The 115,343-nt window shown below is 48.2% G+C and carries 91 protein-coding genes, 1 tRNA gene, 10 pseudogenes and 3 riboswitches; of the genes and pseudogenes, 55 read left to right on the top strand and 47 right to left on the bottom strand.

Translation table 11 applies throughout. The annotated features are described in order from the left end of the window. Window positions 1-321 precede the first annotated feature (321 nt). Complete coding sequence (gene ppsA, locus A2F46_RS00505; protein ID WP_066565520.1) at window positions 322-2,709, bottom strand: phosphoenolpyruvate synthase; 2,388 nt, start codon at window positions 2,707-2,709, stop codon at window positions 322-324. A gap of 432 nt (window positions 2,710-3,141) precedes the next feature. On the opposite strand from ppsA, the gene A2F46_RS00500 reads away from it, so the two are divergent. After that, window positions 3,142-3,963 carry a pyruvate, water dikinase regulatory protein gene (locus A2F46_RS00500; RefSeq protein ID WP_066565518.1) on the top strand — a complete coding sequence of 274 codons (822 nt, stop codon included), beginning with the start codon at window positions 3,142-3,144 and terminating at the stop codon, window positions 3,961-3,963. A gap of 99 nt (window positions 3,964-4,062) precedes the next feature. On the opposite strand, the gene A2F46_RS00495 is transcribed toward A2F46_RS00500, so the two are convergent. The 5 genes from A2F46_RS00495 to A2F46_RS00475 form a co-directional block, all read right to left on the bottom strand. Continuing rightward, window positions 4,063-4,794 (bottom strand): ABC transporter ATP-binding protein, encoded by a 732-nt coding sequence (locus A2F46_RS00495; RefSeq protein ID WP_066565516.1) that lies wholly within the window; start codon window positions 4,792-4,794, stop codon window positions 4,063-4,065. Beyond that, window positions 4,794-5,480 (bottom strand): ABC transporter ATP-binding protein, encoded by a 687-nt coding sequence (locus tag A2F46_RS00490; protein WP_369796291.1) that lies wholly within the window; start codon window positions 5,478-5,480, stop codon window positions 4,794-4,796. Before A2F46_RS00490 ends, A2F46_RS00495 begins: the two co-directional genes overlap by 1 nt. Before the next feature lie 101 nt (window positions 5,481-5,581). Beyond that, window positions 5,582-6,736 carry an ABC transporter ATP-binding protein gene (locus A2F46_RS00485; protein ID WP_082783518.1) on the bottom strand — a complete coding sequence of 385 codons (1,155 nt, stop codon included), beginning with the start codon at window positions 6,734-6,736 and terminating at the stop codon, window positions 5,582-5,584. Between the two features lie 15 nt (window positions 6,737-6,751). After that, window positions 6,752-7,666, bottom strand: a complete 915-nt coding sequence (locus tag A2F46_RS00480; RefSeq protein WP_066565514.1) for a branched-chain amino acid ABC transporter permease — start codon at window positions 7,664-7,666, stop codon at window positions 6,752-6,754. Between the two features lie 160 nt (window positions 7,667-7,826). Further along, window positions 7,827-9,053, bottom strand: coding sequence for a branched-chain amino acid ABC transporter substrate-binding protein (locus A2F46_RS00475; protein ID WP_231867658.1), 1,227 nt, complete (start codon window positions 9,051-9,053; stop codon window positions 7,827-7,829). Window positions 9,054-9,705: 652 nt separating this feature from the next. On the opposite strand from A2F46_RS00475, the gene serS reads away from it, so the two are divergent. From serS to rfbD, 9 genes are all read left to right on the top strand, one after another. Further along, window positions 9,706-11,016 (top strand): serine--tRNA ligase, encoded by a 1,311-nt coding sequence (serS, locus tag A2F46_RS00470; protein WP_066565510.1) that lies wholly within the window; start codon window positions 9,706-9,708, stop codon window positions 11,014-11,016. A gap of 77 nt (window positions 11,017-11,093) precedes the next feature. Next, window positions 11,094-11,169, top strand: a tRNA-Lys gene (locus tag A2F46_RS00465). Between the two features lie 535 nt (window positions 11,170-11,704). Then, window positions 11,705-12,148: a rhodanese-like domain-containing protein gene (locus A2F46_RS00460; protein ID WP_082783517.1), complete on the top strand. Its 444-nt coding sequence runs from the start codon at window positions 11,705-11,707 to the stop codon at window positions 12,146-12,148. A 30-nt stretch (window positions 12,149-12,178) separates the two neighbouring features. Next, window positions 12,179-13,177 carry a serine O-acetyltransferase EpsC gene (gene epsC, locus A2F46_RS00455; protein ID WP_066565507.1) on the top strand — a complete coding sequence of 333 codons (999 nt, stop codon included), beginning with the start codon at window positions 12,179-12,181 and terminating at the stop codon, window positions 13,175-13,177. Between the two features lie 33 nt (window positions 13,178-13,210). Continuing rightward, a complete protein-coding gene (locus tag A2F46_RS00450) occupies window positions 13,211-14,143 on the top strand; it encodes a family 2A encapsulin nanocompartment shell protein (RefSeq protein ID WP_066565506.1) in 933 nt (310 codons plus the stop codon). A 15-nt stretch (window positions 14,144-14,158) separates the two neighbouring features. Continuing rightward, complete coding sequence (locus A2F46_RS12000; RefSeq protein WP_255358717.1) at window positions 14,159-15,409, top strand: aminotransferase class V-fold PLP-dependent enzyme; 1,251 nt, start codon at window positions 14,159-14,161, stop codon at window positions 15,407-15,409. Next, entirely contained in the window at window positions 15,406-16,002 is a 597-nt protein-coding gene (locus A2F46_RS13165; RefSeq protein ID WP_255358716.1) for an aminotransferase class V-fold PLP-dependent enzyme, read from the top strand. The genes A2F46_RS12000 and A2F46_RS13165 overlap by 4 nt, the downstream gene beginning before the upstream one ends. A 723-nt stretch (window positions 16,003-16,725) precedes the next feature. After that, window positions 16,726-17,799, top strand: coding sequence for a bifunctional diaminohydroxyphosphoribosylaminopyrimidine deaminase/5-amino-6-(5-phosphoribosylamino)uracil reductase RibD (gene ribD, locus A2F46_RS00435; RefSeq protein ID WP_066565504.1), 1,074 nt, complete (start codon window positions 16,726-16,728; stop codon window positions 17,797-17,799). Window positions 17,800-17,868: 69 nt separating this feature from the next. After that, window positions 17,869-18,732, top strand: a complete 864-nt coding sequence (rfbD, locus tag A2F46_RS00430; RefSeq protein ID WP_066565502.1) for a dTDP-4-dehydrorhamnose reductase — start codon at window positions 17,869-17,871, stop codon at window positions 18,730-18,732. A gap of 101 nt (window positions 18,733-18,833) precedes the next feature. Here the strand turns inward: rfbD and A2F46_RS00425 are convergent, their stop codons facing one another. After that, the gene (locus tag A2F46_RS00425) at window positions 18,834-19,295 is read right to left on the bottom strand and encodes a DNA polymerase III subunit chi (RefSeq protein ID WP_066565500.1); all 462 of its coding nucleotides are present in this window, start codon (window positions 19,293-19,295) and stop codon (window positions 18,834-18,836) included. A gap of 6 nt (window positions 19,296-19,301) precedes the next feature. Beyond that, window positions 19,302-20,732, bottom strand: a complete 1,431-nt coding sequence (locus A2F46_RS00420; RefSeq protein ID WP_066565498.1) for a leucyl aminopeptidase — start codon at window positions 20,730-20,732, stop codon at window positions 19,302-19,304. 113 nt (window positions 20,733-20,845) lie between these two features. Here A2F46_RS00420 and lptF point away from each other — a divergent pair, with 113 nt between their 5' ends. Beyond that, entirely contained in the window at window positions 20,846-21,961 is a 1,116-nt protein-coding gene (gene lptF / locus A2F46_RS00415; RefSeq protein WP_066565494.1) for an LPS export ABC transporter permease LptF, read from the top strand. After that, complete coding sequence (gene lptG, locus A2F46_RS00410; RefSeq protein WP_066565492.1) at window positions 21,961-23,052, top strand: LPS export ABC transporter permease LptG; 1,092 nt, start codon at window positions 21,961-21,963, stop codon at window positions 23,050-23,052. Before lptF ends, lptG begins: the two co-directional genes overlap by 1 nt. Window positions 23,053-23,160: 108 nt before the next feature. On the opposite strand, the gene A2F46_RS00405 is transcribed toward lptG, so the two are convergent. Next, window positions 23,161-23,451 (bottom strand): putative quinol monooxygenase, encoded by a 291-nt coding sequence (locus A2F46_RS00405; protein WP_066565490.1) that lies wholly within the window; start codon window positions 23,449-23,451, stop codon window positions 23,161-23,163. Window positions 23,452-23,762: 311 nt separating this feature from the next. Beyond that, window positions 23,763-24,209 (bottom strand): annotated as a pseudogene (locus A2F46_RS00400) (acyl-CoA thioesterase); the annotation flags it as partial. 303 nt (window positions 24,210-24,512) lie between these two features. Between A2F46_RS00400 and pnp the strand changes: the two are divergent. Next, on the top strand, window positions 24,513-26,645 hold the full coding sequence (gene pnp, locus A2F46_RS00395) for a polyribonucleotide nucleotidyltransferase (RefSeq protein ID WP_066565486.1): 2,133 nt from the start codon (window positions 24,513-24,515) through the stop codon (window positions 26,643-26,645). Window positions 26,646-26,851: 206 nt separating this feature from the next. Here the strand turns inward: pnp and A2F46_RS00390 are convergent, their stop codons facing one another. Further along, window positions 26,852-27,409, bottom strand: a complete 558-nt coding sequence (locus tag A2F46_RS00390) for a class I SAM-dependent methyltransferase (protein ID WP_066565484.1) — start codon at window positions 27,407-27,409, stop codon at window positions 26,852-26,854. A 272-nt stretch (window positions 27,410-27,681) separates the two neighbouring features. Here A2F46_RS00390 and A2F46_RS00385 point away from each other — a divergent pair, with 272 nt between their 5' ends. Next, the gene (locus A2F46_RS00385) at window positions 27,682-28,941 is read left to right on the top strand and encodes an MFS transporter (protein WP_197457501.1); all 1,260 of its coding nucleotides are present in this window, start codon (window positions 27,682-27,684) and stop codon (window positions 28,939-28,941) included. Window positions 28,942-29,140: 199 nt separating this feature from the next. Here A2F46_RS00385 and era read toward each other — a convergent pair whose 3' ends face one another. The 6 genes and pseudogenes from era to ppk2 all read right to left on the bottom strand — a co-directional run bounded on the left by era (window position 29,141) and on the right by ppk2 (window position 35,662). Next, a complete protein-coding gene (era, locus tag A2F46_RS00380) occupies window positions 29,141-30,049 on the bottom strand; it encodes a GTPase Era (RefSeq protein ID WP_066565482.1) in 909 nt (302 codons plus the stop codon). Beyond that, on the bottom strand, window positions 30,046-30,771 hold the full coding sequence (gene rnc / locus A2F46_RS00375) for a ribonuclease III (protein WP_066565481.1): 726 nt from the start codon (window positions 30,769-30,771) through the stop codon (window positions 30,046-30,048). Before rnc ends, era begins: the two co-directional genes overlap by 4 nt. A gap of 126 nt (window positions 30,772-30,897) precedes the next feature. Then, window positions 30,898-31,886: pseudogene (gene lepB, locus A2F46_RS00370) on the bottom strand (signal peptidase I). Beyond that, window positions 31,886-33,679: a translation elongation factor 4 gene (gene lepA, locus A2F46_RS00365; protein ID WP_066565479.1), complete on the bottom strand. Its 1,794-nt coding sequence runs from the start codon at window positions 33,677-33,679 to the stop codon at window positions 31,886-31,888. Before lepA ends, lepB begins: the two are co-directional and overlap by 1 nt. A 253-nt stretch (window positions 33,680-33,932) precedes the next feature. Continuing rightward, complete coding sequence (locus tag A2F46_RS00360) at window positions 33,933-34,340, bottom strand: polyhydroxyalkanoate synthesis regulator DNA-binding domain-containing protein (protein ID WP_231867671.1); 408 nt, start codon at window positions 34,338-34,340, stop codon at window positions 33,933-33,935. Window positions 34,341-34,729: 389 nt separating this feature from the next. Continuing rightward, window positions 34,730-35,662, bottom strand: a complete 933-nt coding sequence (ppk2, locus tag A2F46_RS00355; protein ID WP_066565477.1) for a polyphosphate kinase 2 — start codon at window positions 35,660-35,662, stop codon at window positions 34,730-34,732. 227 nt (window positions 35,663-35,889) lie between these two features. On the opposite strand from ppk2, the gene A2F46_RS00350 reads away from it, so the two are divergent. Further along, window positions 35,890-37,764 carry a bifunctional chorismate-binding protein/class IV aminotransferase gene (locus tag A2F46_RS00350; RefSeq protein WP_066565475.1) on the top strand — a complete coding sequence of 625 codons (1,875 nt, stop codon included), beginning with the start codon at window positions 35,890-35,892 and terminating at the stop codon, window positions 37,762-37,764. Here the strand turns inward: A2F46_RS00350 and A2F46_RS00345 are convergent. Further along, complete coding sequence (locus tag A2F46_RS00345) at window positions 37,726-38,184, bottom strand: thioesterase family protein (RefSeq protein ID WP_197457498.1); 459 nt, start codon at window positions 38,182-38,184, stop codon at window positions 37,726-37,728. The two genes, A2F46_RS00350 and A2F46_RS00345, sit on opposite strands and share 39 nt — an antisense overlap. 197 nt (window positions 38,185-38,381) lie before the next feature. Between A2F46_RS00345 and A2F46_RS00340 the strand changes: the two genes are divergently transcribed. Then, window positions 38,382-39,902, top strand: coding sequence for a catalase (locus tag A2F46_RS00340; protein ID WP_066565856.1), 1,521 nt, complete (start codon window positions 38,382-38,384; stop codon window positions 39,900-39,902). Between the two features lie 125 nt (window positions 39,903-40,027). On the opposite strand, the pseudogene A2F46_RS00335 reads toward A2F46_RS00340, so the two are convergent. Beyond that, window positions 40,028-42,390 (bottom strand): annotated as a pseudogene (locus A2F46_RS00335) (penicillin-binding protein 1A). Window positions 42,391-42,530: 140 nt separating this feature from the next. Here A2F46_RS00335 and pilM point away from each other — a divergent pair. The 22 genes and pseudogenes from pilM to A2F46_RS00230 all read left to right on the top strand — a co-directional run bounded on the left by pilM (window position 42,531) and on the right by A2F46_RS00230 (window position 68,125). Next, window positions 42,531-43,622, top strand: coding sequence for a type IV pilus biogenesis protein PilM (gene pilM / locus A2F46_RS00330; RefSeq protein ID WP_197457497.1), 1,092 nt, complete (start codon window positions 42,531-42,533; stop codon window positions 43,620-43,622). 1 nt (window position 43,623) lies between these two features. Beyond that, window positions 43,624-44,295 carry a PilN domain-containing protein gene (locus tag A2F46_RS00325; protein WP_082783515.1) on the top strand — a complete coding sequence of 224 codons (672 nt, stop codon included), beginning with the start codon at window positions 43,624-43,626 and terminating at the stop codon, window positions 44,293-44,295. 42 nt (window positions 44,296-44,337) lie between these two features. Next, the gene (locus A2F46_RS00320) at window positions 44,338-44,979 is read left to right on the top strand and encodes a type 4a pilus biogenesis protein PilO (protein WP_066565469.1); all 642 of its coding nucleotides are present in this window, start codon (window positions 44,338-44,340) and stop codon (window positions 44,977-44,979) included. 64 nt (window positions 44,980-45,043) lie between these two features. Further along, window positions 45,044-45,607, top strand: coding sequence for a pilus assembly protein PilP (locus A2F46_RS00315; protein WP_066565853.1), 564 nt, complete (start codon window positions 45,044-45,046; stop codon window positions 45,605-45,607). An 18-nt stretch (window positions 45,608-45,625) separates the two neighbouring features. Then, window positions 45,626-47,782: a type IV pilus secretin PilQ gene (pilQ, locus tag A2F46_RS00310; protein ID WP_082783514.1), complete on the top strand. Its 2,157-nt coding sequence runs from the start codon at window positions 45,626-45,628 to the stop codon at window positions 47,780-47,782. Window positions 47,783-47,833: 51 nt separating this feature from the next. After that, on the top strand, window positions 47,834-48,373 hold the full coding sequence (locus tag A2F46_RS00305; protein ID WP_369796289.1) for a shikimate kinase: 540 nt from the start codon (window positions 47,834-47,836) through the stop codon (window positions 48,371-48,373). Further along, window positions 48,361-49,455, top strand: coding sequence for a 3-dehydroquinate synthase (gene aroB, locus A2F46_RS00300; RefSeq protein WP_066565465.1), 1,095 nt, complete (start codon window positions 48,361-48,363; stop codon window positions 49,453-49,455). Before A2F46_RS00305 ends, aroB begins: the two co-directional genes overlap by 13 nt. Before the next feature lie 42 nt (window positions 49,456-49,497). Next, window positions 49,498-50,196, top strand: a complete 699-nt coding sequence (trmB, locus tag A2F46_RS00295) for a tRNA (guanosine(46)-N7)-methyltransferase TrmB (protein ID WP_066565464.1) — start codon at window positions 49,498-49,500, stop codon at window positions 50,194-50,196. Between the two features lie 112 nt (window positions 50,197-50,308). Further along, a complete protein-coding gene (locus A2F46_RS00290; protein WP_066565463.1) occupies window positions 50,309-51,502 on the top strand; it encodes an amino acid aminotransferase in 1,194 nt (397 codons plus the stop codon). Between the two features lie 484 nt (window positions 51,503-51,986). After that, window positions 51,987-55,685, top strand: a complete 3,699-nt coding sequence (locus A2F46_RS00285) for an NAD-glutamate dehydrogenase domain-containing protein (RefSeq protein WP_231867656.1) — start codon at window positions 51,987-51,989, stop codon at window positions 55,683-55,685. Window positions 55,686-55,693: 8 nt separating this feature from the next. Beyond that, complete coding sequence (locus tag A2F46_RS12820) at window positions 55,694-56,749, top strand: NAD-glutamate dehydrogenase domain-containing protein (RefSeq protein WP_231867655.1); 1,056 nt, start codon at window positions 55,694-55,696, stop codon at window positions 56,747-56,749. 93 nt (window positions 56,750-56,842) lie between these two features. Beyond that, window positions 56,843-57,331, top strand: a complete 489-nt coding sequence (locus tag A2F46_RS00280; RefSeq protein WP_066565461.1) for a YbhB/YbcL family Raf kinase inhibitor-like protein — start codon at window positions 56,843-56,845, stop codon at window positions 57,329-57,331. 101 nt (window positions 57,332-57,432) lie between these two features. Continuing rightward, complete coding sequence (gene ppx / locus A2F46_RS00275; protein WP_369796292.1) at window positions 57,433-58,941, top strand: exopolyphosphatase; 1,509 nt, start codon at window positions 57,433-57,435, stop codon at window positions 58,939-58,941. Next, window positions 58,938-60,002 carry a magnesium/cobalt transporter CorA gene (gene corA, locus A2F46_RS00270; RefSeq protein WP_066565458.1) on the top strand — a complete coding sequence of 355 codons (1,065 nt, stop codon included), beginning with the start codon at window positions 58,938-58,940 and terminating at the stop codon, window positions 60,000-60,002. The genes ppx and corA overlap by 4 nt, the downstream gene beginning before the upstream one ends. A 60-nt stretch (window positions 60,003-60,062) precedes the next feature. Continuing rightward, window positions 60,063-60,551, top strand: coding sequence for an acyl-CoA thioesterase (locus A2F46_RS00265; protein ID WP_066565456.1), 489 nt, complete (start codon window positions 60,063-60,065; stop codon window positions 60,549-60,551). 416 nt (window positions 60,552-60,967) lie between these two features. After that, window positions 60,968-61,594: a riboflavin synthase gene (locus A2F46_RS00260; RefSeq protein ID WP_066565454.1), complete on the top strand. Its 627-nt coding sequence runs from the start codon at window positions 60,968-60,970 to the stop codon at window positions 61,592-61,594. Window positions 61,595-61,749: 155 nt separating this feature from the next. Next, the gene (gene ribBA / locus A2F46_RS00255; RefSeq protein WP_066565453.1) at window positions 61,750-62,838 is read left to right on the top strand and encodes a bifunctional 3,4-dihydroxy-2-butanone-4-phosphate synthase/GTP cyclohydrolase II; all 1,089 of its coding nucleotides are present in this window, start codon (window positions 61,750-61,752) and stop codon (window positions 62,836-62,838) included. An 85-nt stretch (window positions 62,839-62,923) separates the two neighbouring features. After that, window positions 62,924-63,808 (top strand): annotated as a pseudogene (locus A2F46_RS00250) (DMT family transporter). A gap of 142 nt (window positions 63,809-63,950) precedes the next feature. Next, window positions 63,951-64,409, top strand: a complete 459-nt coding sequence (gene ribH, locus A2F46_RS00245) for a 6,7-dimethyl-8-ribityllumazine synthase (protein WP_066565451.1) — start codon at window positions 63,951-63,953, stop codon at window positions 64,407-64,409. Window positions 64,410-64,434: 25 nt separating this feature from the next. Continuing rightward, complete coding sequence (gene nusB / locus A2F46_RS00240) at window positions 64,435-64,872, top strand: transcription antitermination factor NusB (RefSeq protein WP_066565449.1); 438 nt, start codon at window positions 64,435-64,437, stop codon at window positions 64,870-64,872. Between the two features lie 154 nt (window positions 64,873-65,026). Further along, window positions 65,027-66,895 (top strand): dihydroxy-acid dehydratase, encoded by a 1,869-nt coding sequence (ilvD, locus tag A2F46_RS00235; protein ID WP_066565447.1) that lies wholly within the window; start codon window positions 65,027-65,029, stop codon window positions 66,893-66,895. 246 nt (window positions 66,896-67,141) lie between these two features. Beyond that, on the top strand, window positions 67,142-68,125 hold the full coding sequence (locus A2F46_RS00230) for a TraB/GumN family protein (RefSeq protein WP_082783513.1): 984 nt from the start codon (window positions 67,142-67,144) through the stop codon (window positions 68,123-68,125). Between the two features lie 35 nt (window positions 68,126-68,160). Here A2F46_RS00230 and A2F46_RS00225 read toward each other — a convergent pair whose 3' ends face one another. The 10 genes and pseudogenes from A2F46_RS00225 to A2F46_RS00185 form a co-directional block, all read right to left on the bottom strand. Beyond that, window positions 68,161-69,033, bottom strand: a complete 873-nt coding sequence (locus tag A2F46_RS00225; protein WP_066565444.1) for a phytanoyl-CoA dioxygenase family protein — start codon at window positions 69,031-69,033, stop codon at window positions 68,161-68,163. Between the two features lie 54 nt (window positions 69,034-69,087). Next, window positions 69,088-69,963: an ABC transporter substrate-binding protein gene (locus tag A2F46_RS00220; RefSeq protein ID WP_197457496.1), complete on the bottom strand. Its 876-nt coding sequence runs from the start codon at window positions 69,961-69,963 to the stop codon at window positions 69,088-69,090. A gap of 260 nt (window positions 69,964-70,223) precedes the next feature. Continuing rightward, complete coding sequence (locus A2F46_RS00215; RefSeq protein WP_066565443.1) at window positions 70,224-70,736, bottom strand: single-stranded DNA-binding protein; 513 nt, start codon at window positions 70,734-70,736, stop codon at window positions 70,224-70,226. A gap of 101 nt (window positions 70,737-70,837) precedes the next feature. After that, the gene (locus tag A2F46_RS00210) at window positions 70,838-71,443 is read right to left on the bottom strand and encodes a transglycosylase SLT domain-containing protein (RefSeq protein WP_066565441.1); all 606 of its coding nucleotides are present in this window, start codon (window positions 71,441-71,443) and stop codon (window positions 70,838-70,840) included. 91 nt (window positions 71,444-71,534) lie between these two features. Beyond that, a complete protein-coding gene (gene pyrC / locus A2F46_RS00205; RefSeq protein WP_066565440.1) occupies window positions 71,535-72,572 on the bottom strand; it encodes a dihydroorotase in 1,038 nt (345 codons plus the stop codon). A gap of 57 nt (window positions 72,573-72,629) precedes the next feature. Next, a complete protein-coding gene (locus A2F46_RS00200) occupies window positions 72,630-72,863 on the bottom strand; it encodes a sulfurtransferase TusA family protein (protein ID WP_066565436.1) in 234 nt (77 codons plus the stop codon). A 70-nt stretch (window positions 72,864-72,933) separates the two neighbouring features. Continuing rightward, complete coding sequence (locus A2F46_RS12415) at window positions 72,934-73,218, bottom strand: EamA family transporter (RefSeq protein WP_231867653.1); 285 nt, start codon at window positions 73,216-73,218, stop codon at window positions 72,934-72,936. After that, complete coding sequence (locus tag A2F46_RS00195; RefSeq protein ID WP_197457494.1) at window positions 73,203-73,805, bottom strand: EamA family transporter; 603 nt, start codon at window positions 73,803-73,805, stop codon at window positions 73,203-73,205. The genes A2F46_RS12415 and A2F46_RS00195 overlap by 16 nt, the downstream gene beginning before the upstream one ends. Before the next feature lie 108 nt (window positions 73,806-73,913). Then, a complete protein-coding gene (gene recN / locus A2F46_RS00190; protein WP_066565435.1) occupies window positions 73,914-75,578 on the bottom strand; it encodes a DNA repair protein RecN in 1,665 nt (554 codons plus the stop codon). Window positions 75,579-75,697: 119 nt separating this feature from the next. Then, a pseudogene (locus A2F46_RS00185) lies at window positions 75,698-76,587 on the bottom strand (NAD(+) kinase). 237 nt (window positions 76,588-76,824) lie between these two features. Between A2F46_RS00185 and A2F46_RS00180 the strand changes: the two are divergent. From A2F46_RS00180 to glyA, 4 genes and pseudogenes are all read left to right on the top strand, one after another. After that, complete coding sequence (locus A2F46_RS00180; protein WP_066565434.1) at window positions 76,825-77,478, top strand: tetratricopeptide repeat protein; 654 nt, start codon at window positions 76,825-76,827, stop codon at window positions 77,476-77,478. Between the two features lie 32 nt (window positions 77,479-77,510). Further along, window positions 77,511-78,460, top strand: a pseudogene (gene miaA, locus A2F46_RS00175) (tRNA (adenosine(37)-N6)-dimethylallyltransferase MiaA). Between the two features lie 113 nt (window positions 78,461-78,573). Beyond that, window positions 78,574-79,338: a nitroreductase family protein gene (locus tag A2F46_RS00170; RefSeq protein WP_066565849.1), complete on the top strand. Its 765-nt coding sequence runs from the start codon at window positions 78,574-78,576 to the stop codon at window positions 79,336-79,338. 163 nt (window positions 79,339-79,501) lie between these two features. Then, window positions 79,502-80,752, top strand: a complete 1,251-nt coding sequence (glyA, locus tag A2F46_RS00165; protein ID WP_066565432.1) for a serine hydroxymethyltransferase — start codon at window positions 79,502-79,504, stop codon at window positions 80,750-80,752. Between the two features lie 255 nt (window positions 80,753-81,007). On the opposite strand, the gene A2F46_RS00160 is transcribed toward glyA, so the two are convergent. The 3 genes from A2F46_RS00160 to alaS all read right to left on the bottom strand — a co-directional run bounded on the left by A2F46_RS00160 (window position 81,008) and on the right by alaS (window position 85,208). Further along, window positions 81,008-81,829 carry a hypothetical protein gene (locus A2F46_RS00160; RefSeq protein WP_066565431.1) on the bottom strand — a complete coding sequence of 274 codons (822 nt, stop codon included), beginning with the start codon at window positions 81,827-81,829 and terminating at the stop codon, window positions 81,008-81,010. Window positions 81,830-81,846: 17 nt separating this feature from the next. Then, window positions 81,847-82,467 carry a phospholipid-binding protein MlaC gene (locus tag A2F46_RS00155; protein WP_066565429.1) on the bottom strand — a complete coding sequence of 207 codons (621 nt, stop codon included), beginning with the start codon at window positions 82,465-82,467 and terminating at the stop codon, window positions 81,847-81,849. A gap of 110 nt (window positions 82,468-82,577) precedes the next feature. Beyond that, entirely contained in the window at window positions 82,578-85,208 is a 2,631-nt protein-coding gene (alaS, locus tag A2F46_RS00150; protein WP_066565427.1) for an alanine--tRNA ligase, read from the bottom strand. 330 nt (window positions 85,209-85,538) lie between these two features. Here alaS and A2F46_RS00145 point away from each other — a divergent pair, with 330 nt between their 5' ends. Both A2F46_RS00145 and A2F46_RS00140 read left to right on the top strand, forming a co-directional pair. Beyond that, window positions 85,539-85,901 carry a hypothetical protein gene (locus tag A2F46_RS00145; protein WP_066565426.1) on the top strand — a complete coding sequence of 121 codons (363 nt, stop codon included), beginning with the start codon at window positions 85,539-85,541 and terminating at the stop codon, window positions 85,899-85,901. Window positions 85,902-85,988: 87 nt separating this feature from the next. After that, window positions 85,989-87,157, top strand: a pseudogene (locus tag A2F46_RS00140) (polyamine ABC transporter substrate-binding protein). 115 nt (window positions 87,158-87,272) lie between these two features. Here the strand turns inward: A2F46_RS00140 and A2F46_RS00135 are convergent. The 7 genes from A2F46_RS00135 to gcvT form a co-directional block, all read right to left on the bottom strand. Next, the gene (locus tag A2F46_RS00135; RefSeq protein WP_156471514.1) at window positions 87,273-87,599 is read right to left on the bottom strand and encodes a hypothetical protein; all 327 of its coding nucleotides are present in this window, start codon (window positions 87,597-87,599) and stop codon (window positions 87,273-87,275) included. A 97-nt stretch (window positions 87,600-87,696) separates the two neighbouring features. Further along, window positions 87,697-87,805, bottom strand: a riboswitch (SAM-I-IV-variant riboswitch). 70 nt (window positions 87,806-87,875) lie between these two features. Beyond that, window positions 87,876-88,811 carry a hypothetical protein gene (locus tag A2F46_RS00130; RefSeq protein WP_066565424.1) on the bottom strand — a complete coding sequence of 312 codons (936 nt, stop codon included), beginning with the start codon at window positions 88,809-88,811 and terminating at the stop codon, window positions 87,876-87,878. Window positions 88,812-89,104: 293 nt separating this feature from the next. Next, window positions 89,105-91,954, bottom strand: a complete 2,850-nt coding sequence (gene gcvP / locus A2F46_RS00125; protein WP_066565419.1) for an aminomethyl-transferring glycine dehydrogenase — start codon at window positions 91,952-91,954, stop codon at window positions 89,105-89,107. Window positions 91,955-91,990: 36 nt separating this feature from the next. Further along, the gene (locus tag A2F46_RS00120) at window positions 91,991-93,277 is read right to left on the bottom strand and encodes an MFS transporter (RefSeq protein WP_231867652.1); all 1,287 of its coding nucleotides are present in this window, start codon (window positions 93,275-93,277) and stop codon (window positions 91,991-91,993) included. A 118-nt stretch (window positions 93,278-93,395) separates the two neighbouring features. Continuing rightward, window positions 93,396-93,944 carry a DNA-3-methyladenine glycosylase I gene (locus A2F46_RS00115; protein WP_066565417.1) on the bottom strand — a complete coding sequence of 183 codons (549 nt, stop codon included), beginning with the start codon at window positions 93,942-93,944 and terminating at the stop codon, window positions 93,396-93,398. A gap of 200 nt (window positions 93,945-94,144) precedes the next feature. Beyond that, on the bottom strand, window positions 94,145-94,528 hold the full coding sequence (gene gcvH, locus A2F46_RS00110; RefSeq protein ID WP_066565415.1) for a glycine cleavage system protein GcvH: 384 nt from the start codon (window positions 94,526-94,528) through the stop codon (window positions 94,145-94,147). A 103-nt stretch (window positions 94,529-94,631) separates the two neighbouring features. Then, window positions 94,632-95,729: a glycine cleavage system aminomethyltransferase GcvT gene (gcvT, locus tag A2F46_RS00105; protein ID WP_066565412.1), complete on the bottom strand. Its 1,098-nt coding sequence runs from the start codon at window positions 95,727-95,729 to the stop codon at window positions 94,632-94,634. A gap of 49 nt (window positions 95,730-95,778) precedes the next feature. Continuing rightward, window positions 95,779-95,876: riboswitch (glycine riboswitch) on the bottom strand. Between the two features lie 15 nt (window positions 95,877-95,891). Next, window positions 95,892-95,985: riboswitch (glycine riboswitch) on the bottom strand. 260 nt (window positions 95,986-96,245) lie between these two features. Between gcvT and A2F46_RS00100 the strand changes: the two genes are divergently transcribed. The 11 genes and pseudogenes from A2F46_RS00100 to A2F46_RS00045 all read left to right on the top strand — a co-directional run bounded on the left by A2F46_RS00100 (window position 96,246) and on the right by A2F46_RS00045 (window position 109,013). Continuing rightward, a complete protein-coding gene (locus tag A2F46_RS00100; protein ID WP_066565411.1) occupies window positions 96,246-96,728 on the top strand; it encodes an Lrp/AsnC family transcriptional regulator in 483 nt (160 codons plus the stop codon). Window positions 96,729-96,829: 101 nt separating this feature from the next. Continuing rightward, window positions 96,830-97,405 carry a DUF1415 domain-containing protein gene (locus A2F46_RS00095; RefSeq protein ID WP_066565846.1) on the top strand — a complete coding sequence of 192 codons (576 nt, stop codon included), beginning with the start codon at window positions 96,830-96,832 and terminating at the stop codon, window positions 97,403-97,405. Further along, window positions 97,405-97,764 carry a YbaN family protein gene (locus A2F46_RS00090; protein ID WP_066565845.1) on the top strand — a complete coding sequence of 120 codons (360 nt, stop codon included), beginning with the start codon at window positions 97,405-97,407 and terminating at the stop codon, window positions 97,762-97,764. The genes A2F46_RS00095 and A2F46_RS00090 overlap by 1 nt, the downstream gene beginning before the upstream one ends. Before the next feature lie 152 nt (window positions 97,765-97,916). Further along, complete coding sequence (locus A2F46_RS00085) at window positions 97,917-99,290, top strand: sodium:proton antiporter (RefSeq protein WP_066565842.1); 1,374 nt, start codon at window positions 97,917-97,919, stop codon at window positions 99,288-99,290. Window positions 99,291-99,381: 91 nt separating this feature from the next. Beyond that, a pseudogene (locus A2F46_RS00080) lies at window positions 99,382-100,059 on the top strand (16S rRNA pseudouridine(516) synthase); the annotation flags it as partial. A 173-nt stretch (window positions 100,060-100,232) separates the two neighbouring features. Then, window positions 100,233-100,850 carry a trimeric intracellular cation channel family protein gene (locus tag A2F46_RS00075; RefSeq protein WP_066565410.1) on the top strand — a complete coding sequence of 206 codons (618 nt, stop codon included), beginning with the start codon at window positions 100,233-100,235 and terminating at the stop codon, window positions 100,848-100,850. Window positions 100,851-101,269: 419 nt separating this feature from the next. Further along, window positions 101,270-102,160, top strand: a complete 891-nt coding sequence (gene prpB / locus A2F46_RS00070; RefSeq protein ID WP_066565405.1) for a methylisocitrate lyase — start codon at window positions 101,270-101,272, stop codon at window positions 102,158-102,160. A 461-nt stretch (window positions 102,161-102,621) separates the two neighbouring features. Continuing rightward, window positions 102,622-103,795: pseudogene (prpC, locus tag A2F46_RS00065) on the top strand (2-methylcitrate synthase). A gap of 80 nt (window positions 103,796-103,875) precedes the next feature. Continuing rightward, window positions 103,876-106,496, top strand: a pseudogene (gene acnD / locus A2F46_RS00060) (Fe/S-dependent 2-methylisocitrate dehydratase AcnD). A gap of 131 nt (window positions 106,497-106,627) precedes the next feature. Next, window positions 106,628-107,578 carry a ketopantoate reductase family protein gene (locus A2F46_RS00055; protein ID WP_066565841.1) on the top strand — a complete coding sequence of 317 codons (951 nt, stop codon included), beginning with the start codon at window positions 106,628-106,630 and terminating at the stop codon, window positions 107,576-107,578. Between the two features lie 487 nt (window positions 107,579-108,065). After that, window positions 108,066-109,013, top strand: coding sequence for a Tim44 domain-containing protein (locus tag A2F46_RS00045; protein WP_066565400.1), 948 nt, complete (start codon window positions 108,066-108,068; stop codon window positions 109,011-109,013). Here A2F46_RS00045 and A2F46_RS00040 read toward each other — a convergent pair. The 8 genes from A2F46_RS00040 to A2F46_RS00005 all read right to left on the bottom strand — a co-directional run. After that, the gene (locus A2F46_RS00040; protein WP_066565398.1) at window positions 109,010-109,192 is read right to left on the bottom strand and encodes a hypothetical protein; all 183 of its coding nucleotides are present in this window, start codon (window positions 109,190-109,192) and stop codon (window positions 109,010-109,012) included. The genes A2F46_RS00045 and A2F46_RS00040 overlap by 4 nt on opposite strands. Continuing rightward, complete coding sequence (gene hfq, locus A2F46_RS00035; RefSeq protein WP_066565397.1) at window positions 109,182-109,427, bottom strand: RNA chaperone Hfq; 246 nt, start codon at window positions 109,425-109,427, stop codon at window positions 109,182-109,184. The genes A2F46_RS00040 and hfq overlap by 11 nt, the downstream gene beginning before the upstream one ends. Before the next feature lie 94 nt (window positions 109,428-109,521). Then, window positions 109,522-110,979 carry a ribosome biogenesis GTPase Der gene (gene der, locus A2F46_RS00030; protein WP_066565395.1) on the bottom strand — a complete coding sequence of 486 codons (1,458 nt, stop codon included), beginning with the start codon at window positions 110,977-110,979 and terminating at the stop codon, window positions 109,522-109,524. Window positions 110,980-111,095: 116 nt separating this feature from the next. Beyond that, entirely contained in the window at window positions 111,096-111,722 is a 627-nt protein-coding gene (locus A2F46_RS00025; protein WP_066565394.1) for a tetratricopeptide repeat protein, read from the bottom strand. Then, a complete protein-coding gene (gene hisS, locus A2F46_RS00020; RefSeq protein WP_066565392.1) occupies window positions 111,722-113,014 on the bottom strand; it encodes a histidine--tRNA ligase in 1,293 nt (430 codons plus the stop codon). The genes A2F46_RS00025 and hisS overlap by 1 nt, the downstream gene beginning before the upstream one ends. Window positions 113,015-113,080: 66 nt before the next feature. Then, entirely contained in the window at window positions 113,081-113,680 is a 600-nt protein-coding gene (locus A2F46_RS00015; RefSeq protein WP_231867651.1) for a GNAT family N-acetyltransferase, read from the bottom strand. Continuing rightward, window positions 113,677-114,951 carry a flavodoxin-dependent (E)-4-hydroxy-3-methylbut-2-enyl-diphosphate synthase gene (gene ispG, locus A2F46_RS00010; RefSeq protein ID WP_066565391.1) on the bottom strand — a complete coding sequence of 425 codons (1,275 nt, stop codon included), beginning with the start codon at window positions 114,949-114,951 and terminating at the stop codon, window positions 113,677-113,679. The genes A2F46_RS00015 and ispG overlap by 4 nt, the downstream gene beginning before the upstream one ends. Window position 114,952: 1 nt before the next feature. Continuing rightward, window positions 114,953-115,343: RodZ domain-containing protein (locus A2F46_RS00005; protein ID WP_156471513.1), on the bottom strand; the 391-nt coding region annotated here is incomplete at its 5' end.

Below are 115,343 nucleotides of genomic sequence, written 5' to 3'. Positions count from 1 at the left end.
TTCGCACGAGTGCCGTGAATCTAGGCCTTGGGTTTCGATTGAAACCCAAGGCCTTTCTGCTGTATGGATATACACCAATGCCCTATTGATATAAACCAGTTGTACTCACCCCAATTAATGCATCATTAATTCATTGATTCCGTCACCACATTCACAAATTCGCGCACATCAGCAATCTAAATTAATCTTAATTTTGTGTGCGTGGCATGCAGTATAGCCATATGCGCCCCATACTCGCATGGCGCTTACATACATCACAAAGCAGATTTAAGTAGATAAAAAAACCGCTGCTTCCGCAGCGGTTTTCAGGCAACCAATAATTTATTTTTTTAATTCTTTGGCCAAATACAACCATGTTTCAATGACAGTATCTGGATTCAAAGAAATGGTTTCGATGCCTTCTTCCACCAGCCATTTGGCAAAATCTGGATGATCAGAAGGACCTTGACCACAAATACCAACATATTTATTGAGCTTACGACAGGCTTGAATTGCCAAGTGGAACATGACCTTAACTGCCGGATCTCGCTCATCAAATGTACTGGCAATCGGGCCGCCGCTATCTCGATCGACACCCAAGGTCAATTGGGTCATATCGTTAGAGCCAATTGAAAAGCCATCAAAATATTTCAGAAATTGTTCGGCCAGAATGGCGTTGGTGGGGATTTCACACATCATAATCAAGCGCAAGCCATTTTTACCACGCTCCAAGCCATTTTCCTTCAATGCCTTCACAACCCCTTCCGCTTCTTTCAATGTGCGCACAAACGGAATCATGATTTCGACATTGGTCAAACCCATTTCATCACGAACGTATTTCAAAGCTTTGCATTCCAAAGCAAAACATGCTTGAAAATCTTCAGACACATAACGAGCAGCACCCCGGAAGCCCAGCATCGGGTTTTCTTCATGAGGTTCATACAAATTACCACCAATCAAGTTGGCATATTCATTCGATTTAAAATCAGACATGCGCACAATGACTTTTTTCGGATAAACCGATGCCGCCAAAGTAGCTACGCCTTCTGCAATTTTATCGACATAAAAGTCCACCGGAGAAGCATAGCCAGCAATGCGATCCGTAATAATGCCCTTGAGCTCCGGATCTTGTTGCTCAAATGCCAACAGCGCCTTGGGGTGAATACCAATTTGGCGGTTGATAATGAATTCCATGCGCGCCAAGCCAATCCCATAATTTGGCAATCCAGCAAAACTGAATGCCAACTCAGGATTACCCACATTCATCATAATTTTAGCAGGCGCTTCTGGCATGTTGTCCAATGCCACTTCAGTGACATCAACTTTCAGCAAGCCGTCGTACACATAACCAGTATCGCCTTCAGCACATGATACCGTGACTTCTTGGCCATCTTTCAAAATGGCAGTAGCATCACCACAACCGACTACGGCAGGAATACCTAATTCTCGAGCAATAATGGCTGCATGGCAGGTGCGACCGCCACGATTGGTCACAATGGCAGAAGCGCGTTTCATGACTGGTTCCCAATCGGGATCCGTCATATCCGTAACCAACACGTCCCCAGCCAATACGCTATCCATTTCAGATGCGCTTTTGACCAAACGAACCTTGCCTTGACCAACTTTCTGACCAATGGCTCGGCCTTCAGCCACAACCGTCGATTTATTGTCAATACGGTAACGGCGCAGTGTGCGGCTCTGATTTTCTTGAGACTTCACCGTTTCTGGACGCGCTTGCAATATATACAGCTTACCGTCGACACCATCACGACCCCACTCAATGTCCATCGGGCGACCATAATGCTCTTCGATAATCAACGCGTATTTAGCCAACTCAGTGACTTCATCCGCGTTAATGGAAAACTGCTTACGTTCAGCCTCATCCACATCCACTGTTTGAACAGATTTACCTGCCTGAGCCGCATCTGTAAACACCATTTTGATCAGTTTAGAGCCCATGGTTTTGCGCAAAATAGCTGGCTTATCAGCGCGCAAAGTCGGTTTATGAACATAGAACTCATCTGGATTGACAGCACCTTGCACCACGGTTTCACCCAATCCATAAGAAGCAGTCACAAACACCACTTGGTCAAACCCAGACTCAGTATCCATCGTGAACATAACACCAGCAGCGCCTTTATCGGAGCGTACCATGCGTTGTACACCAGCAGACAAAGCCACAATATCGTGTTCAAAACCTTTATGGACACGATAAGAAATCGCACGATCATTGTATAAAGAAGCAAACACCCAATGCATGGCTTCTTTCACGTTATCCAAGCCACTGATGTTCAAAAATGTTTCTTGCTGACCAGCAAACGAGGCATCCGGCAAATCTTCTGCGGTAGCAGAGGAGCGCACGGCTACACAGATATTTTCCGTACCGGCATCCGCTACCATTTTTTCCCAAGCAGTACGAATGTCCTCATCCAGTTCTGGCGGAAATGGTGTATCCATTACCCATTGGCGAATTTCTTTACCCACCCGGGCCAGCTCATTCACATCATCGACATTCAATTCGCTCAAAGCACTGCTGATGCGGTCGCTCAAGCCTTCGTAAGCTAAAAATTTGCGATATGCATCGGCAGTGGTAGCAAAACCACCAGGCACACGCACGCCTTTTTCAGTGAGCTGTGAAATCATTTCACCCAAAGAAGCATTTTTACCACCAACGCTGTCTACGTCGGTCATACGCAGATTTTCAAACCAAATTACGTTATTGCCAGCCATGTTGTCATCCAATGGAGGGAGAAGTTAAACAAAAGTGGCGATATTTTAACGATTCGCTTGCCCAATGTCATGTTTTTTTGCCGCGACAAATCATGACCACACACAGGAAATAGCGTCCAGAATCGTCCACAAAACAGACCTTTATTACCCAATCATGACCGTTCAATTAAGGATTTCATGAACTTAGTCAAAAAACAACCCAGAAAACCGTTACATCAAAACAAATTAAATGGCAAAATCATTGATATTCAGCAACAAAATGCGTCTGAACTACAACCGAATAAACAACAGTAGCATACCCATTCCAGTAAATATGCCAGTCCTTTACAATACGGCCATGCTGTTTCAGGCAGCCTTGACGTTGTAATCGATGCAGAAGGCTTGATACATGAATGCGGTATGCTTAATTCACTCTCTAACCAAAGGAAATTCATGAAACCCGTGCGCCAAGCTTTTTTCGTCTCCGATCGCACCGGCATTACTGCCGAAAGTATGGGCGGAGCTCTGCTCAACCAGTTTGATGAAGTCGAATTCAAAAGAGCCACTTATCCTTTTGTTGACACTGAAGAAAAGGCGCGTGAAACGGTGGCCATGATTAATGAAGTTGCGGCCCACACCGACCACCGCCCATTGGTTTTTTCCAGCATTGTTGATGAAAATATTCGCCAGATCATCAAAACCAGTGAAGGCTTACATTTGAGCTTTTACGATGCTTTTATTGGCACACTGGAAAATGAATTGGGCATCAGTGCCAACCACTCCATTGGGCGCACTCATGGTATCCACGATCCAGTGAAATACGATGCTCGCATGGAGGCTATCAACTTTTCACTCAATCACGATGATGGCATCAGTGATCGTGAGCTCAAAAAAGCAGATGTGATTCTGATGGGCGTCTCTCGCAGCGGGAAAACACCCACTTGCCTATATTTGGCGTTGCAATATGGTATTCGCGCAGCCAACTATCCCTTGATACCTGAAGACTTGCAAACAACAGAGCTACCGCGCATGCTCAAGCCCTTTCAGCATAAACTTTATGGCCTCACCATTGAACCAGAAAGATTGCACTACATCCGCTCTGAACGACGCCCTGATTCACAATATGCCAGCGAGGGCAATTGCCGCACTGAAGTGGGTAAAGCAGAAATGATGTTTCGGCAACACGCCATCCCCTATACCAACACCACGCATAAATCCATTGAAGAATTAGCCGCCAGCATCATGTTGGCCGCTAAATTACAACGTCGGTTCTAAGCAAAAGGCTGCCTGATATTTCAGGCAGCCTTTTGGCCATGCTGCTCACCCACCTGCTATTCAAGCCACTCGTGGGACACGCAGTGTGTATGTATCAAATTAGGCGCCCAAATAAGCTTCTTGAACACGTGGATCGCTGCGCAAAGCCTCAGCGTCACCCGTCATAATCATGTTGCCTGAGTCCATCACATAGCCTCGATCGGCTGCTTGCAAGGCCAAATTAGCATTTTGCTCCACCAAAATTACTGTAATGCCATCTTGTGAAACCTTGTCAATCACTTGGAAAATGGTTTCAGTCAATACGGGTGACAAACCCATAGATGGCTCATCCAAAATCAGTAACTTCGGTTGAGACATCAATGCTCGTCCCATGGCCAGCATTTGCTGCTCACCACCAGACATGGTGCCTGCCAATTGATGAGCGCGTTCCTTCAACCGTGGGAACGTGGTAAATACATAATCGACACCGCGATCAAATTCGGCTTTGTCATTGTGCAAAAAAGCACCCATTTGCAGATTTTCTACAATCGTCATTCGCGCAAAAACACCACGACCTTCAGGCACCATCACCAAGCCAGATTTCACCCGATCCCATGTATTCATGCCTTTCAGCGATTTGCCACGAAATAAGATGTCACCCTTTTTCGGGTTCAATAGACCCATGACGGCTTTTAAGGTGGTGGTTTTCCCTGCGCCATTGGCCCCAATCAGGGTTACCAGCTCTTTTTCATACACATCCATACTCACGCCTTTTACCGCGTGAATACCACCATAAGCTACCTGAAGATCTTGAATACTCAATAGTGGTTGTTGGGTTGTATCCTGCGTCATTAATGTGACCCTCCCAGATAAGCCTCAATTACTTTGGGATCATTGCGCACCACTTCCGGCGTACCTTGTGCCAAAATTTTGCCATAATCCAAAACCGTTAACTCATTACACAAACCCATCACCAACTTCACATCATGCTCAATAATCAGAATGGTGACACCATCATCACGAATCTTGCGCAAGAGCTCAGTGAGTTCCACCTTCTCAGTAGCATTCATGCCTGCAGCAGGCTCATCCAGCGCCAATAATTTAGGTTCTGTTGCAAGTGCACGGGCAATTTCCAAACGGCGTTGGTGACCATAAGAAAGATTACGTGAAACATAATCATGGTATTGGGCAATGCCAACGTATTCCAACAATTCCATGGCTTTCTCGCGAATCTGCTTTTCCTCCTGGCGCACTGATTTCAAACCCAAGATAGAGCCTACTACGCCCCCATGAGTGCGTACATGGCGACCCACCATCACGTTTTCTAAAGCCGTCATTTCGCCAAACAATCGAATATTTTGAAAAGTCCGCGCAATCCCTGCTTGGGTCACCTTGTGTACAGCGGTAGGTTCGTAAGCCTCGCCTTCCAATTTGAATTCACCACTGTCTGGCTCATAAAGCCCCGTAATCACGTTAAAAAACGTGGTTTTCCCTGCGCCATTGGGGCCAATGAGACCATAAACGGTATTGCGTTTCACCTGCAAACCCACATCATTAAGGCTTTTAAACCACCAAAACTTTTATTCACGCCGCTGATAGACAGCATAATGTCTGTATTATCACTCATGGAATACTCCCCTTAAACCACAGTTGTGGTTTTGCCAACCGGTTTGTTGTTGATGTCATCATCCTTTTTCTTAACGCTGCGTTCAGGCCGTGGCCACAAACCGCGCGGGCGGAAAATCATGATTAAGACCATACACAAACCCAATATCAGCTGGCGCAAAATTGCTGAGTCTATGATAATTTTGTCAAATACCATTTCTTGTAGCGGTTCCACCGTAAAACGTAAAAATTCAGGCAACACGCTGAGTAAAACCGCGCCCAGAATGACGCCGGGTATATGACCCATCCCACCCAAAACCACCATGGTCAGTACCACAATCGACTCCATGAATGAGAATGATTCTGGCGACACAAATCCCTGAAACGCCGCAAACATCGCACCAGAAACACCACCAAAAGTCGCGCCCAAAGCAAATGCCAACAATTTAACATTCCGCACATTAATGCCCATAGCCTTGGCCGCAATATCGTCTTCACGCAATGCCATCCATGCGCGCCCTAACCGAGAATTTTGTAAACGATAACAAATAAATATCGTCACAATAACTAGAGCGAGAAACAGGTAGTAATAGAGAAATTCTTTGGTTAAAGCAAAGTCACCAATCTTGATCGTCCGATCCAAGGGATGCCCTAAAATGCTCACTGAATCAATGCGATTGATCCCTCGAGGGCCATTGGTTAAGTTGAAATCATCCTTACCCCAGTTATTCATAAAGATACGAATGATTTCACCGAACCCCAAGGTTACTAACGCTAGATAGTCGCCGCGCAATTTTAAAACAGGCGTACCCAACATAATCCCCGCAATGGCCGCTAAAAAGGCACCAATGGGAATAATGACCCAATAAGGGACATGCACCCCATCAGGAAAATGCTGTTGGAAAATCACGAAGCTATCGGTCAAATGGCCAGAGGCAAGCAATGCGGCAGAATAAGCCCCCACCGCATAAAAAGCGATGTAACCTAAGTCAAGCAGGCCCGCGAAACCCACCACAATATTCAAACCCAGCGCCAACATAATGTACAGCAAAGCCATGTCGACAATGCGCACCCAAGTTGTGCCACCCAATTCTTTGGCGATAAAAGGCAAAATCAACAATAATACGGCACAAATCAATATGCCAATAATCGACTGCTTGGGATTCAATTTATTCAAAAACGGCATCATTCACACTCCTTGGGATTATGCACGGTCGGCCACACGCTGGCCCAGCAAACCGGAAGGTCGGAAAATCAGCACCAATACCAGCACCACAAAGGCAAATACATCTTCGTATTCGGCACTGACATACCCGGCACCCATAGCCTCAACAATACCCAACACCAGGCCGCCTACCAAAGCGCCCGGAATATTGCCAATGCCCCCCAAAACAGCCGCAATAAATGCTTTCATACCAGGAATAAATCCCATATAGAAATGCACTTTGCCGCCATAATTACTGGCAAACAAAACGCCCGCCACCGCCGCCAAAGCTGCACCAATCATAAAGGTTGCAGAAATCACTCGATTGGGATTGACCCCCATCAAAGCGGTAACATTAACATTCTCAGCGGTGGCACGCATGGCTCGACCCAGCTTGGTTTTATTCACCAAGATGAACAACCCGCCCATCATCACAAATGAAACCACAATGATGATGATTTCACGCATGGTTATGCCCACATGCCCAAATAAGTTGATGCGCTGGGATGGAAAAACCTCAGGGAAAGGAAAGTGCTCGCGCCCCCAGACCAGCATAGCAACGGCCTGTAACGTAAATGACATGCCAATGGCTGTAATCAGTGGCGCCAATTTCGGCGCATAACGCAATGGACGATAAGCCAAACGCTCGATCAAAAAGCTAACAATCATACAGGCCACCATGGCCACCAGAATGGCAATGACTAAAGCCAAAGGAGCAGAAAAGCCCAATTTCATCAATACTGTAGTGACCGTCATAGCCACCATGGCACCAATCATAAATACTTCGCCATGGGCAAAGTTAATAATCCCCAAAATGCCGTATACCATGGTGTACCCTAAGGCAATCATGGCATAAAGACTGCCTTTAATCAGCCCATTAATGAGCTGCTGTGTAAACAGGTCTAACGCACCCATAAATCACTCCGTCTGTGTGCTGCCTGAACCAAAGCATCAAACCAATGGCTCAGTCTAATTGGTACCAACTTGTGGCAAGCATAAAAAGAAAACGCCCCGACCCGCACAACCTCACTCAAGTCGAGGCATAACTTTCACCATTTCAATTACGGTTGTAAAGTTATTTCACCACTTCTACCACATTCAGTTTTTTGTCTTTTACTTCAAACAAAGAGATAGCCCCTTGTTTAATATCACCATTTTGGTCAAATTCAACACGGCCAGTCAAACCATCAAAGCTCACTTTGGGCATAGCCGCAGCGATCGCTTCACGATCAACCGAATTAGCAATCTTCATAGCTTCTACAATGGCATAGGTCGCATCATAAGCAAATGGAGAATAAATTTGTACTTTTTGACCTGGGAACGCCTTCTCATAAGCAGCGCTAAAATCAGCACCTTTAGGCATTTGTGCCAAAGGCATACCAGCTTGAGAACAAATCATTCCTTCACCATCATTACCCGCCAATTGAATGAACTTATCAGAACACGCGCCATCATCACTCACCAATTTGGCAGTGATGCCCAGCTCTTTCATTTGTTTCACCAATGTGGCAGCAGTGTCATCCATACCGCCCCAGAAAATGAAATCAGGGTTTTTGGCTTTAATTTCTGTCAGCACTGCCTTAAAATCAGTGGTTTTATCCGTTGCAGCATCACGACTAACGATGGTAACGCTGCTCCCTTTCAATGCTTTTTCAACCTGATCGGCCAAGCCTTTACCATATTGAGTGGCATCATCCAGCAATGCTACTTTTTTACCACCATTTTTAACAATGTATTGTGCCAAGGCAGGACCTTGTTTAGCATCAGTGGCCACCACACGATATGCACTTACATGCCCATCCGGGGTTTTGCTGCTTTTCAACGTATAGTCGGGATTTGTTGAAGAAGGAGAAACCTCTACCATGCCTGCATTGGCATATACAGTACTGGCAGGAATAGACACACCAGAGTTTAAATGGCCAACCACACCGACAACGCCCGCATCAACCAATTTCTGCGCAACAATCGGGCCTTGTTTTGGGTCTCCGGCATCATCCTCACCATCCATCACCAATTTGACTTTTTTACCATCAATGGTCAAATCCCCTTTGGCATTGATGTCTTGAATGGCTAGAGCCACACCATTTTCATTGTCTTTACCCAAGTGAGCAATGCCACCAGTTTTGGGTGCAGCACTACCAATTTTCACGCAAATTTCATTCTCAGCCAATTTACCGCAATCGGTTGAGGCGCTCGTATTAGAACTTCCAGTAGCACCTGAAGCACTTTTCTCACCTTGACCACCACAGGCTGCCAACATCAAAACTGCGGCAATCGGGGCTAATTTAAAAAGATTGTTCATCAACATTCCTCCAAAAAATCCACATTAATATGGACCAAGCAGTTTAAGAAGCAAAGTAAAACACCGTTAATCACCGATTCCGCCCACCGCAACAGTAGGGGTCACACATGAATTGGGCACTATCCTGCCGAAAAACAAAACGTGACGCAAGAAAAAAATTTAATTCATATCTAAATAAAATAATCATCTGTGATGTAATAATTCGTTCATAATGAAACGGAATTAAGACAAAGCTATATGTAAAGCTGAAACGAAACATCGTTTACACAACTTTTCTTTCCATGGCTTATATCACCACCCTGCCAAAATATTCTTTAAATCAATCAGAAACCAAAATAAAAGATATCAATAACAACCATAACATCCTTATTTCTCAATACATCACTTCACATTTTTTAAAGTAACGTAACAATATAATTTAAATAAACGGAGAAATTAAACCAAGACATTATTAGAGTTTATACTTTAATTTAAACTGATGCAGTTCCGGTACCGACATCCTAATTTAACGATATTGGCAATGACTTATCTCCCTTTCAGGCTACCTAAAGACCGAAGTAGCATCATCATCGCAGCCTCATGAGTCTTTTCGCCTTTACCGACGCTTTCGTTTAAAATAGGATTTTCGCGATTAACTTGAGATTCAGTCACCATGCTAGACATTCAACTCCTGCGGCAAAACATTGACGCTGTAGCCACGCAATTATCTGAACGCGGATTCGCTTTGAATACAGCCGCATTTAATCAGTTAGAACAAGAACGCAAGCACTTGCAAATGAAGACTGAAGAGCTGCAAGCTTTGCGCAACAGCACTTCCAAACAAATCGGCTTATTCAAAAGCCAAGGCAAACAAGCTGAGACCGAGGCTGCCATGGCAGAAGTCGCCCAAATTAAAATAGATTTAGAGCAAACCGAAGCGGCTTACCAAACCGCACAAAATCAAATCAACGATATTGTGCTCAGCATTCCCAATCTGCCTCACACAAGTGTGCCTATTGGTAAAAATGAGCAGGATAATGTAGAAATACGTCGTGTAGGCCAGCCTAGGCAGTTTGATTTTGACATCAAAGATCATGTTGATTTAGGTGAGCCATTGGGCTTGGACTTCAAAACCGCATCTGCATTTTCAGGAGCTCGTTTTTCTCTGATGCGCGGTCCCATTGCCCGCCTGCATCGCGCATTGGCGCAGTTTATGCTGGATACCCATACTCAACAGCACGGCTACACCGAACACTACACACCTTATATAGTGAATCCCGAAATTCTGTTTGGCACAGGCCAACTGCCGAAATTTGCTGAAGACATGTACCGCGTCACCTGCGGCGGCGAAGAAAACGCCCAAGAACAATATTTGATTTCAACCGCTGAAATTACCCTCACAAATACAGTGCGTGAGCGTGTGCTTAACGCTGATAACCTACCTTTAAAATTAACGGCGCACTCACCTTGTTTTCGATCTGAAGCAGGATCTTATGGCAAAGACACACGTGGCCTTATCCGACAGCACCAATTTGATAAAGTGGAAATGGTGCAAATCCGGCGCCCTGAAGAATCTTATGATGCACTGGAAGAAATGGTGGGGCATGCTGAAAAAATACTACAATTATTGGAATTACCTTACCGCGTGATTGTTTTATGCACCGGTGACATGGGCTTCAGCGCCGCCAAAACTTATGATTTGGAAGTGTGGGTACCCGCTCAAAATACATATCGCGAGATTTCGAGCTGTTCCAACTGTGAAGCATTCCAAGCACGACGCATGCAAGCACGCTTTAAAGATGAACATGGCAAAAACCACTATGTACACACCTTAAATGGGTCAGGCTTGGCCGTAGGCCGCACTTTAGTAGCCATACTGGAAAACCACCAAAATGCAGATGGCAGCATCCAGATACCCGCTGCATTACAACCTTATTTAGGTGGAATGACGGTATTACAAGCTTCCAGCACACCTGTTGCCTAACACAGGTTTAGGCTGCCTGAAAGCTCTTTTTGCCATTGCAGCTTTATTCAGACTGGCGTAGAATGCGCCACTCATTTGGGTCGTTAGCTCAGTTGGTAGAGCAGTGGACTCTTAATCCATTTGTCCAGGGTTCGATCCCCTGACGACCCACCAAAAATTAAAGCGTTTGTGATTGATTCACAGACGCTTTTTTCAATACCCATCGGCATGCATTGAATTTTCTTTGTTCTACATTAGCCCCTCTTTTCGACATTTGTTTCTTTTTCTCGTGATTTTGTAAATCGATATAGCTGCGCGATAGCCTTGTCGCAGATTTTCATTTTTATGTCACAGTATTGCTGCCGTAACTTGCACGCGATTTGTTACATGAAAATACCATTCATAATTTCTCTGTGATCCACTTCAAGATCGACAAATGCCTAACATTTCAACCACCCCTAACTTCTGCATGATTAACCTCATCCAGCTCTTTAATAAGCTTACCATCCGTAATCATTCTGATTCCCTCAACCATCAAGCTATCTATCTTTTGCATTACTGCATGCCAGTTAATTTAAGGACGGATCATGATCATTAGGGATATGACTAATAGATGAATAGTTATAAACAAAGGCAATAATATTATTTTTTTTCAGTAAATCAAGCTGCTAATATTTTCTTAATCCGAAAACATTCTAGGAGCTCGCTCATGTCAACCATTCTGCAATTAAAGCCACAATCTTTCTCAATAGATACCCTACCCAGTCTTGGTGAAGCCATTGATCCAGTTGGAGCATGGCAGTTAGTCCAACAAGGATTAGCAAAATTAGTAGACATACGCAGCCATGAAGAACGCACATTTGTGGGCTACATCCCTGAAATATCCCATGTACCTTGGGCCAATGGAACCAAACTTAACCGTAACCCACGTTTTGCCCGCGAGCTGGCTGCACAAGTCAATAAAAATGACGTAGTTCTGCTGATTTGCCGGAGTGGCAAACGTTCAGCATTAGCAGCGCAAGAAGCCATCAAACATGGCTTTAAGCATATTTATAGTGTTGCGGAGGGTTTCGAAGGAGATCTAGATGAATATGGTCATCGAGGTGGTTTCAACGGCTGGCGTTTCCATCATTTGCCATGGCAACAAGACTAAAAAAACCAGCACATCTAAAGGAACACCATTATGAGCACCATTAAAACATCTCTGCTTAGAGAAGATGAACAGCGTTCAGCAGCAACTCCGCCCACTCTGAATATCTTGTTGGATGAGACAGTTACAAGCTTACAAAATATACGCAAGCAATGGCGCAGTATTCAAGGTCGCAAGGAATTCATTAATTTAGCACTGCCATCACCCTCGTTATTACAGCAAATCATAATTCATTTAAAAACGGCTTTATTCCCACGCCGCTTAGGCCGAATTGATTTGGAAACACATGATGAAGACAATTTTGTGCGGCAGCACCTACTAAGCGGATTACTTGATTTGCAACAACAAATAAATTTGGAAATCCGTCACAAGGCCGCTTTAGCTGACGAATATTTTAATATAGCCGAGCTAAAAAACAAAGTTGACGCCATTCTAAAAGATTTATTAACACAGCTACCATCGATTCGAAGCATTTTGGAAGAAGATTTACTGGCCGCCTTGCGTGGAGACCCCGCATCCAAAAGTACCGATGAGATTTTGCTTAGCTACCCAGGCTGGAATGCCATCTTTCATTATCGCTTAGCACATTTTTTTTATGGGCACGGCTTAAATATAGTCGCAAGAGTCATCGCTGAACTGGCTCATGGAGACACGGGCATCGATATTCACCCTGGCGCGCAAATTGGTTCTGGTTTGTTTATTGATCATGGTACAGGCGTTGTCATTGGTGAGACCGCTATTATCGGTAAAAACGTGCGTATCTATCAGGCAGTTACCCTAGGGGCTAAACGGTTTACCGAAGATGAAAATGGTCATTTGCACAAAGGCCAAGCACGCCACCCCATTATTGAAAACGATGTGGTGATTTACGCCGGTGCCACTATTTTAGGCCGTGTCACCATAGGCAGAGGTTCAATCATTGGAGGCAATGTATGGCTCACTCACAGTGTGCCAGAAGGCAGCCAAATTTCTCAAGCAGTAACCCGCAATGCCAGTCCCGATGAGTTTTTCATCAATGGTGCTGGTATTTAACAACCCACTGTTTTTATTTAGGAAAATAACACCATGTCTGAAAATGCAAACCCACAACTAGCCTTAGGCGACAGTGCCGCAAGACAATTAGCAAATGCCACCAAAACAGCCCCCATTCTGGAAACCATTTCGCCACGCTGGTTAACTTTATTGCTGCAATGGATTCCCGTAGAGGCTGGCATTTACCGCCTAAATAAAGTCAGTAATACGGATGAATTGAAAGTAAAATGCGCCAAACGCGATCAATCGGATGAATTACCGACAATTTATGCAAATTATGATGAAGCACCGCGCGAATATTTTCTTAATTCAGTCAGCACCATTGTAGATATCCACACACGTGTCAGCGATTTATACAGCAGCCCATTTGATCAAATCAAAGAACAGCTGCGTGTTTCAATAGAAACCATCAAAGAGACTCAGGAATCCCAACTCATCAGTAATCCAGATTATGGTTTGCTGGCTAATGTTCATCCCGATCAGGTAGTGTACCCGTTATCCGGAGCGCCTACCCCAGATGATCTGGATGAACTACTCATCAAAGTATGGAAAGAACCGGCATTTTTCCTCACCCACCCATTAGCCATTGCGGCATTTGGTCGTGAATGCACCCGCCGTGGCGTACCACCTGCCACAGTTAGTTTATTTGGTTCTCAATTCATCACTTGGCGAGGTATCCCTCTGATTCCAAGTGACAAGGTGCCTGTGGCCGATGGCAAAACAAAAATCCTGCTATTGCGTGTTGGTGAAAAACGCCAAGGCGTAGTAGGCTTGTTTCAACCAGGGGTCCCTGGGGAGCAATCACCTGGCCTTTCCGTTCGATTTATGGGCATCGATCGCAACGCCATATCTTCTTATTTGATTTCTCTATATTGCTCTTTAGTGGTGCAGTCAAAAGATGCACTGGCGGTTTTAGAAGATGTTGAAATCGATAAATTTTATGACTACGAACAAAATTACAAATAATTTAGGAGGCCAGACATGACGATTGCTACAACGACTCTGCCAGGGTCGTCCTTGCCTGACGGCATTGTAAATAATGAATTAGAGGTAATTGCGGCAGCAGCCAATGCTTTATTTAAGGAAACCAAGGAAAGCCGACAATTAGATAATGATGATACCACTGCTATCAAAAATGAATTGGTTAAAGCCTGGCAACCACCCGAAGGATTTAAGCAACATGATGCCCACACTCCAAAGCGCCAATGGTTGCCCGCCAGCCCAGATGAAACCCTTCCTCATTGGCCTGAATTACAGACCACAACAGCCAGCCAAAATATTCAGGCCACGCCATTGGCTAGCTCTTCATCGCACATCACCAATGCACCAAAGGCAACGCCATCAAGCGTGGTTCATATTGACCAAAAAGAAGTGCCACATATCGATAGTCTGAACCAGCCTTGGCAAAATCAGAATGCTTTTGGCTTTCTCGACGATGCAGCAATCAACCATTTGGCACACTCCTCAGAAACCGCTTTACCTAAAAATCATACTTTAGGTCAGCGCAATAGCCAATTGAATCAATATAAACAACCGCAAACATCCCAACATAACCCGTTTTATTTTGTAACACCACAGCTAATCCCCACCAATAAAACACAACATAGTACTGTATTCCCTGTTGATCGCATTCGCTGTGACTTCCCCATTTTGAACGAACGTGTGAATGGTCAACCATTAGTTTGGTTTGATAATGCAGCCACCACGCAAAAACCTCAGGCGGTTATTGATCGGGTGGCCTATTTTTATGCCCACGAAAATTCCAATATCCACCGCGCTGCACATGAAATAGCCGCAAGAGCAACGGATGCATACGAACATGCTCGCGACACAGTCCGCCGCTTTATAGGAGCTGCATCCGCCGACGAGATTATTTTTGTGCGCGGTACCACGGAAGGCATCAATTTAATTGCCAACACATGGGGGCAAGAAAACATTGCAGCCGGTGATGAAATCATCGTATCTCACTTAGAGCACCATGCCAATATTGTTCCTTGGCAAATGCTGGCCACACGCACAGGAGCAATAATTAAAGTCATTCCTGTGGACGATGATGGGCAAATTATTCTGTCTGAATATCAAAAGCTATTGAGCAAACGCACCAAACTCGTAGCAGTAACCCAAGTATCCAATGCATTGGGTACGGTAACGCCGATGGCTCGCATCATTGCGTTAGCTCATCAAGCTGGCGCTTTAGCTTGGTTGACGCAGCACAATCTATCGCTCATATGACAACAAATGTGCAGGCGCTGGATGCAGATTTTCTGGTATTTTCGGGACACAAAATATTTGGTCCCACTGGCATTGGTGCCGTGTATGGCAAGAAACGTCTGTTACAGGAAACAGGCCCTTGGCAAGGTGGGGGCAATATGATCGAGGATGTGACATTTGAACAGACCCGCTACCATAAACCACCTACTCGTTTCGAAGCTGGCACTGGCAACATCGCTGACGCCGTTGGTTTGGCCAGCGCATTGGAATATGTGGAAAAAATTGGGATTGAGGCCATACATGATTACGAACATCAGCTATTGCAATATGCCAGCACAGGTTTACAAAACATACCTGGTTTGCGTTTGATTGGTACGGCACGAGAAAAAGCCAGCGTGTTGTCTTTTCTGCTCAAAGGATTTAGTCCAGATGAGGTGGGGCAATACCTTAATCGCCAAGGGATTGCCGTGCGGACAGGACACCACTGTGCTCAACCTATTTTACGTCGATTTGGCGTGGAACAAACGATTCGACCATCCTTGGCTTTTTACAATACTCATGATGAAATTGATTACTTGGTGCATCATTTAAAGAGACTAAGTAAACAACATTAATCTACTAACTTTTTTTGCTGGCCATCAACTTGTGCATTTAGAAGCTGCGTTAACATCATTTAAGGCAGCTTTTTTTTGATTTTTAATTGAAATATCTAAAAAACCAATAAGTTGAGATATTTATTCACGGACCAAACATACACAAGCTGCTGATCACATTGAAGCCAGCTTAGACACTCCCTCAATGTGCAACAATGAGCTTCAGATGATGCAAATTTTCATAGAGCGCCATCATACTGATCGCGATTGACGTGAAATTGAACAATCATATTGTTGACTATATTTACTTACAGTCAATGAAAAAAATTTATTAATGGCGCATTATGTAAACCTTTTGTGAAAGGCACATTCTGGAATCCTTTTCTCCAAAAATCATTCCATACATAATCAATCAACTAACTGATTTTAAATATACACACCTTAACCCTACTCCGAAAATTTTGTGATTTGAATCAATTTTCTATTCACTCTTTTCATGTTGATCGAAAAGAAAATAGATTATAAATATAAGAATAAGTACCCTGATTACATTGATGCTTTAAATCCATCTCAACTATATGACACTGACGCAATCCATGCACACATTATTTATATGATTACGGTTTATAAAAAACTGGATATTGGATATAGTCAGTACGGCAAAAACATGACCACAAAATTCAACTTAAGACAATAAGGCCCATTGTGAATCCCAACACCAACTGCGATATTGATCGACATTACATGGAAACGGCGCTCCATCTTGCTTGGCAAGGGCGATTTTCCACCAGCCCGAATCCACGCGTGGGCTGCGTCATTGTGCGGGGTGAAGAAATCGTGGGCCAGGGTTACCACATTATGGCTGGAGGCCCGCACGCCGAGATCCATGCCCTAAACCAAGCTGGCAATTTGGCCCGAAATGCAACAGCCTATGTCACCCTAGAGCCCTGCAGTCACACAGGCCGCACTGGGCCATGCGCATTGGCCTTGACGAAAGCTGGCATCAAACGGGTGGTGGTCGCCATGACTGACCCCAATCCATTGGTGGCTGGCCGTGGCGTGGCCTTACTTCAGGCAGCCGGTGTTGATGTTACGGTCGGATTGTGTGCGACCCAAGCGCGGGAATTGAACCGCGGTTTTTTATCACGAATGGAAAGACAGCAGCCATTTATTCGCTTAAAGACAGCAACCAGCGCAGATGGCAAAACCGCACTCAGTGATGGTCGTAGCCAATGGATTACAGGCGAGGCAGCACGTCAAGATGTACAGTATTTGCGTGCTGAAAGCTGCGCCGTATTGACCGGCAGCGGTACTGTTTTTACGGATAATCCGCGCTTAAATGTACGACTATTCAACGTTTTACGGCAGCCCACACGAATTATTTTGGATAGCCAATTGCGCACCCCGCTTCACAGTCATGTCATTCAAGACAGCGCCAGCCCAACCATCCTAGCCACCACTGTCACCAACGCTTTCAGCCATCAACCTTATTTAGACCATCCTCACGTAGATGTGCTTGTGGTTGATGCTAATGCACAAGGACATATTGATTTGAATCAATTGTGGCCGCTTTTGGCCCAACGCGGCATGGGTGAAATTTTGGTGGAAGCAGGCCATACATTGAATGGTGCACTGTTGCAAGGCGGATGGGTTGATGAAGTGGTGTTATACCAAGCACCTAAATGGCTTGGTAGCACAGCCCAAGAGGCATTTAGGTTACCTGAAAACGCGCAATCACTCACGCAAAATAGGTGGCACACAACCAGCGTCGACCAGATGGGAAATGACATCAAATGGACCTTACGCCACAACAGCTGAAATCTGGACGTCTAAAGGCAAAAGCGCTAAGATGAATCATCTTAACAATAATCAACAAAGGGCATAACCATGCGCATTTTATTAACCGGCTCAAAAGGTCAGGTTGGACAATGTTTAAAAGATCGGCTGCCAGAAGACTGGGAATTAATTGCCAGTGATTCCAAAACATTAGATATTACCGATGGGCACAATGTTTTAAGCATGGTTAAAACCTTTGAACCGGATGTCATTATCAATACCGCAGGCTATACCTTAGTTGACAAAGCCGAAGCCCATGCGCAACAAGCATTTGCAGTAAACGCCACTGGCACCTTAAATCTTGCTCTGGCCGCCAAAGCACAAGGTGCCCGCTTTATCCACTTATCTACGGATCAGGTTTTTGATGGTACACAGCACGCGCCTATTACAGAGTGTAGCGTACCCAACCCCATCAATACCTACGGCAAAAGCAAACTGGCCGGTGAATTACTGGCTCTTAATGCTCATGTGGACACCATCATTTTGCGCTCTTCTTGGATATACAGCGAATATGGTCATAATTTTGTGAAGTCAGTTTTGCGCTTGGGCTTAGAGAAATCAAATATTCCCATGGTGCAGGATCAAATCGGTTGCCCCACTTATGCTGGTGATTTAGCTGAAGCTTTAATTCAATTCGCCTCTATGAGCAAAGCCCCTCGTGGCATTTACCATTTCACAGGCCATCAACAAACCAATTGGTGCGAATTTGCGCGTACCATTTTAAATACCGCAGCCAGCATTGACCCACGGTATCAAAGCGTCAGCATCGAGCCCATCACCACAGCTGAGTTGGCTGCACCAGCCACTCGCCCACTTTACTGCGTACTCGACAATCAAGCCGTACAGAACCTGATAGGCAACCCCATTGCCGACACGCCACTGGTACGTGTGGTAAAGAAACTATTGGCACACTAAAACCACTCAAGCATTAGATCATCAAAAACCGACAGTTTTCTGTCGGTTTTTTTAGGCTGCCTGAATGCAATAATACGCAGGTTTTTCTGCTTGCTGATGTATCAATTGTGTATAGATGATGGGCTTGCTTGCATATTGTGGTGCTCAATTTCAAAACCAGCTTGGCGGTATGCTCGAAAACGCGCCCGTGCGGCCGCCAACTCATCCAAATCCGCACTCACCAACTCCAATACCCTTTGGGGCGGCTTGGGCGCTGTACACCAATACGCGTCAGCCAAATTCAACACCACTGTATCCGCAGTCAATGTAGGCAGGCCATCCCCAGCAGCCAAGAGTACGCCTTCGCTGACATCAGGCTGAGGCGCACGTTCAGGCAACCATATGCTATGGGGCACAAAACTGGTGGATTCAAAAGACCATAACAAGCCATCGAAGTAACCCAACGCAGTTTCATCATCCAACCACACCAACAGCCGCGCACCGCTACGCCATGCCTTAAGTGCTAAACGGCAGGCAAATGGCAAAGGATTTGCCACATGCGTATAAAATGTGGTTTTAGCCATGGACAACTATGCCGCTAAATTGCGTAAATACTGCAACAATAACGGTACCGGGCGACCTGTTGCCCCTTTTTCTTTACCAGATACCCAAGCGGTACCCGCAATATCCAAATGAGCCCATGCATATTTTTCGGCAAAATAAGACAAAAATGCTGCAGCAGTAATGGTGCCGGCGGGGCGGCCACCAATGTTTTGCAGATCGGCAAAATTGGATTTGAGCTGATCTTTGTATTCGTCAAACAAAGGCAATGGCCAAATTTTGTCATTGACCTGTTTGGAGGCTGCTTGCAAATCGTCAATCAAGCTTTGTTCATTCCCCAATACACCGCTGGCCACATGACCTAAAGCAATAATGCATGCCCCCGTTAGCGTGGCCACATCAATCACTGCTCTGGGATTAAACCGCTCAGCATAGGTAAGTGCATCGCATAAAATCAAACGCCCTTCAGCATCGGTATTCAAAATTTCGATGCTCAACCCTTTCATGGATTTCACCACATCACCGGGCTTATTGGCATTGCCCGATGGCATGTTTTCGCAAGTAGGCACCAAGGCCACCACATTCAAAGGCAATTCTAATTTGGCTGCCGCACATAAAGTGCCTATAACCGAAGCAGCACCACACATGTCAAATTTCATTTCATCCATGTTGGCACCGGGCTTAAGTGAAATGCCTCCAGAATCGAAAGTAATGCCCTTGCCCACCAACACCACCGGGGCTTCATCCGCAGTTGGGGCGCCGTTATATCGGAGTTCGATGAAATACGCACCGGCATCACTACCCTTCGCAACCGACCAGAATGACCCCATACCCATTTTTTGTATGGCCTCAGCATCCATAATGCGCGCTTCTGCACCAGCTGCTTGGGCTGCTTTCTGCGCTTGCTCAGCAAGGAATTTCGGGGTGCACACATTGCCCGGAGCATTACCCAAATCCTTGCATAGAGTCATGCCATAAGCCATGGCTTCACCCACTGACAAGGCGCTTTGAAGCAGCGACTTTTCTTCTGTATAAAAAACCATATCCTCTAGAACAACAGAATGAGTATCTTGTTTCAATGCGTCATATTGATATGCAGCATCGGCCAATGCCACCACAAAAGCTTCTACCCAAACCTGCGCTTGGGTTGTGTTCAGACAATTTAAATCCACAGCCACATGAGGTTGCTGAACCGCCCACTTAGCCACTTCGCGCGCCACTTTTTCAACAGCGCTATAATCAACATCCACCAACTTGGCAATGGCCGTATAAATCCACACGCCATGGTGCAAGTGGCGTGCAACCAAAAAGGATTTTTCTTCTGCACCAGCCTGCTGGTATAAAGCCGCGGGTAAACCACCCTCATTATCCTGATGTTGCGGTACCTCTTCGGCACACACCCACAAAGTTGCAGATGCCTGCGAAGGCTGCAATTGTTGTGCTTTTATGCTAAATTTCATGCTTTCTCTCCAGATGTGCTGGCGCTCATGCAAACGCGGTCAGTTACAAACCTTGATTGTAACGCAACTGACTGCCTGAACGAACGGCGCATGTGTATTTACCAAAGTCTTTTATGATTTATCAACGTCAATTCATCAAAGAACTCTCCGTCACTGCTGCCGGTGTGTTTGTGTTGCTGTTAGTGGTACTGGTGGCCACCCAAGCCATTAACTTGCTGGGCCGAGCCGCCAGCGGCAGTGTGGCCATTGATGCGGTGACTGCTTTGGTAGGCTTTTGGACCATCAGCCTCACCCCAGTTTTACTGATTCTCACCGCTTTCATCAGCTCGCTAACGGTACTGACTCGTTATTGGCGCAACAGCGAAATGGTGGTGTGGTTATCCAGCGGATTGGCGTTGCATCAGTGGATCAAACCCATTTTGCAGTGTGCTGTTCCGTTTGCGTTATTGGTGGCCGTGGTTTCCATGTGGATACAACCATGGGCTGAGCTGCGCAGCCGCGAATTTGCCGAGGTGCTCAAACAACAACAAGAATTATCGCTGATCGAACCTGGGGTATTCCGTGAAATTGGCAAGAGCCAACCGCGCGTGTATTTCGTGGAAAGTTTTGATGCAGATACAGGCGTAGCCAAGCGCTTGTTTGTCCGAGAAAAAGACGAAAAAAATCGCGAAAGTGTCGTATTTGCTGAAACAGGGCAATTTAAACAAGATGGTGGCAAGCGAACCCTAACATTACAAAACGGCTACCGATACAGCGGCATACCGGGTCAAGCAGATTATGACCGCGCTGCATTTAAACAGATGACTTTGGTAGTGAGCGTGAATACTGAAATTATTGACCCCAAGCAAAATCGACACACCTTGCCGACCCAAACTTTATTCGCCAATCCTGATCCTGAATACCGAGCTGAGTTAATGTGGCGCCTATCCCTGCCGATCAGCGTGATTATCTTGAGTTTATTGGCTTTGCCTTTGTCTTATTACAACCCTCGCAGTGGTCAAACCTACAATATTCTCTTCGCCATCGCGTTGTTTTTAATTTACCAAAATGGCTTAACTTTTTTACGTGATGGCATAGAATCGGGAAAAATTCCATTTTTGCTTGGCTTTTTGCCCATGCACATTGGGATGCTGGGTGTATTTTGGTTACTGCTCCGTTTGCGATCGCAACCAGCACAGACTTTCTGGCCTGCTTTAAAATCTGCCTTCTTTGGCACGAAGGAGCGATGATGCGCATACTCAATCGCTATGTGATTCGTCAAGCCAGCGTGGCTACGGTATACGCCTTGGTGGCACTGCTCAGCTTGTATCTGTTTTTTGACATTATGTCTGAGATCAGCGACGTGGGTGAAGGCGGCTATACAGCCACCAAAATGACCCAATATGTATTAATGCTGTTACCTGCACACGCTTATGAACTAATGCCTTTAGCAGTATTGGTTGGGGGGCTTATTGCCTTGAGCCAAATGGCAGCCAACAGCGAATTAACCGTCATCAAAACCAGTGGCATCAGTTTGGCTAGTATCATGACCATGTTACTGCAATTTGGTGCCATATTTGCGCTATTAACAGTGCTGCTGGGTGAATGGATTGTGCCCACAGTGGGACAACAAGCTGAGCGATTCAAGCTGAATGCCACCGAAAACAGCATCAGCGCTGGCGGTAACAGCGGAATTTGGATTAAGCAAGACAATGACATCATCAATGTGGCTGAGATGTTGCCTGATGGCAGTTTGCATGGCATCACCATCTATCGACATAATCCCGCATTCCAACTCACCAGCACCCTTCATGCCGCATCAGCCAAAGTGGATCCGCATGTAACGGCGGATGCTCCTGCCGTTTGGCATCTGCATAACGTGGTTGCCACCGAGCTGCACGCTCAAAATACGACGGTTCACCAAAAAGCGCAGCAAGACTGGCCAGTAGCCATCAATCAACAACTATTAAATGTACTGCTGGTAGAACCAGAACAAATGTCAGTATGGGCATTGCATACGTATGTCCAACACCTGAAGGAAAACCACCAGCAAACCACGCGTTATGAATTGGCATGGTGGCGCAAACTGGCCTACCCGTTGGCATGTCTGGTTATGGCGTTGGTGGCATTGGCGTTCACGCCACAACAAAGCCGTCATGGCAACATGGGCTTAAAACTATTTTTCGGTATTTGTTTGGGGCTGGCTTTCCATTTTGCTGGGCGCTTGTTTGGTTTTACCAGCCAGCTTTATGGCGTACCCACTTGGCTGTCGGCCTTTCTGCCGACACTGCTATTTTTGCTCTTGGCCATTTACCTGATTCGCAGACAAGAAAAACGCTGATCAGCAGCATTTTTGCGCGTGCATTAGTTACCTTGGCACAAACACACTAACGACATATATAAAAACGGCAGCTTAAGCTGCGTTTTTATATTATCGCTTTGCTCATCATCAAGCTGGCTCGTAATCCACCCGAATGATTTCCGGCTCAGAAGCCAAATAAGGCCCAATTTCGGCCAAAAATGTTTGGAAATGGGGCGTCTGATTGTGGAAATCCACTGCAGCTTGGTCACGCCAGTGTTCAATAATGGCGTATTCATGTTCACTGCCCAATTTTTTAAAATGGTCATAAGCCAAATTTCCTGATTCGGCACGTGAACCAGCCACCAATTGAGCAATAAAAGCCTCATATTCATGCTGCTTTTCAGGAATACACCGCAAAGCTACATTGATGATTTTCATGCTGTCCTCTCAAACATTGGTTATGAACCCTACTATTTTACGCAGGCTCTACCCAACTTACTAGGATAGTCAATTATTTTGGCTACATGCCCATCAAAAACGGCTTTTTTAATCAAAAAATAACCGCTTTTCAGGCAGCCTGTCTTACATTCAAGAGCGCAAGCTTGGTATGAATTGGATGACTAACTTTCAGCCTGTTCATATAATTTATCGTCCACCAATACGTTTTGCTGTTTGCACCAATCCAAATGATCTTTACTCAAGTGAAAGCTTTCGGCCTGAAAATTTTTCATGCTTTCTTGCTGTTCCATTTTGCGCTTATATGAACGAACAAATCGGCGCACTTGATTGCTGCTTTCCAAAATCAAACCGGGTACCGGCTTGGTTTTACCATCCTCGCCTTTGGCCACCATCGTAAAATAGCTGGAATTGCTGTGGCGAACTTCCCCTGTAATCAGGTTTTCGGCTTCTACCCGAATACCCACCATCATCGAAGTTTTGCCAACATAATTCACCCTCGCTTTGATGGTCACCAAATCCCCCACATAAATAGGGGTACGGAAATTTACCGTATTAATAGATGCTGTAACGGTAGAAGAGCGCGCATGCTTACAAGCGCAAGCATAGGCAGCCTGATCCATCAACGCCAAAATTTTGCCGCCGAAGATATTGCCTGCTGCATTGGTGTCTTCCGGATGCATCACCACAGATAAATGGACGTCGCTGTCTGTGGGTTTTTTGAATTCCAATTCGGCCATTTTTTCCTCTCATTTCAGCCACTCGCTTGCACTGCAAATCAGTAGCTCAATTCGATATCAATAATGAAATTTATTTTAGCATGTAATGACACCGATTATTGCAGTGCAACAAATTTTTGATGTCTTTTTATGTTAAAATCACACGCTTAATCGGCTGCCTGAAACCTGACTCGGGTGCTGCAGCCACTCTGTTGGGTGTCATGAACTGTCTGGAACCCTAACCATGCACATTCTGAGCTTTGCGTGTGCATCATTAGTGTTTTAGCAGACATGACTCCTTATGATTGTTTTTTAAGGAAAACCATGTTTAACAAGCACGTGAAAACCTTCCAATATGGCGACCAAACCGTCACTTTCGAAACAGGTGAAATTGCACGCCAAGCTGCCGGTGCGGTGAAAGTCTCCATGGGCGACACCGTGGTTTTGGTGGCCGTTACCGCTGCCAAGGATGTCAAACCCGGCCAAGACTTTTTCCCTTTGACTGTGGATTATTTGGAACGCACCTATGCCGCAGGGAAAATCCCGGGAGGCTTCTTCAAGCGCGAAGGCAAACAAAGCGAAAAAGAAATCCTCACCAGCCGCTTAATCGATCGCCCGATTCGTCCGCTGTTCCCAGAAGGTTTTTTCAACGACATTCAAATTGTGGCTATGGTGGTTTCTGTTGACCCAGAAATTGATTCTGATATTCCGGCGATGCTGGGTGCATCTGCGGCACTGGTGCTGTCTGGTGTCCCATTTGCGGGCCCCATTGGTGCCGCACGAGTGGGCTATGTAAATGACCAATACGTGCTGAACCCCACCAAAGCCCAATTAACTGAATCCCGTTTGGATTTGGTAGTGGCTGGTACCAACAAAGCGGTATTGATGGTGGAATCCGAAGCAGACGTGTTGCCTGAAGACGTGATGTTGGGCGCAGTGGTATTTGGCCACGATCAATTGCAAGCAGCCATCACCGCCATCAATGAGTTGGCCGATGAAGTAAATCCTGCGATTTGGGAATGGGCAGCACCCGAAACCAATAACGATTTGGTGAGCAAAGTACGTGCTTTGGCAGGCGAACACATTGACGCTGCATTTAAAATCAAACAAAAACAAGCGCGCACAGCGAAATTAGATGAGGCATGGTCTGCCGTAGCGGCTGAATTGATTAATGAAAGTACCGACACCATCACCGCCAACCAAATCAAAGGCATTTTCAAAGACTTGGAAAAAGAAGTGGTTCGTGGGCAAATCTTGGATGGTCAACCGCGTATTGATGGCCGCGACACCCGCACTGTCCGTCCGATTAATATCCAAACTGGCGTTTTGCCTCGCACACACGGTTCGGCCTTGTTCACCCGCGGTGAAACCCAATCTTTGGCTACGGCCACCTTGGGCACCCAGCGCGATGAGCAAATCATTGATGCTTTGAGCGGTGAATATACCGATCGCTTTATGTTGCATTACAACTTCCCTCCCTATTCTACTGGTGAAGTAGGCCGCATGGGCGCCCCCAAACGCCGTGAAATCGGTCATGGTCGCTTAGCCAAACGTGCACTGTTGGCTGTGTTACCAACACCTGAAGACTTCAGCTACACCATGCGTGTGGTGTCTGAAATCACCGAATCCAATGGCTCTTCATCCATGGCTTCTGTATGCGCAGGCTGCTTAAGTTTATTGAATGCTGGGGTACCGTTGAAAGCACACGTTGCTGGTATCGCCATGGGCTTGATTTTGGATGGGGGCAAATTCGCGGTCTTAACCGACATTTTAGGTGATGAAGACCACTTGGGTGACATGGACTTCAAAGTAGCTGGCACCACCACTGGTGTAACCGCTTTGCAGATGGACATTAAAATCCAAGGTATTACCAAAGAAATCATGCAAATTGCTTTGGCACAGGCCAAAGAAGCGCGCTTGCACATTTTGGGTCAAATGAAAGAAGCCGTGGAAGGGCCACAAGAGTTGTCGGCTCATGCGCCACGCCTGTATACCATGAAGATCAATCAGGACAAAATCCGTGATGTGATTGGCAAAGGTGGCGAAACCATTCGCAGCCTCACCGCCGAAACTGGTACAGAAATCAATATTGCGGAAGATGGCACCATCACCATTGCTGCCACGACCGCAGAAGCTGGCGAAGCAGCCAAACAACGTATTGAACAAATCACTGCCGAAGTAGAAGTGGGTAAAGTGTATGACGGCACTGTATTGAAAATTTTGGATAATAACGTGGGCGCCATTGTGTCAGTGATGCCTGGCAAAGATGGCTTAGTGCACATCAGCCAGATCGCGCATGAACGCGTGAAAAATGTCAGCGATTATCTCAAAATCGGCCAAGAAGTGAAGGTGAAAGCTCTAGAAGTAGATGATCGTGGCCGCGTGCGTTTGTCAATCAAAGCCTTATTGGAAAAACCAGCTGAAGAACATAAAGCTACTGAGGATCACGCCGAATAAGCCGCTTTTTTACTGAAATACTCACCACACCGCCTGTGTCCTGCACTGGCGGTGTTTTTTTGACCACTTCATATGCGCATAGCAACCATCGGCAAAAATTCCGATGTCTCCAGTCCCCCTGAGCAGAGTGGATGACTGATCAATGCACAGGCCCGTCTGCTTATTTTTCAGGCAACAGGAAATGGCCAGCTGAATTTGCTTTGGTATCAATATTTCTCAATTATCATCGCAAAAGGAGGCGCGTTTACACGATTAATAAATCCATAACGCAATACCGCGACTTGCTGCTGTGGCAAAGTGGCAGCCCAATCCACAATAGCAGCCGCTTCTCGTTGACCTTCTGGGTGTCCTGGATACAATACCGCGGCCATCATGCCGCCGGATTTGAGTAAAGACAGAGCGGTGCGTAATGCGATCAAACTGGTTTCTGCACGGGTGGTGGCTGTTTTCTCCCCACCGGGCCGGTATCCGAAGTTAAACAAAGCGGCTTGAATGGTCGTTGGTGCATAGGCAGCCAAGTGCTCATGGCCATCATGAATCAGTTGCACCTGTTTATCTAAACCATGGGCGAGCAAGCGTTCTGAAGTAGCCGCCAGAGCTACCGCTTGCACATCAAAAGCCAGCACCCGCCCCTCATCGCCAACGCATCGCGCCAAAAATACCGTGTCATGGCCATTCCCCGCCGTGCCATCCACCACGGTATCGCCTGACCCAATAGCATGACCCAGCACACTATGCACAAATGGAATGATGTTTTCCAACATTTACAGCCTCACTCAATACAATTAAGGAGTCACTAAAGACTCTATCGCTATACATGCCCCGATCAAATCATCATGACATTCACATCACAACATTTTATCAAACCAAATGACCCTATTCGTTTGAAATGTTTTTTTATTGACATGCCACAAAGCAATTATTCACTAAAAACATATATAATTTCGCATATGAAAAACCATTGCGCATGATTGGCTTTGCATGTTTTCATTTATGTGATATTAACGCATTCAACACAACACACATGGAGCCTATTATGCCTTCATCACCCACCCAAGCCGGTAAACTGAATGTGATTTTTGTGGTTTCTTGGCTTATTTGTTCGTTTTTCTATTTCATTCAATATGCTTTACGTTCAGCACCGAGCATCATGATGACCGATATTGGTCAAGCATTATCCCTGGATAACACCCAAGTGGCTTCTATTATCGGCGTTTATTTTTACAGCTACGCCATTTTTTCACTGGTTTCGGGCATCTTGCTGGATCGCATTGGCCCGCGCTTGGTGGCACCGCTGGGCATCATTCTGGTAGCAGTGGGCTGTTTGCTGTTTGGTTCTGGCTATGTTTTTGGTGCCTATGTTGGCCGTTTGCTGCAAGGAGCCGGCTCGGGCTTGGCGTTCACCAGTGCGGTTTTTTTGGCTACCCGAGGTTTTCCCAAGGAATGGCTAGCCTCCGCCGTGGGTGTAACTCAATGCTTTGGGATGATGGGCGGCTTCATGGGCCAAGCAGTAGTATCCCCTGTCATCAATCAGCAATGGCTTACATGGCAAACATTCTGGTTTGTATCTGCAGCCGGCTTGGCCTTGGTCTTCATGGCGGCTTTGGCAGTCACGCCGCGCACGCGCGAAGGCAAAGTGGATTGGTCTAATTTGACGGCGCCTTATGTGGTGGTCTTGAAAAATCCACAATCATATTTATGTGCCTTGATTGCGGCATTCATGTTCGCGCCCACCAATATCGGCGATTTTGTTTGGGGCACTCAATTTCTCGAACAAGGCTTAAACGTACCTCATGATCAAGTGGCCTTGCGCGTGGCCATGATCCCTTTAGGTTGGGTCATCGGTTGTCCTATTTTGGGTTATTTGTCTGATTTCATCGGCCGCCGCAAACCCATTATTTTCGCGGCGCTGGTGGTAATGATGGTGAGTGGCTATGCCATAACAGCAATGCAATTGAGCAATACCCAACATTATGTTTTGGGGCTGATCTTCGGCATGGCTTCTGGTGCTGCCATGATTCCTTATACCGTAATTAAAGAAGTCAATCCGGATTACGTAAAAGGTACTGCGACTGGCGTCATTAACTTCATTGTGTTTGTATTCAGCGCACTGATGACCAATGTCATGGGACTATTGATTCACCGCTTGGCTGGAGGAGCTGGATTGAGCTTGCCCGTATTCCAGCAAGCATGGGTGGTGTTTTTAGGAATATTAATTCTGGCTTTGGTGCTGACCTGCTTTGTGAAAGAAACGGGCAGTGGCCATACCCCAGTGGTACCATTGGAACAAGATTAATTCATGCCAACTGACTTATCCTAAAAACAGGCTGCCTGAACGCTTTCAGGCAGCCTGTTTTGTATCAATCATCACATGTTACTTCAAGAGTAATCATTCCCCAGACCTAATACGGGTTAACCGCAACCAAGGTCAGCACACGCATTAAAACATGGCCACCACCATCAAAACCCAGATCGGCCATTGTCTGCCAATTTGATTACAACCCCAGTTCTCGCAAGAAGCGAATATCGTCGGCCCAACCAGATTTAACTTTGACCCAAACTTTCAAAAATACTTTGGTACCAAATAACGCTTCCATATCTAGGCGTGCTTCTGTGGAAATTTTTTTCAATTTGTCGCCGCCTTTCCCAATCAGAATGCCTTTTTGACTATCTTTATCCACCAATACAGCAATGTAAATGCGATACAAGCCTTCTTCTTCTTCAAACTGTTCTACTTCCACATTCATCGCGTAAGGCAATTCCTCACCCAAATAGCGAAACAATTTTTCGCGCACGATTTCCATGGCCAAAAAGCGACTGGATTTATCGGTTACCATGTCTTCCGGATACAAAGGAATGCCTTCAGGCAACATGGGTTTGAGCAAATGAATCAGATTGGCAATACGCAAGCCATGCTTGGCACTCACGACCTCAACAGCCGCAAAACCGTATTCCTGCTGCACACCCTCAATAAAATGCTGCAAAACCACGGCATCTTTGGCCTTATCTTTGTCAATTTTATTCACCACCAACACCACCGGTACCCGCTTCGGCAATTGCTGCAACACCTCTCGATCGGCATCAGCAAAGCGCAGCGCCTCCACCACCATCACCACCACATCAACCCCAGCCACCGCTTCAGTGACGTTTTGGTTAAGGCGATCATTCAGCGCATTGCGATGATGCGTCTGGAAGCCCGGCGTATCCACAAACACCAACTGCGCCTCATCATCAGTATAGATGCCATTTACCTTGTGTCGAGTGGTTTGCGCCTTTTTGCTGGTAATGCTGATTTTCTGGCCGATTAAATGGTTCATCAACGTGGATTTCCCCACATTGGGCCGCCCCACTATGGCCACAAAGCCACAACGATAATCGGGTTTTGCCAATGACAAATCGGTCATTTCTTGCGTCCTTTATGCAAAGGATGGTGCTCATCCAACCACACCAAAGCGGTTTGTGCGGTTTGCTGTTCGGCCTCGCGGCGGCTATGCCCAGCGGCTTCGGTTTGAAAACCCAGCTCACCCAAATCACACTGCACCACAAATTGTTGCTCATGGATTTCACCAATCTGATCAATGATGCGGTACTTGGGCAAAGCCCAATGACGCGCCTGCAAGGCTTCCTGCAACCGTGTTTTGGCATCCTTGCCATTGTCTTTCGGGTTAATGTGCTGAATGCGCCCAGCATACAAATGACACACCACTTTTTCAGCAGTATTGAAATCGGCATCAAAGCTGATGGCCGCAAACATCGCTTCCATAGCATCCGCCATAATAGATGGACGGCGGTAGCCACCACTTTTAAGCTCCCCCGGCCCCAACAACAAAGCTTCACTCACGTGTAATTCTGTGGCAATCTCGGCCAAGGTATCTTGGTTGACCAAATTCGCCCGCAGTCTTGATAGTTCACCTTCTGTCAATGTAGGAAAAGCCACAAACAACATCTTGGCTACGCTGTAATTCAAAATTGAATCACCCACAAATTCAAAACGCTCATTATTTTCTGCCGAAAAGCTGCGGTGTGTTAAGGCTCGTACCAACAAAGTAGGCTGCTGAAACACATAATCAAACGCTTTTTGAATGCGCTCCATGGCTTGCTGATGCCGATTGTCTACGATAGTCATACTATTTCCTCTTCAGGCAGCCTGAAGACTTTTGGCGGCTTGAAATACAATCAAACCGCCAAAGGTGTTGAGGCTGAGTTAAAACCCACAGGAAGCAACCTGCAGGCACTTAAATAATCAATCTCTTTACTGAATATGAGTACCCACGCGATTCATTTGTCCCAAATTCAACCACACCAAAAAGGCCTTGCCTACCATCAGTTGATCGTCCACAAAACCCCAATAGCGACTGTCTTCGCTGTTATCGCGGTTATCACCCATCATAAAGTAGCGCCCAGTCGGTACTTTGCAGCTGAAGCCACTGCCATCTGGATAATATGTACACTGGTCACGATCTGGAAAATCAGGCGCACGCCTTGCACCAAAACCGCTGGTTGCTGAGGCATGACCAGAATATCAAACTTCTTTTGACCCAGTGTTTCGCTCAATTGTTGAGCTTCAATGTTCACTGGACCCATTTGTGGCACATTTTCTGTGTAGCTATACACTTTGTGATCATCTACATCGGTGATTTTTTGACCATTGATGCTGAGTACTTTGTCTTTATAAGTAACCGTGTCTCCCGGCAAACCCACCACGCGCTTGATGTAGTTCACTTTGGTATTTTCAGGATAATTGAATACCACCACATCACCACGTTCCACTTTTCCTGTGGGCACCAAAACCGTATTTACGATAGGCAAGCGAATACCGTAGGCAAACTTATTCACTAAAATAAAATCGCCCACAGCCAGCCCGGGGCGCATCGAACTCGATGGAATTTGAAACGGCTCTGCCACAAATGTACGCAACACAAAAACCACCAAGATAATGGGAAAAAAACCACTCATGTAATCGGTAAAGTGGTTGTCATCCAATTTTTCTTGCTTGCTCTTGAGCACGCGTTTGTGCCAAAACCACACTACCCCAGTGAATACCACAAAAATCAACAGCACTGCGGTAAAGCTCATGGCCATTGATAGTAAGCCGAAAATGCCTACCATCATCAGCAAATAACCCCATTGTAAGGTATTGCTCCATTCGCCATTTTCCTGACGGTGCTTGCTGCTCATCGCAAACAACACCGCACCCACTACCAAAGCCACCACCACGGCAGCAATAATTGTCATCGACATTATTTGTCTCCCACCTGCAAAATGGCCAGAAACGCAGATTGCGGAATTTCCACATTACCCACTTGTTTCATGCGGCGTTTGCCGGCTTTTTGTTTTTCCAAAAGTTTTTTCTTGCGCGTGATGTCGCCACCATAACACTTAGCCAACACATTTTTGCGCAAAGCCTTCACGTTTTCGCGCGCAATGATTTTTCCACCAATGGCTGCCTGAACGGCAATATCAAACATTTGCCGCGGGATCAGTTCGCGCATTTTAGCCACCAACTCGCGGCCACGGAAAATAGAATTAACCCGATGTACAATCAAGCTCAAGGCATCCACTTTTTCACCATTAACCATAATATCGAGCTTCACCAAATCGGCTGCCAAGAATTCCTTGAAATGATAATCCAACGAAGCATAGCCGCGAGAAGTAGATTTAAGCTTGTCAAAAAAATCCATCACCACTTCATTCATGGGCAAATCATAGGTCAACATCACTTGGCGACCCATGTATTGCATATTTTGCTGCATGCCGCGTTTTTGGTTGCACAAGGTCATCACCGCCCCCACGTATTCTTGAGGGACCAAAATAGTGGCGGTAATAATGGGTTCAAAGATGGTCTCAATGCTGGCAATTTCGGGCAATTTTGAGGGATTTTCCACCTCAATGCGCTCACCATTTTTGAGCAACACTTCATACACCACGGTAGGCGCGGTGGTAATGAGGTCCATGTCGAATTCGCGCTCTAAGCGTTCTTGCACAATTTCCAAATGCAATAAACCCAAAAAGCCACACCGGAAGCCGAAGCCCAAAGCCTGGGATACTTCAGGCTCATATTTTAATGCTGCGTCATTAAGCTGGAGCTTTTCTAAGGCATCGCGCAGGCCTTCATAATCATGGCTTTCCACCGGATACAAACCAGCAAATACCTGTGGCTGTACTTCTTTAAAACCAGGCAGCGGTTCAGTCGCAGCATCTTTTACCGTGGTGATGGTGTCGCCCACTTTGGCCGAACCCAATTCTTTAATGCCGGTAATCAAAAAGCCCACTTCTCCAGCTGACAAACAAGTTTTGCTAACTGACTTGGGTGTGAATATTCCCAGTTGCTCCACCAACGTTTCTGCCTTGGTGGCCATAAACCGCACTTTGTCTTTTAAATTCAAACGGCCATCTGTCACCCGCACCAGCATGACGACGCCCACATAATTATCAAACCACGAATCGATGATCAGCGCTTTCAAGGGCGCATCTTCATCACCCTTTGGGGCCGGTACTTTCTGTACAATGTCTTCCAGCACATCTTCAATACCCATTCCGCTTTTGGCCGAAGCGCGCACAGCATCAACAGCTTCGATACCGATAATGTCTTCAATTTCCTGCATTACCCGTTCTGGTTCTGCCGCTGGCAAATCAATTTTATTGAGTACTGGAATCACTTCAACACCCAAATCAATGGCGGTATAACAATTGGCCACCGTTTGCGCTTCCACACCTTGAGATGCATCCACCACCAAGAGCGCGCCTTCACATGCTGATAATGATCGCGAAACTTCATAAGAAAAATCGACGTGCCCCGGGGTATCAATCAAATTGAGCAAGTATGTTTGGCCATCACGGGCTTTGTAATGCAAAGCCGCGGTTTGAGCCTTAATGGTAATGCCACGCTCTTTTTCGATGTCCATCGAATCGAGTACTTGTGCACTCATTTCACGGTTATCCAAACCGCCACAAAACTGGATGAACCGATCAGCTAAGGTTGATTTGCCATGGTCAATGTGGGCAATAATGGAAAAATTGCGGATATTTTTCATGCAGTGAAATTCAATCTGTGTTTTTGTCTTTCAGGCAGCCTTAACAACAGCACCGCCTGCCAAAATAACCGCTTATTTTAACGGATAAGCCCATTTACTGGGATTTTATTTTTATGATTGATGGAAAACACCGGTGTAACAAATCCGCATCCAAAAACTTGCCATCACGCTTCAAATGCCAACCTTTACCAAATGTCCACATCAATAAAGGCCGCCTAGATTGTTCAGGCAGCCTGAGTTTGGTCATCATCAGCTATAAGGTATCGGATTTTTTATGGGGGTGAATCATGCCCATGCTTTGCCAAAACTGTAGTGACTGTTGCTGCAATTGCTGCTGCCACTCGGCAAACACGGGATTAACGCCCAAACCGAATGAATTAAGCCATGGCATATTGCCTTGCGCCTGATCTTGCATACGCTGCTGCCAGTTTTGGAACACTTGCATGTTTTGCTCAAGGAAAGGCACCAAAAAAGATTGCGACGCTTGGCCATACAAGCGAATGAATTGGCATATCATGTCATCACTGAACAAAGGCGCCCCACTGGCTTCTTCTTCCAGCAATATTTGCAACAAAATCTGCCGCGTTAAATTCTCTCCTGTTTTGGCATCAATGACCTCAATAGGCGTGCAATCCAATACCATTTGCTTCACGTCGGCAATCGTGATATAGCACTAATAGCCGTATCGTATAAACGGCGATTGGGGTATTTTTTAATCATGCGTTTTTCGGTTGTCATGCCTCTATTTTCCTTTGTTCATTATTGATAAAGTTAAATTGAATATTAACCTTAATTTGTGCATCGCAACATAAATAACTTATTCATGAACTGGTAGTTACGTGTTATTTTTGCGCATCGCACCATTATTGAACACAGTTTAGAGCAAGATTTCGAATTCTGCCACTATTCATAACAAGAAAGAGAAAGGCGATGCTGTTGTAGCTGACCATGTATTTCATCGATGATCGGTAAACCTCGCAGCGCTACTCGAAGACAGCACCCAGCAAAATGCCCGCCGAAGCGGGCACAAATCACCAGCATGAGCACCCATCAATCAGCAATACTTTCATAATTGCCTTTAAACTGAGTTTGTGGCACACGTACAATCAAATCATCCACCGGCCCAATCGCTTTGACGTTTTTGCCCGGATAATCCAATTGGTGCAGGAAATAACGAATACAATTCAAACGCGCCCGTTTTTTGTCATCCGATTTAATGATGGTCCACGGTGCGTCCCCAGTATGGGTGTGGAAAAACATATCATTCTTAGCAGCTGTATAATCATCCCAGCGGTCTAAAGATTGAATGTCCACCGGTGATAGTTTCCAATGTTTCAGGGGATCGTCACGGCGTGAAATAAACCGACGTAACTGCTCTTCTCTGCTCACCGAAAACCAAAATTTAAATAAATGAATGCCGCTATTCACCAGCATGCGTTCAAGTTCGGGTGTTTGACGCATAAATTGTAAATACTCATGCGGTTCGCAAAATCCCATTACCCGTTCTACACCTGCACGGTTATACCAAGAACGATCAAAAAATACCATTTCGCCTGCTGTAGGCAAACGTTCAATATACCGTTGAAAATACCATTGTCCACGTTCGGTTTCAGAAGGTTTTTCTAAAGCCACCACTCGCGAACCGCGCGGATTTAAATGTTCCATAAACCGTTTGATGGTACCGCCCTTACCTGCCGCATCACGCCCTTCAAACAATGAAACAATTTTTTGACCGCTTTCCTTCACCCAGCTTTGTACTTTTAAAAGTTCAATCTGCAGGTTCAATTTCTCTTTTTCATAAACATTTCGCCGCATGCGCGTCTTATAAGGGTAGCTCTCTGGCAAAGGTGCAGAAGAAGAATCCTCACCAGATTTGCTACCTTGGTGTTCCAGAACGCTTTTCTCAAACACCTTCAGTTTGCCTTCTTTGTCTTCTTCATCCACGTGAATGGGCTCATAAGGCTCAATCTGATGCTCGTTCATGTGCATCCTTTCTTATTGTTAAGATATTAAAAGTAAACAGCACCACACCCACGTCGGCATGCAGCAACCGCTCGATTGATTAATTTATAAGATGATTATTTTAACGCTTTTTGACTGTTTCAGCATGACAAATGACGATACATTCATGCACCGCATCTACTTGCATTCAACGGAGTCGAACTATTGGGGCATAATACCTGCCATGTTCACCACCCAACACCACAGCCATGCCCACTCACCCAATAGACCCAGGCAACTCTTATTTCGCATTATTGGATGATGCCAACGCCAGCCACGCCGTTTTGCTCACACAATGGCAATCCCAAAATACCCTATTGGCGCGACATATCGATGAATTGGATGCAACGTTGCATCAAGGCTGGCAACAAGGTTGGCATGCTTTATTGGTGTTGCCTTATGCCACTGGCCATGAGTGGCAAAAACTCTGCAATCAGAATACAAATGAAGGCGTCCTACACCTATATTGGTTTCAGGAAAAACAATTATTGTTGCCAGAAGCAGCACAAGATTGGCTACGCCAACAAGGGGATGGTCAACCAGCAGGCGTGGCCAACATCCGCAACAACATTGAGAAAAAGCAATACATCGAGGCCATTGAACGAATTCAGGCAGCCATTGCCTGTGGTGACACCTATCAAATCAACTACACCACCCGCTTACACTTTACTGCCTATGGCCATCCTTGCACCTTATATCAACGGCTGCGTCAACGCCAACCTGTGCCCTATGGCATGCTCTGCTGCTTACCACACTCAGCAGAGACGCAGTGGATTTTGTGCTTTTCACCCGAATTATTTCTCTGCCTAGATGGTCAAGGTGGTATCCATACCCAACCCATGAAAGGCACGGCCCCCATTGCAGTCGATGACGATAATGACGAACGCGCACAGACATTGCAAAACGATGCCAAGAACCGTGCAGAAAATGTGATGATTGTGGATTTATTGCGCAATGATCTGGGCAAAATCGCCAAAACTGGCTCAGTTGAAGTACCGGAGGCATTTGCTGTACGCGCACACGGTCAAGTGTGGCAAATGACCAGCACCATATCTGCACAATTACGTCCAAACACCACACTGGCAGCCATATTACGTGCTACCTTCCCCTGTGGCTCCATTACCGGTGCGCCCAAACGCATAAGCATGCAACTCATCGATGCGCTGGAAACCAGCCCACGCGGCTTATACACCGGCAGCATCGGCCACTTGATGCCGGCCAAAGGTGAACCCCGCTGCCAAGGCTGGCTTAATGTCGCCATCCGCACTTTACAATTAACGCCGCAGCAAGAAGGTTATGATGGTGAGATGGGCGTGGGCTCCGGCATAGTTGCCGATAGTCGCGCCGAAGAAGAATACACAGAATGCCAATGGAAGAGCCATTTTCTTACCAGTCTGCCCCCTGTCTTTGATCTGATTGAAACAATGCGGGTAGATAACGGCCACTGTGCTTTATTACCGGCACACATCCTGCGCCTCACACAATCGGCCCGTTCATTGGGCATCACAACCGACGCTGCTGCCATACACGATTATGTTCAAGCAGCCGTGTCATCGGTACCCAAAAAAGAATCGTACCGCCTGAAAATCATCTTAGATGCAAATGGTTGCTGGCAGCACGAATTTTCCCGCTTGACTGAGCTATCCAAAGAACAAACCGTATTACTTCACCCAGATAACTGTATTGAGGCTTCTTTTCTTGCCCGCCACAAAACCACCTCACGGCGACTCTATGATGCTGCATGGCATGGTGCACAGCAAGAGGATGCTTTCGATACGCTGTTGTTTGATCAGCAAGGCTATTTATTGGAAGGCGGACGCAGCAACGTATTCGTACTGCTCAACGGCGAATGGCACACCCCTTCGCTCCAGCACCCACTGCTCAATGGCGTGATGCGCCAAGCCGTGCTGGTCGATCCAAATAGATGGCTGTCAACCCCCCGTATCCACCAAACGGCTTTGCATTGGCGTGATCTTCAACTTGCTGAAGCTTGGCTACTCACCAATGCATTGCGCGGCATCATCCCTATCACCCGCACCAAACCGTTAATCATCAACCTGAATCAGGCTTGCCTGAAAAAATAAATTGACAATGCTTTCCGGTATGCGCTTGGGCCGCAGCGACTGTTTATCCAGCAGACACCATTCAGTTTGTGCCACCAAAACAGTTTTTCCATCGCCACTACGCGTGACGCGATAATCTCGAGAACACACCGCACCATGGCAACGGCTAACTTGGGTCTCCACCCACAAATCGTCCCCTAAGAAAGCCGGCACCAAATAATCCAACACATGGCGGCGTGCCACCCACACATACGCAGCCCGCAATGCAGGTGTGGTCACCGCTAACCAATGCGCCACAGCCACATCTTGTAACCGCTGCAAATAGCACACATTATTCACATGGTGCATGTCATCTAAATCTTCGCTGACTACAACCCACGGCTGTTGAAAGCGTTTGGGCATGCCAGCTTTGGCGGTCAATGGCAAAGATACGCTATTCATGTGAATCATTCCTTTATCATTTTATTGTTATTTACAATAATCTTATTTTAGTTAATTAATTTTTAAAATAATAAAAATAGAAAAATACAATTGATTGTTTATATTAATATTTTTTTAAATCTTTATAATGTTTTCAGGCAGCTAAATGAGAAATGACTGCTGTAATCATTATATCTTTGATTAATAAGGAGCAAACCATGAGCCAAACCCCGAAAACCTGTCCTGTTACCCACCTTACCACTGAAGCGGGCGCGCCAGTAGTCGACAACCAGAACAGCTTAACCGCTGGCCCTCGTGGCCCTTTACTGGCCCAAGACGTATGGCTCAATGAGAAGCTGGCCAACTTTGTACGTGAGGTCATCCCTGAGCGGCGCATGCATGCCAAAGGCTCTGGGGCTTTTGGTACCTTTACCGTTACCCACGACATAACCCGTTATACTCGAGCCAAAATATTCAGCCATGTTGGCAAAAAAACCGAAATGTTCGCACGATTCACCACTGTAGCTGGAGAGCGTGGCGCTGCCGATGCTGAACGCGACATTCGTGGTTTTGCATTGAAATTCTATACAGAAGAAGGTAATTGGGACATGGTGGGCAACAACACGCCTGTTTTTTTCATGCGTGACCCACGCAAGTTCCCAGACCTCAACAAAGCAGTCAAACGCGACCCGCGCACCAATATGCGCAGTGCCACCTATAATTGGGATTTCTGGACTCTGTTACCAGAAGCTTTGCATCAAGTCACTGTGGTCATGTCGGATCGCGGCATCCCAGCCAGCTATCGGCATATGCATGGCTTTGGTTCGCATACATACAGTTTCATCAATGCACAAAATGAGCGCTTTTGGGTTAAATTTCACTTTAAAACCCAGCAAGGCATTAAAAATCTTACCGATGCCGAAGCTGAATCACTCATTGGCCAAGATCGTGAAAGTCACCAGCGCGACTTATATGACGCCATTGAAAAAGGCGATTTCCCAAAATGGACCTTATTTATACAAATAATGCCGGAAACCGATGCAGAAAAAGTACCTTACCATCCCTTTGATTTGACCAAAGTATGGCCGCATGCCGATTACCCGATGATAGAAGTAGGTGAATTCGAGTTAAACCGTAACCCCGAAAATTTCTTCCGTGATGTTGAGCAATCGGCATTTGCACCCAGTAACTTGGTGCCAGGAATCAGCGTATCTCCCGATAAAATGTTGCAAGCTCGGTTGTTTAACTATGCTGACGCCCAACGCTACCGCTTAGGTGTCAATTTCCATCAGATCCCGGTGAATGCGGCTCGCTGCCCTGTACACAGTAATCATCGCGACGGCCAGGGCCGTGTTGATGACAATTATGGCAGCCTGCCCCATTATGAACCCAACAGCTTTGGTCAATGGCAACAACAACCAACCTACCAAGAACCTCCTTTAAAAATCACAGGTGATGCCGCTTTCTGGGATTTTCGTGCCGATGACGCTGATTACTTCAGCCAACCACGCGCTTTGTTTCAATTAATGGATGTCGCTCAGCAACAAGTTTTGTTTGACAACACCGCGCGTGCAATGGGCGATGCTCCAGACTTCATCAAATATCGGCACATTCGCAATTGTTTCGCTTGCGATCCAGCCTATGGTATTGGCGTGGCCAAAGCGCTAGGATTGTCCGTAGATGATGCGCAGGCTGCCCGCGCAACCGATCCAGCCCAAGCGACCGCCACATTGATTTAGTACGCCTTCAATTGGCCAATATTCAGGCAACCCTGGTGGGCTGCCTGAATACGAATTCATCATATTTGAATATTACTCACAAAAAACCAAGCCTTAAGGCTTGGTTTTTTGTTTTTTGTAACGACTCAAAACAGCGAATCCAATTGCGTGTTGTTAGCAGGCGTTTGTGCTTCCGTATCCGCTTCACCGCCCCCAGCATCACCACCATCAGGCGCATCATCATTGTTGCGCGCAGGACGATCCACAGGCCCATCTGCGCGATTATCCAAAGGCAAATCAGGATTGGTAGAGGTATATTCCTGCAAGAAATAATCACGACCGCGCTGAACCACGCCCTTTGGAGTAGGTACATTGACATTGGGCTTCCCTTTGAGTGCATATTTCATATAGTCCACCCAAATTGGCAATGCAATCGTTCCACCAAACGCAGCACGCCCCATACTGCGTGGCTTATCAAAACCAACATAGACTGCTGTCACCAAATTGGGATTAAACCCAACAAACCATGCATCAACGTTATCATTGGTGGTCCCTGTTTTACCTGCGATATCACTACGGCCGAGTGAGCGCGCGCGTGAAGCCGTACCTAAATTCACCACATCTTGCATCATGTGGTACATGATAAACGCATTTCGTGGGTCAATGACCTGCGGCGCGTTTTGATTGGCCACCAACGGCTGCATTTGCGCCCTGAGCGTACCGCGGCCATCATATATTTTATCAATCACATAGTTGGATACTTTATAACCACCATTGGCAAACACCGCATAACCTTCTGCCATTTGCATAGGCGAAACGGAGCCACTGCCCAGAGCCATGGATAGTGAGGCTGGAATCTGGTCGGCTTTAAAACCAAACCGCTGTATATAATCTTTGGCATAAGGCACGCCCATGGCCATTAAAATGCGAATGCTGACCATATTTTTCGACCACGTTAGCGCTTGGCGTAAACTCATGGGGCCTGAATAACGACCATCTGAATTTTTCGGCATCCAAACGCTGCCGTTGGCACCCATACCCGGTAAGGCGATCGGTGCGTCATTCACCACTGTAGCATCGTAAAGCCTTTTGCTATGCCTGCTGAATAAATAAATGGTTTGAAGGATGAACCAGGTTGTCGTTTAGCCTGTGTCGCTCGATTAAACGATTTACGGTAAAAATCATACCCACCAACCAATGCTCGGACAGCACCCGTTTGGGCATCCAAGGCTACTAGTGCACCTTGCAACTCCGGTTGTTGCACGATGCGGTAAGCCTGCCCTTGGCCTTGCACGTGAATCACCGCGCCTTCGCGCAATGCATCATCTCCCAACTTTTTGTTATTGACGGCGCCTTTAGCCCAAGAAAAACTACTACCACCAATGGTGACCTCACCCTGCCCAGCAATATATGCAACCAGACTATTGGCTTGTATCCGAACCACAACAGCTGGAACCATACCGTCTACAGGGGAAAGGCTCGACAAATACTGCTCGATGGCTTCATCTCGAACATCTTCTGGGAATTTGCTTAAATCAAAAAAACCTTCAGCCCCTCGATACCGAGCTCCTCGGTCAAAATTCGACAATGCTTGGCGTAATGCTTTGGTGGCCACCGCCTGGTCTTGAGAGTTAACCGTGGTATAAACCCTAAAGCCTTGGGTATAAGCTGCATCACCATACTTCTCATACATTTGTTGTCGCACCATTTCTGCTACATATAAAGCATCCTGGTTGATGGCCAATTGATAATGCTCATAATGCATGGGCTCTGCGTAAGCAGCATCGGCTTGTGCTTTGGTAATCACGCCCATTTCAACCATATTGTTTAAAATATAGTGCTGGCGCAACTTGGCTCGTTTGGGATTGACAATGGGGTTAAAAGTAGAAGGCGCTTTAGGCAAACCGGCCAAGATCGTCGATTCAGCCAAATCCAATTGCTGTACCGGCTTATTAAAATATACTTGCGCGGCAGCAGCAAAACCATAAGCACGCTGCCCCAAATAAATTTGGTTGAAGTAAAGCTCTAAAATTTGATCCTTGCTCAGATGCTGTTCAATCTTGTATGCCAATAAGGCTTCATTGAATTTGCGTGTGTAAGTACGTTCATTGGTAAGGTAAAAGTTACGAGCCACTTGCTGCGTAATCGTACTTGCGCCTGATTGGACTCCTCCAGTTAGATTAGAGACCAAGGCACGCGCAATACCGGTGAAATCAACACCGCCATGCTCATAAAACCTTTTGTCTTCGGCAGCAATCACGGCTTCTTTGAGTACTTTGGGAAAATCATCAATTTTGGTAAACGCTCGACGCTCTTCACCATACTGACCAAGAATTTTCTCATCAGAAGAATAAATAATTAAAGGCATTTTAGGCTGGTAGTGGGTAACCGCATCCAATGTGGGCAATTTTGGGTAAGTCACCATCACTGCAATGGCCAATAGCCCCACACCAAACAAACCTAAGCCAACAATTAAACCAATTACACTAGTCAGTATTTTTCTAATCATAATCAAATAAATTTTATCTAGAGCTGCTAAGAATGTTAAAAATCAAGTAAACTATTTGCCATGTTGTGTTAGGAATGTTCAGAAAATACCTAATCTGAATATCCTCATGTTCATCAAAACAAATGCAGGAAAATGGCCCCATGCATATTAAAAATGTCAAAACAAAGTTAAAGAATCCAAAGGTTTCTGTATCTGCTTCCGGGCAATCCGTCGGCATTGAAGTAACCCCTCGAACAATATGTATGGTGCAGCTGAATGCCCGCAGTTTAAATCAAATCCAGCTTGAGAAATACCTCATCTCCCCATTACCTAAAAATATTTTTAATGGGTCCAGCATTGAAGACTTTGATTTACTTGTTGCAAAATTACAACAAGCGTGGCAAACATTCCACACTTCTTGCAAAAACATCACGACTGCTATTCCCCAAAAACTTACTAATATTCAATTCCAACATTTGGAACTTACCAATGAGGCCAGTGTAGCTGAATCCATTGAGATGGAACTGAGCCAACATGGCGACATCGATGCCTTGAGCTATGACTATGCCGAACTCGATACTGCGGCAAGTGGCAAAGACGTTGTACTGGTGAGCAGCAATAGAGAAGATGTTGATTTACGCATAGACGCTTACAATGCAGCCGGTATCACGCCAGCACAAATGGATGTAGATGTAATTGCCGTAATCAATGCCATTCATACTTGGATTAATCAACAACACGCTGAGCTGGCAGAACAAACCATTGCGGTTTTCGATTTAGGCTATACCGATACCAAGGCACTAATTTTACGTAAAGGTCGCTTGTTGTATAAGCAAGAAATCAATTTAGGACAAGAGCAGTTGATGCAATTGATTCGACGCAATTATCAACTCACCGAAGAAGAAGCGTGGCAGTTGCTTTATAACCCTGAAAAACCAGAAGATTACTTGGTCAAAGTGGAGGGTGCTTTTCAAACTCAGTTGATTCAAGAGATTCAACGGGTATTGCAATTTTATTACACCACCATCAGTCAAGAAAACGATGCAGATGTACAAAGCATTTTAATTTCGGGTCATGGCGGTGCAGGCAGCCAAGGTTTGGCCGAAAAAATTCAAAATCAAATCCATATTTCTTCACAGCAAGTGAATCCGGTGACGCTGGCCCAACTCAGCAATCAGGTCGACGCCCAACAATTCACGCAAGACAGTAATGTATTAAATGTTGCTTTTGGCTTGGCCGTTAGGGGATTGTAAGATGCTACAAATCATTAAAATTAATCTGCTTCCATACCGCGAAGCATTGGTACAAAAACAAAAGCAGCAGTTTAAATATCTGATGTTGTTTGCGCTCTTGGCCGGCATTGGCTTAGCTATATTGGGCTATTTTGCGTTATCCGCTCGTGTTAGTGCCCAAGAATCACGCAATACAGTTTTGAAAAGTGGTATTGCCCAACTGGATACAGAAATCGTCCAAATCAAAAAACTGCAAGCCGAGCGAGACAATTTTCTAGCAAGAAAAGATCAGGTGGAAGTGCTGGAAAATAAACGCTTTGAAGCAGCTCGGATTCTGGATACCTTAAATACCTTGGTACCCGATGGCCTCTATCTGACCAGCATTACGCCCCAAGACAAAAATCCATCCACCTATGTTATCAATGGCAAAGCCATCAGTGACGGCAAGATTGCCGTGTTCATGCGCAATTTACCGACAACGGGCTTGTTTGGCACCCCAGAATTGCTCAATATCAAACGAGATAATGACGCCCAATCATTCAGCCTACAGGTGAATGTCAACATACCCAATAGCCAAAACACCCCTACAGCCGCATCCAGCGTGGCTCCACCACCGGCCAGTGCACCTGAGGTTAGCCAGTCTGAGGCAGAAAAGACAGCACCACCCACACCTGCTAGCGGCGTGGCTCAATAATGGCATTAATGGCAAAACCTTTCGCCAATTAGGAATTAAAACATGGCTAACAAAATTAAACTAAACGAAGTCAATATCAATAATCTATACCAACTCAATCAGCCAGCCAAAATGGTTTTGGCGGTAGTATTGACAATATTTATTGTGGTGTTGGCCTATTTTGCCTTATATCGAGATCAATTGAGCCAAATAGACCAATTGAGCCAAGAAGAAGAAACACTCAAGCAAACCTATACTCAAAAAAGCCTTCAGGCAGCCAATCTGGATGCTTTAAAAGCAGAATTAAAACAAATTAACAGTACTTATACGATTCTACTGAAGCAATTGCCCACTGAAGCAGAGATTCCTAACCTCATTCAAGAACTGCATCAGGCAGCCGCAAGCAACGGTTTGCGCATGGACAGCGTGACACCAAATCCTGTTGTTAATGACGGAGCCATTCAAAAACTGCCCTACAGTATTTCCTTGAGCGGCAGCTACAATCAAATTAGCCAATTCACTCGAGATGTGGGCAAATTGTCTCGTATCGTGACTCTAGATACCTTAAATCTACAAAAAAATGATAAGACGGCTGATTTAACTTTAGGGGCAATTGCCAATACCTATAAATCACTGCCTCCCGGCCAAGCCAATACAGAAAACGAAAAAAACAAAAATAATAGCCAAGGAAACCAGAATCCATAACATGACATGATGGCTGGTGAACAAACAATCCTATTTGATGAATTATCGTTTTGAGCGACTAAAAATGAACAAATATTTAATATTACTCTTGGGGATGCTTACTTTAGCGGGTTGCTCCTCGCCAGATGAAGACTTACAAGAATGGATGCAAAATACCCGCCAACAGGCCAAAGCCAAAATACAAAAGGCAGCGCCCCCATCTTTATCAGCGATGGCGACTTATACCCCTCCGGCAATGACTGGCCTCAATGATTTTGACCCCGCGCGCCTGAAGGTAGGGATGCAAGGTGCCAACTCACCGAATTTCAACCGACCCAAGCAAATTTTAGAAAATTTCAGCCTTGAAAGTTTGAAATATGTCGGCTCATTTCAAGCCAAGGGCAAGGCCCCTTCTGCTTTTGTGGTGGCCGATGGCCATGTCTACACAGTTGGCCTAGGCAACTACATGGGCCAAAACTATGGCCGTATCAGCGCGATCACGCCTGATTCACTGGTCATCACTGAATTGGTAGAAGACACATATGGCAATTGGACCAACCGTCGTATCACCAAGCCCCTCGAAGCCGATGATTCAGGCAACAATGGGCAACCGGGCGCAGGCTCTGCCTCCAACGCTAAAAATCAGTAAACCATTAGGGATTAAACGATGAAAATCAAAACCATTACAATCATGTCTGCTTTGGGCTTGGGCTTGCTGTGTCAAAACGTATGGGCAGGCAATATTACCGGAATCAACGTAAGCTCTTTGCCGAATAAACAAAAGGTCATCAAAATTAAATTTGATCATGGCGCAGTGTTGCCCAGTGGTTTCACCACAGACGCCCCTGCCCGAATTGCTTTGGACTTTGCCGATACGGGCGTATCCATGGCACAAAATGAATTAGAATACAGCGATGCACTGCTCAAACAAATCGAAGCGGTACAAAGCGCCGGCCGATCTCGTGTGGTTTTATCATTGAATAAAAGCGGCCAATACAACGCAGAAGTCAAAGGCCAAGAAGTATGGATTTATGTACAAGAATCCAAAACGGCCACTGCAGCACCTTTGACCTCAACGGTAACACCCCCTCCACTACCCATCGCCACCATCAATGAGCAAGTGATCACACAATCATCTGCTTCTACAGGTGCAGTAAGCACATCGGCAATTCCTACTGCCCCGATTAGTGTTGACTTCCGTAAAGGTCGCAACAACTCTGGCATCGTTTCTGTGAATGTTTCTTCACTGCAAGGCACACCTTCAGTAAAACGCCAAGGTGATCGTTTGATTTTTACTTATAAAAATAACCCACTGCCTACAGAACAACAGCGAAATTTAGATGTTGCTGACTTCAGTACCCCAGTACGCACTGTACAGCTACGCCGCCTTGGGAATGACACAGAACTTACTCTACGAATGCAAGGCAACTGGGCTTATACCCAACGCACCACGGGTGGCAATCAAATCATTGAAGTTTCTGCCAATACCGACGTGGCCGCCAGCGGGCTTAAAACGAACACGAAGTCCTTCAATGGGCGGCGCGTGTCTTTGGATTTCCAAGATGTGGATGTACGTACCATCTTACAGATATTGGCTAAAGAATCCGGCATGAACATTGTCGCTAGCGACAGCGTGCAAGGGAAGATGACGATCTCCCTCAAAGATGTTCCATGGGATCAAGCACTCGATTTGGTGATGCAATCCCGCAATTTAGACTCGCGTCGCGAGGGCAATATCATCAACGTGGCTCCACGTGACGAACTCTTAGCTCGAGATAAATCGGTTTTACAAGCGCAAAACGAAATTGACACATTGGGTCCTTTGCTGTCGCAAACTTTTCAGTTGAAATACAAGAATGTGGAAGAATTCCGCAAGATTTTGAAATTGGAAGATGGCAGCAGCAGTAGTAGCAATGGCAACAGCAACACCATATTATCAGCACGCGGTAGCGCATTGATTGATCCTGCGACCAATACCTTAATCATCACGGATATTGCTTCGGTGGTGAAAAAATTTGAACGCTTAATTGCACAATTGGATGTGCCTGCTCAGCAAGTAATGATTGAGGCCCGAATTGTTGAAGCCACAGACAGTTTTTCTAGGGAATTGGGTGTTAAATTCGGTTTTCATAAGAGTTCAGGCTCAAATCACTGGGGCTCTAACTGGAGTGACGCAATCAATAACTCAAATACGGCCAATAATGCCAGTAACTCCACAGGTTTATTCAATTTAAATCCTAATGTTAATTTACCTGCAAGCGCCGCCACCTCCTCCATTGCATTGGTTCATAGTTTTGCTTCTGGTGCATTGGGTCTGGAGTTGTCCGCCAGCCAAGCCGAAGGTAAAACCAAAATCATTTCCAGCCCGCGTGTATTAACCCAAGACCGCAAAGAAGCTTCGATTGAATCTGGTACGGAAATTCCATACCAAGAAGCTTCTTCCAGTGGCGCCACTTCCATTAGCTTCAAAAAAGCCGTGATGTCTTTGAAAGTGTTGCCGCAAATTACACCTGATGGCAACATCATTATGGATGTAAAAGTAAATAAAGATAGCCCTGATTATACCTGTACCGCTTCAGAGCCTTGTATTAACACTAAAAGTGTTGATACTCGAGCCATGGTCGAAAATGGTGGCACTTTAATTCTGGGTGGTATCTACCAAGAAGAAAATGCCAACAGCCAAGATAAAGTACCTTTATTAGGTGATATTCCTGTTATTGGCAACTTGTTTAAATACCAGAAAAAAAGTCAAACGCGTAATGAACTGTTGATTTTCATCACCCCGCGCATCATGAACACCACGGGCAGCGCTTTGCGTTACTAAAACCATTACAAGCGGGTGCGTAAGTGCTCGCCTTCGGTTAAAATGCCAGCCATGGACACCATGGCTGGCAATCTTTTTCTAATTGGTTTGATGGGGGCGGGTAAAACCACCTTGGGCAAACAATTGGCACTGCAACTGAGTCGCGCATTTTATGACAGCGACCAGGAAATATGCGTCCGCACCGGCGTCAGCATTCCCACCATTTTTGAACTGGAAGGGGAAGCCGGTTTTCGGGCCAGAGAAGCCGCAGTGATTGATGAAATTACCCAAAAAACCAATATTGTCTTGGCCACCGGCGGTGGCGCCATTTTGCAGCCCACCAATCGAGAGAAATTACGCTCTCGTGGCCAAGTAGTGTATCTACATGCGCAACCAGAATTGTTGTTGATGCGCACGCGTTATGACAAAAACCGTCCATTATTACAAGTGGCGGATCCATTGGCTAAGCTGCAAGATTTGTATGCTCAGCGCGATCCCATTTATCGTTCGGCGGCACACCACATCATTGACGTGAATGACCAATATGCCCAACAAACACTATCCAGAATCATCCATACGCTTTCTTTAGAGTCACATTCATGCATTCGTTAACCGTCCACACGTCTTCTCATGCCTATCCCATTTTCATTGATGGCGATTTATCCCAACACGCTGCCTCGCTTCTCATGCCTTATGTCGGCCAGAAAATCGCCATCGTGACAAATGAAACAGTTGCTCCGTTGTATTTAGAGCGCTGGCAACGGATATTTAGTGAATTAAACAGTGACTTTTTCAGCATCATTTTACCCGATGGCGAAGCCCACAAAAATTGGTCAACCCTCAACCTGATTTTTGATGGACTCATGCGGCACCATGCCGAGCGCAAAACCACCTTGGTTGCGCTGGGTGGCGGCGTGATTGGTGATATGGTTGGATTTGCTGCCGCTACCTACCAACGTGGTGCGCCTTTTATCCAAATTCCCACCACGCTACTAAGCCAAGTTGATTCTTCTGTTGGGGGTAAAACCGCCATTAACCATCCTTTGGGCAAAAATATGATCGGCGCGTTTTACCAACCGCAGGCCGTGATGGCAGATTTAGGCTGCCTGAAAACCCTCCCACCGCGCGAATTCTCGGCAGGTATGGCCGAAGTGGTCAAATATGCCCTTTTGGGCGACGCTTCTTTTTTGACGTGGCTGGAACAAAACAGTTCATCCATTACAGCACAAGACCCCCAAGCATTGGCACACATGATCGCCCATTGCTGCCAAATGAAAGCCGACATAGTAGCGCAAGATGAAAAGGAACAGGGCATCCGGGCATATTTAAACTTAGGCCATACGTTTGGTCACGCGATTGAAGCAGAAATGGGCTATGGCACTTGGCTGCACGGAGAAGCCGTAGCCGCTGGCATGGTCTTGGCTTGCCGCTTATCCGAAGAATTGGGTTATCTGAGTGCCCAAGATACCCAACGCGTAATCAGCCTCCTTCAGGCCTATGCTCTGCCAACGGAGCCACCACACATGTCGCTGGACGCTTGGATGCGCCATATGCAACACGATAAAAAAGTCCAAGATGGCCATCTGCGCTTTGTGGTACTGAATCAACTGGGACAGGCCAGCATGGCCGACCACATTACCCACACTCAATTACACGCAGCACTGGCGAATTACCTGCCTTCATCTACTCATTAATAGTGATCACCCATGCCTTCTTCGCACAATCAACCCGTCCACATGCCGGCTGAAGCATCAACGCCAGACACCGCTCATCCCCGCAGCATACGCAGCTTCGTATTGCGCCAAAGCCACATGACCGCAGCACAACAACGCGCTATTGATACTTTATGGCCACAATTTGGCCTGGATTACCAAGGCCAAACAGTCGATTTAGATCAATATTTTTCCCGTTCTGCACCTAAAATTCTGGAAATTGGCTTTGGTATGGGCACGGCCACAGCAGAGATTGCCTCCAGGCTGCCTGAAAATGATTTTTTGGCGATTGATGTACACGGCCCCGGCGTAGGCAATTTACTCAAGCTGATTGACGAACAACAACTCTCTAATCTGCGGGTGATGCGACATGACGCTGTTGAGGTGGTCGATAATATGTTGGCGGATAAAAGCCTAGATGGCATACACATCTTTTTCCCAGATCCTTGGCACAAAAAGCGCCACAATAAACGCCGCTTGATTCAGCCCCCTTTTGTCTCCAAGCTTTTACCCAAGCTCAAAAGCGGTGGCTATCTCCATCTGGCCACCGACTGGCAAGAATATGCTGAACAAATGCTGGCCGTACTGAATGCATTTCCCGAATTGAATAATACGGCTGATGCCTACGCACCCACACCTGATTACCGCCCAGAAACCAAATTTGAAGCGCGCGGAAAGCGCCTCGGGCACGGGGTATGGGATTTGGTATTTCGCAAGAAATAGGCGAGCAAGACAATCGCTTAACCAAAACAATCAGAGTACAATTTTAACTTCATTTTTAGGGCCTGCTTGAGCTCAGGCTGGCTGATGCAACAGTCTCCATAAGGAAAACCCCATGTTTCAACATGTCGAATTTTATCCTGGCGACCCCATTTTGGGGCTGATGGACAAATTTAAAGAAGACACCCGCAGCAACAAAGTCAACTTGGGTGTGGGCGTGTATTACGATGAAGCAGGACGCCTGCCGGTTTTGAATTGCGTCAAAGCCGTGGAAACACAAATGGCCAATCCGCCACAACCCCGCCCTTACTTACCCATGGATGGGCTGCCTGGTTACCGTTTGGCCTGCCAGCATTTACTTTTTGGTGCCGATAATGAAGCCGTGAAAGCACAGCGAATTGCCACTATCGCCAGCTTAGGCGGCTCAGGTGCTTTGCGCGTGGGGGCAGAATTTATTCGTCATTGGTTCCCAAAAGCCAAAGTCTATGTCAGCAATCCCACATGGGGAAATCACATCAGTATCTTTGAAGGAGCGGGTTTTGAAGTAGGCAAATATCCCTACTACGATCCGGCCACCATTGGTGTTAAATTCGCCGAGATGACTGATTTTTTGAAGGGTTTAAATGAAGGCGACGTGGTATTACTGCATCCTTGCTGCCACAACCCCACTGGGGTGGATTTGAGCCCTGCACAATGGGATGAAGTGCTGACCATCATTCAAGATAAAAAACTGATGCCTTTCATGGACATTGCCTACCAAGGTTTTGGCGAAGACATGGATGCAGACGCTTATGCCATTCGCCAAGCAGTGGCTAGAGGATTGAGCGTCTTTGTCAGCAATTCTTTCTCCAAAAATTTATCGATGTACGGTGAACGCGTCGGCGGCTTGTCTGTAGTATGCCCTTCTGCCGAAGAGGCCAAATTGGTTCAAGGCCAGCTCAAATTTACTGTACGTAAACTGTATTCCAGCCCACCTTCTCATGGTGGTCATGTGGTTGATCGCGTGATGAATGACGATGCACTGTTTACCCAGTGGGTGGGCGAGGTATATGAAATGCGTGACCGCATTCGTGCCATGCGCCAGAAATTACAAGACGCGTTGAGCGCCAAAGTACCTGGGCGTGATTTTTCCTATTTCACCAAACAGCGCGGCATGTTTAGCTTTACTGGATTGAATCCAGCTCAAGTGGAACGCCTGCAAACTGAATTTGGTGTGTATATGGTCAATAACGGGCGCATGTGCGTGGCCGGTTTAAATAATCAAAATATTGATTATGTCGCCAATGCCATGGCCGAAGTATTGAAATAAAACGCTATCACGCCAAAATAGGCTGCCTGAATTGTTCAGGCAGCCTATTTTATATTTGTGCTTCATGGGCCCTTAACTCAAACCCGCCTTACCTATGGTGATGCTCGTTCTACACCCCAAAACACATGACTTACAACCACGCCCATGCTCAATGTTCAATGCCTAGAAACAGGATTAACAACATTAAGCGGCCACTTCTCAAAACCAACCCAAACCCCATCTAAGCTTCCTGAATAGTCATCAAGGTTTCACACCAATTCTGCATCATCCTAATCAACATGACCTTGTTTATTTTGTGCAATGCAGCACCTTTTGAGATTGAATAAGCCTAGCAAAACCCGTATGGTGAGCATCAACAATGGCAAGCCAAAAATATCCCCGCACCCTGTTTACCGCTCTTTTATTATGTATGGCGTTGTCAATTGATTACCCGGCCGACTTCACGTAGCCAATTTTTTGTAACGACATCCCTTCAGGAAACCCCATGAGTGCCATAGACCAACTCATTCAAACACTGCAAGATGCCGCACAAGGCTACCCAGATAATTTTGCGTTATTTTTACAATACTATTATGAAGACGCCGACATGGGCGACTTACAAAACCACAGCCAACAACAGCTGCTGGCTGCCGCCTACTCGCACTACACCTTCGCACAACAACCCAGAGAGCCCAATGAAGCCTTGCTGCGTTACCAGCAGCATGATTCTGATGCCGCCTTTGCACCCGATGCCACCGTATTTGAAATGGTCACCAAAGACATGCCGTTTTTGATTGATTCATTATTCGTTAATCTCAATCAACACCATGCACAATTGCAGTGGCTGGTACACCCAGTCATCACCGCTCAACGCGACAGCAGCGGACACATCAAACAATGGATGCGCAGCAAAAATACCGATCAAAATAAAGAATCTCTGATTCAGGTGGCCATTCAGCGGCTACCTGAAAATGAAGCAACAGCGTTGGCTGAGGCACTGCATAGCATGCTGCGAGACTTGCACTCTGTGGTTGACAACGAACAAACGATGCGTGCTCAGTTGACCCACATTCGCGAAACCATAATTGAAGAAGGTCGTGCTGATCAAGCCGAAGTGGTGGCCTATTTGGATTGGCTGGCCAACAATCATTTCTTGTTTATGGGTTATTGCGAATACGCACTGGTGGCCGATGGTGAACAACACCAGCAACTACAAATGGTGGCTGACAGTCGGATGGGGGTACTCTCACAGAGCCAGCATGCCTATTCCTCTGGTTTTGCAGCCTTAAGTGAGGAGGACAAAAAAGCGTGGCTCAAAGGCGATCGCTTGATACTCAATAAATCCCAGCGCCGCGCCAATTTGCACCGCAATGCCTATTACGATTTAATCGGCATTCAAAAACGCAATGAATTGGGCCAAGTCATCGGCCAATGGCGTTTTATCGGCCTGTATACCGCCAAAGCTTACTTATCCAGCGTATGGGATATTCCCATATTGCGCCAGAAAGCCGATTACGTCGTCAATCAATGTGATTTTATTCACGATAGCTATAAAGACAAAACCCTGCATTTTGTGCTGCAAACATATCCACGCGATGAACTATTTGAAATCCATGCGGCCGATTTGGCCAACATTGCCAGTGGCATGGTGGCGCTCAATGAGCGGCCGCGGGTGCGCTTATTTACCCGCGTAGACGATTTCAAACGTTATGTGAGCGCCATTGTATACCTGCCTAGAGACCAATTTGATACGGACATGCGCATGCGCGTCCAACAATTCCTGGCCGATCAATTTGTTTCTGGTGAAACCGATTTTAATGTCCAACTGCTGGGAGATAGCCAGCTGGCCCGAGTGCATTTTGTCTTCCGCACACAGGCTGCCACCTTGCCCAACTTTGATCATCGTCAGTTAGAACAAGATATCCATACCTTGGTACGCGGTTGGCAAAGCGATTGGCAGCAAGCTGCTCTGGCAGCAGGATTTTCCGCCGAGACCTTGGCCGATTATGATCAAGCATTCAGCGCCGGCTATCGCGAGCATTTTCATCCCACCACTGCCGTCAGCGACATACAGGCCATTGCGCACCTAGATGAACAAAGCGGTGGCGATGCCCAAAAATTGGAATTGCGCTTTGGCAGCCAACCGGAAAACGACAATGCGCCGTGGTGGCTGAATATGTATTTTCCCAAGCGCAGCCCGAGCCTAACCCGTACCTTGCCCATCATCGAAAACATGGGTTTGAGCGTCTATGCGGAAGAACCGTTCCGCTTGAAACGGCGCCAAAACACCGTAGGGCTCAGCCACTTTAGTTTGGCCCTCGCCGAAGGCCTCAATAGCGCTTACTTGCAAGAATCGGCTACCCAGCAAGAGTGGTTGGCTTTGTTGCAGGCGGTTTGGGCCGGTAGCGTAGAAAATGATCGCTTCAATGCGCTCGTGGCGGCAACGGGCATTCACTGGCGCGACAGCGTGTTGCTGCGGGCACTGGCCAAATACTTAAAACAGGCGGGGTTGCCGTTTGGTCAAGACTACATTGCTCAGTGCCTGATGCGGCACGCCAAAATCGTGACTGGTTTGGTCGAGTTATTTTATGCTCGCTTGCATCCTGAGCATGCAGATGAGCAGCAGGCGAAATCGGTTCAGGCAGCCCTACAAGCGTTGCTGGCAGCCGTACCCAACTTAGATGAAGATCGCATGCTCAATGCCTTTCTCACCGTGATTTTGGCGATTGAGCGCACCAATTTTTGGCAGTCTGGAAACCATTCAGCGTATCCTGCTACCGTCAGTTTCAAGATTCGTTCCGGCACCATCCCCTTTCTACCGCAACCACGGCCTTTATTTGAAATTTGGGTGTATAGCCCACGCATGGAAGGTGTCCATTTGCGGGGCGCAAAAGTGGCCCGAGGCGGATTGCGCTGGTCTGATCGACAAGAAGATTTTCGCACCGAGGTGCTGGGCTTAGTGAAAGCGCAGATGGTTAAAAATGCGGTGATTATCCCACATGGCTCCAAAGGTGGATTTGTGTGCAAACAACTGCCGCCGCCCAGCGAACGGGAAGCTTATGCTGCCGAGGGTGTGGCTTGCTATCGCCTGTTTATCAGTGCACTTCTGGATTTGACCGATAATTGGGTACAAGGGCATATCGTTCCACCGCAACGCGTGCATCGGCGTGATGAGGATGATCCTTATCTGGTAGTGGCCGCCGACAAAGGCACCGCGCGCTTTTCCGATGTTGCCAACGACATTGCCCAAATGCATGGCTTTTGGCTTGATGACGCCTTTGCTTCCGGCGGTTCAGCTGGCTATGACCACAAAGGCATGGGCATCACTGCTCGAGGGGCATGGGAATCGATCAAACGGCATTTCCGCCATTTGGGCAAAGACATCCAAAGCGAAGATTTCACCGTTATCGGCATTGGCGACATGGCTGGCGATGTTTTTGGCAACGGCATGTTGCTCTCGCCACACATCCGCCTTCAGGCAGCCTTTAATCACCGCCATATTTTCCTTGACCCGTGCCCGGATGCGGCCAGCAGCTACACTGAACGCCAACGATTGTTTACAGCCGTAGCAGGCTGGGAACAATACGATACAACTTTGATTTCAGCCGGTGGCGGCGTGTTTGAACGCAGCCTAAAAACCATTCCGCTATCGGCAGAAGTGAAAGCATGGCTGCAACTGGATGTAGACAGCATCGCCCCCACCGCATTGATTCACGCGCTACTCAAGGCAGAAGTAGAGCTACTCTACAACGGCGGCATCGGCACCTACATTAAGGCCAGCAGTGAGAGCCATAGCCAAGCACAAGATCGTGCCAACGATGACGTCCGAGTGGATGGCAACGAATTGCGCGCCAAAGTATTGGGTGAAGGTGGTAATTTAGGTGCTACCCAATTAGGTCGCATTGAATTTTGGCAACACGGTGGCCGCTGCGCCACCGATGCCATTGATAATTCGGCAGGGGTGGATTGCTCCGACCATGAAGTCAACATCAAAATTTTGCTGGGCAGTGAAATTCAACATGGCCGCATGGATCTACAAGAACGCAACGAACTGCTGCGCGCCATGACCGATGATGTGGCGCAATTGGTACTGCGCAACAATTACCTGCAAACGCAAATATTGGCCATGAATCAACTCAATCCACATGCTTTTTTATCGGCACATGTGGCATTGATACAGTATTTAAAAACGCATGCGGCTTAAGCCGCAGTTTGGAATTCCTACCCAATGACGCCCAAATCAAAGAGCGCGATGCCAAACAGCAAGGCCTCACCAATCCAGAAGTAGCGGTATTGTTGGCCTACAGTAAAATCCACCTACAAAGCCAACTATTGGAAAGCGATGCACCCGATGACGCGCATTTCTTGCCGGTATTGACACATTATTTCCCGCCCGCTTTACAAAGCCGCTTTCAGGCAACCATGCAAACGCATTATCTCAAGCGCGAAATCATTGCCAATCAATTGGCCAATCGCGTGGTCAACCGAATGGGCCTAAGCTTTGTGCAGCGTTTGACCACAGAGATGAATTTACCCGCAGCAGATGTGGTTCGTGCCTATTGGGTGGCGAGCGAATTATTCGATGGTGAAACACGGTTTGCCCACCTAGAAGCCCTGGATAACCGCATTCACGCGGATACCCAAATGCAACTCATGGCCAGTGTGGCACGTTTACTCAACCGAGTGTCTCGGCAATTGCTGCGTCGACAATGGCCGTGCGATGACATGGGTTTGCTTATTCAACATTACCGCGCCCCCATCGCCACTTTGTTGAGCCAGCTGGCCACATGGCTCCCCAGCAGCGAACACGCCAACATCGCCGATGAAGAAACACGTTTGCAGTCTTTGGCTGTATTTGAGGAGCATGAAGTGGCCTTGTTGGCGCGGCTGCCTTTTGCCGAAAATTTATTGGCTATTGTGGATTTAGGCTCGACACAACAGTGTGCCATTGAAGCGGTGGCAGCGGCCTATTTCAGTTTGTCGAATACCTTGCAAATGGACTGGTTCTATCGAGCCATTGCGGCTTTACCACGTGCCAATCAGTGGCAAAACCAGGCCTGCTTGGCCGTGCGGGAAGATGTGCAACAATTGCATCTTTTGGCCACACAAAAATGGCTGGCCAGCGGCCAAGACGAAACAGCACGCGAGACGCTGACACAAGCTTTGGCCAATGCTGCCGAACAAATTCGGGACATGCAACATTTTGAGCAAACTGATTTGGCCATGCTCTCGGCATTATCGCGCAACCTATTGCGTCTTTTGGCCTAGTCCCTTGCTTTCAGGCAGCCCGTAGGCTGCGCTGAAAGCGCACTGTATTCATACCCAGCTGTTTTATTCATCGTCTTATGAGGAGTCGTCATCATGCCCGATTCAACGTTTACCCTCACCAGCACCGAATTCACAGAAGGCACCAAGCTGGATGCCTCATACCAAGCCGACCACGACAACCAATCTCCTGCATTGGCGTGGCAGCACCCACCCCAAGGCACACAAAGTTTTGCCATCGCCATGCACGATCCTGATGCCCCCACAGGTGGTGCGGGTTGGTGGCATTGGTTGGCCATCAACATTCCAGCGCACGCGACTGCCCTTGCGCGCAATGCAGGTGCCGCAGATGGCTGTGGCATGCCTGCTGGGGTGCGGCAATTGCGCAACGATGGGGGAAGTTTGGGTTACATGGGTTGCTACCCACCCATAGGTGACCCAGCACACCGCTATATATTTACCCTTTACGCACTTGACCTACCCAAGCTGGATTTGGCCGACAATGCCACCACCAGCATGGCTGGATTTATGGTCAACGCTCATTGTTTGGGCAAGGCCAGTTTAACCGCCTATTATGCTCGCTGAGGGTTTTCAGGCCGCTTTCGGGCTGCCTGAAATGGATGAAGCATGACAGCAACCTCAGCCTGCGGTAACATGCCCGCATCTTGATGATAGTCTGCTGATTCATACTCATGACCGCACCCGATATGCTTGCCACCGTCGATTTAGGCTCCAACAGTTTTCGCTTACAAATTTGCCGCCAGCTTAACGGCCAGCTTCAAGTGGTGGATTCCATCAAAGAAATGGTGCGCTTTGCGGCTGGATTAGATGATCAAAAAAACTTGGATGACGCATCGCAGCAGCGTGCTTTGGCCTGCCTTGCTCAATTTGGCCAACGCTTACGCGGCTTTTCCCCCAATCAAGTGCGCACCGTGGCCACCAACACCTTTCGCGTGGCCAAAAACATCACTCAATTCATGCCCAAAGCTGAAGCGGCGCTGGGTTTTCCCATTGAAATTATTGCAGGTCGCGAAGAAGCCCGTTTGATTTACACCGGCGTGGTACACAGCCTGCCGCCCAACGGCGACAAAATGTTGGTCATCGACATTGGCGGCGGTTCCACCGAGTTTGTGATTGGGCGAGATTTGCAACCCGCCATTACCGAAAGCTTGAATTTAGGTTGTGTCACCTATAGCTTGCGCTTTTTCCCCAAAGGCAAAGTCGATGCCAAAAGCTTTCAGGCAGCCGTGAATGCGGCGCGAGCAGAAATTCAGCGCATCAGCAAAGAGTTAAAAAACATCGGTTGGAATTTTGCCGTGGGCACTTCTGGTTCAGCCCGCTCCATCCGCGATGTCATCGAGATGGGTGAAGAGCCTCTAGATGGCATCAATGCGCAACAAATGAGTAAAATTGCCAACCGCATTATCACCGCAGGCAGTGTCAAAAAAGCCAAATTAGCAGGATTGAAGCCCGACCGCATGGAGGTCTTTATTGGCGGTTTAGCCGTCATGACAGCCGCTTTTGCCGAATTGGGTATCAAAGACATGATGGTCACCGATGCGGCTTTGCGCGATGGCGTATTGTACGACATGATAGGCCGTCAATTGGGTGATGACATGCGCAATCAAACTGTGGCTGATTTTCAACAGCGCTACCAAGTAGATGTTGCCCAAGCCACACGCGTGGCAGACTTGGCTGACCAAGCGCTATTGGAATTAACCCAGCACCAAACCATCAATGATATCGCCTTGTGGCGACAATATGTACGCTGGGCCGCAGACCTACATGAAATTGGCATCTCCATTGCCCACACCGGCTACCACAAGCATGCCGCCTACATTTTGGAACAAGCCGACATGCCTGGTTTTTCGCGCAAAGAGCAACATATTTTGGCCACACTGATTCTGGGCCACCGTGGCGACATGCGCAAATTGGCAGAATACATCAGCGAACCCACATTGTGGTTGGCCATGCTGGCCTTGCGTTTGGCTGCCTTGTTTTGTCGCGCCCGTCAGTCTGCACACCTGCCTGCTGGCGCCCATTTACAATACCATGCGAAGCAAAAACAATGTGTGCTGAGCATCAGCGCCCAATGGCTGGTAGACAACCCTTTAACCACCAGCGCCTTGTGGCAGGAATCGGCGCTATGGCACAAAATTGGCCTACAATTACGCATTGAAACCACTCAACCATGACCGCCACCGACACCAATCTCACTGCTGTCAACAACCTGCCTTCGATGGTGGGTCGCAGCAGCACCGAAGACATGCCCAAACAGTCATTGGACATCATGACCTTTAATGGCGATGGCGCCAATCGGCGCAGTTTTTCAGGTGCAGACATCGGCCCAAACAACATTCCTACTTTGCAGCCCGGTGAATTGGCTTGGCTGCATTTTGTGGGCATCGAAGACAATGCCAAGCTTCGCGAATTACTCAAGCCGTTTGGTATCCACGATTTGGTGATTGAGGACATACTGAGCCACAAGCAGCGCCCGAAAATTGAAGATTATGGCCATTATTTGTTTGTCGCCACACGTGTGTTTAGCTATAAAAAACTCAAGCTACAATACAATCAGGTATACCTGATTATCGGGCCGCAATTCGTACTCACCTTTCAAGCCGAACCGCTGGGTTTATTCAGCATCATCCGTAATTACATTCAACAAAACCGTTTCGACATCCGCCACAAGCCGATTGATTTCTTTGCCTATACCTTCATTGACCGCATAGTTGATGATTACTTCGTGGTTTTAGAGCAATTCAATAACCGCGTGGAAAGCCTAGACAAAGAATTGTTTATGGCGGACAACGACAACATTTTGGTACCCATACACCAGCTCAAACGCGATGCCATGCGCCTGCGCCGCGCCCTTTTACCACAGCGAGAAATGCTCCATCAACTGGTACGCGGTGATTTTGAATTTTTCACGGCTGCTACCCACGTGTATTTGCGTGACGTCTATGACCACAGCTTGCAATTAATGGAATCATTAGACGGCTCACGTGACATGGTAATGAGTATGATGGACATCCATTTATCGTATCAATCCAACCGTCTGAATAAACAAATGCGGGTACTCACCGTCATCACCATTTTGTTTATGCCGCTCACCGTGATTACCGGTATTTACGGCATGAATTTTGATTTCATGCCCGAGCTGCATTGGCATTATGGCTATTTCGCGGTTTTAGGCTGCATGGCATTGATTATTGCCAGTTTGTTATTATTTTTTGCCAAAAGACGCTGGCTTTAATAGAGCGCTGTATTTAGGCTGCCTGAAGATTTTTTTAATAACCCACACCCTATCTTTATCATGGAATCAACGCCTTATACCTATACCGATACAGCTCAACATGAACTATCCATGTCGGTGCTGATGACCCCAAATTTTGCCAACTTCAACGGCAACGTACATGGCGGCGATTTGCTGAGACTTTTGGATCAAGTGGCCTACGCGTGCGCCAGTCGTTATTCAGGAGAATACGTGGTGACCTTGTCCGTGGATCAAGTGATTTTTAAAGAAGCCATTCACGTGGGCGAATTGGTCACTTTTAAGGCCATGATCAACCACGTAGGTCGCACGTCTATGGAAGTGGGCATCCGTGTCGAAGCCCAAAACATTCAAAAAAGAACGGTACGCCATACCAACAGTTGCTATTTCAGCATGGTGGCCGTAGGTGCCCACGGTAAACCCGTGCCGGTACCGCCTTTGTGTATTGCCACCGAAGACCAACGCCGCCGTTTTGAAGAGGCCGAGGAACGCAAAGCCTTGCGTTTAAAATCCGTTAGACAAGGCAAATAAACAGCATCGATACTGGCCAAAACCACATCTAAAATTGCCCCAAATGAATGCACGCCATGGCAGTGCGCACTGCCGGTAATCTGACCGCAGATCAGCAATTCGCCAGCATTCACGCTTGAGCGGTATCTACACCAGATAAGGGTGATCCGCCCTTCCCAATTAACAGGCACCTATATCCCTATTTCATTCAAATTACCGTTTAAAACACCACATTTCTTGCACACAGTGCCTGTTATGGTATGTCTGATGTAGAATGACTGCTGAAAAGAAAATCGTTGCTCGGCGGCTGTGACGGTAGTGCCCACTGATGAATCGGTTTTAATGGTCAACGCCATTGGTGCTCAATCATTCGCCAAAACAGAGACCGTGCCAACGTGTTTTTTGCAACCCAACACCATTTTTCAGGAAACGCAGTTATGTTTACCGGCATCGTGCAAGGTTTGGGCACACTGACAGCCATCACCGACAAAACCCATTTTCGTACTCACCGCGTGCGCCTGCCCGCAGAGGCTTTAGCGCATCCACTGGCCGTGGGTGCATCCATTGCCAATAATGGCTGCTGCCTCACGGTAACCACGATTCATCAGGATGAAGTGGATTTCGACTTGATGGCCGAAACCCTCAACACAACCAATTTGGGACAACTGAAGGTGGGCGATGCCGTCAACATCGAACGAGCGGCACACTTTGGTGATGAAATCGGCGGTCACGTGATGAGCGGCCATATTTTCACCACCACCGAAATCACCCGCATAGAAGATAGTCCCAACAATCGCACCGTGTGGTTCAGGCTGCCTGAAAATACACGCCCTTATATCTTAACCAAAGGCTTTGCTGGCTTGAATGGCTGCAGCCTCACCATTGGCGAGGTCACCGATCATGAATTCAATGTGCATTTGATTCCAGAAACGCGCGCCCGAACCCTTTTTGGCCAATGCCAAGTAGGCGACATCATCAACCTAGAATTGGATCCGCAAACTCAGGCGGTGGTAGAGACTGTCATGCGCGTTTTGGCACAATCTAAATCGAAAACCCCATTTTAATATTGAATCATGGCAATGATTTAGCCTATGGTTTGGTAAATCACATCAACACCCAAGGCCTTGTGCTCAAGCAAACCTATGTCTTCGAGCAGGCATAGCTGCTTTAGGGACAAACGCGTACAATATCCACGTTAAAAATAATGAGGTGCGTTATTATGAGTATTGCCACTATTCCTGAAATCATTGCCGACATCAAAGCGGGCAAAATGGTTATCCTCACCGATGCCGAAGACCGAGAAAATGAAGGTGATGTGATTATGGCAGCGCAATTTGTTACCCCCGACGCCATCAACTTCATGATTAAGAATGCCCGTGGCTTGGTGTGTTTACCGATGGACGAACACATTGTTGATCGGCTAAATTTACCGTTAATGACACAGCACAACGGTGCTCAATACGGCACCAATTTTACCGTTTCCATTGAAGCGGCCAATGGCATCACCACCGGCATTTCTGCGGCAGACCGCGCGCTTACCATTCAAACTGCTGTATCCCCTACTGCCAAGGCAGAAGACATCGTACAACCGGGCCACATTTTCCCATTGCGTGCGCAAAAAGGCGGTGTGCTGGTACGCGCAGGCCACACAGAGGCCAGTGTGGATTTAGCCCAATTGGCGGGGCTGATTCCGGCAGCAGTGATATGCGAAATCATCAATGACGATGGGACGATGGCGCGTTTGCCTCAGCTGGAAGTCTTTGCGCAAGAACATGGCATCAAAATCGGTACCATTGCCGCATTGATTGAATACCGTAGCCGCAATGAGAGCCTAATTGAAGAAATGGGCGACACCACCATACACACAACTTGGGGTGATTTCAGGCAGCATGTTTACGTGGACAAACTTTCCGGCGAAACCCACTTAGCCTTGGTGAAAGGCGAACTAAGCCCAGATAAAGAAGTATTGGTGCGCGTTCATGAGCCATTCAGCGTCATGGATTTTTTGATGCCCAACCAACACCACACCTGGCCATTACCCGATGCGTTAAAACGCATTCAAGCAGCCGATGCAGGGGTAATTATTTTGATGCACCGCACCGAAACCGGCGCCACCATGCTGGATCGAACCCTACCCAAAGGCGCGCACCAAGCATGGCAATGGGACAGCAAAACGTATGGCATTGGTGCCCAAATTTTGGCTGGTCTACATGTCAAAAAAATGCGCGTATTGGGTAAACCATCAGCCTTTAATGGCTTGAACGGATTTGGTTTGGAAGTCACTGGCTTTGAAGAACCGGGTGCCTGATTTATACTGAGTATCCAATAATAATTTATCCATTTCCGGCCGCCTGTTTACGGCCGGTTTTGGTGTCTACACAGGATGGTTATCAATGCCGGTTATCACACAAAAATGGGCCGCGCCCGGTTTGGTTTTAGGCTGCGTGATCTTTGGCTTGGGCAGTCTCATCGTCAATTTTGTACCCGTGGGTGCTTTTGCCATTGCTTTCTGGCGTCTACTGATTGCGGGCTTGGTATTTTGGTGGCTCATGCGCCGCTATGGCCAACGCATGCCGCAAAACCGGAAAGCACGGCGCTTTGCTTTACTTTCCGGCGTATTCCTAGGCTTTGATTTGGCTTTTTGGCATGAGAGTATTTATGCGGTGGGCCAGGTATTTCCACTTTACTCAATAGCCTGCAAATTTTTTTTCTGGCCGCCATTGCTTGGTTTTTCTTTGGCGAGCGCCAAAACCGCCTGCAAATTCTGAGTTTGGTTTTGGCCATCGTGGGCGTGGCTTGATTGCCAGCCAGAGTTGCGCCACAACCTCAATGGCGGGTATGGCATTTTTATTGGCTTGGTCTCCGGCGCCATGCTCGCCTCGTCCATGGCCAGCATCCGTCAAGCACATGATGCCGAACCGATCGCTTTATTTCCGTTGATGTTTTTGGTGAGTGTGGGTGGGGCATCCGCACTGCTGGTACCATCCATTTTGGTAGACCATGCCCGCTTCTTCCCCACCACGTGGCAAGATGTGGGTTTGATCTTAATTTATGGCGCTGTGATGCAATGTTTGGCCTGGGGCCTGATTGCCTACGCCATTCCATTGTTATCACTCACCCTCACCGGCTTGTTGTTGCTGAGTGAGCCGGTGGCAGCTTTGCTGATTGATTATTTCTTTCTCGGCAAATCCATCAACCATTGGCAATGGGCAGGCACCGCCTTGACTTTGGCGGCGATTTATCTGGGCTCACTGAAACCATCAACGCGTCCATCTTGAGCATTCTAAAACGGCGCCAAATCAGGTAAAATCAAAACCTTGGCAAGATTCGGCTAGACATCGCTTTCAGGCAGCCTCAAGGCTGCCTGAAGCATCTGGTGCAGCGGGTATAACCCCTACAACACCATACAAGGACAACAACATGAATTTGATAGAACCCAATCACAATGGCAAAGGCTTGCGCATCGGCATCGTTCAGGCGCGATTTACCAATGGCATCGGCAGCCAGCTGTTGAATGCCTGCACCCAACGCTTGCAGGAATTGGGCGTCAAAGACAAACACATCACCGTCGCCACAGTGCCCGGCGCCTTGGAAGTTCCATTGGCACTGCAAAACATGGCTTTAAGCAATCGTTATGATGCGCTGGTGGCGCTGGGCGTGGTGATCCGTGGTGAAACCTACCATTTTGAATTGGTTTCCAATGAAGCTGGCGCTGGCGTATCACGTGTCGGGCTGGATTTTAACATCCCCATTGCCAACGCCATTCTCACTACCGAAGACGAAGCCCAAGCACTGGCGCGTATGCACGTCAAAGGCGCTGAAGCTGCTGTGGTCGCTGTGGAAATGGCGCATTTACTGAATACCGGCTTAACCGCCTGAATCGCTGTATAAGGACAATTCACCCATGATTACCCCACGCCGCCGCGCGCGCCAATTTGTGGTACAAGCGCTGTATCAGGCGCAACTCAATAAAGAAGAATCGGCCAATGCCATTGCCGCCAATATGCGCAGCAATGATTTGTTTGCCAAAGCCGATGATGCCTTATTTACCCAGATTTTTTTCGGCGCATTCAACAACCAACGTGAATACATGCAGCACATTCGCCCACTGCTGGATCGTCATGAAGACGAACTCAGTCCAGTGGAGCGCGCCGTGCTGCTGATGGCTTATTTTGAATTGGCGCAAATGCCAGAAACCCCTTACCCCGTGATCATCAACGAAGCGATTGAGATCACCAAAACCTATGGTGGTACCGACGGCTACAAATTTGTAAACGGCATTTTGGATAAACTGGCCAGCCAATTGCGCCCCAACGACCCCAAACATGCCGCCCAAGCTTAAATTGGGGTATTTAGCCATCACAGGTGACCCCGCTTTCATGTCACTCGGCTGCACGATGATTCAATACAGCAGCAAGGTTTCAGGCAACCTACCCACATGCATATTCAGGCAGCTTGAACACAAAACCGCAAGCGTTTAAAAAAGGAAACACACCATGCCGCAATACCGCTCCAAAACCTCAACCCATGGCCGCAATATGGCCGGCGCACGCGCACTGTGGCGCGCCACCGGTGTACAGGACGGCGATTTTGGCAAACCAATCATCGCCATTGCCAATTCTTTCACTCAATTTGTGCCTGGCCATGTGCATTTGCATGATTTGGGTCAAATGGTGGCACGTGAAATCGAAAAAGCAGGTGGCATTGCCAAAGAATTCAACACCATTGCCGTAGACGATGGCATTGCCATGGGCCATGAAGGCATGCTTTATAGCCTCCCTTCTCGTGATTTAATCGCCGACAGCGTTGAATACATGGTCAATGCCCATTGCGCTGATGCCTTAGTGTGTATTTCCAATTGCGACAAAATCACCCCGGGCATGCTGATGGCCGCTATGCGCTTAAACATCCCCACTATTTTTGTTTCTGGTGGTCCGATGGAAGCCGGAAAAATCATGGGATTGAAAGACGCCTCCGGTCACATCCGTAAGCTCGATTTGATTGATGCCATGATTGAAGCAGGCAATGACAAAGTCAGCGATGAAGAGGTTGCCCAAGTTGAGCGCTCTGCTTGTCCCACTTGCGGTTCCTGCTCAGGAATGTTTACCGCCAATTCCATGAATTGCCTAACCGAAGCTTTAGGCCTATCTTTGCCCGGTAATGGCTCGCTCTTGGCTACCCATGCGCAGCGTAAAGCGTTGTTTTTGGAAGCAGGTCGGCGCATTGTGGATTTGGCACACCGCTATTACGAACAAGACGACGAGCGCGTGTTGCCGCGCAATATTGCCACCAAGCCAGCCTTTATGAACGCCATGAGCCTCGACATTGCCATGGGTGGTTCTACCAATACGGTTTTACATTTATTGGCCGCCGCCACAGAAGCTGGTGTTGATTTCAAAATGGCCGACATTGACCAATTGAGCCGCCATGTCCCTTGTTTGTGTAAAGTGGCCCCAGCAACGCAGAAATACCACATGGAAGATGTCCACCGCGCGGGCGGCGTGATGGGCATTTTGGGTGAGTTAAACCGTGCGGGATTACTGCATACCGACATTCCTACCGTGCATGAAACCACCTTGGCAGAGGCGATTGCCAAGTGGGACATCACCGACCCCGCCAATACCGAGGCACTACATCGCTATCGCGCGGCACCAGGCGGCGTGCGTACCACCGAAGCATTTTCACAAGATAACTATTGGGACAGTCTGGATCTGGATCGTCAGACCGGTTGTATCCGCAATCAAGCCCACGCATATTCTCAGGACGGCGGGTTGGCCGTGCTGTTTGGCAACATCGCTGAGCGCGGTTGTGTCGTCAAAACGGCGGGTGTAGATGACAGCATTCTGACATTTAGCGGTCGCGCTCGTGTATTTGAAAGCCAAGACGCGGCAGTAGAAGCCATTTTGGGTGATCGCATTGTGGCAGGTGATGTGGTGGTGATTCGTTATGAAGGCCCCAAAGGGGGCCCGGGTATGCAAGAAATGCTTTACCCCACCAGCTACCTGAAATCCAAAGGTTTGGGTAAAGCATGTGCCTTGTTAACGGATGGCCGTTTTTCCGGTGGCACATCCGGCTTGTCCATTGGTCACGTTTCTCCCGAAGCAGCCGAGGGCGGCACCATCGGTTTGGTCAATGAAGGCGATACGATTACCATCGATATTCCCAAACGGCGCATTGAATTAAATGTTGACGTTGCCGAATTGGCACGCCGCCGCGAGGAAATGGAAAGTCGTGGCGCCAAAGCATGGAAACCACTTAACCGCAGCCGCCATGTATCGGCTGCGCTGCGTGCCTATGCAGCCATGACCACCAGCGCCGACACCGGCGCCGTTCGAGACGTTAGCCAAGTGGAACGCCACGATTAAAAAGGTGTTCTCTACCTGAAACACCAAATAGGCTGCCTGAAAGATTTCAGGCAGCCTTATCTTTGGCTAAAACCCGATTTTAGGATCAATGTCAATCACTCATCAGCGGCAACAACCTTTGTGATGACTCAATTGCAAAGACTTTTTATAAAGGTCCATACTCGAGAATTGATGCTGGAATCGCTTTAACGTTAACCATGTTAATATCATCCTATTGATATCAACCACACTCCTCACTGATTTGTCATGACCATGCCTACGCTTCGACAGCTCGCACGCCCAACGAACATATTGTGGTTTGCATGGATGCTCTTATTGTGCCGAATCGCCATGGCCGCAGATGTTGATCAAGGCTTTATCTGGCAAATCAACCAACCTGGCCATGAACCCTCCTATCTCATTGGCACCATCCATACCGGCAAAATTGGGCAAACGCTTTCGCCTGTACAACGACACGTGTTGCATGAATCCAAGACATTAATGACCGAAGTTTCGCTTGATGAGCGTCCCAATCTGCGTCATTTATATCATCGCTGGCGCATTCTCTCCGCCATACGCGCGCAACAAAATGTACGCCAAAGTCTGGGTATACACCGGCTCAACCAAATCAATGCCTATTTTTTACACAAAAAAAGCCCAAATCTGCTGTATCCCAATCAAAAAATCACCCCTTGGGCCGTCGCCATGATCGTGATGACCGACTACCATTATCCAGGCTATTCCGCAAAAAACGGCATTGATTACCTGCTCGCCCAAGCTGCACAAGCCAGCAATATCCCCAATTTGGCTCTGGAACACGATGAATGGCTTGCGCCATTCCAACAATTGGATCATGACCGTGCTATCCGTGTCATTGATGCTTATCTGACCCATCGAACCCAGATTCAACAACAAACACCCAAACTAATACAAAAATACCACCAACAAGACAGTGCGTATCTGTATCAAGCCGCATTGAATTGGTCTGATGCCCGATTCTTTACCAAGACAGATCAAGCATTCATGAAAAATTGGATGCACCAAGCTTTATTGGTCAATCGAACCCGACAATGGCTCATCAAAATCCAGCGACAAATCAATCGTGAACCCACTCTCATCGCAGTGGGTGCGGCGCATCTGTATGGCTCCGATGGTTTGATTGCCCTACTGCGTGCGCAAGGCTATGAGGTTCGCCCTTTTGTTTCTCAGCAACAACAATGCCGACCAACCCAAAAACAGCAGGCCACCTGAATACATTCAGGCAGCCTGCGGCGACACCCACAACATCACATCATGGCTGTATCCAAACCCGCTTGCTGAACAAAAAAAGAAGCACCAGCTGGTTTCTGCGGTAATTTCAGGCGATTGGGCGTCATCCGCACCAAACCACTTTCCACCCCAAAGACCAATTGGTTTTCATGCTGGCTGGGCAACGGGTTTTCACACAGCGCCTGAGCATCCTCAGCTTTATAAACGGTGATGAACATATTGCGCGGCAAGGTGGTGGTATTGGGGCCAGAGGCATGCAAAAGCCGAGTATGCATAAAGCACACCGATCCCGCCCGACCCGTGCAAGACATGGGTGCACCACAATATTGTGCAATCACCTCTTCCTCCACCTGGCCTGTAAATCGGCCTTGCTGCCAGTGTGAAAAAAGTGTGCCTCTATGACTGCCGGGTATCACCATCAACGGCCCATTCTCAGTGGAAACATCCGTCAACATCAGTAATGCTGTCACTAGGTCATCATTGGTATGGGGCGTAAAGGGAAAATCTTGATGCCACTTCACTTGCGTGGCCGTATGCGGCAACTTGGCATTGAGCTTACTGTGGTGAAAGCGCATCCCCTTCCCCCCTATCAACTCACCCGCCATTTCGGTCATGCGTGAGTGCATGGCAACCTGAAAATAATGGCCAGAAATCTCGGTAGGAGAACTGATGCGGCGCAAAGAAGGATGGGTGGCACTGTGATCGGATTCGATGTCAAACCGCGCTCGGCCATCTTGGGTTTGGCCCCAAGCCTGCGCGTGGCCTCGGCTTTCCTCAACCCAAGCAGCCAAATCTTCAGTCATCCCAGCCAATTCTTGTGCCGAAACCACATTGGGCACCACCAATACACCTTGTTCATGAAAATCTTGAATCTGTTGTTGTGACAGCATAATTGAGTCCTTAATGATGCCTATACTTATGTTTAATGGGTGTATTGAAATGCTTTATTTCATCACAGCATCAATGTCAGCTTGCGTGGGGATGCTCAAACCATATTGGTCCAATAAAGCTTTGTATTCGCCAGAAGCCTCTGCTTTTTTCAAACCATCCTCCAATTTTTGCCGCATATCGCTGTCACCTTTCCGAATGGCAATGCCGCCCACCACTGGGAAAAATGATTCGGTTGAGGTGATTTTGACTTTATCACCTAATTTTTTAACCGCAGCTTTCATTACCGCTGCATCATCGTATTGCACCTCAACAGCCTTGGCCAAAACAGCTTGGGTGACCTGCGGCGAAGTTTCATATTCGCGAATGGTAATGGCCCCTTTGCCCGCAGCCACGCATGTTTCTTTAGACACCGTTTGCAATTGGGTTACGAAGGCTGTGCCTTTCATGGTTCCCACGGTATGGCCACACAAATCACCGGGACCTTTGGGTGCAAATGTGGCATCCGCTGTAACCAATAAAGATTCATCGGTTTTGTAATAGGGAATCATGTCCACTTTTTGCAAACGCTCTTTGGTGATATACATGGAAGAAAACAAGACATCAAACTTCTTACCATCCAACCCTGGAATCAAATTGGCCCAGCGCGTGTCTTCCCATTTAACGCTGTAACCAATATTTTTGGCTATAGCATTCATGAGTTCAATATCCACGCCTTTGGGTTCATTGTTTTCCATGTATTCATAAGGAGGAAATGTCATGTCAGAACCCACCGTCAACACCTTGCCTGAAGCGGCTTCAGCTTTACTGGCCTCGCTGGCCGGGGTCGATGCAGAAGTTGCTGAATGATTTTGCCCGCAGGCAGCCAATAAAACAGAAACACAGGCAAAACCCATGCCTTGCTTCCATAATGCCATTCCTGATGTGCTCATTGTTGTTCCCTATTGTTTTAGCCTAGATAGATGGTTCACCACCCCCAAAACCCGAGTTCAATGTAGCCCAATTCCAATACTTTGATAATTTTGAAATCATGATGATCCGATAAGGAAAATTTGAAGATAAAGCGAGATAAGTCTGCAATATCGATATGCAATATAAGTATTGATGACCGGCCTGTAAAAGCCATAAAATCATCATAAAAAAAAGAACCCTAATCGGGTTCTTTTTGGCATGTCATAGCTGAATTTGGATATCAAAATGGAATGTCGTCATCAATATCATCAATGGGTGCTGGACTGGGCTTAGGTGCTTGTCGGCGCGGCGCAGCCGGTGGTGCGGCTTGTACAGCAGGAGCAGAAGGAGCTTGGTAACCGCCACTGTTTTGGCTGCCTTGACCATAGTCACCACCTTGCTCATAACCGCTTTGCGCACCATCGCCACGACTGCCTAACATCTTCATTTCACTGCCAATGATGTCTACTGCCGTGCGTTCAACACCATCTTTACCGGTGTATTTTCGGCTCTGAATACGCCCTTCCACAAACACTTGACTGCCTTTTTTCAGGTATTGACCTGCTATTTCGCCGAGCTTGCCAAACAGCGTGATGTTGTGCCATTCGGTGCGTGACTGGCGCTCACCATTGCGGTCTTTCCATTGTTCATCAGTGGCAATAGAAAAATTGCACACGGCATCACCGCTGGGCAAATAGCGCGTTTCCGGATCCCGGCCCAAACGGCCGACCAATATCACTTTATTTACAGACATAATGGCTTTCCAAAAAGAAGCAGGCTGCCTGAACGCAGTCTGTGGAGGAAATTTTAAAATGGGTCAACTTTAACGTGTTCACCCGCTTACCGCAAGCGCCATTAAGCCCAACGCCAACGCCGTTGCCATGCCCCAATCACCGCATCGGAATACACCGAACGGCCCAAGCTGCCGTTGTATCGGGCCAAAGCCCGCGTCATGTTACCGCGTTCAATATTGCGATAATGGCGCAAAATGGTGCAACCATAGCGTAAATTGGTGCGGATATCGAAAAGGTTGTGATTGGGCCGACCAATTTGGCGTACCCAAAATGGCATCACTTGCATCAGGCCACGCGCGCCTACACCGGAAATGGCATATTGGCGGAATCGGCTTTCCACTTCAATCAAACCCAAAATCAACTGTGGGTCCAAACCAGCACGCATCGCTTCGTATTGAATATTGGTGAGCAACCGGGTGCGACCATAACCATCGGGCACGAAGTTGGTCATGCGTGCCGACATGGCATTGAGCCAGCGCTGTGCTTCCGCTTGAGAATTAAACACCAACCGTGGCGGATTCACATTGCCTACGGCATTACGCATCACCGATGCCACATCGTCAGACAACGTTTCTTCTCGCTGTGCACCAGCCATTGCCTGATGTGGCCATAACAAACCCACACCCGCTGCCACACCCATATGCTGTAAAAACACCCTGCGTTTCATTATTTTCTCTGTCCCAAGCTGCTTGTGTCGCACGCGACCATATTCAGGCAGCCTTTATTCACAAACCGAACAACCTGCTTGCTGCATGCAATCATGCATATGCTACTGACCACGCCACCGTTTCCCCCGCGCGCAAGGGGATTAACCGCTCCTCACCATAATCAAAATAAGCTGGAATGGTTTGTGGCTTTTTAACCAATGTTAGGGTATCGCTGTTTTGCGGCAACCCATAAAAACGCGCGCCATTTTGCGAAGCAAATGCTTCTAATTTATCCAATGCGCCAGCACGTTCAAATACTTCAGCATACAATTCAATCGCAGCATGGGCACTGAATACCCCTGCGCAACCGCAGGCACATTCTTTTGCGCCTTGCGTATGGGGGGCGCTGTCAGTACCCAAAAAGAATTTATGCGATTGAGCCCCCGTGACTGCTGCTACCAGAGCTTGTCGATGGCGTTCGCGCTTCAATACCGGCAAACAATAATAGTGTGGTCGGATCCCACCTACCAATAAATCATTGCGATTAAACAGCAAATGCTGCGGCGTCACGGTGGCTGCCACATTATCCCCGGCTGTCATTACCAATTGTGCGGCATCAGCCGTGGTGATGTGTTCAAACACCACCCGTAAATTGGGCACCTGAACCAACACTGGCTGCAACACACGTTCAATAAATACCGCTTCGCGGTCGAAAATGTCCACATCGGGATCGGTGACTTCACCATGCACCAACAGCAGCATATTTTCTTCAGCCATGCATGCAAGCACCGGCAACAACTGAAATAAATCCGTGACTCCCGAATCTGAATTGGTGGTGGCGCCTGCCGGATAAAGTTTAAATGCCACTATTCCTGCTGCTTTGGCTTCGCGCACCAAAGCGGGCGTGGTGCGGTCAGTTAAATACAAAGTCATCAAAGGCTGGAAATGAGTGTCAGCCGGCAAAGCCGCCATAATACGCTCTCGATAGGCCAAAGCATCCGCCACACTCACCACAGGTGGTTTCAGGTTGGGCATAATAAGCGCACGCCCCATTTGTTTGGCTGCCATCGGTATCACCGCGCGCAAGGCAGCACCATCGCGAACATGCAGATGGAAATCATCGGGGCGAATAAGAGTGAGTGTTTGCATGGCAATCCTGTTGATGAATGAAGATCAAGGCCCAATTGAGGGAAATGGCTGCCTGAACTATTTATGTTTGACCACAATCTCAAATACGGCATCATCACTGATTGTTGAAGACAGCAGCTCATGACCAGTTTGGCGACAAAACGCGGCAAAATCATCGGGCGCGCCACCATCAGTGGCCAATACAGTGAGTACATCACCCGTTTGCAATTGCGCCAAGGCTTTTTTGGCTTTCAAAATTGGCATCGGGCATTTCAACCCCACCACATCAAGTGTGTGTTGTACAGCAGTCATGGCATCATCCAACCACAGTCAAAACGGTTTATATTATACGACGCCCACCAAGCGCACGCCAAACCACGCTTCAAGTAGCCTTAAACCATCGAGCGCCAAATACCTGCACCACCAAAGCGGCCATCACCACCGTCACACCCAACCATTGCCAGGCATTAAGCGACTCTCGCAAAAATACCTGCGCCACCAACAACGCCACCACGGGTACCAACAGCGAGAGCGGGGCAATTTTCCCGGCTGGGTATCGCGACAACAAGCTTCCCCACGCGCCATAACCACCCAAAGTCGCCATATAAGCCAAATACACTAGCGCCACCCACCCGGCCACATCAATGTGCGTCAGTTGGCTCGCCACATTGTGCACACCACTTTGCAAAAGCGCACACACAGCAAAAGGCACGATGCAACGGCATTGCCCCACACCACCAGCGCCAAAGGGTTCACACGGCCAATGCGCTTCACCACCAAATTGCCACAAGCCCAAGACAAAGCCGCTGCCAACACCAACACCAAACCGAATAACGGCACATTGCCGCTGTGTTGACCAATACCAATCATCGCTAACCCTACTGCGGCCACCACCAGCGCCAACCAATGATTGGGCTTAACCGGCTCTCGCCAAATCAATGCTGCCATCAATACCGTAAAAAAAGCCTGTGCCTGCAACACCAGTGCCGTCAAACCCGTGGGCATGCCCACTGCAATGGCGGTAAACATCAGGCTAAATTGCCCAAAACTGATGACCAGCCCATACAACATCAACCAGCGCCATGGCACATCTGGTTTTCGAATCAACAAGATCGCCGGAAACACCACCAACATGAATCGCAACATCCCTAACACCATCGGCGTCATCTCAGTAAGACCTAGGCGAATAAAGAAAAAATTCACGCCCCACAGCAATACCACTGCCAAGGCAATCAAGCTGTCTTTGATGCTCATGATGCTCCTTTGGTCAACCTCGAAAACCTGTGCAGGCTGCCTGAAATGGCTTCAGGCAGCCTGCAATCAACCATGTCCCCGCCATCAAAAATGAAAACCAGAAGTCGATTAGGCTTGCTGCGCTAAGGCCAGCAATTCAGCCGCATGCTCTCGTGTGGTTTCGGTAATGGTTTCACCGCCAAGCATACGCGCAATCTCTGCTACCCGATCCGCACCTTGCAATACTTGAATGTGACTCACTGTACGCCCTTGTTCATCGCCTTTACGCACTTGCCAATGCTGTTCACCACAGACCGCTACTTGCGGCAAATGCGTCACCGCCAACACCTGCCGATTGCGGCCCAATGAACGCAGCGCATGCCCCACCACATCGGCAATAGCGCCACCAATACCACTATCAACCTCATCAAAAATCAGCGTGGGCACAGCATTGTATTGGCTGGTCACCATTTGTAAAGCCAAGCTGATGCGCGCCAATTCACCACCTGAAGCTACTTTACTCAAAGGTCGCAGCACCGAACCTTTATTGGCCGCCACTTGGTATTGCACTTGCTCCAAACCATGTACGGATGGCGAGGCACTTAATAAAGCAATGTGGAATCGAGCACCGGCCATAGCCAAATGCTGCATGTGCTCCGTGGTTTCGGCCGCCAGCCGCTGCGCCGCTTGATGACGCTTGGCTGATAATTGTTGTGCCACAGTCATATATTGGTTTTCACGCGCGGCTACCCGTTCGCATAACGCCGCCAAATCAGCCGCAGCCGCCAGTTCATTCAAGCCTGTTTCAATTTCCGTTAACTTGGCGGGCAAATCCGCAGGTTCTACCCGGTATTTGCGCGCCATATTCATGATTTCCTGTAAACGCGCGGCTTGTTGTGCCAGCAAGGTTTCATCCATTTCCACACGCGCGGCAGTGTCGCGCATATTGGCGCTTACTTCTGCCAATTCAGCTTCCACCGCATCCAACAACCCAATGCTTTCATGAAATTGTGGAGCCACGCCGATCAACTGCTGGAGAATTTGGCGACAATGGTACACACGGCTTTGAACCCCCGATTCGCCATCCAAGCTTTCCCCTACGGTTTCGGCTGCCTGAAGCAAATCGGCAGCGTGTGCCAAAGTGTCATGGCTTTGGCTCAAGGTTGCCCATTCATTGGGCAGTAGAGCCAACCCACTGAGTTCATCGAATTGCCACTGCAACCGCTCTCGCTCAATGGCTAACGTTTCTGACTGGGTTTGCGCTTGATTCCAATCGCGCAGGGCCTGCTGCCAAGCATGATATGCCTCACGCACTCGATTCACGGTATCTTGTTCTTGTGCGAATGCATCCAACAAATCGCGCTGGGCCGATTCACTATTGAGGGCGTGATGGGCGTTTTGGCCGTGGATATCAATCAGCAACTCACCCACTTGCTTCAACTGCGCCAGCGTAGCCACTTGATGGTTAATGAAGCTGCGGCTGCGCCCCTTGGCATCGATGACGCGACGAATGCTCAACTCAGTTTCATCTTCATGCAACAAGCTTTGCTCGCGCAACAGAGTCAGCGCCGCTGGTGCATCATTCAAATCAAACAGCGCCGACAATTGCGCGTCTTTGGCGCCTTGACGAATTTGTCCATAATCGGCTTTGTCGCCCAGTAATAAGCCCAACGCATCCAAAGTAATGGATTTACCCGCACCCGTTTCACCCGTGAGCACAGTGAAACCACTTTGAAAACTCAGATTGAGTTCATCCACAATCACAAAATCACGCAAGGACAAGGCCAACAGCATGGTTTAAGGCTCCCTGAAAAACAGCCACGGCAGTAATCGCGCCATAAAACGCTCAACATATTCATCATTAAAGCAACAACAAAGCGACATGGGCATGCCCATCTTGATATTCAAATCAGCTACACCAACTGCTCGCCCCAATGCAATTTTTGACGCAATGTTTTGTAGTATTGGTATTCAATCGGGTGCAGCACCCGCAAAGTGTTGCGGTATCGGTGAATTTGAATGCGATCAAGGTTTTGAATATCAAAAAAAGACTGGCCATCAAAATGCACCCGCGCATCACCACATTTGGTGATGAGCACTTCAATTTCGCTCGTGTCACTCACAGCAATCGGACGATTGGTCATTGATTGCGGGCAAATCGGTACCAAGCTCAAGGCCCGCAAAGTCGATTGCAAAATCGGCCCGCCTGCGGCTAAAGCATAAGCAGTGGAACCTGTGGGGGTAGATACAATTAAGCCATCAGATCGCTGGGTATACACGAATTCTTGATTAATGAATACTTCAAATTCAATCATCTGCCCCATGCCACCACGGCTCAGCACCACATCATTGAGGGCCAGCGAACGCTTCACTTCCTGCCCTTCACGGCCAATGCTGCATTCCAGCAAAATCCGTTCTTCAGGCAAGTAGCGGCCCGTGAGCATACCCGCCAAATCCTTGACCATGTTTTCGCGTGGCACTTGCGTCAGAAAGCCAGATGACCTTGATGTATGCCGATCAAAGGGACGCGATAGGGTGCCAGTTTACGTGCTACGGACAACAAAGTACCATCTCCACCCAGCACAATCACCAAGTCACAGCGCCGCCCCATCTCATCTTTATTGATGATTTCACACCAATCCAAATGCGCATCGCCCACCAATTCTTCCGCTGCTGCATCCGCATCAACATAGATCTGCAAACCTTCTTCATGCAGAAAATCAATCAAGGTATCCAAGGTTTCGCGAATATGCGCGGTTTGCGGGCGAGTGACCACGCCGATATGATTGAATTGACTGTTCATGGCAATAAAATTTTCCGACCCCATAGTCATGGTTTGAACCATCAGTCGGTGTGCACATTCAATGCATCGTCACCGCCAGTCGATTCTGTGGGCAAATGAGCGGACATTATAAAACCATTCGCACCGTTTGGCCCACTGCACTTGAGACTGATGTGCTTTTATCCACTAAGCATCCGTTGATCATACTCAAACTGATACAATACGGCCTTGCGTATTATTTTTAAACCAATCTTGTCGATGAAATTATTCTATTTTTGTGCCGCCACACTGAGTTTACTCTGGACGATATCTTGCCCCGCATACGCGCAACCAACACCCAAACAGACCAATCCCAACTCAGACACCGTGATACAGTGGCAACAAGCCTGCGCCAACAACGAACCAACAGCCTGTACCCAACTGGGTCTGCATTATTTTCCCAATCAGCCCAAACGCGCCTTCGGCTATTGGCAACATGCATGCCATTTAAATGATGCATGGGGCTGCTACCAAATGGGCGAACAATATCGTCATGGCATTGGCGCACCTACCGATCCCAAATTGGCATTACAGTGGATACGCAAAGCCTGTTTGCTGAAACAAAATCAAGCCAGCGCCATCGCTTGCAACGATGCGGGTTATTTATATGAACAAGACAACAACAGTGCCGCCGCTTTGCCGCTATACGACAGCGCCTGTCAGATGGGCGATCAAACCGCCTGTATGAATCTGGTGAAATACCACAGCAAACGCTACCAGCAAGACCCCAGTAACGACAATGCAATCCCTGTACAACGTTATTTTGATCTGGCCTGTGCCACGCAAAAACAAACACAAATTTGTGCCGCTGCCACTGCCATCAAACAACCAGGTGGCATGACGCTGATCATGCGGCAGCAATTCCGTATCTGAATACCCATTTTCACCTTCGAATGTCATTGGATATGAATACACACCCACCCAAAGCCCTAGCCATTTTGGGCCCCACTGCTTCAGGGAAAACCGGCTTGGCTTTGGCATTGGCACAACGGCTGCCCGTAGAAATCATCAGTTTGGATTCAGCATTGGTGTATCGTGGCATGGACATTGGCACAGCCAAACCCACCGCAGCCGAATTGGCAGCAGTACCCCACCATCTGATCAACATTATTTCTCCATTAGCGGCCTACAGCGCCGCTGATTTTGTGGCCGATTGTGTGCAATTGGTTCAGGCTATTCATCATCGTGGCCATTTGCCACTGATTGTGGGCGGTACCATGATGTATTACCACGCGCTCACCCATGGACTCAATTCATTGCCGCCAGCCAACGCTGATATTCGCGCCAAATTAGCGACAGAAAAGCAAGAATACGGTTTGGCCTATCTGTATGAGCAATTGCAACAAGTTGATCCAATGACCGCTGAACGCTTGGCTCCAGGTGACAGCCAACGTATAGAACGCGCTTTAGAAGTGTGGCGATTAACTGGCCGATCTCTAAGCCAACACTTTGCCGAGCAGCAGGCATCGCAAGCTGCCATAACCCTCCATTCGGCAGCCTTGATTCCTGAAAACCGCAGCCAACTGCACACTAATATTGCCACGCGATTTGAGCACATGCTGGCACACGGATTTATTGAAGAAGTACAAACACTACGCCAGCAATACCCAACATTGACGCCCAACATGCCGTCTATGCGCTGCGTGGCTACCGCCAGGCATGGGCTTACCTGGATGGCAGTGTAAATCAAACTCAACTCACTGAACTGGGCATTGTGGCCACGCGCCAATTGGCCAAACGCCAGCTAACATGGCTCAGAAAATTGGCTACCGACACCATCTGGGATCCTTTCCAATCTACCCCAAAACTACTACAGGCTGCTACCGATACGGCCCAACGCTTCTTTGATTATTGAGTAGCAAGCCAGCTTGTCGCTTTGCTGCAATCGGGGTATCTTTGCCCATCATCAATCGTTTGTTGTGCTTAATATATAACACAACAGGCTGCCTGAAATCTGCTGGAGACACCATGAACGCTGTTGTTGACACCATCACTCGCCACCGCACATATCGCCAGTTCAAAACCAATGTGGTTTTACCCCCAGATCACATTCAAGCCATTGCCGATGCTGCACGCCGCGCCCCTTCATGGATGAACGGCCAGCATTACAGCATCGTGCGCATCACCAATACAGCGCTGCGCCAAAAAATCGTTGCGGTACAACCAGGCAATCCACAAATTGGCCAGTGCAGCGAATTTTGGGTATTCGTGGCCGATGCCCATCGCGCGAAATTGTGCTCCGACGCCTACCAAGGCAGCTTCGCTGCCGTGGGCACTCCCGATACATTACTCACGCTGAGCGTGGACACGGCCATGGCGGCCCAAAATGCCATTATTGCGGCCGAAAGCTTGGGCTATGCCACCTGTCCAGTGGGCGGTCTGCGCTTGGTAGCAGGCCAATTAATTGAATGGTTGGGGTTGCCTGAATACACCTTCCCGCTCTTTGGCTTGTGTATTGGTGTGCCTGATGTCGATATGCGCATCAAGCCCAGGCTGCCTGAAAAGGCGGTGATATTCGAAAACCACTACCCCAGCGATGGGGAGCTCAACCATGACTTACAGGAATACGAAAGCACCATGACGGCGTTTGGCGAAAAACGAGAACGCCTGCCGTTTCGCCAAAAATTTGCCCATTACTATAGCAAAACCTATGCGCCGAAAAACATTGCACTGCTGAAACAACAAGGTTTTCTCACCCACCCCAATGGATTGCCTGAAGACCAAGCCAGTTAGCATCCTGCGCAAAATACGCGATTTATGAATGTGCTTCATCATCATGGTGCAGCGAATTCAGCCACGAACTGGCCGCTATCGGTTACAATAGCGGCCAGTTTTTTGTGTGCAACCCTCAGCGGCTTGCACATCCAATCTGCCCCACCACAAGGAAACCCTGCCCATGTTCTCCAGAAGTGTCACCATTGAAAAATTTGACCCAGAATTGGCTGCGGCCATTGCCGACGAAGACAACCGCCAACAAGACCATGTTGAGCTGATTGCTTCGGAAAACTACGTTAGCTGCGCGGTGATGGAAGCCCAAGGTAGCCAATTAACCAACAAATATGCCGAAGGTTATCCCGGCAAACGATATTATGGCGGCTGCGAATACGTGGATGTGGCCGAACAATTGGCGATTGACCGACTGAAAGAATTGTTTAAAGCCGAATATGTGAACGTACAACCGCATTCTGGCTCACAAGCCAATCAGGCCGTGTATGCCAGCGTATTAAAACCGGGCGACACCATTTTGGGTATGTCTTTGGCACACGGCGGCCACTTGACGCATGGTGCCAGCGTGAATATTTCTGGCAAATTGTACAATGCCATCACTTATGGCTTGGATGAAAATGAAGTTTTGGATTACGCTCAGGTTGAAAAACTGGCGTTAGAACACCAACCTAAAATGATTGTGGCCGGCGCATCAGCTTATGCCTTGGAAATTGACTGGGCCCGTTTCCGTGAAATTGCAGATAAAGTAGGCGCTTATTTATTTGTGGACATGGCGCATTATGCAGGTTTGATTGCGGGTGGCGAATACCCAAGCCCAGTACCGTTTGCAGACTTTGTCACCACCACCACCCACAAGACCTTGCGTGGCCCACGTGGTGGCGCCATTATTTGTCGTACCGACGAGCATGCCAAAGCCTTGAATTCTGCCATTTTCCCAAGCTTGCAAGGTGGGCCATTGATGCACGTGATTGCAGCCAAAGCCATTGCATTTAAGGAAGCTTTGCAACCGGAATTCAAGACCTATGCCAAGCAAGTGAAAGCCAATGCCAAGGTTTTAGCGGAAACATTAAAAGGCCGCGGCTTGCGCATCGTTTCTGGCCGCACTGAAAGCCATGTATTCTTGGTTGACCTACAACCGAAAAAAATCACCGGCAAAGATGCTGAAGCCGTGTTGGGTAAAGCCCACATCACTGTGAATAAAAACGCCATCCCCAATGACCCAGAAAAACCATTTGTGACTTCCGGCATTCGCTTGGGTACGGCCGCCATCACCACTCGCGGCTTCAATGAAGACGACACCCGCGAATTGGGCAATTTGATTGCGGACGTGTTGGATGCGCCCAGCGATGAAGCGGTGGTGTTTGGCGTGGCACAAAAAATCCAAGCCTTATGTGCCCGTTTACCCGTATATGGTGCCTAAACGATCAATAAAACCATAACAATAGATGATCAAAGCATAATCAAGGCTGCCTGAAACCGTTTCAGGCAGCCTTTTTTGCATCGGCATTCTTTTGAGTCAAACAAATTCAAGTTGCCCTGCTGGTATGGTTCCATCAGCCATTTAACGGTAGCACATGCCAACCTCGCGCAACATTGACCATCCACTCAATCCTATTCAACTCAGCGATGGCTAATCAGTCCAATCAAAGCACGTTGCCAAAATCAACAATGGCCATTATTGCTGGTTTTCCGAAACCAATGCTGCCGAGCCAGGCACAAACAGCGGCTGACACGCTGCTATTTTGCCCTCTTCCTGACTAAATACCTGAATGATTGGGTGGCTATGGCATTGCGTGGCCTCAGTAAACAAATTCTGATAACGCCGTAAACACTGCTGCGCATCAGCCTGAGCTTTCTGCATCCACGCCATGCTTTCCCCTGCTTGCTGAATTTGCTGTAAAACCTGTTGGTATTCTGCCAGCAAAGCCAGCAAATCTTCTTGGGGGCACATCTGCGCCAATACATCCTCTTTGAATACACCTGAATCGGCCAAGGCTTGTTTATTTAGCCAAACACGAAGCGCAGGTGCTGTCTTCGCTGTGCTCAGCGCAAGCGTTGCCAGCGACAGCCCGTATTTTTGCACATGATTTTGCAGTGCCGTGGCCATACGAAAAGCACGGTGGTCGATTTCATATTGCTTAAACGGCTTTTCCAACTGGGTGAATATCGATTCAGCCAGCACCGGCTTCCAAATGGCGGTCAACCGTTCTTTGTACAATCGGGTACCGAATAACACATTCAATACCCTCTGCTGCAATCGACACATTTGCTGGCGAGTCTGCTGTACCGAAGAAGTAACAGCACAGTCTGCCGTCCATGAGGCCGCCGTATTCGCCCAATCTTCAAAATTCATCATCATGATGCGGTATTGCGCATCCCATGCCACGGCTGCCTGAAGATAGGCCCGTGCATGATGAATGTGGGCAAAAGCTTCGGCTGAAATGGGTATTTGATGTAAATAATCGGCGTCGGGTAATCCAATAAAATACTGCTTCATTTGCCTTCACCCCAAACTCAGGACAATTTTTCTACTTTGTTTAACCCTTTTTGGCGCAGAATTTTTATGGTGCCATCAATGCCATGTTGCTTAATTAAATCAGCAAATTGATTGCGGTACACCGTCACCAAACTGGTGCCTTCCACGCGGAAGTTATAAACCTTATACACACCGCCGACCAAATACATTTGATAAGCCACTTCATACTGTTTACCGCTTTTACTGGTTACGGTCGTAAATGTGTCTACTCGATTTGACCCTTGATTGACCAATTTAGGCAATACCACCACACGAGCATCAGCAGCCCCCACCAAAGCCGCATGGGCATACAAGCGAATCATCATGGTTTTAAACGCCGCAATAAAATCCTGCTTTTGTTGGGGGCTGAATTGACGCCAAGGCAAACCAACGGCCAGTGCAGCGATCCGTTCATAATCCAAATAGCGATCGGCATAACGCTCAATCTGTGTAATTTTTTGGGTTTCAGACAGTTGTTTGTTGCGCGCCACCGACAACACCGAATCCACATTCTGTTGTAATTGCTGTTGCGCAGGGTGTGTGGGCGCACTGGCAGCCTGAGCCCACCCCACCCACAACAAACACACACTGACACACCATATTTTTATCCATGCTTTCATCGTTTACTCCATTAGCATAATGATCTTTGCCGCCCATTAAAAAGCGGTTTGCGCCAACATCACACAAACCGCTTATTTCGTCAAACTGCGTCTAGCAGTTTTAACTGGATTTACGCCAATTGGCTTGCCAGCCACCCAGCAACGCCATTGAGCGCGGCCGGTAATTGAGCAACATCAGTGCCACCAGCCTGAGCCAAATCAGGCCGACCACCGCCTTTGCCGCCCACTTGCTCGGCCACGGTTTTCACCAAATCGCCCGCCTTTACGGATTTGCTCAAAGCCTTAGACACCCCCGCCACCAAAGCAATTTTGCCTTCCTGAACTGTCGCCAACAGCACCACCAAGTTATCACCTTGGCCAGTTAAATCGGTGACAATGTCACGCAAAGCATTGCCATCAACACCGTCCAGCTGTTGCACCACCAATCGTGCCGTGCCAACCAATTCGGCATCGTTTAACAAAGCAGCACCAGCATGCTTGGCCAGTTCACCTTTGGCCTGTTCCAGCGCTTTTTCCAATTGTTTGGCATGCGCTTGGGTAGCCTGAATTTTTGGCAATAAATCCGCAGCGGACTGGGCTTTGAGTTCCGCTACAGCATCTTTAATCAGCGCTTCCTGTTGCTGCACAAAATGTAAGGCATTCAGACCTGTCACTGCCTCTATTCGGCGCACGCCAGCCGCAATACCACTTTCGGATACGATTTTAAACAAACCGATGTCACCTGTGCGATTCACATGCGTGCCACCACACAGTTCAGTTGAGAAATCACCCATTTTCAACACGCGAACATGGTCACCATATTTTTCACCAAACAAAGCCATGGCACCATCTTTAATGGCCTCATCAAAAGCCTTAACTTCGGCACTGACGGGCACATTGGCCAGAATGGCTTCGTTCACAAGCTGTTCGACTTCAGTGATTTGCGCTGGGGTGACTGGCTGCGGATGAGCAAAGTCAAAACGCGTACGCTCTGCGGTTACCAAAGAGCCTTTTTGTTCAACATGGCTACCCAACACATCGCGCAAAGCACGGTGCATCAAATGTGTAGCACTGTGGTTGCGCATATTGGCATTGCGTATGGCATCATCTACTTTGGCGCTGACCGCATCCCCTACCTTCAGGTTGCCTGAAACCATGACTCCAAACTGGCCAAATACTTTGGCTTTGATTTTTTGGGTATCGCGCACTTCGAAACGATTTTCGCCGGCAAAGATATACCCCACGTCCCCCACTTGACCACCCGATTCGGCATAAAACGGCGTGAAATCTATCACCACGGCACCCGTCTCGCCCTCTGCCAATGCCGTTACTGCTTCACCATCACGATACAACGCCAGTACTTTGGCTTCGGTTTGGCGATCGCTATATCCTTTAAATTCAGTATCCGCGCCGCTGTATGTCAGATGTGCATCGGCTTTGAAGTTCTGTGCGGCACGAGCGCGCGCGCGCTGCGCATCCATTTCACGCTCAAAACCAGCTTCATCCAACTCAATATTGCGCTCACGGGCAATGTCTGCGGTTAAGTCGTAGGGGAAACCATAGGTATCATACAATTTGAAAATCACTGCGCCCGAAAGAGTCTTACCGCCATCTTTGAGTGCATCTTCTAAGAGCGCCAAGCCGGTTTCCAACGTTTGTGCGAAACGCGTTTCTTCCAGTTTCAACACTTCGGTAATTTGCGCCTGTTTGGCTTTCAATTCAGGATAGGCATTGCCCATCTCCTTAACCACATCGGCCACCAGCAAGTGAAAGAAGGGTTGTTTGTGGCCCAGCTTGTAGCCGTGGCGCACAGCACGGCGAATAATGCGGCGCAATACATAACCACGACCCTCATTACTCGGCAACACGCCATCAGCCACCAGAAACGAGCACGAGCGTATGTGGTCAGCAATCACCTTTAAGCTCGGCACATCTTGGCTATAGGTAGCCCCAGTGACGCGGGCCACGGCACGCAATAAATTCACAAACAAATCAATTTCATAATTGCTATGAACATGCTGCATGACCGCTGAAATACGCTCCAAACCCATGCCAGTATCGACAGAAGGCTTAGGCAGTTTGTGCATAACACCGGCTTCATCACGGTTAAACTGCATAAACACACAGTTCCAAATTTCAGTGAAGCGATCACCATCTTCTTCGGCACTGCCCGGAGGACCACCCCAGATTTGCTCACCATGGTCGTAAAAAATTTCGGAACACGGGCCACAGGGGCCAGTATCCCCCATTTGCCAAAAATTATCGGATGCGTATTTCGCACCTTTATTGTCGCCAATGCGGATGATGCGATCGGCGGGCAAGCCAATTTCATTCAACCAAATGTTGTAGGCTTCATCGTCTTCGGCATACACGGTGGCCAATAATTTTTCTTTGGGCAAATTAAGCCATTCTTTGCCTGTGAGAAATTCCCAAGCAAAATGCAAAGCGTCGTGCTTGAAATAATCGCCAAAACTGAAATTACCCAGCATTTCGAAAAAAGTATGGTGACGCGCGGTATAGCCAACGTTTTCCAAATCATTGTGTTTGCCGCCCGCACGCACGCATTTTTGGGCGGTGGTGGCACGGCTATATGGGCGTTTGTCGAAACCCAAAAACACATCTTTAAATTGGTTCATGCCCGCATTGGTAAACAACAAAGTCTTGTCATCCTGCGGTGGAACCAATGAAGAAGAAGACACAATCTGGTGCCCCTTGCTTTCGAAGAAATGAAGGAATTTCGAGCGTAATTCTGCGGTTTTCATAAGTGGTTTCTGTGGTTTGTTTCATTGGCTTGAATGAGACATTCAAGCAGCTTTTATTCAACTTTACTGTGAAGGCTGCCTGAAAAGCGCGCAGTAAAAAGCCTGTTGCCGACTCTCATGCCAATTCATAAAATAACTCGAATTTTACCGCAGTTTTGCGTGCACGCATACTCATGGCTCAGCAATGAAAACAAGAGGGTAATATTATCAACACAGTGCCACAAACCATCATGATCCAACCGCCTCTCTCTGCTCCTAGGGGGCAAAGTATGCCAATACAAAACAAGCCGATGATGACATTGAATACTTCAATCCAAGAAAGGACGTTCCATGAATACCCATACCAGAGTATTGGTCCTATCCATAGCATTTATATGTACGGGCTGTGCTTCACCCATCAGCAAAATGTCTGGCATTAACGGCATCGGCATGGGTACCCACTACGATACGGCCAAACAAGCATTACTAGAGCAACACTTTACCATCACTCAAGACGCAGACATGGGTACTGGTTATTGGCGTTTGCAGGCAGAAGGACCCGCAGCCAATGGAAATTGGGGAAAACTCACTGGCCACAGCTGCCAGCAAGTGGGTTTTCTGTTTCCCAATCCTAATCACGTCCAACCGCATCGTTTAAAGATTGATGTCTTCCAGCAAGGACCATGCGCCAAAGACCGAAAAAAACAACCTTAAAACCGCCACCTATTTAAACATATCCAAAACCGCCTACATCGGTTAGATTAGCCACTATCGTGTTTATACGCATAACAAAGGAAAAACATGAGCAAACTGACTTTGTCCTTGGGTACGAGCTTGGCTTTGAGCCTGTTAGCAGCGTGTGGCGGTGAGCCTACTGCTCAGGCCACACAAGCCAGCGCCACGGCCAACACGGCTGCTTCTAATACCCATACTCTGCCGCCAACCAAAGAATTGAAGATCTACAATTGGTCGGATTATGTGGATCCGCAAACCGTTGCTGAATTTGAAAAAACACAAGGGATAAAAGTTACCTACAATTATTACGACAGTGATGAAGCACTGGAAAGCAAGATGCTCACCGGCAAATCAGGCTATGACATTGCCGGGCCTTCCAATGCATTTGTGGGCAGACAAATCAAAGCCGGCGCTTATTTAAAATTAGACAAATCGCTGATTCCCAATTGGCACAATATCAATCCCAAGCTTCTAGCCATGCTGCAAGGCGTAGACCCCGGTAATCAATATGCCGTACCAAATTATTGGGGCATGAACACCTTTGCCATCAATACAGATAAAGTTAAGGCAGCACTGGGCAACACCCCTATGCCCGATAATGCTTGGGATTTGGTATTCAATCCAGCTTACACCAGCAAATTAAAATCTTGTGGCATCAGCTATTTAGACAGTCCGGCCGAGATGTTCCCCTTGGCTTTGCACTATGCAGGCAAAAATCCCAATAGTCAGGAAAAAACCGATGTAGATGCCGCCGCCGCCATTCTGAAAAATAATAGTGGCTATGTATTGCGTTACTCATCTTCCGGTTATATTGATGACTTAGCCCGTGGCGATATTTGCGTGGCCGTGGCTTTGGCGGCGATTTAAACATCGCCAAGCGCCGCCGCGCCGAAGCGACCGGCAAGCCAGACATTGCCGTCATGGTTCCAAAAGAAGGCGTGGGGTTGTGGGTAGACACCTTGACCATTCCCAAAGACGCAGCCAATGTACTTAATGCCCACCGCTATCTCAACTGGATTTTGGATCCGAAAGTAGCGGCTAAAAATGGCGACTATGTCACTTATGCGCCATCAAGCATGCCAGCCAAAACTTTGATGAGCAAAGAATACAGTGAAGACCCAAGTATTTTCCCATCAGATGCCGTGTTGGCCAACAGCTACATCATGCTGCCAACCAAGCCAGATATTCTAAAATACGAAGTGCGCTTATGGCAAAACATCAAAGCCAATAAGTAAGTTTCACACGCAAGGGAAACAATATGCAAAAGGCTGCCTGAATGTTTCAGGCAGCCTTGTTCAATCTACTTGGAATAGGGGCAATCAACACTTGCCACCTAGTGAAGGTTCTGCCTCAGGCGGCCGCTGTTGTGTTTCGCCGTTGCTGGTTCACCCAAGCCGCTTGTTTCGCCAAGGCCGCTATCGCATCATCCACTTCACGTACCCCCAGTAAAAACAAAGCGGTTTTCAAGACATGTGCATCCGCATCCGGCAACAACACTTGCCCTGCCACGAGCGGGAAGCCAGACGCTGTGTACCACGCTTTTTGAGAAGGGCTGTATTGACACAAACAGCGTGGTGATTGATCGGCAAAACACACCCAAAACCGAACTGCTTCAGCGCCAGGTTGAGTTTGTATAGAAAATTCAAGATGTTGGATAGAAAAAATGGTCTGCATCATGCGTCCTTTTAGCAATTATGGGGTTGCAATTTGGTGTAAATCCCCCGTTGATCATCATTGATATCCCACAAAAAAACCTCCGCACAATGCGAAGGTGGTGCTTAGCCTTGATTGCGCTGAAAACCGCCGCATCTGTCGCCATCAGCGACAAACCACCTTACCGGCTCAGGCAGGTTGGCAGGATTACTCCTATCGGGATACAGGTCAGATAGTAGGCAGTTGCACGGCGCTTGTCAAATGCTACATGTGCTCAGTCAAGCTGGCCACACTACACCATCAAGGCTGATGATATTGTTGCTGAATATAAGCCGCCACTGCTTTCAGCATATCGGTTTGCGCCGCCCAATGCCCCATACCGGCCTCAGCGTTGATGTATTCGATGCGTTCATGCGCGGCCCGCACCGATAACGAACCATCATCTACCACGGTGGCGGCATTTTGCAACACCACGTTAAACCCGCGTGCTGCCAAAAATGCATAGGTTTTTGCCGACGTGACATAGAAAAAATCATCAGCATCCGCAATAGGATTAATGTTGACTTCGGCAACATTGGCAGCCAAAGAGCCGCCCACAGCGTAATTGTGTATATTCAGACCACCAATACGGTTATTGTGAACCGCTACGATAAGCTTGGCCTGAGCCAGATAGCGCTGAAAAAAATCATCGGCGGCCATCGCCACTTGATTGCGTATCTGCATCGCATCGCCATGGAAAACAACGATATTGTGCTGCCGCCCCGATGCAGTAAACATGCGGTTGGGATCAAACTGATAACGTTCACCACCACGGTTCACCACCACATTCCGGCTACCGCCATGCTGTAATCCATAAAGGCAGCCTGTAGGGTGTGCCGCCAACACCTGCTGCGCAACCTGCCAAGCCGTGGTTTCATTTTCATGCACATGCACCCACACCACCGCGCTGCCTTGGGCGACAGGGCAAATCGTGGCTATGCCAAATAAGGGGGGTACCAGCGCTTTATTACCCGACGTAACTGATCCACGCACCGGCCCCGCAACAGACTTCGTTAGCCAAGTGCCATCATTTCGGTGCTGCGCTGTGGGTGCTGCACACGCACTCAGCAAAGCCAACGCCATGCCGGCCAGCGCATAATACCGCCCTATTTTCAGGCAACCAGATGAAGGCGCCAGATTCCATAGACAGTCATCATTGGCTTGAGGATGGATGGGTTTATTCGTGTTTAGATTCATAGCATCAGCATAGCACATGCTTAACACGTTAACGCCGCTTGGCGTCAATAAATGAAATAGAGTTAGATGACCAGTTGTTGCATCATATATTCATACTCGCTCACGCTGAATCCTTACGCTTTTTCTTATATTTTAAACCACTTATATATAACAAAAATTTGATTGATAAAATTCAATGATGAGAGGTGCAGGAATCGATTACAGAAGGCGCTACATCATCGCCCAATACAAAAAAGGTTGCCTGAAACCATTCAGGCAACCTTGGGCGTTTCACCCTTTCATTCACCGGTTATTTATTCATAATCTTCTATGGGTGGGCAGGTGCAAATCACGTGGCGATCACCATACACATCATCAATGCGGTTAACACTGGGCCAGAATTTGGCATCATGCAGATATGCCAAAGGATATACCGCTTCTTCACGATCATATGGGTGCGTCCATTCGCCAGCAATGTTGGCCGCCGTATGGGGCGCATTCACCAATGGGTTATCGTCTTGGGGCCAATCACCGCGACCCACTTTCAGAGCCTCTTGTTTGATGCTTTTCAATGCAGCAATAAAGCGATCCAATTCGGCTTTGCTTTCTGATTCTGTGGGCTCGATCATCAGCGTGCCTGCCACAGGAAACGACATGGTGGGTGCATGAAAACCATAATCCATCAGGCGTTTGGCAATATCCACTTCAGTGATCCCGGTCTCGGCTTTCAAGGGGCGTAAGTCCACGATGCATTCATGCGCCACGCGGTTATTTTTACCGGTATAGAGAATGGGATAATCTTCACTCAGCGCCTGGGCCACATAATTGGCGTTGAGCAAAGCAGCTTCGGTGGCTTGGCGCAAGCCATCTGCCCCCATCAGCCTAATGTACATCCACGAAATCGGCAATATACTGGCCGAACCATAAGGCGCAGCAGAAACAGCGCCCACACCCATGGTTTTACCCTCAACGGGCATCACTGTATGGCTGGAGGCAAACGGCGCCAAATGGGCTTTCAAGCCAATGGGGCCCATACCGGGGCCACCACCACCATGAGGGATACAAAAGGTTTTGTGTAAATTCATGTGCAACACATCAGCGCCCACATCAGCGGGCCGCATCAAGCCCACTTGAGCATTCATGTTGGCGCCATCCATGTACACTTGACCACCATTGTGGTGAATGATGTCACAAATGTCGCGAATGCCCTCTTCAAAAACACCATGGGTTGATGGATAGGTAATCATCAACGCGCTCAATTCATCGCGATATTGCTCAGCCTTGGCGCGCAAGTCATTGATGTTGACATTGCCGCGATCGTCGGTATCCACCACCACCACTTTCATACCCGCCATCTGCGCACTGGCGGGATTGGTGCCATGAGCAGAGCGCGGAATCAAGCACACATGACGTGCCCCTTCATCGTGGGCTGCCTGAAAACGGCGGATGGCCAAAAGGCCGGCATATTCACCCGACGCGCCGGAATTGGGCTGCATGGAAATGGCATCAAAGCCTGTAATCGCCAATAAGGCCTCTTCCAATCCCTGTATCATTTTCAGATAGCCTTGCACTTGATCGCGCGGGGCAAACGGATGGATATGGGCAAATTTGGCCCACGTAATCGGAATCATTTCCGCAGTGGCATTGAGTTTCATGGTGCAACTGCCCAATGAAATCATGCTGCGGTTCATGGCCAAGTCGCGCTCTTCCAATTTTTTCAAATAACGCAGCATTTCGTGTTCGGTATGATATCGGTTAAACACGGGATGCTGCAAAATGGCTTCATCGCGCTGTAAATTGGTTGGAATGCGATTGTGCGCAACGTCAGGCAAAGAAGCGGGTTTACCCGTAAAAATCACGGCCAAATCGGCAAAATCAATGGCATCACTTTCTTCATGAAAGGCCACCGATAAAATGCCACCACCCGCACGATATAAGTTGTAACCCATCTCCAACGCACGCTGGTAAATCACCTCAGCTTCTTCGCCACACGCCACCGATACCGTATCAAAAAAGGGTCGGTTCACGACGTTTAGGGTGGCTTGGGTCTCGATCACATCGGCAAAAGCACACGCCAGCGCATGAATGCGTTGCGCAATGCGCCCCACCCCTTCTGGCCCGTGATACACGGCATACATGCCTGCCAAATTAGCCAGTAAAACCTGAGATGTACAAATATTGGAATTGGCTTTTTCGCGGCGAATGTGCTGCTCTCGAGTTTGTAAAGCCATGCGCAAAGCGGGCTTACCCGAAGCATCTTTGGATACGCCAATGATGCGGCCTGGTGCAGAGCGTTTGTATTCATCTTTAAAGGCAAAATAGGCAGCATGCGGGCCGCCAAAGCCCATAGGCACGCCAAAGCGCTGGGTGCTGCCCAGAGCCACATCTGCGCCCAATTTGGCAGGGGCTTTCAACAAGACCAAACTCATGATGTCGGCAGCCACCGCCACCACTGCGCCCTTGGCTTTCAAAGCTGCAATGGGTGCGGTTAAATCGGCAACATCGCCATCTTTGCCAACGTATTGCAATAAGGCTCCAAAATAGTCACCTTCCCCTGCTTCGCTGATGTCGCCCACCACCAATTTAAAACCGAAATACTCGGCGCGGGTGTTCATCACATCTAAGGTTTGTGGGTACACACGCGCATCCACAAAAAACTGCTCGGTTTTGTTTTTGCTCACTCGCTTGGCCATGGCCATGGCCTCAGCGGCGGCAGTGGCTTCATCCAATAAAGAGGCTCCAGCCATGTCCAAACCAGTTAAATCAATGCACATCTGCTGAAAATTCAACAAAGCTTCCAAGCGACCTTGCGCCACTTCAGCCTGATAAGGCGTATAAGCGGTATACCAGCCTGGGTTTTCCAACACATTGCGCACGATCACATTGGGCAAGCGCGTCGGTGCATAGCCTTGGCCAATATAACTTTTATTGATGATGTTTTCATCGGCCAAGGCGCGAATGTGTGCCAAGGCATCAGCTTCTGTGGTGGCTTCTGGCAAATCCAATCGGCGGCCAAAGCGCACACTTTCAGGCAACACACTGTCTATAAAAGACGCCATGTCTTCTGCATTCAGCGTTTGCAACATGGCTACTTGGTCTATTTTATTGATGCCAATGTGCCGGCCCACAAACTCATCGCGGTGAAACAACTCGTTAAAATTCATATTATTCCTCGCAGAAACATCCATTTATAATGGGAATTAATGGTGCTGATTGGCAGTGGGATACTGCTCTTTGGGTTTTTTCGCCATCAATACGCCACCGATGACCATAGCAATGACTTGCACCGCCACCAAAGTACTGGTGGTCGACACCCAACCGCCTTGTTCAAATGCGTGACCACATAACCATGCACCCACGAAACCGCCACTGTAATAAGCCATGTAATACAAACCGGACGCCAGAGAGCGGCCTTCGGATACATGATGTGCAATGTAATTGATGGTGGCCGATTGGGTAATAAACACACCACTGCTCATCAACACCAAACCGAGCACAATGCCCCATAATGGCGGCAACAAGGTTAACAGCACGCCAAACACCGATAACGCCACCGCCAGCAACACCGTTCGATTGGCGCCCAAAGCCACAATCAGGCGCGCGGAAATGGGCGTAATCACCATACCAATCAAATACACGGCAAAAATATCCGCCAGCTGCGCGCTGGACAATTGATAAGGTGGCTGATCCAAATACAAATTAATATAGGTAAAACAGCCCACCAGCGAAAACAACACGCAGAAACCCAACGCACAGGCCGCTAAGACATGGCGGTTTTTGACATGATGCCAAAGCGTGGTCAATGCCGTTGACACCCGCGGCTCAGGCACAAATTGTCGAGATGCTGGCAATTGACGCCACACCAAGATGGCACCGGCAATACTCAACAAACCCATCAGCAAAAAAGCATGGCGCCAACCAATAAATTCGGTCAAATAACCCATGAGGAAACGGCCTAAAAAGCCACCCAATACCGTGCCTGACACATAGAAAGTCATCAGCCGTACACGCACCGTGCCCATGAATTCTTCACCAATGTACGCCAGTAACACCACGGTAATACCGGGCACCGCTAAGCCTTGCAAGAACCGCAACCACCACATTTGGCCGATGTCTTGCACAAAATACATGGCAATCGTGGGCAAACTCAGGAAAAATACTGAGCCCACAATAAAACGCTTGCGCCCCAAAGCATCGGAAATCATCCCCATAAACGGTGACATGATTGCCACCGCTAATACTGTTGCGCCAACGGTGGATCCAGCTGCGGGGGCATCGGCATGAAACTCCTGCATCAATACCGGCAAAATTGATTGAATAGAATACACCTGTAAAAATGCCAGTGCGCCGGTCACCAAAATGGTGAAAATCAAACCCAATGTAAGCCTTGGGCCTGCATGGTTAATCACATTTGCTTCCATCGACTGCTTGTTTCCATTGTGTGTATGGGTTGCCTGAAACATTTCTTCAGCAACGCCGCCATTCAAAGCCAAAACACCTCAGGCGGATGGTGCTAAGGCCTTTTATGATTTGTCTATGCTTTCAGCACATTGGGGCGACCCACTCGTGCAAAACTCAGCTGGACAAGCCAGTTCAACGTGTTGCTCATTTTGACCACCAAGGTGGCCGAGCAGAGATTACCCGAGCATACACTGGGCAATCTGGTGTGTGCGCGCCGGGCAAGTAGCCTGTACTCATCAAAAATTCATGCACAATTTCGCCGCCCACAAATTTGAATTGGCTACGAAACAACTTCACCCAAGCAGCTAATTCCAGCGGGTGGTGTGCATCCAACCACTGTTTAAACGAGCCATATTCGGCTTGTAAACACAGAATTTTCTGGGCATTGTATACAGCGGCTTGCACTTTTAAACGGTTGCGCACAATGCCTGCATCTGCCAATAAACGCGCGATGTCTTGATCACCGAAAGCAGCCACACGCGCCACATCAAAGTCAGCATAGGCTGCTTGAAAAGCCGCTTGTTTTTTCAGCATCAAGGTCCAACTTAATCCCGCCTGATTGATTTCCAACACCAGCCGTTCAAACAACTCATTATCGTTGGCAATGGGAAATCCATAACTATGATCATGGTAGTGACGATTGGGATTATCGCTGTCATCGGCCAATTGGGCTACCCAGCTGCAATAACTCATGCTCAATGCTCAACACCTCATTATCTGGTCACTCGGTTGGCCATGATTGCCATCAGCTAGCAACCGCATCCACCTACAACACATAGACGCTTATGCCGCGACCCATCGCTGGCGTCCGCAACAAGGCAACTGCTCATCGGCACAAAACAAGCTAGGCGCAAACGCCGGCCACCACCATCACACTCAGAAGCACAGTGCAATTAGTCTACTTCTGCGGCATATTCGTCGGCAGTGAGCATTTTTTCTAAGTCGGCCAAATTATCTGGCTTAATTTTGAAAAACCAGCCAGCCTCATAGGGGTCGGTATTGGCAGTTTCTGGGGCATCCACCAAAGCCTGATTAATGGCAGTGACTTCACCAGCCAAAGGCGCATACACATCTGAGGCCGCTTTCACTGATTCCACCACACCCGCTTGGTCATCGGCAGCCAAATGGGTGCCCACTTCTGGCAATTCCACAAACACAATGTCACCCAATAATTCTTGGGCATGATCGGTAATGCCTACAGTAACGGTGCCATCAGTCTCGGTGCGCAACCATTCGTGGCTGGTAACGTATTTTAAATCAGCAGGAATATTGCTCATGTTTTTCTCCGCAAAGGATTGTTAATGGATAAACATAAAATGAGCCACTCAGGGCCGTATTCATAAAAGGCTGCCTGAATGTTTTCAGGCAGCCCATACAACATCAATCAAATTGTTTTTGTCCTTGACGCACAAATGGCAGCTTCAACACGCGCACATCCGTGAGCACGCCGCGAATCACCACTTGTGCTTGCGTGCCAATGTCTTTGGGCACACGGGCGATGGCAATGGACTGTTTCAGCGTAGGTGAAAAAGTGCCGCTGGTAATAACCCCCGTGCCCACATCGGCCACCACTACCTCCATGCCTTCACGCAATACGCCGCGATCTTCCAAAAGAAGACCCACTTGCTTCACCGCCAGACCTTCGGCTTTTTGTTTTTCCAATGCAGCACGACCCACAAAATCACGATCGTCCTTCATCGCCACTGTCCACGCCATACCCGCCTCCAGGGGGGTAATGTCATCGTCCATATCGTGACCATATAAATTCATACCCGCTTCCATGCGCAAGGTATCCCGTGCACCCAGACCACAGGGCACAACACCTGCCTCTTTCAGCTGATTGAAAAAAGCGTCAGCTTGCGTGGCCGGCAAAATCACTTCCACACCATCTTCACCGGTATAGCCAGTTCTGGCCACAAACCAGTCATCACCCAAATCATGGCCTTGAAATACCTGCAAATTTTTAACCACATCTGCCCATTGTGGTTTCACCTGCAATAATTTGGTGATGGCTTGTGGGCCTTGAACGGCAATCATGGCCAAATCATAACGGGGCGTGATGTGCACGCCAAAGGGCTCACCGATTTTTTTAAATTGAGCCAAGTCTTTGTCGCGCGTTGCGGCATTCGACACAATGCGGTATCGGGTTTCGGCTTCATCCAAACGGTAAACAATCAAATCATCCATGACTCCGCCCTGCTCATTGAGCATCGGCGAATACAAGGCTTTACCCACAAACCCAAGCTTGGCCACGTCATTGGCCAATAATTTTTGCAACCAAGCTTTGGCTGATTGCCCCTCAATATCGGTTACCAACATATGAGAGACATCAAACATACCAGCGTCATTGCGCACGGCTTCATGTTCTTTAATTTGCGAACCATAATGAATGGGCAAATGCCAGCCCGCGAAGTCCACCATTTTGCCGCCGGCAACCACATGGGCAGAGTGAAAAGGGGTATGTCTGGGTTCAGTCATGAGGGGTTTCTCCAAAGATAGCACTGTGCTTTGGTTGCACCAAAACACCCAAGCCCTATCTGTCCTGAAACCTGAGATTTTCGGCAAAATGTACTTGCCTTCTCCCCTTCGGTGGGTGCTTTTGCACCACTCTCCAGATGAATGACTGCCTCATAAATTAAGGCAGATTTTGCAGTCCATTGACCTGAGCGATTTAAGGGTTTCTGCGCCTTCGGTGGTGTATTAACGAGAACACACGCTCTCCTGCAAATGAAGCTGGATTATCGCCGAGATTGGACAAAAACAGCAAGCGCGAAGTGCAGGTATATGGTCATTCAAAACAGCATAAACGCCACAACTTCCGCAAAAAAGCACTTTACATCTGGCAAAATAAATTGATTTATGTCAAAATAAACGATGTTTTTAGCAACAAAGTGCGTCTGCATCGATATCGCTGCGTATTACAACCATTCTAGGCTGTCTATCATCAACTCAACACTTGAAACATCGGCACAACAAAAATAATAGGGAACCACCATGACAATCAATTTTTTGGACAAAACCGATTTAAAAATATTGCAAGTACTGCAAGAGAATGGTCGCCTGACCAATGTAGAATTGTCTGAACGGGTAGCGCTATCGCCCTCACCCTGCTTGCGCCGTCTCAAACAATTGGAAGATGCGGGCATCATTCGCCGTTATGCCGCACTGTTGGAGCCTGCTAATGTGGGGTTGGGGTTGCAAGCCTTTATTCGTGTTTCGGTGGACAAAAGCCCGAGTTCACGTGATGAATTTACCCATGCTTTACAACATTGGTCTCAGGTACTGAGTTGCTTTGCCCTCACTGGTGAGTCTGATTACATCCTGCATGCGTTTTTTACCGACATGAATGCTTTTTCACATTTTGTGCTGGATACCTTATTGGCCACGCCGGGGGTGCAAGATGCCAAATCCAGCTTTGTGCTGAAAGAAATCAAAAACACCACCGCTTTGCCATTGGATCATCTATTAGCCGAATAATCTTGTTGTATATCATGATTTAACCAGGCTGCCTGAAACGGCGGCTTTATTTTCAAGTAATATTAGCCAACTTCTTGAATGCCATCGGCAAACGTATTTCCATGATCACCGACACCGACCAAACCATCCTCGACAACACGCGCCATTGGCTGGAACAAGCAGTCATCGGCTTGAATTTGTGCCCATTCGCCAAAGCACCCTATCGTAAGGACTTGGTGCGCATGGTCGTTAGCCACGCTTGTCATATCGATGCATTTTTGGAACGGCTCGACCTCGAATTACAAATCTTGCTTGACATGCCCGCCGAAACCGTGGAAACCACTTTATTGATAGAATCGAGCCTTTTCGGCGATTTTATGACATTCAATGACATGCTGGATCTGGCCGATCAAGCGCTCATCGACAACCACGCCGAAGGCATAGTACAAATAGCCTCTTTTCACCCACATTTTTGTTTTGCTGATGCAGCAGACAACGACATCACCAATTACACCAACCGCAGCCCATATCCCACTTTACATTTAATACGCGAAACCAGCATAGACAAAGCCGTGGCGGCCATACCCAATGCCGCCGATATTTTTGAACGCAACAAAACCCTACTGCACACCATGGGTATAGAAGGCTGGCAAGCGTTGGGCATCACCTATCCACCATCATCGGATACACACTCATGATGTGGCGGCCACTGCTGTGGTTGGCGGGCTTGTTGTTTTTGATACTGGGCATTGTGGGCATTTTCCTGCCGGTATTACCCACTACCCCATTCGTTTTGCTCACCGCCGCTTGCTGGGCCAAAGCCTCACCGCGTTTTCATATGTGGCTGCTGCACCATCACCGTTTTGGCCCAATGGTGCAACAATGGGAAGAACACCGTGCCATTCCCCGCAATGCCAAAATACTCTCCAGTAGTATGATGGCCATTTCAGTTGCTATCGTTTATTGGCGCCTACCTCAACACACCGAGCTGGTCTTGGCCATTGCTGCCATATGCATAGTGGTTTCAGTGTGGATTTGGCGCCGCCCTGATGTCTAGCCACCACGCCGACCAAGGTGCCCATACCGAAAACACCTGTTGGCCTTCAATTATTTGCGTCTCGCTTAGCTTGTCATATTAGGATTATTGTGTTGATTTCGTTTTCTACGCTCCTTTCAAAAATTCATCATCTGGCCATACTGAGCATTGGTATGGTGGCGCCATTACCACTTCAGGCCGCCACATTGAATGGTTCTGAATTGAGTCTATGGTGGGGATTGCCTTTTGCATTCATTTTGCTGTCCATTGCCTTATGCCCTCTATTGATGTCCTCAATTTGGCATCATCATTTTGGCAAAATAACCGCTGGGTGGACATTGCTGTTTTTATTGCCGTTTTCAATCCACTATGGATGGTCTGCCAGCATTCACACCGTGGTTCATGCACTACTGGCTGAATATGTACCCTTTATTTTGTTGCTATTGGCGCTTTACACCATTTCCGGCGGAATTGACATCCAGGGCCACTTCAAAGGCACGCCCGCTACCAACACTGCCATCATCGCCATGGGTACGCTACTGGCTTCTTTGATGGGCACCACTGGTGCCGCCATGCTGCTTATCCGGCCTTTACTCAAAGCCAATCAACACCGCCAACATCGTGTGCACGTGGTGGTATTTTTCATTTTTTTGGTCGCCAATATCGGAGGTGGACTCACACCACTAGGTGATCCGCCATTATTCTTGGGCTTTTTAAAAGGCGTTTCTTTCTTGTGGACAGTCGAACACATGCTGTTGCCGGTGCTGATTAGCAGCACCTTCCTGCTGGTGTTGTTTTATGGCATTGATCGCTACTTTGCAGCGCAAGAACAACCGCGCTCAGCAGCACCCGACCCAACCAAATTGAACATATGCATTAAAGGTAAACGCAATATTTTGTTGTTGCTGGGTGCAGTGGGCGCAGTCTTGCTTTCAGGGTTGTGGCAAAGTACAGTGCAATTCCACATTTTGGATAATCACATCGGTCTGCCAGCATTAACCCGAGATGTTTTGCTGTTGGCATTCACGCTGCTGTCTTTATGGATAACCCCATCGGCCATTCGCCAAAGCAATGCATTCAATTGGGCGCCCATACAGGAAGTAGGCAAATTATTTTTGGGTATTTTCATCACCATAAGTCCTGTAATCGCCATGCTACAAGCTGGCGAAAACGGTCATTTTCATGCTCTGATTGAATCAGTACACAACCCAGATGGCAGCCCCATCAACGCGTTGTACTTTTGGATGAGCGGCCTATTATCGGCTTTTTTGGACAACGCCCCCACTTATTTGGTGTTTTTCAATTTAGCAGGCGGCGATGCCAATATATTAATGGAAGAAATACCCCAAACTTTATTGGCCATTTCCATGGGCTCGGTATTTATGGGGGCACTGAGCTACATTGGTAACGCGCCCAATTTCATGGTGAAGTCCATCGCAGAACAGCAAGATGTTGCCATGCCCAGTTTTTTCGCCTATATGCTGTGGTCGTTTGGCCTGCTGGCACCCCTATTTTTGGTACACACCCTAATTTTCTTTATTTGGTAAAATCTTTTTATTTAACGTGCTCCAGGCAACCCTATCCGTTATTTATCCCTGATCTCAACGGCTGATTCCTGAGCAAACTATTTATTTTACGATGCAATTACTCAAATACCTGCAAGCCCAAGGCTTTGGCAGCCGCAAGCAATGCCAAACACTGATTGACCATGAGCGCGTTACCATCAATGGCTGCCTGAAAACACAAGCCAAAGAAGACATCGATGGCATGCACGTGCACAGCCTGATGATTGACGACCAACCGTTCACCCCTGTGCCCATGCCGTATTTCTACATCTGCTTACACAAACCGGCAGATTACGAAACCTCGCACAAACCCCAACAATACCCAAGCGTATTCAGCCTGTTTCCAGAGCCCATGCGGCATATTGACATGCAAGCCGTAGGCCGTTTAGATGCCGATACCACAGGCGTGCTCATCATCACCAATGATGGCCAATTTAATCACCGCACCACCGCACCCAAGCACAAATTGGCCAAAATCTACCGCGTAAGCCTCAAACATCCAGCGGATGAATCTTTTTGCAATACCCTAAAGCGCGGTGTATTGCTGCATGATGACCATGAAACCGTTCAGGCAGCCGAGGCCGAATTAAGCGATGCGCATACTTTGATGTTAACCATCACCACAGGCAAATACCACCAAGTTAAACGCATGGTGGCGGCCGCAGGAAACCGCGTAGAGGCATTACACCGCACCCAGTTTGGATCATGGTCAGCTGAAGACATGGCACCCGGCGAATGGCGATTTTTCAGCCCAATGCAACCGCAAACGATACGGCACTCAGTGATGAATCCTGCGGCGAAACAGATTGATTTCTCGCTAGATATATACGTCGTACACAACCAATTTAACCTACGATTAACACACCCCATTGATTCCATTATCAATTACCCCCCATATTAACAACCTAATCTCGATGGCACTTCATGACCAGTACTGACATCATCAGCATCATCGGCACCGCTGCTTTCGCCATTTCTGGCTATCTGGTGGGCTTTCGCAAGCGCTTGGATATACTCGGCGTGGTCATCGTCGCCCTGCTTACTGCCGTGGGCGGCGGAATGATTCGTGATGTACTGGTGGGGCACATCCCGCGCGTATTTCGCGAAAACACGGCGCTGATTGTGATTTTTGTCACACTTTTCCTATCCTGGCTGTTTAATTTGCAACATCAACATCGCCGCGCTTTAGCCACTTGGTTTATCGTAGCCGATGCTATTGGCTTAGCCGCATTCAGCATTACGGGCGCACAAGTGGGTCTGGCTTTAAACCTGAATTTATTTGGGGTCATTACTTTAGGCTTTGTGACAGCAGTGGGTGGCGGCATCGTGCGTGACATGCTGGTCAATGATGTGCCGATTATTTTGCGGCGAGATGTGTACGGCAGTATTGCTATTTTAATGAGTGCTTTATTGTATGGTTTGACACTGCTCAACTGGGTCAATGCCTACAGCATCAATATTTTATTTGCGGCAGGCTTATTGTGCCGCTTGTGGGTGCACCGCTATGGCATTGGCCTGCCCGGTTTCCAGCAAAAATATTGATTTACGTAATTTAATAATTATTAATAAACCTTCACGATAAAACCGTGTCTTTACTACACTTGTTTCCTCCAAAAGCAAGTGATGTAGTGAGTAAGACGTTTTCCCCGTAATGTGTTTACCATCTATGCCTTTCCCCTTGGTATAGATGGTTTTTTTTGTTTCTCATTCTGGAGAATCAAACTCAAGCCATAGCCACATTCTGGTTATTGTTTGATTTCAATCATTCGCCCATCTTTTATGTGCTTGATGACCCACACAGAATCATGCACCGCAACATCCAGAATTTGTTTTATTTTCGCGATAGTTTCACTGCAAAATTTGATTGACAGTTTTCGAGACTCTGCTCTACATTTCGCCAAGCAGGATGCCTGAAAAGCACCGCGAAATACCCATAAGAACAATATGTAATGGAGAAATAGATGAACCAACCTTCTGCAGGCTGGCGCTTCCGCCAAGCCGTCCAATCGGAACACCCACTTGCTGTCGTTGGCTGTGTGAATGCCTATTTTGCCCGTTTGGCCACCGCCAGCGGCTTCAAAGCCATTTACTTGTCGGGCGGCGGCGTGGCAGCATGCTCTTGTGCTTTGCCAGATTTAGGCATCACCACTTTGGAAGATGTATTGATCGACGCCCGCCGCATTACAGATGCTGTCGACACCCCATTATTGGTGGATATCGACACGGGTTTTGGTGGCGCGTTCAATATCGCCCGCACCATTAAAGCCATGGAAAAGGCGGGTGTAGCTGCAGTGCACATCGAAGATCAAGTGGCGCAAAAGCGCTGCGGTCATCGCCCCAATAAAGAAATTGTGTCTCAAACTGAAATGGTTGACCGCATCCGCGCGGCAGTCGATGCACGCACAGACGATCAATTTGTCATCATGGCCAGAACAGATGCACTACAAAAAGAAGGCTTGCATGCCGCCATTGACCGCTCATTAGCCTGTGTTGAAGCTGGTGCAGACATGATTTTCCCAGAAGCCATGACCGATTTGGATCAATACCGTCAGTTTGTTGACGCGGTTAAGGTGCCGGTTTTGGCCAACATCACTGAATTTGGTGCCACACCACTCTACACACAATCACAACTGGCTGAGGTGGGTGTGGATTTGGTGCTTTATCCCTTGTCCACATTCCGCGCCGCCAGCAAGGCTGCATTGAATGTGTATCAACACATCAAAAACGATGGCACACAAGAAAACGTTCTGGATACCATGCAATCGCGCATGGAACTGTATGATTTCTTGGGCTATCACGATTATGAGCAAAAATTGGATGCGCTTTTTCAAGAGCCACACTCCAGCCGCTGACCCTCGTCGCAATCAGACGCTGAAACGATTTGTGCGATTTTGCCATCCAAATGAATAGATGGGCAATTGGTGCCCATCGCCAAACCCGGGCGTGTTTACTGGATGCGTGTGATCATGGTACCAAGGTAGATTAAATCAAAGCGGGTGTTGTGCTCTTTAAGGGCTAGCCGTTGAAAAATTGAATTATCCCCAACGGCAACTGCATCCATAAAACCTTATTGCATAAGGCCATGCAGTCGATATAACGTGACCAAGACTCATCACAATGCGCAAATCAGGGGATGGCTTATGGCCAGCTGCTTGGTCATGGAAATGCCAACCCACGCCAAGCGTTAACGGTTTTTGGCGCATTCCAGCGCATCGTCATCGCAATCGGGAAGCGACACCAAGCATTCAGGCAGCCCCATAGCCAGCAGCCATACAGCAATGCCCATAACAATACAAAATACAGGAGAAATAGCATGACCTCAGCCCCAATCACTGAAGCCGTAGAAAGCATCACTGCGGTACCCAAACCCAAAAAATCCGTGGCGCTCTCTGGCGTAGCGGCAGGCAATACCGCTTTGTGCACCGTAGGCAAACACGGTAATGATTTAAGCTATCGCGGCTATGACATCATCGATTTAGCCAAAAATTGTGATTTTGAAGAAGTGGCCCATCTATTGGTGCATGGTTATTTACCCAACCGCCACCAGTTGGCCGCCTACAAAACCAAACTACAAGCCATGCGATACTTGCCGGCCAATGTCTTAGCCATTTTGGAAAATATTCCCGCTCAGGCGCACCCCATGGACGTCATGCGCACAGGGGTATCTGCATTGGGCTGCACCCTGCCCGAGCGCGAAAGCCAGCCCATCAGTGAGGCGCGGGATTTAGCCGATAAATTGATGGCCTCTTTGGGCAGTATGCTTCTGTATTGGTATCACTACAGCCACAATGGCAAAATCATCAGCCTAGAAAGTGAAGAAGACAGCATCGGCGGCCATTTCCTACACCTTTTACATGGCAAACGCCAGATGCCGAGCAAGTTCGCGCCATGCACACATCGCTAATTCTTTATGCAGAACACGAATTTAATGCATCTACCTTCACTTCGCGTGTCATCACTGGCACAGGCTCCGATTTATATTCCGCCATTGCTGGCGCCATTGGTGCATTGAAAGGCCCCAAACATGGCGGTGCCAACGAAGTGGCTTTCGACATCCAAAGCCGCTATCGCAACGCCGATGAGGCCGAAGCAGATATCTTGGTCCGATTGGCCAAAAAAGAAGTCATCATCGGGTTTGGTCATCCGGTTTACACCGTTTCCGACCCGCGCAATGTGGTGATTAAGGATGTGGCGCGTACCTTGTCGATGGAAAGTGGCGATATGACGTTATTCGACATTGCCGCACGCCTAGAAACCGTGATGGGGCAACAGAAAAAAATGTTTCCCAATTTAGATTGGTTCTCTGCTGTGTCCTACCACAAAATGGGCGTACCCACCGATATGTTCACACCCTTGTTTGTGATGGCGCGTACCAGTGGCTGGTCAGCCATGTATTGGAACAACGCCAAGATGGCAAAATTATCCGCCCATCGGCACATTACACTGGCCCAGATGAGCAAAAATTTGTGCCCATCGATGAGCGTTAATGCCACACAAGCTGCCTGAAAGGATTTTCAGGCAGCCGCACCCTGATCCAAACCCATAAGAAGAATACGGAATACACCTCATGACCAGCCCCTACCGCAAGCCCTTAGCGCATACCCCTTATTATTATTACGATGCCCGCGCGGCTGTTGATGCAATCAGCCCCAATGCCTATGCACAGCTGCCCTACACTTCCCGCATCTTGGCAGAAAATTTGATTAACCGCGCCGACGACAAACACATCGACGCCGCTACCTTAACCCTTTGGCTGAAGCAACTCATTGACCGCAAGCAAGAAGTCGATTTCCCCTGGTATCCGGCGCGCGTGGTCTGCCACGACATTTTGGGGCAGACGGCATTGGTGGACTTGGCTGGACTGCGCGATGCCATCGCCGACAAAGGTGGAGACCCCAGCAAGGTAAACCCAGTGGTGCAAACCCAGCTCATTGTGGATCACTCGTTGGCCGTGGAGTGCGGTGGCGATGATCCGGCGGCATTTGACAAAAATCGTGCCATTGAAGATCGGCGCAATGAAGACCGTTTCCATTTCATTAACTGGACCAAAACGGCATTTGAAAACGTGGACGTGATTCCTGCCGGCAATGGCATCATGCACCAAATCAATTTGGAAAAAATGTCCCCGGTGGTGCAGTTGCGTACCGAAACCGATGGTAGCCAAACGGCTTTTCCCGATACGTGTGTGGGTACCGATAGCCACACCCCACATGTCGATGCCTTGGGCGTGATTTCAGTGGGTGTCGGCGGCTTAGAAGCAGAAACAGTCATGCTGGGCCGCGCTTCCATGATGCGGCTACCTGATATTGTTGGCGTGGCGCTAACGGGCAAACGACAAAGCGGCATCACCGCCACCGATGTGGTGCTGGCACTCACTGAATTTTTGCGCCAACAACGCGTTGTGGGTGCTTATGTCGAATTTTTCGGAGACGGTGCCGCAAGCCTCACCATCGGCGACCGCGCCACCATTGCCAACATGACCCCAGAATATGGCGCAACTGCAGCGTTGTTTTACATCGACCAACAAACCATCGATTATTTAACACTCACAGGCCGCGATGACGCACAAGTAAAATTGGTGGCCACTTATGCCAAAGCGGCCGGCTTATGGGCAGATGAGCTCCAACAGGCAAAATACCCGCGACTGCTGCACTTTGATTTATCCAGTGTTACCCGCAGCATGGCTGGGCCATCCAATCCTCATGCCCGCGTGGCCACTGCCGATTTGACCACAAAAGGTATTGCAGCGCCTTATACCGAGCCCACCAACGGCTGATGCCCGATGGAGCTGTCATCATTTCGGCCATTACCTCGTGCACCAATACCAGCAATCCACGCAATGTGGTGGCTGCCGCGCTGTTGGCGCGCAACGCCAACCGCTTGGGATTGACGCGTAAACCTTGGGTTAAATCCTCTTTCGCACCGGGATCCAAAGTAGCTGAACTCTATTTACGCGAATCTGGCTTGTTGCCTGAAATGGAAAAATTGGGCTTTGGCATTGTGGGATTTGCCTGTACCACCTGCAATGGCATGTCTGGCGCATTGGATCCGGTCATCCAACAACAAATCATCGACCGCGATCTCTACACCACCGCCGTCCTTTCAGGCAACCGCAATTTTGATGGGCGCATCCACCCCTATGCCAAACAGGCTTTTCTGGCATCGCCACCATTGGTCGTGGCCTATGCCTTAGCTGGCAGCATTCGCTTCGATATTGAAAACGATGTTTTGGGCGTGGTGGATGGGCGCGAAATTCGCCTTAAAGACATCTGGCCCAGCGACGCTGAAATCGATGATGTGGTTACCCACTATGTCCAACCCGAGCAATTCCGCCGCGTATATGTGCCCATGTTTGATCACGGTGCAGCTTCAAAGGCCGACAGTCCTTTATATGCTTGGCGCACCCAATCAACCTACATCCGCCGCCCACCTTATTGGGAAGGCGCATTGGCTGGAGAACGGCATCTTCTCGGCATGCGCCCTTTGGCGATTTTGCCCGACAACATCACCACTGACCACCTCTCTCCATCCAATGCCATCTTACCCAGCAGCGCGGCCGGTGAATATTTAGCCAAGATGGGGCTGCCTGAAGAAGATTTTAATTCCTACGCTACCCATCGCGGTGACCATTTAACGGCTCAGCGTGCCACACTGGCGAATCCCAAACTATTCAATGAAATGGTCAAAAATGACGATGGCACTACCAGACAAGGCTCATGGGCACGCGTGGAACCAGAAGGCCAAGTGATGCGCATGTGGGAAGCCATCGAAACCTACATGAATCGACGCCAGCCATTAATCATCATCGCGGGTGCCGATTATGGCCAAGGCTCCAGCCGCGACTGGGCAGCAAAAGGGGTACGCCTAGCAGGAGTGGAAGCCATTGTGGCCGAGGGTTTTGAGCGCATTCATCGTACTAACCTCATCGGCATGGGCGTACTGCCGCTGCAATTCACACCTGGTGTCACCCGCCAGACCTTGGCACTAAACGGCACCGAAACATATGATGTCATCGGTGATCGCATACCGCGCACCGAGATCACATTGGTCATTCACCGCGCGGATGGGGAGACCGTACATGTGCCCGTCATCTGTCGTTTGGATACGGCAGAAGAAATGAGTATTTATGAAGCAGGCGGGGTACTACAGCGTTTTGCCCAAGATTTTCTCGCCAGCCATGCAGCTTAATGCAAACGCAATATCCAAGTTAGCGGCGGTATCAATTTCAGGTGGCGGCTTGGGGCTGCCTGAAACGCAAATTTTGCCATTTTTACCTTACTGGACTAAGCTTTCGATTTATTTATTTTGCAATAATGGCCATGTTAAACACCATTCAGCACGTCTACATCATCGGCTTAGGCGCCATAGGCGCCTTGTATGCCGCGAAACTGCACGATTATCGGCCTGAAAGCGTACATATTTTGGCGGATGAGGCCCGCTGCCACCGCTATCGCGCCCAAGGCTTTTGGGTCAACGATGCACGTTACGATTTCGATTATGTCACCCCACAAGAAGCCCTTACGGGCCCCAAAGCCGATGTAATTTTGGTATGCGTTAAGGCAAGCCAACTTCTAGCAGCTGCCCAACTTTGCCGCGGCGTCTTGGCCCAACATACGCGCATTCTTTCCCTACTCAATGGCATCTCCAGCGAAGTCATACTGGGCGAAGCATTGGGTGCTGAACACCTGCTTTTGGCTTATGGGGTGCAAATGGATGCGCTGCGCGAAGGCCATGCTGTGCATTACAGCCAACCTGGTTTTTTGGTGTTTGGTGAGTCAAACAATCATCACATCAGTCCGGATGTAGCACGTATACAAAGTTGGCTCAGCGCCGCTCAAATACCCCATCAAACCCCAACCGATATGCGCCGTGCGCAATGGCATAAATTCATGCTGAATGTGGCAGTGAACCAAGTGAGCGCAGTCCTGCGGCTGTCTTATGGGCAAATCAAACACAATCTGCCCGCACAGCGGTTAATGCATGATGCCGCTCAAGAAGTCCTGGCCATTTCAAAACACTTGAACATTGGTTTAACTGAAGCAGATGTAGACACCATTTTGCAACCAGTGATGGTGTTGTCTGACAATGGCTACACCTCCATGGCGCAAGACGTATTGGCCAAACGCCCAACAGAAATCGCCATTTTTGGTGAAACTGTGTGCCACCTGGGCCAGCAATATGGGGTACCTACTCCCATCAACGCAGTGCTCACCACACAAATTCATGCACTAGAGCAAAGCTTTCAGGCAGCCCGATCGTTGCCTGAATAGGCTAATGCCTTTGTATTGCACGGGTCCAATTCATTGAGCTCCCCTCTATTTCCGATCAAGAGCCTTATGGCCATCTGGTTTAGCCTAACACCGGGCTTTGAAGCCAGAAGCCGGTGATTCACTGCTCGAGCCGTAGCCAATCCACCTAACTCAAATACATCCTTGCTTTGGTATTGATGGGTGTCAGACACCTGACCAAGCTCTGCCCCATTACCCTGCTCACTATTCTCGCAGCTCAAAATCGCCATGATTATCTGTAGCAAGCCATAAATGCCTAACAAACCAAAGAGACTGCTGGCCATTCATTTTTACTCGGCGCCATGTGGTTCTTCTGGCTTGGGTGATACATCAAGCAAGCCACCGCGAATAAGGCCCGATGCCCACTCATAAACTCATGGTTAGGTTAAATGTCTGCAAAAACACTTGAAATTTGACATTTTTACGCTATGTTATGCACTCTAATCCGATCCACTCTGGAATACCTTTTATGCAGATGAATAAACGCGGCGCCATCGTGACCGCTGTAATGTTGAGCTTGATGTTGGCACCGTTGGCCGAGGCCAAGCGCATGGGTGGCGGTAAAAGCCGCGGCATGAACCGAGCCATCCCTAGCCAAACTTATCAGCAACCCAATAATCAATACCGTAACCAACCTCAAGCGCAACCGCAAGCCCAGCAAAAAAGCGGCAGCAATGTGGGGCGCATGGTGGGTGCGGGTGTCGCCGGTGCTGCCATCGGTGCCATGGCTGGACACGCCATGGCCAATAACAATGAGGCTACGGCAGCGTCACAAGCAGGCGCAGCAGAGAAAAAAGGAGGCATTAATTGGGTATGGCTGATTCTACTGGCATTGGGCGGTTTTTATTTCTACCGTCGTTTTGCCGCCAAAAAGGCACAACAGCAAACACCTTCTGCTGGTTTTAACGGCACGACCACCAAGAAAACCGATTTCACCCAAACCGCTTCAGCAAATCCCGTATCGGCACCAGCGTTGAATACCCAGAGCAGCAACACCAATGTTTTTGGTGAGCAATTGGGCCAAACCCAAGCACCGCTTTCTGGCAGTGCCAACTTGATTGATGGCAGCTCAACGGAAGCATTTCTGCGTTTTGCCCGACAACGTTTTAACCACGTACAAGCAATGAATAGCGCCAGCAATATTGAAGAAATCCGCCGCTATTTCACGCCCGCCATGTTTGCCGATATCCAACAAGACATTCGCACCAATGACGATGTAGCCGAATTCAGCCAACTAACCGCAACGGTGGTCGGCCAAGCACAGGAAAGCGGTGAAGATATTGTGAGCGTACGCTTTTCTGGCCAAGTAAGCGAACAACTGGGCAGTGCACCCATGCCATTTAGTGAAGTGTGGCATTTTAGCAAGCTTTCAGGCAGCCACAGCGACTGGTTAATTGCAGGGATACAGCAGGATTAATTTACGGTCATGTTTTGCCGCGAAAATACCCCATCATTGGGGTATTTTTTGCAGGTGCATCTTGACGCAATCATGGCTACCAACCATGACAAGCCACGCATCAGCGGCAAAGCGGCCACAAAAAAGCCCGCCAAATGAGCGGGCTGTAAAACCAAAGCTGAAAATGTTTTATTCAGCATCGGCCTTTTGTTCGTGTTGCAGACTAACGGCACGAGCAGGAACAATGGTAGAAATGGCGTGTTTGTACACCATTTGCGTTACAGAGGTATTGCGTAACAGCACCACATATTGATCAAAAGACTCTACTTGACCTTGTAATTTGATGCCGTTGACTAAATAAATGGACACAGGTACATGCTCTTTGCGTAGTGCGTTCAGAAAAGGATCTTGTAACATTTGTCCTTTAGCGGTCATTTGCATACTCCGTTCTTTCTTATCTTAATGATTCGTGCGAGGGTGTCAGGATTGACAATTCGTCTAAAATGTTAACAGTAACAATCCTAACACATTAGCGTGCGTTTGTTTTCTTCGCGCTCACTTTATTCTTGCGTTTTACCTGCTTTTTCGCTTCTTTATGCTCTTCACGTTTGGCAATGCGGTTGCTCAGCTTCACCCGCCGCAATGGTTGTTTGGGCTTGGCTTCCGTTTCTTCATAAGGATTGCTGCCCACGTTGTATTGAATGCGCAAAGGCGTACCTTGCAAATGAAATGCTTTGCGAAATGTTTGCGTTAAGTAGCGCGTATACGCAGGAGAAATGTGCTGCAATGCATTGCCATGAATCACAATGACGGGCGGATTCATGCCACCTTGGTGCGCATAGCGCATTTTTGGACGGATTAAACCTGCCCGAGCTGGCTGCTGCCGTTCGACCGCACTTTGCAATACCCGTGTGATTTTCGGCGTGGGCATTTTAATCATGGCGGCATCATAGGCTGCCTGAATCGAGTCAAACAGTCCATCTATGCCTTTCTCTTTCAAGGCTGAGATGAAATGAAATTTGGCAAATTCTAAGAAATACAATTTGCGATTGATGTCGCGTTTGAGCTGCTCTTTGCGCTCATCGCTCAGACCATCCCACTTATTCACCGCCACCACCAAAGCACGCCCTGCCTCCAAAGCAAAGCCGGCAATGGTGGCATCTTGATCGGCAATGTCTTGCTGCGCATCCAGCACCAACACAGCCACATTCGCCGCCTCAATGGCTTGCATGGCTTTAATCACGGAGAATTTTTCAATTGCCTCATCCACTTTTCCGCGCCGGCGCACGCCTGCAGTATCAATGATGGTAAACGGCTTGCCACCACGCTCAAAATCAATATGAATGGAATCACGGGTGGTACCGGCCATATCAAATGCAATCACTCGCTCTTCACCCAGAATGGCATTCACCAAAGTCGATTTACCCACATTGGGCCGACCAATGATGGCGAATACAGGGTGGCGGGCCGATTGCCCTTCCTCTTCCTCAACTTCAGGAAACTCTGCCAATACGGTTTCAATCAGATCATATACGCCATCACCATGCGCACCCGAAATCACTTGAGGCTCACCCAAACCCAATTCAAAGAATTCAGCCGCCAATACCGCACGATTGGCCCCTTCTCCTTTATTGACTGCCAAAATGACCGGGCGTGGGCTTTGACGCAGGCGATTGGCAATGATTTGATCTTGTGGCGTGAGCCCATTGCGACCGTCCACCAAAAATACCACGGCATCAGCTTCATCCACTGCCTGCAAAGTGTGCTTGGCCATTTCATACAAAATACCACTGTCCACCACAGGTTCAAAACCGCCGGTATCCACCACCAAATAAGGTTTACTGCCCAAACGGCCGTGACCATAGTGACGATCACGGGTAAGGCCAGGCACATCCGCCACCAAAGCATCTTTGCTGCGCGTTAAACGGTTAAACAAGGTTGACTTGCCCACATTGGGGCGGCCCACCAAAGCAATCGTCGGTTTCATAACTTTCTTTCAGGCAGCCGCAAAGCCACCAATAAAAACACCAATGGCTTGCCTGTGATCACACACCACACGCAAGCCGAATCAAATACCGACCAAACAAAGCCGGGGAATCATGTTTAGCGCAATGAATCTGCTTTCATCTGCACCACTTGTCGCTGTGGTGCTTCTTTGGGCAATAATTTTAATGTGCCATCATAGGCGGCCACTGCTTCTTTATTTTTTTGCTGCGCCACCAAAATATCACCGCGCGTTTCCAGTAATGTTGGTTTAAATGGATCGGCCACTTTAACATCCAGTGCCGCCAGTGCTTGGTCGTATTTTTGCTGCTGCAAATACACTACCGCCAAACGCTGCGCCACCAACGCTTGTATAAAATCACTTTTTTGCTTATTGCCCACCCATTGTAAATGCTTGATGGCGTCATCGTATTTGCCTTGATCAAAAGCCACGCCTGCCATCATTAATGTTGCCTGAGCAGCAGGGATGGTTTTGGGGTAATCCTGCTGCAATTGCAACAACGCTTTTTTGGCCCCTGCATCATTATTGGCTTGGTATTGCGTCGCAAACGTTTCAAAAACCCCCGCCGCTTTTTCGCCATTTCCTCGTTCATGGCTTTGGTACAACACATAAGCCAAATAAGCCAATGCCGCTACCAACAATAAGGCAAACACCCATTTACCCCAACGCTGCCAAAAATACTTGAAATTGGCAATTTCTTGTTCGTCTTGCAAATGCACAGCCATTATTTTTTCCATTCCTGCAATAAGGTGATTACGTCGGTGGCGGCAACGGTTTGTTGTCCGTGCTCGCCCTGCATATCTTTCAGTGTCACCGTGCCATTGGCCACTTCATCTTGTGCCACAATCAGTGCAAAGCGGGCGCCACTGGCATCGGCTTTTTTCATTTGTGCCTTCAAACTCTGGCCGCCGCAGTGCATATACACATCAATACCGGCATGGCGCAGCTGTTCTGCCACGGTCAGCACCGCCAACACACTGCCCTCACCTTGATGCATGGCATAAACATCCGGAGCCCCATCTGCTTTCAGGCAACCATACTCCTGTACCAACAACAATAGCCGTTCCACGCCCATGGCAAAACCGATGGCAGGAGTGGGCTTCCCGCCCAATTCCTCAATCAAGCCATTATAACGGCCCCCGCCACATACCGTCGATTGCGCCCCTAATTTATCAGTGGTCCATTCAAACACGGTTAAATTATAATAATCCAAACCGCGCACCAAGCGAGGGTTTTCCACATAAGCAATGCCCAAACCATCCAACATGGTTTTCAATGATTGGTAGTGCGCCCGCGACTCGGCGCCCAAGAAATCCACCAAGCGCGGCGCCGCATTGGCCATCACCTGCAAAGTCGGATTTTTGGTGTCGAGCACACGCAACGGGTTGGTGTGCAAGCGGCGTAGACTGTCTTCATCCAAAAGGGCTTCATGCTGCTGCAAATAAGCCACCAGCGCCTCTCGATGAGCGGAGCGCTCAGCCATATTGCCCAAGCTATTGAGTTCCAGTGTCAGGTGCTGCCGTATACCCAACTCATTCCACAGGTCGGCACACATGGTAATCATTTCGGCATCAATATCAGGGCCATCAAACCCCAATGCCTCGACACCCACTTGGTGAAACTGGCGGTAACGACCCTTCTGCGGGCGTTCACGCCGGAACATCGGGCCGCTGTACCACAACTTCTGCGGATTATTGTAGAGTAAATTATGCTCCACCACCGCACGCAAGCACGACGCTGTACCTTCGGGGCGCAAACTCAAATTCAACTTATCATTAGAATCGGCAAAGGTATACATTTCCTTGCCCACCACATCGGTTTCTTCACCAATGGAACGCACAAATAAACCCGTTTGTTCCACAATCGGCGTGCGAATTTGCTGGTAACCAAAGCGCCGAGTCCACGCTGCAATGGTATTTTCAAATGCTTGCCAGAAGGCAGAAGTCAGCTTGAAATCTTTTTGTGCCACTGGCAGTAAATCATTCATGCCTTTTACGGCTTGGATTTTTTGTCCCATTTTTAGGTATTTCTTTATTTTGTCATTCAATCAACTGGCCTGACGCTATTCAGGCAGCCTGTATTTTCATCGCCGGTTTGGCAAAAAACCAGCCAATAAGCGTTCTTGAGCAACCGGCCACTCTGCGCGTGTCATGCTGTACATCACCGTATCACGAACAGTGCCATCACGGCGCAATGCATGCCCACGTATCGTGCCATCATAATGTGCACCCAAGCGCACAATCGCTGCTTGTGAGCGAACATTCAATCCATCGGTACGCCAGCCCACAGTCAAGGCGCCTAATGTTTCAAAGGCATGCCGCAACAACATCCATTTACAAACGGAATTCAAGCCGGTGCGCCAGTGACTTTGCCGATACCACGTGTAGCCAATTTCCAAACGTTTTACCGCAGGTAATATATCGTGATAACTCGTTGAGCCCAAAATTTGCCCTGATGCCTCTTCAATCACGACCCATGCTTGGCGATCTGGTGTCTTTTGGGCTTGTTGAATATAAGCCAATTCTTGACCAGGCTCGGGCACTGAGGTCACCACAAGCTGCCACAATGCACCATCCTGCGCCGCTGCCGCCAACCCATCGGCATGTTCTGCTTGCAATGGATGTAAGCAGATACCATGCGCCGACAGAACCACTGGAGGCACCCACAATAAAGCGTCACTCACCCCTTGGCATTCTGAATCGGGATAATTTTGGCTGGTGCTCTTTTTTTACCACCTTGGCCATAATTTTCATGCACATAGCTTTCTACAATCTGCAAAAACTCCGCCGCCATGTTGTCGCCTTTCAGCGTCACTTGACGCTCTCCATCTACATAGACTGGGGCTACCGGTGTTTCCCCTGTACCCGGAAGAGAAATGCCAATATCGGCCAATTTACTTTCGCCCGGCCCATTGACCACACACCCCATCACGGCCACATTCAAACGCTCCACACCAGGGTACTGCAGTCGCCATATCGACATTTTTTCGCGTAAATACACTTGAATATCACGTGCCAATTCCTGAAACACAGTACTGGTGGTGCGCCCGCAGCCGGGACAAGCGGTAACTAACGGTGTAAACGAACGCAAACCCATGGTCTGTAATATTTCTTGCGCCACCACCACTTCTTGCGTACGGGCACTGCCTGGTTCTGGCGTCAGCGAAATACGAATGGTGTCACCGATACCCTCTTGCAACAACACCGCCAATGCCGCCGTTGAGGCCACGATTCCTTTACTGCCCATGCCCGCTTCAGTTAAGCCCAAATGCAAAGGATAGGCGCAACGCTGCGATAATGCGCGGTAGACCTCAATCAAATCCTGCACATGCGATACTTTGCACGATAAAATAATTTTATTTTCAGGCAGCCCCAAATCCACCGCTTTTTGCGCCGATTGCAATGCTGACACAATTAAAGCTTCCTTCATCACCGCATCTGCGGGTTTGGGTTCAGACAATGCCAAATTAGCATCCATCATGCGCTTGGCCAGCGCTTGGTCGAGTGAGCCCCAATTCACACCAATGCGTACTGCTTTGTCATATTCAGCAGCAGTGCGGATCATATAAGCGAATTTCTCATCGCCTTTCACACCCTTGCCCACATTACCTGGGTTGATGCGGTATTTGGACAATGCGCGTGCGCAATCTGGATAATCTTTGAGCAAGCGCTCACCATTGAAATGGAAATCACCTACGAGCGGCGCATGACAGCCCATATCATCCAAGCGGTTGCGGATTTCCGCCACTTTACTTGCCGCATCTGGGCTATTAACGGTGATGCGCACCATCTCAGAGCCGGTGTCTGCCAATGCCTTAACTTGCTCAGCCGTGGCCACCGCATCTGCTGTGTCCGTATTGGTCATAGACTGCACCACCACCGGCGCATCAGAACCTACAATCACGTGATCAATGTGTACCTGATGCGTGGGACGACGCCCAACAACATGTGTCATATTAATTACCACCCACCGTCAGCGAAGCGGTTGTTTTTTTGGATTGGGGAATGGCCACATCTTGGCCCGCAAACTGAATGCGTGCACCCAATGCATAGCCTAATACCACTTTGTAGGGAGCGCTGCCACTGAATTGTTTCACCGCACCCGCCGGTACCACTTCACTGATCAAAACTTTTCCCTGCGCGTCGGTGACGCTCATCCATGTGCGATTTTGCACGGTAACCACCAAATTTTCTGCACCATTACTGGCTGGAGTGCTCGTCACAGGAGCGCTAGCCACAGCCGATCCACTGCTGGTCTCACTCATGGGAACCACTTTCACATTACTGGCCGCTAAGCTGGCGGCACTGCTGCCTTGTGCCGCAACTTCTTGGCTGGCTGTAGCAGTC

The organism is Snodgrassella sp. CFCC 13594, assembly GCF_001590725.1.
Lineage (GTDB): Bacteria > Pseudomonadota > Gammaproteobacteria > Burkholderiales > Neisseriaceae > Snodgrassella.
This window is presented reverse-complemented; position numbering and strand designations above follow the sequence as displayed.

What these genes read in the sequence shown, in the direction of transcription:
- A2F46_RS00320 (WP_066565469.1), top strand. Translation starts at nt 44,338, where the DNA reads ATGGCTAACAAAATTAAACTAAACGAAGTCAATATCAATAATCTATAC.
- A2F46_RS00100 (WP_066565411.1), top strand. Translation starts at nt 96,246, where the DNA reads ATGACAATCAATTTTTTGGACAAAACCGATTTAAAAATATTGCAAGTA.
- ribH (WP_066565451.1), top strand. Translation starts at nt 63,951, where the DNA reads ATGAATTTGATAGAACCCAATCACAATGGCAAAGGCTTGCGCATCGGC.
- gcvT (WP_066565412.1), bottom strand. Translation starts at nt 95,729, where the DNA reads ATGACTGAACCCAGACATACCCCTTTTCACTCTGCCCATGTGGTTGCC.
- A2F46_RS00390 (WP_066565484.1), bottom strand. Translation starts at nt 27,409, where the DNA reads ATGTTGGAAAACATCATTCCATTTGTGCATAGTGTGCTGGGTCATGCT.
- hfq (WP_066565397.1), bottom strand. Translation starts at nt 109,427, where the DNA reads ATGACCGCTAAAGGACAAATGTTACAAGATCCTTTTCTGAACGCACTA.
- A2F46_RS00420 (WP_066565498.1), bottom strand. Translation starts at nt 20,732, where the DNA reads ATGAAATTTAGCATAAAAGCACAACAATTGCAGCCTTCGCAGGCATCT.
- A2F46_RS00045 (WP_066565400.1), top strand. Translation starts at nt 108,066, where the DNA reads ATGCAGATGAATAAACGCGGCGCCATCGTGACCGCTGTAATGTTGAGC.
- A2F46_RS00325 (WP_082783515.1), top strand. Translation starts at nt 43,624, where the DNA reads ATGCTACAAATCATTAAAATTAATCTGCTTCCATACCGCGAAGCATTG.
- ilvD (WP_066565447.1), top strand. Translation starts at nt 65,027, where the DNA reads ATGCCGCAATACCGCTCCAAAACCTCAACCCATGGCCGCAATATGGCC.
- A2F46_RS00145 (WP_066565426.1), top strand. Translation starts at nt 85,539, where the DNA reads ATGAATACCCATACCAGAGTATTGGTCCTATCCATAGCATTTATATGT.
- A2F46_RS00215 (WP_066565443.1), bottom strand. Translation starts at nt 70,736, where the DNA reads ATGTCTGTAAATAAAGTGATATTGGTCGGCCGTTTGGGCCGGGATCCG.
- A2F46_RS00115 (WP_066565417.1), bottom strand. Translation starts at nt 93,944, where the DNA reads ATGAGTTATTGCAGCTGGGTAGCCCAATTGGCCGATGACAGCGATAAT.
- A2F46_RS00195 (WP_197457494.1), bottom strand. Translation starts at nt 73,805, where the DNA reads ATGAGCATCAAAGACAGCTTGATTGCCTTGGCAGTGGTATTGCTGTGG.
- rnc (WP_066565481.1), bottom strand. Translation starts at nt 30,771, where the DNA reads ATGACTATCGTAGACAATCGGCATCAGCAAGCCATGGAGCGCATTCAA.
- lepA (WP_066565479.1), bottom strand. Translation starts at nt 33,679, where the DNA reads ATGAAAAATATCCGCAATTTTTCCATTATTGCCCACATTGACCATGGC.
- A2F46_RS00170 (WP_066565849.1), top strand. Translation starts at nt 78,574, where the DNA reads ATGAACGCTGTTGTTGACACCATCACTCGCCACCGCACATATCGCCAG.
- pnp (WP_066565486.1), top strand. Translation starts at nt 24,513, where the DNA reads ATGTTTAACAAGCACGTGAAAACCTTCCAATATGGCGACCAAACCGTC.
- A2F46_RS00385 (WP_197457501.1), top strand. Translation starts at nt 27,682, where the DNA reads ATGCCTTCATCACCCACCCAAGCCGGTAAACTGAATGTGATTTTTGTG.
- glyA (WP_066565432.1), top strand. Translation starts at nt 79,502, where the DNA reads ATGTTCTCCAGAAGTGTCACCATTGAAAAATTTGACCCAGAATTGGCT.
- lptG (WP_066565492.1), top strand. Translation starts at nt 21,961, where the DNA reads ATGCGCATACTCAATCGCTATGTGATTCGTCAAGCCAGCGTGGCTACG.
- hisS (WP_066565392.1), bottom strand. Translation starts at nt 113,014, where the DNA reads ATGGGACAAAAAATCCAAGCCGTAAAAGGCATGAATGATTTACTGCCA.
- A2F46_RS00350 (WP_066565475.1), top strand. Translation starts at nt 35,890, where the DNA reads ATGCCCACTCACCCAATAGACCCAGGCAACTCTTATTTCGCATTATTG.
- aroB (WP_066565465.1), top strand. Translation starts at nt 48,361, where the DNA reads ATGCATTCGTTAACCGTCCACACGTCTTCTCATGCCTATCCCATTTTC.
- pilQ (WP_082783514.1), top strand. Translation starts at nt 45,626, where the DNA reads ATGAAAATCAAAACCATTACAATCATGTCTGCTTTGGGCTTGGGCTTG.
- A2F46_RS00485 (WP_082783518.1), bottom strand. Translation starts at nt 6,736, where the DNA reads ATGATGCCGTTTTTGAATAAATTGAATCCCAAGCAGTCGATTATTGGC.
- A2F46_RS00460 (WP_082783517.1), top strand. Translation starts at nt 11,705, where the DNA reads ATGTCAACCATTCTGCAATTAAAGCCACAATCTTTCTCAATAGATACC.
- A2F46_RS00075 (WP_066565410.1), top strand. Translation starts at nt 100,233, where the DNA reads ATGACCAGTACTGACATCATCAGCATCATCGGCACCGCTGCTTTCGCC.
- A2F46_RS00340 (WP_066565856.1), top strand. Translation starts at nt 38,382, where the DNA reads ATGAGCCAAACCCCGAAAACCTGTCCTGTTACCCACCTTACCACTGAA.
- ppsA (WP_066565520.1), bottom strand. Translation starts at nt 2,709, where the DNA reads ATGGCTGGCAATAACGTAATTTGGTTTGAAAATCTGCGTATGACCGAC.
- era (WP_066565482.1), bottom strand. Translation starts at nt 30,049, where the DNA reads ATGACCGATTTGTCATTGGCAAAACCCGATTATCGTTGTGGCTTTGTG.
- A2F46_RS00475 (WP_231867658.1), bottom strand. Translation starts at nt 9,053, where the DNA reads ATGAACAATCTTTTTAAATTAGCCCCGATTGCCGCAGTTTTGATGTTG.
- nusB (WP_066565449.1), top strand. Translation starts at nt 64,435, where the DNA reads ATGATTACCCCACGCCGCCGCGCGCGCCAATTTGTGGTACAAGCGCTG.
- A2F46_RS00135 (WP_156471514.1), bottom strand. Translation starts at nt 87,599, where the DNA reads ATGATGCAGACCATTTTTTCTATCCAACATCTTGAATTTTCTATACAA.
- A2F46_RS00495 (WP_066565516.1), bottom strand. Translation starts at nt 4,794, where the DNA reads ATGACGCAGGATACAACCCAACAACCACTATTGAGTATTCAAGATCTT.
- gcvH (WP_066565415.1), bottom strand. Translation starts at nt 94,528, where the DNA reads ATGAGCAATATTCCTGCTGATTTAAAATACGTTACCAGCCACGAATGG.
- A2F46_RS00500 (WP_066565518.1), top strand. Translation starts at nt 3,142, where the DNA reads ATGAAACCCGTGCGCCAAGCTTTTTTCGTCTCCGATCGCACCGGCATT.
- A2F46_RS00200 (WP_066565436.1), bottom strand. Translation starts at nt 72,863, where the DNA reads ATGACTGCTGTACAACACACACTTGATGTGGTGGGGTTGAAATGCCCG.
- epsC (WP_066565507.1), top strand. Translation starts at nt 12,179, where the DNA reads ATGAGCACCATTAAAACATCTCTGCTTAGAGAAGATGAACAGCGTTCA.
- ribD (WP_066565504.1), top strand. Translation starts at nt 16,726, where the DNA reads ATGGAAACGGCGCTCCATCTTGCTTGGCAAGGGCGATTTTCCACCAGC.
- A2F46_RS00025 (WP_066565394.1), bottom strand. Translation starts at nt 111,722, where the DNA reads ATGGCTGTGCATTTGCAAGACGAACAAGAAATTGCCAATTTCAAGTAT.
- pyrC (WP_066565440.1), bottom strand. Translation starts at nt 72,572, where the DNA reads ATGCAAACACTCACTCTTATTCGCCCCGATGATTTCCATCTGCATGTT.
- A2F46_RS00225 (WP_066565444.1), bottom strand. Translation starts at nt 69,033, where the DNA reads ATGCTGTCACAACAACAGATTCAAGATTTTCATGAACAAGGTGTATTG.
- alaS (WP_066565427.1), bottom strand. Translation starts at nt 85,208, where the DNA reads ATGAAAACCGCAGAATTACGCTCGAAATTCCTTCATTTCTTCGAAAGC.
- trmB (WP_066565464.1), top strand. Translation starts at nt 49,498, where the DNA reads ATGCCGGCTGAAGCATCAACGCCAGACACCGCTCATCCCCGCAGCATA.
- A2F46_RS00095 (WP_066565846.1), top strand. Translation starts at nt 96,830, where the DNA reads ATGATCACCGACACCGACCAAACCATCCTCGACAACACGCGCCATTGG.
- A2F46_RS00290 (WP_066565463.1), top strand. Translation starts at nt 50,309, where the DNA reads ATGTTTCAACATGTCGAATTTTATCCTGGCGACCCCATTTTGGGGCTG.
- A2F46_RS00090 (WP_066565845.1), top strand. Translation starts at nt 97,405, where the DNA reads ATGTGGCGGCCACTGCTGTGGTTGGCGGGCTTGTTGTTTTTGATACTG.
- A2F46_RS00055 (WP_066565841.1), top strand. Translation starts at nt 106,628, where the DNA reads ATGTTAAACACCATTCAGCACGTCTACATCATCGGCTTAGGCGCCATA.
- serS (WP_066565510.1), top strand. Translation starts at nt 9,706, where the DNA reads ATGCTAGACATTCAACTCCTGCGGCAAAACATTGACGCTGTAGCCACG.
- A2F46_RS00280 (WP_066565461.1), top strand. Translation starts at nt 56,843, where the DNA reads ATGCCCGATTCAACGTTTACCCTCACCAGCACCGAATTCACAGAAGGC.
- A2F46_RS12000 (WP_255358717.1), top strand. Translation starts at nt 14,159, where the DNA reads ATGACGATTGCTACAACGACTCTGCCAGGGTCGTCCTTGCCTGACGGC.
- prpB (WP_066565405.1), top strand. Translation starts at nt 101,270, where the DNA reads ATGAACCAACCTTCTGCAGGCTGGCGCTTCCGCCAAGCCGTCCAATCG.
- lptF (WP_066565494.1), top strand. Translation starts at nt 20,846, where the DNA reads ATGATTTATCAACGTCAATTCATCAAAGAACTCTCCGTCACTGCTGCC.
- A2F46_RS00040 (WP_066565398.1), bottom strand. Translation starts at nt 109,192, where the DNA reads ATGCTGAATAAAACATTTTCAGCTTTGGTTTTACAGCCCGCTCATTTG.
- ppk2 (WP_066565477.1), bottom strand. Translation starts at nt 35,662, where the DNA reads ATGAACGAGCATCAGATTGAGCCTTATGAGCCCATTCACGTGGATGAA.
- A2F46_RS00405 (WP_066565490.1), bottom strand. Translation starts at nt 23,451, where the DNA reads ATGAAAATCATCAATGTAGCTTTGCGGTGTATTCCTGAAAAGCAGCAT.
- A2F46_RS00130 (WP_066565424.1), bottom strand. Translation starts at nt 88,811, where the DNA reads ATGAATCTAAACACGAATAAACCCATCCATCCTCAAGCCAATGATGAC.
- A2F46_RS00260 (WP_066565454.1), top strand. Translation starts at nt 60,968, where the DNA reads ATGTTTACCGGCATCGTGCAAGGTTTGGGCACACTGACAGCCATCACC.
- recN (WP_066565435.1), bottom strand. Translation starts at nt 75,578, where the DNA reads ATGCTGTTGGCCTTGTCCTTGCGTGATTTTGTGATTGTGGATGAACTC.
- A2F46_RS00345 (WP_197457498.1), bottom strand. Translation starts at nt 38,184, where the DNA reads ATGAATAGCGTATCTTTGCCATTGACCGCCAAAGCTGGCATGCCCAAA.
- gcvP (WP_066565419.1), bottom strand. Translation starts at nt 91,954, where the DNA reads ATGAATTTTAACGAGTTGTTTCACCGCGATGAGTTTGTGGGCCGGCAC.
- A2F46_RS00155 (WP_066565429.1), bottom strand. Translation starts at nt 82,467, where the DNA reads ATGAAAGCATGGATAAAAATATGGTGTGTCAGTGTGTGTTTGTTGTGG.
- der (WP_066565395.1), bottom strand. Translation starts at nt 110,979, where the DNA reads ATGAAACCGACGATTGCTTTGGTGGGCCGCCCCAATGTGGGCAAGTCA.
- ispG (WP_066565391.1), bottom strand. Translation starts at nt 114,951, where the DNA reads ATGACACATGTTGTTGGGCGTCGTCCCACGCATCAGGTACACATTGAT.
- A2F46_RS00085 (WP_066565842.1), top strand. Translation starts at nt 97,917, where the DNA reads ATGGTGGCGCCATTACCACTTCAGGCCGCCACATTGAATGGTTCTGAA.
- A2F46_RS00315 (WP_066565853.1), top strand. Translation starts at nt 45,044, where the DNA reads ATGAACAAATATTTAATATTACTCTTGGGGATGCTTACTTTAGCGGGT.
- pilM (WP_197457497.1), top strand. Translation starts at nt 42,531, where the DNA reads ATGCATATTAAAAATGTCAAAACAAAGTTAAAGAATCCAAAGGTTTCT.
- corA (WP_066565458.1), top strand. Translation starts at nt 58,938, where the DNA reads ATGACCGCCACCGACACCAATCTCACTGCTGTCAACAACCTGCCTTCG.
- ribBA (WP_066565453.1), top strand. Translation starts at nt 61,750, where the DNA reads ATGAGTATTGCCACTATTCCTGAAATCATTGCCGACATCAAAGCGGGC.
- rfbD (WP_066565502.1), top strand. Translation starts at nt 17,869, where the DNA reads ATGCGCATTTTATTAACCGGCTCAAAAGGTCAGGTTGGACAATGTTTA.
- A2F46_RS00305 (WP_369796289.1), top strand. Translation starts at nt 47,834, where the DNA reads ATGGACACCATGGCTGGCAATCTTTTTCTAATTGGTTTGATGGGGGCG.
- A2F46_RS00230 (WP_082783513.1), top strand. Translation starts at nt 67,142, where the DNA reads ATGACCATGCCTACGCTTCGACAGCTCGCACGCCCAACGAACATATTG.
- A2F46_RS00265 (WP_066565456.1), top strand. Translation starts at nt 60,063, where the DNA reads ATGGAATCAACGCCTTATACCTATACCGATACAGCTCAACATGAACTA.
- A2F46_RS00285 (WP_231867656.1), top strand. Translation starts at nt 51,987, where the DNA reads ATGAGTGCCATAGACCAACTCATTCAAACACTGCAAGATGCCGCACAA.
- A2F46_RS00160 (WP_066565431.1), bottom strand. Translation starts at nt 81,829, where the DNA reads ATGAAGCAGTATTTTATTGGATTACCCGACGCCGATTATTTACATCAA.
- A2F46_RS00180 (WP_066565434.1), top strand. Translation starts at nt 76,825, where the DNA reads ATGAAATTATTCTATTTTTGTGCCGCCACACTGAGTTTACTCTGGACG.
- A2F46_RS00210 (WP_066565441.1), bottom strand. Translation starts at nt 71,443, where the DNA reads ATGAAACGCAGGGTGTTTTTACAGCATATGGGTGTGGCAGCGGGTGTG.
- A2F46_RS00450 (WP_066565506.1), top strand. Translation starts at nt 13,211, where the DNA reads ATGTCTGAAAATGCAAACCCACAACTAGCCTTAGGCGACAGTGCCGCA.
- A2F46_RS00220 (WP_197457496.1), bottom strand. Translation starts at nt 69,963, where the DNA reads ATGAGCACATCAGGAATGGCATTATGGAAGCAAGGCATGGGTTTTGCC.
- A2F46_RS00425 (WP_066565500.1), bottom strand. Translation starts at nt 19,295, where the DNA reads ATGGCTAAAACCACATTTTATACGCATGTGGCAAATCCTTTGCCATTT.
- A2F46_RS00480 (WP_066565514.1), bottom strand. Translation starts at nt 7,666, where the DNA reads ATGGGTGCGTTAGACCTGTTTACACAGCAGCTCATTAATGGGCTGATT.
- A2F46_RS13165 (WP_255358716.1), top strand. Translation starts at nt 15,406, where the DNA reads ATGACAACAAATGTGCAGGCGCTGGATGCAGATTTTCTGGTATTTTCG.